The organism is Anianabacter salinae (assembly GCF_019061145.1).
Taxonomy (GTDB): Bacteria; Pseudomonadota; Alphaproteobacteria; order Rhodobacterales; family Rhodobacteraceae; genus Anianibacter; species Anianibacter salinarum.
In genome coordinates this window covers 331285-446627 of sequence record NZ_JAHQZS010000001.1, presented here as the reverse complement: position 1 = coordinate 446627, position 115343 = coordinate 331285, and the positions used below count along the sequence as shown (strand labels likewise).

The window sequence follows — 115343 nt, the reverse complement described above, 5'->3', positions numbered from 1 at the left end:
GCGCAGCCTCAAGCGCCTCGTCGCCGCCTTCGATCAGGTCCAGCATCGAGGCGAAGGCAGGATGTGCGGCGGCGTCCAGCACGGCGACCCGGTCGCCGTCGAGAATGCCAATGGACTGGTCGCCGCGTGTGTTTTCAATCGTGACAAGTTTCATGCCGGCTCTCCGATGGAGTCATAGATGTCCGAGACGCGGGTTCCCGGGTAATAGGTCGCGCGGTAGGCGGCGCGGTCCTGCATTGCGTTCCACCAGCGCTGCAGGTGCGGCGCATCGGACCAAAGGTGATCGAGACCCAGATCTCGCATCCGGTCGATGGTCGGCACCACGCAGAAATCGGCAAGGCTGAGATCGCCGCACAGCCATTCGGCGTCCGCCAGCGCAGAGTCCATCCGCGCGACGGTTTCGCGCAGACGGTCGTGGCTTTCCTGTAGCCGCGCATCCGAGAAACCGCCGCGCCCCATCTCGCGGTAGAAGGTGCGGCGCAGCGTGCGGGCGTCGGTGTCCTTCTGCAACTCGTCTTCCGACAGATCGGCGCGGTGCCGCACTAAGACCTGGTTGAACGACGGGATGCGAATGGCGGTGGTCGGCACTTCTTCGATGAAGCGCAGCCACTTGCGCATCTTCGCCCGGCCCAGCGGCGCCTTGGGCGACAGCGGAACCTCGGGAAACAACTCGTCGAGGTATTCCATGATGACCGAGCTATCCAGCACCGCGTGCCCATCATGCAGCAGCGACGGCACGACGCCATCGGGATTGATCGCCAGATACTCGGGCGTCAGGTGTTCCTTCTTGCGAAAGTCGATCTTCGTATCTGCAAACGGCAGCCCCTTTTCGTGCAGCGTCAGCCGCACCTTCTGGGAACAGGTGGAAATCGGGTTGTTCAGAAGCTCCAGCATCAGGCCTTGCCTGCGTGGCATTGGCAGGGCGTGTCGTGCGGGCAGGTCGCGCCGCGCGAATAGCGCAGCATCTGGGTCAGCACGTCGGGTTGTTCGGGATTGACGGCGCCGCGTGACAGGTCGCGGTAGATCGTGGCGACATTGGCCACCACCCTCTCGCGGTCGAGCCAGCTGTCGAAGGCGGAATAGCCCACCTCGAAGGCCGCCTCTTGCCAGGTCAGACCGGCCTCGAAACACGCCGTCGTTTCAGCAAGGATATGGGTGAAATAATCGCGCAAGCCCCGAACGGCGGTCTTGTCCGACACCGCGCCATGCCCCGGCACAACAATGTCGACGTCAAGGCCAAGGATATGGTCGCAGGCGGCGATCCAGTTGCCGACCGGCCCCGCCCACATGATCGGATGGCCGCCATGGAACACCAGATCGCCGGTGTAGCAGACCTTGGCGTCGGGCACATGGACGATGATGTCGCCGCGCGTATGGGCGGGGCCAAGCTCGGTCAACTCGACGGCGCGCCCGCCCACATCGAGGGTCTTGGTGCCCTTGAACACCTCGGTCGGCGGCACATGCTCGATGTCGGAGAAATCAAAGGTCTTGCCCATGTAGGTGTGCAGGAACTCTCCGAATACGCCGTAAGCTTCAGGGTCGGCAGAGGCCGCCTTGAAGAACCCCGCCGGGCGTTCCTCCATCTCTTCGCGCGCCGCTTCAGAGGCGATGATGCGCGCGTCGCCGACAAGGTGGTTTCCGAAGGTGTGGTCACCGTTGGAATGGGTGTTTACGAGGATGTCGATGGATGCCGCTGCCGGTTCGGCCTTGCGGTAGGCGTCCAGCATGTCGGCGGTCAGCCTGCCGGTGAACAACGTGTCCACGACTAGGGTGCGGTTGTCTTCTCCGACGATCAGGCCGGAATTGCTCCAGCCCCAGCTGCCATCGCCCTGGACCCAGGCATAAAGCCCGTTCCCCAAAGGCTGCAGTTCGCGCTTGGTGTCGGTATACATTTGATTTCTCCTTCAGAGCAGGCCGATGGCCAGCCAGGGCATCGCGATGACCATCGCCACCAGAACGACCATGATGATCGCGAAGGGCGCGGCACCGGCGAAGATGTCGTTGAGCGTGATGCGGTCGTCGTCGAGATTGGCCTTGATGACGAAACAGGCGACCCCTAACGGCGGTGTCAGCAGGCCGACCTCGACGGCGATGATGGTAAGGATGCCGAACCAGACCAGATCGACGCCGAAGGGTGCGATCACCGGCAGGATCAGAGGCAGGATGATAAGCAGGATCGAAGAGCTGTCCAGGATCGTGCCAAGCAGGATGATCGCCAGCAGATACAGCAGCAGTACGCCGTAAAGCCCAAGCTCCCAGCTTTCCAGGAGGCCCGACATGGCGTTCGGCAGCCCGGTCAGGGCCAGCAGCCGGGAATACATGTGCGCCGCGATGATGAGGAACGTGATCGACGCCGTGACCTGCCCCACCTCCAGCATGATGCGCCAGATTTCCCTGCCGCCGAGCCGCCCCTTGATCAGCGCGATGATGAGCGCACCCAGCGCGCCGACCCCGCCCGCTTCGGTCGGGGTAAAGAACCCGCCGTAGATCCCGCCAAGAACCAGAACGATCAACAGGATGATCGGCGCGGATTTCAGGACCATCGTTGTGCGGCTCATCTCGGGCATGTCGGATGCACCGGGATTGCCGGTGAAGCCGGGAAAGAACCGCGCCATGAACATGATCGCGCCGCAGAACATCAGCGCAAGGATCGCGCCCGGAATGATACCCGCCGTGAACAGATCGCCGATGGACACCTCGGCGATGATGCCGAACAGGATCAGCAGAAGCGACGGCGGGATCAGCATTCCCAGCACCGACGACCCCGCGACGATGCCCACAGAGAAGCGCGGCGTGTAGCCCTGGCGCACAAGCTCGGGCACCGCGACCTTGGTAAAGACCGAGGCGGATGCGATGGACGTGCCATTGACCGCCGCAAAGACCGCGTTGGCAAAGACCGTGGCGATCCCCAGCCCGCCGCGAAACCTGCGGAACATCTGCCCGGCGACGTCAAAAACATCGCGGCCCAGTCCGCAGGCACCGACAAGCACCCCCATCAGAACGAACAGCGGGATGACGCCGAAGGAATATCGCTCGACCCCGTCCAGGGCCGCCTGGCTCAGAAGCGCACCGGCGACGACGAACTTGCCCTTCACCAGGAAGACCCCGAAGAAGGACACGGCCATCAACGCGATCGCCACATGCATCCCCAACTGGATCAGCACGAGGATCGCGACGATCGAATAGATGCCGATCTCGACGCCGGTCACGCACTTGCCCTCCGACCGCTGGCGACCAGCGCGAAGCGCACGGTCAGAAGCGCGTATTGCGCGAATGTCAGCGCACAGCCTGCAAGAACGCAGACGACGAACGGCCAGCGCGGCATGGTGAAGATGCCGTAGAGCCCGACCGTCTCGTTGCCCTCGATGCTGTCGAGGATGCCGGGCGCGATATAGTAAAGGAGAATGGCAAGCATCAGCGTTCCGGCGGCATGATGAAAGACATCCAGCGCGGCGCGGGCGCGGTCGTTCATGCGCCCCAGCCGATTCAGCAGCATATCGGACCGCACGTTCCGCCCGGCGGCCGTCGCTTGGGGAAGTTGCAGGAACACGATGGCGACGATGGCCGCGCTGACGATCTCGGCGGTTGCGGGTACCGGAGTGCCGAAGGCGCCGCGCCCGACGACATCGGCGTTGATGATCGCCATGATCCCGAGCGTGCCCAGACCGCCGATGGCCGCCAGCGCAATCGTGAGCCGGTTGAGCCACAGCGTGAAGCGGCCGCCCGGAGGTCCGGGCGGCTGGTGGTGTTCGGTCGCGGCTGTCACTCTGCGGTCCAGTCCCGTGCGTGGGTGATGCCCGCTTCGCGCGACAGGCGCATGTAGGTTTCCAGAACCTCGGTTCCGGGCAGGCCCTGCGCATCAAGCTGGTCGGCCCATTCGCGGGCAATGTTGGGCAGCTTGTTCGCGTAGGCCGCGCGCTCTTCGTCCGACAGCTCGGAGAGGATTGCGCCGCCTTCGACAGCCGTGGCCAGCGACGCCTCGCCGCCCTCCCTGTAGGATTCCGCGGCGATGTCGCGGTATCCGTTCGCGGCCTCCTGGATGATCTGCTGCATGTCCTCGGGCAGAGTGTTCCAGGTGTCGAGGTTGACCGTCAGCGCCGAAGCGTACTGCGCGCCGAAGTTGATCTTGGTGATGTAGGGCGCGACCTCGTAGAACTTGTAGGGCGCCACGACCGATTCAAAGGTCATCACCCCGTCATAGAGCCCGGTCGACATCGCGTTGTAGAAGTCGGGCAAGGCCCCGGCCACGGGCGTCGCGTCCACGCCCTTGAGCCAGTTGAGCGCAAGCCCGGCGGTGCCGATCTTGGACCCGTCGAGATCGGAGACCGTCTCGATCGGGAACTTGGTCACGAAGTGGTAGGTGTCGATCCCGACCGGGGCAAGCACCTTCTGGTTGTTGTCTTCCCAGGCCTCGGACATCGCCGGGATCTCGGCATAAAGCGCATCGATCACCTCCATCAGCTTGACCAGATCGGAGGTTCCGAACGGGGTGATGTAGGTGATCTGGTCCAGCGGCAGCTTGTCGCCTTCGAACAGTTGCGGGACATAGCCGAATTCTGCGACGCCGCTTTCCACAGCCTCCAGCACGCCAGTCGGCGGCGCGACCGAACCGGCGTAAGCCTCGGTCCAGTTGACGGTATGGCCAAGCTCTGCGGCGCGGCGCGTGACCTCGGGGACGAAATGCGTCGAGATCGCAGACACGCCCTTGGTCAGCGGCGGATGACCCGCGATGACGGTGAAGTTGAACGTCTCGGCGGCCGCAGGTATCGCGGCCGACAGCATCAGGGCGCCTGCAAGCGCGATTGTCTTGGGTCCAGTCATGTATCTTCCTCCCAGAAGGTTGTGCCGGTTTCCCGGCAGCTTGGATGCTGATCCCCTCCCCGGGATCAGCGGCGTGTGTCAGGGGCCGTCGCCCCCGCAGGGCGATCCGAACGACGCAACAAGGAACGAGATAAGCTCTTGGCGGAATTGCGACCGGTCCTCGGGGTTGGCGAGCCCGTCCGACAGGCGCTTCATCCGGCCATCGGTGCGCTGGTCGCTGAGGCTCATCATCACGGCGCCGACCATCAGGTGATAGCGCCAATGCACCTCGCGCTCGTTCAGGTGAGGCACGGCGCGGTGCAGCACCGCCATGTAGCGCAAGGCGAAATCGTCCAGTTCCTGCGCGACGATGGCGCGGGTCCATTCGGTCGGGCGCACCCGGTGCTGAAGCACGAGATGCGCCAGCAGGATGCCCGTGCGGGGGGTGTCGTCGTTGACGTAGGCATCCACGAACGCCTCGACCACGTCCCACAGATGCGGCGCGCGGTTCTCCGTGGCTGCCTCGGCTTCGATCCGCGCAAGGCTGTCGAGTCTGCGCTTGACGGTGCGGCGGGCCACATCGCGGAACACTTCCAGCGTAAGGTTATCCTTGTTGCGGAAGTGGTAGTTCACGGCGGCCATGTTGACGCCCGCACGTTCGGCCAGACCGCGCGTCGTCACGCCGTCGATCCCCTTCTCGGCATACAGCTCTTCAGCGGCATCGCGCAGGGCGTCCCGAGTGTCCAATCGCAATTCATTCACATGATTCAAGCGCATGTTTGAAACATGCGAAAGAATTCTGAAGGCGTCAAGCAGTTGTTTGAATTCGGCCCTTGCCGGGCCGTAATCAGAGCGAAACGATGTGGTTGTCCCAGGCGCAATCGACCCGTGACAGGGCCCTTGCGGTTCCGTTTTCGATCACGATCAGCCCGCCCAGACCATCGCTGGCAAGGTATCCCGCCCCGCGCGAGGCCAGCCCGCAGACATCGGCGCGGGACACCGCGCCAAGGAACGCGCCCGATGCGGAAAAGCGGTGGACGCGTCCGCCGCGCGGCGAGGTGATGGCGATCTCGGAGCCGTCGCCGCTGAACGCGGCGCTGCCGGCGTATCCCTGCATTGCCAACTCGTCCGCCAGCGGCGCCTCGGCAAGGGTCGGGGTCTGGCCCCTGCGGTGCAGGCCCAGAAGCGGCGGTGCAGCGCCCGCCTCGCCTTCCCACTGCATCGCAAAGCCGACCAGCCCGCCCGCACGGATCGCCAGATGCCGGATCGACAACTGCCTCAGGTCTGGTTCAAGCTCCACCGTCTCCTGCAGAGACCCGTCCAGATCGTGATACGCAAGGTTCGGGCGCATCGTGGCGATGTTCAGCTTGGCGCGGTCAGCCGGATCGGTCGCGATACCGCCGTTGGCGATCACCAGTGTCCGGCCGTCCGGCATCAGCCGCACCTCGTGCGGACCGATGCCGTCACTTGGCCTCTGGCCGATGCGCCGATACCCGGCGTCCACGTCCCACATGCCGATGACGCCGTCGCTGGTGTCCGCGCGCTGTTCGCTGGTCAGCAAAAGCGCCCCGCCTTCGGCAAAGACGCCATGTCCGTTGAACTGAAGCCCGTCCGGCGGGACCAGGCGGCGGCGCACCTTGCCCGACACGCAGTCCACGACAAGCGCAAAGCGGCCCGGGCGGCGGGCAAAGGCGACCGCCTCGGCGCGGCTCGGGTGCCCCGCCCCGGCATGCCCGCGCGCGGGCAGCGGCACCTCGAACGTCACATCGCCGTCGATGCCGATGCCATAGAGCGCAAAGCCCCCGCCGGGCGCGCGCGCAGCGGCAATCCAGGACGGGCTGCCGACGGCGGCCCAGCCAAGGCCGGGTGCCGCTCCGGTCGCCAGCAAGGCGGCAAGAAAGCTGCGGCGCGTGGCCATGATCCTAGTCCCCGTCCATCGCGTTAAAGCCCGCCGACAGTCCAAGCGGCGCGCCGAGTTCGGTCTTGATCGCTGTTTGCAGCGCCTCGACGGCTTGCTGAAGCACCTCGACCTGCAGGCGGTCCTGCGGGTCGGTCACGCCCTCGAACGCCGGGCCTACACGCTCTGCCACGTCGTGCACGCGCGCGGTGGCGGCGTCGGTCTGCGGCAATGCGCCCCGCGCCAGGGCATGGGCCAGCGCCTGCGCCGCATCGACCGACAGAAGCACATTGCGCAGGCTGCGGCCTGAACGCCACGCCTCGGCAAGGGTCGGGCGGGGCCTGTCGAACGTGCCAAGCGGGCGGCCGAGCCGTTGGTCGGCGGTGAATTCGAGACCAGACAGAAGCTGGGTGTAGAGCGCGCGCAACGCCTCGCCATCTTCAAGGAACTGCGTGTTCCCCGGCGCGCCTGCGCTGCCCAGGGTGGCGGCGAAACTGCCGCGCCAATCGCTGTCCAGTGCAAGCGCCTGCTGTGCAAGGTCCGCCGCGATGGCCTGAACCAGCGAGCATGTATAGCTGCCTGCGCCGTAGCCGGTGAATGCGGGATCGAACAACAGCATCTCCAGCGCGAAGACTCCGCGCGCCGCGATCGACACCTCGTCATAGCCTTCGGGATCAAAGGCAATGGGGTCTTCGTCGGCGATGAGGTGCTGTAAGGTGCGCTGAGTGAAGCCGCGCGTATCGGGCCAGAACGCGACCGACAGCGCCCCCGTCTCGGACGGTCCGATGTGCAGGTCCGCAACCGCCATCCAGGCGTCGAATGCGGCATGGAACGCAGGCTTCACCGCGGCGGGGCGGCAATCGGCGGCGGCGGCCTGTTCCAGCGCCTCGGCACTGGCTGCGAAGGCGGCAAAGCCCGGCAGGATGTGCCTGTCCAGCGCCTCATCGACCCCGGCGAAGGCCGGTGAAGCAAGAAGCAGGGACAGGGCAAGAACAAATGGGCGTTTCATTGGCTCTCCAGAAAGCGGATCAGGGCGTCGCGGTCCTCGGGGGGCATCCGCACGACGGCATCGCGCGCCGCCTGCGCCTCGCCACCATGCCAGAGCACCGCCTCCAGCAGCGACCGCGCGCGTCCATCGTGCAGGAAATTCGTGTGGCCGGACACCGCTTCGGTCAGCCCGATGCCCCAAAGAGGCGCGGTGCGCCATTCGCGGCCATCGGCGCGCCCCTCGGGCCGGTTATCGGCAAGCCCCGGCCCCATGTCGTGCAACAGCATGTCGGTGTAGGGCCAGATCAACTGGAAACTCGCGGGGTCGTCCCCTTCCAGCCGGTGCGTGACGTGGTTCGGCCGGTGGCAGGACGCGCAGCCCGCATCAAAGAACACCTCGCGCCCTTGCAGCACCTGCGGATCATCGACATCACGGCGGGCCGGAACGGCAAGCGTCTGGCTGTAGAAGGTGACAAGGTCGAGGCCGACCTGGTCGATCTCGAACCCGCCCTGTTCGGCGTCGGCGCCGTCCAGCGAGGCAGTGCAATCGGTCTGCGCGTCGGTGCATTCGCCCGAGCCGGCCGTATGGATCGGGTTCGAGATGCCGATGTCGCCCGCAAAGGCGCTTGCGGTCTGCTCGAGGATGGTGGGGTTGCCCGCCTTGTGGCCGAAGCGGCCCAGCATCGGGCGGTCGTGGACATCCGACCAGACGATTTGCGGCCGCCCGGAAATCCCGTCGCCGTCGGCATCGTCAGGGTCGGCGAGGGCCAGGATATCCTCGGACGGGATCGCCTCCAGCAGGCCGAGGCCGATCATCTGCGGCGCCACGCGGGGGCTGAGCATCGCGGCGGGGTGCAGCGGACCGTAGCCAAGATCTGCCGCGTCATAGGTCGGCTTGCGCAGCGTTGCCGTCTCGCCGCCGGACAGCGGCACCTCGATGTCCTCATGCGCGACGGACAGCCGATATTCCGGCGCGTGCCCCGGCAGGCTGAAATCCTGCAACTGCGTGCCATAGGTCGGGTCCGGCGCAACGGCATGCGTGCCCGCGATATACCGCTCGATCTCTTGCACATCGCCCGCGGGAATCGACACCCGCAGGAACATCGACACCGCCGTATCGTCCGGCCCTTCGGGCGGATGGCCGCGCCCGTCCTTGATGTGGCAGCGCTGGCAGGACCGCGCATTGTAGAGCGGCCCCAGACCGTCTGAGGCGATGGTCGAGGCGGGCGGCGACACCCAGATGCGCTTGAACATCCCGTTGCCGACCTTGAAGTCCAGTTCCTGCTCGAAGCTGAGGTTCGCGGCGGGCTGCGAGAATGCATCAGCCGTGTCCCGCGCACGCACGGTTTGCGCCCCACCTGCGTTCTCTTCGAAGGTCCAGGGCGCATCAAAGCTGTCCGGCAGGGCAGTCACCTCGGCGATGCGCGCGCGTTCGGCTTCGGTGCGGGGGATCACGTCAAGATGCACGTCTTCGAGCGTCGGCAGGGGCACGCCAGGCTCGGCGGTGGCGGTCATTGTCGCTGCAGCGGCAAGGCCGAACGCCAGCAGACCGGCAAGCATCGTGTGTCTTGTATCGCTCATATTTCCGACTATTATTATCGGAAATTCGAGTCGTCCAGCGCCTTCCGCGAGGGTGCGGCGAAAGGATACAAGCAATGAGCGTCTGCCTGAAATTTCCAGACCCCGAAATCGAGGTGCCGCAGGAGCCGGTGGACCGGGCTGTCCTGACGCGGCTTCGGTTCGCGGCCAAGGCCTGCCGCGCCTCTGCCCGGCTTGGCCCCGAGCGGGCGTGCAGCATCATCGACGCCGCGCCGGACAGGGCGATGACGGCGCTGGTGTCGGCGCTGTCGGACGCGGTCGGTCGCCCTGTCCGCACCTACGCACTGCACGAGACCGAGATGACCTTTGACGAACGCTGGGTCCTGTCCGCGATCGCGGCGCTGGGGCGGAACGATCTCGACAGCGTGGCGTTTCTTGTCTCAAGCCGGGTTCCGCCCCACATCGAGAGATGGATGTTCGTCTTGTTGCGGCGTGTGACCGATGCGCTTGGGGAAGACTGTTCGATACTTCAACCGACTGAGGAGACCAGGAATGGCACAACCAGCATCTGACATCAGCCAAAGCGCCCGCGAGGCAATCGCCGAGGCACTGAACCAGGCCGTCGCCGAGACCGCGGTGACGACCATGCTTGCCCAGAATTTCCACTGGAACGTCAAGGGCATGTCCTTTGGCCCCCTGCATGATCTGTTCCAGACAATCTATGAGGATCACTTTGCCGCGCAGGACGATCTGGCCGAACGCATCCGCGCCCTCGATTGCCATGCCGAGGGCCGCCTTGCCGTCATGCTGGACAAGTCGAAGGTCGCCGAACAGGACGGTCATCAGGCCGCCACGGACATGATCCGCATTCTCGAACAGGCGCAGGTTCAACTCGCCTCGACGCTGTCAGGGGTCGAGCATGTGGCGTCTGACAACGGCGACACGTTGACCGAAGACCTGGCGATCGAGCGTGGACGCGTGCACGAGAAATTCGCCTGGATGCTGCGCGCCCACCTGCAGGACTAGCCCTTGGGGAGCGGCGGCATCGCGACGCCCTTCTTGCGGCATTGCCTTGCGTAGACCTCTGGCCAGGCGCGGAATTTTCCCATCTGCGCCTGTTGCGCCATGACAAGCTGGACGAAACCCTGGCGCTGGTCGTCTTTCTTGAGCGACTTGAACGCCTTTTTCTGCGCCTTGGTCATCGAGCAGGCGATGCAGTGGCCTTCGCGCTTGTACTTGCAGACGTCGATGCAGGGGCTGGGGGTCTTGCTCATGGGGTTTCCCGAAAAAGGACGGGGCACCATCAGGCGCCCCGTCTGTCTTGTCCTGTGGCGGTGAGTTACTGGAACACGGCCGACGGGTTGTCGAGGCTGTCGGAGCCTTCGAAATCGATCCCGCCAAGATCAAGCGCGGCGACGACCCGCTCGATCGACCGGGTCTGCGCGATCAGCGCATCGACACCGCCCATCACCAGCCGCTCGCCCGCGTCGTTGCCGCGCTCGAGCATCTCGTCATAGGCAAAGCCCGCCTCGGCGGCGGTCTTGATCCGGCCAAGCGCCATCATCGTCTCGCCCAGCCGCGCCTGCAGTTCCGCGTCAAGCTCGGGATTGTCTGCGTCAACCAGATCCGACAGCGACGGGCCGGACACCTGCGTGCCATCCGTGCGGACGTATTCGCCGAGATAGACGTTCTGCACGCCAAGCCCGTCGTAGTAGTGGCTGTTGTGGGTGTTGTCCGAGAAGCAGTCATGCTCTTCCTCGGGGTCGTTCAGCATCAGGCCAAGGCGCATCCGCTCACCCGCCTGCTCGCCATAAGACAGCGACCCCATGCCGGTCAGCATCGCCGAGATTCCGGCCTGCTCGTCTTCCAGCAAGTTGGCGCGGGCCTCGCCGCTCTCGGTCCACTGGGCCGCCATCCATTCCAGATCGGATACTAGAAGCTCGGTCGCCGCGGACAGATAGTCGGCGCGGCGGTCGCAGTTCCCGCCGGTGCAATCGTCGCCCGTGGCATAGTCGGTCCAGGGGCGGTTTCCGGCGCCGTCGCCGTGCCCGTTCAGGTCCTGCCCCCACAGCAGGAACTCGATGGCGTGATAGCCGGTGGCGACGTTCGCCTCGACGCCGTCGACCTCGTGCAGCGTCCCCTCCAGCAGCGCGGGCGTGATGTCGGCCGCGTCGATGGTGGTCCCCGACAGCTCGAACTGCGGGTTCGCGATCACGTTCAGCGCGGCAAGCTGGTTGGCATCCGTCGGACCACCATAGCCGCCATCGACATAGTCGATCAGCCCCTCGTCGAGCGGCCAGGCGTTCACCTTGCCTTCCCAGTCATCGACGATGGGATTGCCAAAGCGGTAAACCTCGGTCTGCTGGTAAGGAACGCGCGCCTCGAGCCACGCCTCGCGCGCGGCCTGCATCGCCTCGGCGGACGGCGCCTCGATCAGCGTGGCAACAGCGTCCTGCAGCGCACGGGCGGCGGTCAGGCTGTCCTCATACTTGGCGGCAGCAATATCGGCGTAGGTGTCCAGCACCTCGGATGCGGTCTGCGCAGTGGCGGTGCCTGCAAGGCCTGCGGCAATCGCCGTGGTGGTCAAGAGTGTTCGGATCATCTGGTTGTCCCTTCCTTCGGTCCATGACTGCGCGCCACTCCGCCCCCGTCCCTTGCGGGGTCGGCCAGCCTGTCCAGGAACTGCTCGATCGAGATCGCGGGCCATTCGACGCCCTCAAACGCAATCTGGAACAATTCCCGGCGGCACGGCTCCAACGGAGGCTGATCACGTCGGACCATCAGATATCCTTCCGACTCGGTGGCACTCACCAAGTAGGTGACTGAAACTGTCGGAAATGGCAATGCCCGATTAATCCAGTCGGGCTTTCAGGATATCAGACGCCCCGGGGACATATCTGCCCCGGGGCGCAAGACGGACGATCAGCGGGGCGCCATGCGGATGGCGCCGTCGAGACGGATCGTCTCGCCGTTCAGCATCGGGTTCTCGAGGATCGCGCGCACCATCTGCGCATATTCTTCGGGATTGCCCAGCCGGTTTGGGAACGGCACCTGCGCACCAAGACTGTCCTGTGCCTCTTTCGGAAGGCTTTCCAGAAGCGGCGTCAGGAAAAGGCCCGGCGCAATGGTCATCACCCGGATACCGTGGCGGGCAAATTCGCGCGCGATGGGCAGGGTCATGCCGACGATACCGCCCTTGGAGGCCGCATAGGCGGCCTGCCCGATCTGGCCTTCGTAGGCGGCAACCGAAGCGGTGTTGACGATCACGCCGCGCTCTTCGCCAAGGGGATCGGCGGTGTGCAGCGCGGCGGCGAATTTGGACAGCACGTTGAAGCTGCCAAGCAGGTTGACCGTCACGATCTTGGTGAACTCGCCAAGCGGCAGCGCCTTGCCGTCGCGGTCGATCACCTTTGCAGGCGGGCCGATTCCCGCGCAGTTGACAAGGATGCGCGCCTTGCCGTGCAGCCCCTCGGCCTCGGCGATGGCCGTCTCGACTGCGCTTTCATCGGTCACATCGACCTTGAAGAACCGCGCGCCGATGGCCTCGGCCATCTTCATTCCGGTGTCTTCGTTCATGTCGAAAATCGCGACCTTTGCACCGGCCTCGGCCAGCATTTTCGCGGTCGCACCGCCCAAGCCCGATGCGCCGCCGGTGACGATGGCAGCCTGTTCCTTCACATCCATTCTGATCTTTCCTTGCTTGTTCAGACGCAAAGCGTCTCGATCTCGTCCGAAGACTGCAGGGCGATTGTGGCATGGCAAACCTGCAGTGTCGCCGCCCCGTCGTCCCTGCCGCGATCCGGTTCCCCGATGAAATGATGTAGAAATCGGATGTGCAAGGCATTCGCAACCTCTTGCGGGCGGCGCCGCCCGGCGCGCGGCAAGAGCCGAACGGTGGTTCACCATTGCGTTTGCCGGTTGAACCCCAAGCGCGGGCGCCCTAGATACCGACCGCCGGTCTGTAAGGGAGCCGCCACGTCATGCTGGGTGAACAGAAAGAACGACAGCGCCGCATGGCGCCTGACGCGCGGCGCGAGGCGATCCTCGATGCCGCGCAGTCGCTGTTCATGGCGCGCGGCTTCGAGGCGGTGACGATCGCCGACGTGCTGGAGGCCGCCGACATCTCGAAGGGCGGATTGTACCACCACTTTGCGGCAAAGGACGACCTGCTCGCAGGCATCGTGACGCGGATGGCGGAACGCGGGCTGGATGCGGCCGAAAACGCCCGTGCGGAAACGACCGGCGACGCGCTGATGCGTCTGAATGCGTTCATCCACGGCTTTGCCCGCTGGAAGTCCGACAACATCGCGGGAATGCGCCTGTTCGCGGACGTGCTGGCACAGCCCGGCAACGACATTCTGCACCGGCGCGTTCTGGATGCGACGACCGCCGCTGTCATGCCCGTGCTGCAGACCATCATCGAGGAAGGCGCCCGCGAAGGCACATTCGACGTCGCCGAACCGGCCCTGACCGCCGAACTCGTCGTCGGCCTTGCCCATGGGCGGCGCAAGGTCGCGGGCCGGGCGATCGGTGTGGCCAGGGACGAGGGCCTTGGCGCGGCTTGCGCGCTTTTCGAAGCCCGGTTGAAGGCAGAGGGCACGATCTGTGACCGGCTTCTGGGCCTGCCGCCGGGCAGCGTGGTGCTGCAAGGGCCGGGCGACACCCGACGGGTGCTTGCCGAATTTGCCCGCGCGGCCACCGATGCCCCAACCGGCCGCGCCGATGCGGCCGAGGATGAAATGAACAGGCGCTGCGTCGCCGCAGGGAAATGAACTGATGACCGACAACACTGAAAAGCTGTCCTTCAAGGATGACAAGGGCGCCTCGCGCTCGACGTGGATCGCTGGCGCGCTGGTGATCGCGATCGTGGGCTGGATGGGCAGCGGATTTCTCCTGCCTGCGGACGACGACACTGGGCAAACCGCCACCCAGACAGACCCCGAACCCGTGGCGGTGACAGTGGAGCAGTCGTCGGCCGAAGCCGTCACGCTGTTCTTCCAGGCCGAGGGTCAGGCTTTGCCGGACCGGGACACCACGATCCGCGCCGAAGCCTCTGGTGACGTGGCCGAGGTGCTGGTGACCAAGGGACAGGACGTCGCGGACGGTGCGGTGATCGCACGGTTGTCCGCCACCCGCGCCAGCGCCGACCTGAACCGCGCCCGAGAGGAGCTCGACCGGGCGCAGCGCGAATTCGACAACGCCTCGGAGCTTCTGGAACGCGGGGTCGCTACCGCAGACCGCGTCAGCCAGGCCCGCGCCACGCTTGCCGCCGCCCGCGCCTCTGTCACCAGCGCCGAAGAAGCGATCAATTCGCTGGAAATCACGGCGCCCTTCGCTGGCCGAATCGAGACGCTGTCCTTGGATCAGGGAGAGTTCGTGCAGGCGGGCGCAGAGGTGGGACGCATTGTCGACAACCGCCCGCTGACCGTCGCCATCCAGGTGCCGCAGCAGGCGCTGCGGCGGATCGAGGACGGCCAGCCCGCCACGATCCGGTTCATCACCGGGGAAGAGCGTGAGGGCACCGTCGCCTTCGTCGGCACTTCGGCCAATGCCGAGACGCGCACTTTCCTCGCCGAAATCGACGTCGCCAACGAGGACGGCGTCATTCCCGCCGGCATCTCGGCCGAGGTGGTCATTCCCACCGGTGAGGCTCAGGCGCATTTCCTGCAACCCTCGACCGTGTCGCTCGATCCCGAGGGTCGCCTTGGCGTCAAGACCGTGAACGAGGACAACCGCGTCGAGTTCCAGCCCGTCGAGATTGTCCGCGCCGAGATCAACGGCATCTGGGTGACGGGCCTGCCCGACACCGCGCGGGTCATCATCATCGGGCAGGGCTTCGTCAACGAGGGCGAAGTCGTGGCCCCCTCCAAGGCCGCCGAGACGGCCTCGGACCGCACTCTCGCGCAAGGGGAATAAGCCATGAACACCCTTATCGACGCCGCATTCTCGCGCGGGCGCGTTGTTCTGATGGCGCTGCTGATGATCCTTGGCGTTGGCGCGGTCGCTTACATCTCGATCCCGAAAGAGGCCAACCCCGAGGTGCCGCTGCCACTGGTCTACGTCTCGACGGGCCTTGAGGGGATCAGCCCGACCGACGCCGAGCGCCTGCTGATCGAGCCGATGGAATCCGAATTCGCCGCCATCACCGGGCTTGAAAAGATGGAAAGCCACGCATCCGAGGGCTTTGCCAGCGTGCAGCTGGAATTCACCCCCGGCGGTGACATCGACGAGGCGCTGGACAAGGTGCGCGAGGCCGCCGACCGGGTCGCAAGCGACCTGCCGGAAGACGCGTATGACCTGACCATCACCGAGATCAACACCGCGCTGTTCCCGATCATCACCGCGATCATCTCGGGCCCGGTGCCCGAACGCGCGCTGAACGATCTGGCAGACGATGCGCAAGAGGCCATCGAAGGCCTGCCCGGCGTGCTGGAAGTCGATATCGGCGGCGCGCGCGAGGAATTCCTCGAGGTGCTGATCGACCCGACCGTGTTCCAGACCTACAACCTCAGCTTCGACGAGTTGATCGGCCAGTTGCAGCGCAACAACCGCCTGATCGCCGCGGGCGCCATCGAGACGGGCGGCGGGCGCATCGTGCTCAAGGTGCCGGGCCTGATCGAAGACCTGCAGGACGTGATGGACATCCCCGTGAAGGTGCGCGGCGACACGGTCGTGACCTTCGAGGACGTCGCCACGATCCGGCGCACGTTCCAGGACCCCACCGGATTTGCCCGCATCGACGGCCAGCCCGCGCTGGCGCTCGAAGTCAAGAAACGGTCCGGCGCGAACATCATCGACACCGTGGCCGCCACGAAATCGGCGCTTGAGGACCTGCGCGCCGACTGGCCCGACAGTGTCGAGGTGACGTATCTGCAGGACCAGTCCGAACAGGTGGAAACCCTGCTGTCCGATCTTGAGGCGAACGTGATCGCCGCCGTGATCCTGGTGATGATCGTGATCGTCTTCGCGCTTGGCCTGCGCTCGGCGATCCTTGTGGGGCTTGCGATCCCCGGCGCCTTCCTCGCTGGTGTCACCGCGCTTTGGGCGATGGGCTACACGATGAACATCGTCGTGCTGTTCTCGTTGATCCTTGTCGTGGGGATGTTGGTGGACGGCGCAATCGTCACGACGGAACTGGCCGACCGCAGGTTGCAAGACGGCGATTCCCCGCGCGAGGCCTATGCCGCCGCGGCGAAACGCATGGCGTGGCCGGTCATCGCATCGACCGCGACGACGCTGAGCGTGTTCTTTCCGCTGCTGTTCTGGTCCGGCATGGTGGGCGAGTTCATGAAATTCCTGCCGATCACGGTGATCCTGACGCTGTTCGCGTCGCTCTTCATGGCGCTGATCTTCATCCCCGTCCTTGGCGGTCTGATCGGCAAGAGACAGCCGCAGAAGGCAGAGGCAAAGCGGGCGCTGCACGACGCCGAACAGGGCGATCCCAGGCGCATCGGCGGGATGACCGGCGCCTATGTCCGGCTGCTGGAATGGGCGATCCTGCGTCCGGGGGCCACCGCGCTTCTGGCACTGGCGCTGCTGCTGAGCGGCTTCGGCCTCTATGGCCAGTTCGGCAAGGGCCTGTCGTTCTTCCCCTCGGTCGAGCCGGAATTCATGCAGGTGCAGGTGCGCGCGCGCGACAACTTTTCGATCTACGAGCGCGACGCGCTGGTGCGCCAGGTGGAACAGCGCCTGCAGGACTACGGCGAGATCCAGACAACCTACGCCCGCTCGACGATGAGCGCGGGCCAGGGCGACGAGGAAACCATCGGGACCCTGCAGCTTGAGCTGACCGAATGGGACACCCGCCGCCCCGCCGCAGAGATCGGCGCAGAGATCCGCCGCGATGTGGCCGATATCGCCGGGATCGACGTGCAGGTGCAGACGGAAAGCGGCGGTCCGACCAGCGGCAAGCCGGTCAACCTGCAGATCGCCGCGCGCAATCCCGCCGTCCAGGCCGAAGCGGTCGAGGAGGTGTTGGAGATCATGGACAGGATCGGCGGCTTTACCGACGTCACCGACACCCGCCCCCTGCCCGGCGTCGAGGTGTCGATCCTTGTCGACCGCGCCGAGGCTGCACGCTACGGCGCCGACGTCAGCCTTCTGGGCCAGGCGGTCCAGCTTTTGACGCAAGGCATCGCGGTCGCCGACTACCGGCCCGAGGATGCGGACGGCGAGTTGGACATACGCGTGCGGTTCCCCGCCGAAGACAGATCGCTGGCAGAGCTTGGAAACCTGCGCGTGCCGACCTCGGCGGGGCTGGTTCCCGTGTCGAACTTCGTGACCTTCGCCCCGTCCGAAAGGACCGGCACGATCACCCGCATCGACGAGCAGCGCGTCGTGACCATCGAGGCGAACGTCGCACCCGACAAGCTGGTGAACGACCAGATCAACGCGCTGCAATCCGCGCTCGACTCGGCCGACTTGCCTGACGGCGTAAGTTACAGCTTCGCGGGCGAGGCAGAGGATCAGGCCGAGACGATGACATTCCTGGCCAGCGCCTTTGTGGCGGCGATCCTTCTGATGCTCGTGATCCTCGTACTGCAGTTCAACAACTTCTACCAGGCCTTCGTGGTGATGAGCGCCATCGTGTTCTCGGTGGCCGGGGTGCTTCTGGGTCTGATCGTCACCGGGCGGCCTTTCGGCGTGGTGATGGGCGGCATCGGGGTGATCGCGCTGGCGGGCATCGTGGTGAACAACAACATCGTTCTGATCGACACCTACAATGACCTCAAGCGGTCGGGCCTGTCCCCGCGCGAGGCGGCCCTGCGCACCGGCGCGCAACGTTTGAGGCCGGTGATGCTGACCTCGATCACAACGGCGCTGGGTCTCATGCCGATGGTGCTGGGCATGAACCTCAACTTCTTCACGCGCGAGATCGTGTTCGGCGCGCCGTCGACGCAATACTGGACGGAACTGTCCAGCGCCATCGTCGGTGGTCTTGTCGTGGCAACAATGCTGACGCTTGTGTTGACGCCCGCCATGCTGATGCTGGGCGAGAAACGGAACGGCCGCCCCGAGGAAACCCCGGAGCGGCCTGGCCCGGCCGATGTGTCACGGTCCCAGGACCAGCGCTTACCGGAAGGTGTGTAGCGCGGCCTCGGTTCCGTCTTGCCAGATCAGGGCCAGCCACCGGTCGAACGTCTCTGTCAGGCGGGGATCATCCGCCAGATCGTCATAGAACTGCCGCTGCTCCAGCCATGCCGAGGGCCGGGTGCGCGCCGCTATCGCGGCTGCGGTCAGTGTGTCCCAATGCGGATCGTTCGGTGCGATGATCGACCCGTCTTCACGCGTTCCGGCGCACATCCGCGCCCACAGCGCTTCGCACAGCGCCAGCCCCTCGATCGAGGTTCCGGCCTTCAAAGCATCGCGCAGCACCGGCAGCAGGAAACCGGGGTGCCGCGATGATCCGTCAAAGGCGACGCGGCGCACCGTGTCGCGAATCTGCGGATTGGCAAAGCGCGCGTCGATCAGATCGACATACGCCGTAGCGGTCATGCCGGGCACATCGGCCACATGTGGCACGATCTCTTGCAGTTCGACCTTGCGGAACAGCGCGTGGATGGCCGGATGCGCCATGCAGCCCGCGATCGTCTCGACCCCCAGCAATTCCCCGGCGTTGGCAAGGATCTGGTGGCCGGCATTCAGGCAACGCAGCTTCATCGCCTCGAAGGGATGCACATCGTCCGTGATCGTTGCGCCTGCGTCTTCCCAGGGCGGGCGGCCCGCACAGAACCGGTCTTCGATGACCCATTGGCGGAAATTCTCGTGGGTCACCGGCGCATTGTCTGCGATGCCCAGGTCGCGGGCCATCGCGCGTTCGGACGGGCCGGTCGCAGGCACGATGCAATCGACCATCGCATTGGGGAAGGTGGCATTGGCGTCGATCCAGTCGGCAAGGCCGGGGTCGGACAGGCGGGCCAGCCCGACGACCGCGCGCCGGGTGATGTCGCCGTTGCCTTGCAGATTGTCGCAGGACTGGCAGGTGAACGGCCCCTGCCCTGCCGCGCGGCGGCGGCCCAGTGCCGCGACGATGGCGCCGAAGGCGGTGCGGGGAACGTCAGGGTGCGCGGCGTCGTGAACAATATCGGGGTGAGCTGCGTCGAAGCCGCCGTCAGCGGTCTGGAAATACCCGCCCTCCGTGACCGTCAGCGCCACGATGCGGATCGCGGGATCGGTCATGCGGGCGATCAGCGGAGCGTTGCCGTCTTCGACAGGAACGAAGTCGATCATTGCGCCGGTGACTTCCGCAGACCGGCCCGCCGGATCAAGCTCGATCAGTGTCGTCAGGCAATCCTGCGCCAGCAGCGCGTCGCGCATCGCCGCGTCGGGTGCCCGCACCCCTGCGCCGACGATCGCCCAGTCCAGTGCCTGCCCGGCGTCCATCAGGCGGTGCAGATACCATGCCTGATGCGCTCGATGAAAGTTGCCAAGGCCGATGTGCACGATCCCCGGCGTCAAGTCGGCGCGCGCATAGGACGGCACCCGCACCGCAGGCGGCAGATCAGGCAGGGTGGCCAGCGAAAGCGGGACGGGCATCGGGTTTCCTTCGGACAGAGTCAGCGAGCCGGGGACGGTCAGCTCATCCATTGGCCACCATCGACGTTGTAGCATTGCGATACGATGTAATCGGCCTCGGCCGAGGCGAGGAAAACGGCCATCCCGGTCAGATCGTCCGGCACGGCAAAGCGCCCGGCAGGCACCCCCGCCGCAACCTCGGCCTTCTTCTGGCCCGGCGCCTTGCCTTCGAGACGGGCGAACATGCTGTCGACGTGATCCCAGTGCTCACCGTCGACAACGCCGGGCGCGATGGCGTTCACGTTGATCCCGTGGCGGATCAGGTTCAGCCCTGCCGACTGCGTCATCGAGATCACGGCGGCCTTGGTCGAGCAGTAGACAAGAACCAGAGGCTCGCCCCGGCGCCCCGCCTGGCTGGCCATGTTGATGATCTTGCCGCCCTGACCTTGCGCGATCATCTGGCGTGCGGCGGCCTGCATCGTAAAGAGGGTTCCGGCGACGTTTACGGCGTAAAGGCGATCATAGCTGTCGCGGGTGATGTCCACCGTCTCGGCGGCATCGAACAGCGCGGCGTTGTTTATCAGGATGTCCAGCCGCCCGGATTTCTGGACCACGGCCGCGATGGCCGCATCGATGCTGTCCTGCCGCGTGACATCGAGATGCACGGCATAGGCCGCGTCTCCAAGCTCTGTAGCGGTGGCCGTCGCCGCCTCAAGGTTGATGTCCGCAATTGCCACGGTGGCGCCTTCGCGCAGGTAGGCGGCGGCAAAGCCCTTGCCAACGCCACGCGCGGCCCCGGTGATCAGGGCGGACTTTGCGGCAAGGCGGCTCATGCGATGCGCAGACCCTTGTCATCAAAGCGGTGGACCTTGTCGGCCTGCGGAACAAGGTGGATCGTGTCGCCATGCGTAAGGCCGACCTCGCCCCCTGCGCGCACCGTCATCGGCTCGGCAATGCCATCGACATGGACGTGAAAGAAGGTGTCCGACCCCAGATGCTCGGCCACGCCGACACGGCCCGTGAACGTGCCGCCCGAGGCGACGACATCCAGATGTTCTGGCCGGATGCCGATGGTGGTGCAATCATGCGCTGCGGCGTGGCTGCCGCCCAGCAGGTTCATCTTGGGCGAGCCGATGAACCCTGCGACGAAGACGTTGCGCGGTGCCTTGTAAAGCTCGAGCGGTGAGCCGACCTGCTCGATATGACCGGCGCGCAGGACGACGATCTTGTCGGCCATGGTCATCGCTTCGACCTGGTCATGGGTGACGTAGATCATCGTCGTCTCAAGCGACTTGTGCAGTTCGGAGATTTCCATCCGCATCCCGACCCGCAGCGCGGCATCGAGGTTCGACAAGGGCTCGTCGAACAGGAACGCCGCAGGTTCCCGCACGATGGCACGGCCGATCGCGACGCGCTGGCGCTGGCCGCCCGAAAGCTGCCCGGGGCGCCGGTCGAGGTAGTCGGTCAGGTTCAACGCGCCAGCGGCCTTGGCGATGCGGCGGTCCTGTTCGGCCTGGTCCATCCCGGCCATCTTCATCGGGAACGCGATGTTCTTGCGCACCGTCATGTGCGGGTAAAGCGCGTAGGACTGGAACACCATCGCAAGGCCGCGCTTGGCGGGCGGCAGGTCGGTCGCGGGCTTGCCGTCGATGCGGATCTCGCCGTCCGACACGTCTTCCAGCCCTGCGATCAGGCGCAGAAGCGTGGACTTGCCGCAGCCCGACGGGCCGACGAAGACGACGAACTCGCCATCCTCGATGGTCAGGTCCAGCGGCGGGATGACCTCGACTTCGCCGAACTTCTTCTGAACTTTCTCAAGCGTGATGCGTCCCATGGGGTGCTTCCCTTTTATTGCCCTATCGCTTGCGCTGCGTTGAGGGCCCTATTTGACGGCGCCGAAGGTCAGGCCCCGGACGAGTTGTTTCTGGCTGAACCAGCCCATGATGAGGATCGGCGCAATGGCCATCATCGAAGCCGCCGACAGCTTGGCGTAGAACAGGCCCTCGGGCGCCGAGAAACTGGCGATGAACTTGGTCAGCGGCGCGGCGTCCACGGTGGTCAGAAGGATGGTCCAGAACGCCTCGTTCCAGGCCAGGATGATGTTCAGCAGGATGGTCGAGGCGATCCCCGGCACGGCCATGGGCGTCAGCACATAGATGATCTCGTTGCGCAGGCTGGCACCGTCCATGCGCGCGGCTTCCAGGATTTCGCCCGGGATTTCGCGGAAGTAGGTGTAAAGCATCCAGACGATGATCGGCAGGTTGATGAGCATCAGCACCACGATCAAGAGGATGCGGCTGTCCATCACGCCCAGCCATTTGGCCAGCAGGACCAGCGGATAAAGCACGCCGACAGCGGGCAGCATCTTGGTCGACAGCATCCACAACAGCACGTCCTTGGTGCGCTTGCCGGGCACAAAGGCCATCGCCCAGGCCGCGGGCACCGCGATCAGGATGCCAAGGATGGTCGAGCCCACCGCGATGATGATCGAGTTGCTCAGCGCGAGCGGATAGTTCGACCGCTCTTGCACGGCCGTGTAATTCTCGAGCGTCCAGTCGAACAGGAACCATACCGGCGGGTCCGCGATTGCCGTGGCCTCTGACTTGAACGAGGTCAGGAAGGTCCACAGGATCGGGAAGAACATCACCAGGCCAAAGCCCCAGGCGAGCGAGGTCCACATAATCTTCTTGTTGGTGCTGATAGCGCGGGCCATTGTGGTTCCTCCTCAGGTGTCGAGGTTCTTGCCGACGATCCGCATCAGGAAGATCGCGACGATGTTGGCAAGGATCACGGCGATGATGCCACCGGCAGAGCCAAGGCCGATGTTCTGGCTTTCCAGCACGCGCTGGTAGACCAGGTAGGTCAGCGTCCGGGTGCCGAAGGCGCCGTTCGTAGTCACGAAGATCTCGGCGAAGATCGACAGAAGAAAGATCGTCTGGATCAGGATCACGACGGTGATCGCGCGGCTGAGATGCGGCAGGATGATGTGGCGGAACCGGCTGAGCGCGGGCGCGCCGTCCATCTCGGCGGCTTCAAGCTGCTCGCTCGACAGCGACTGCACGGCAGTCAACAGGATCAGCGTCGCGAAGGGCAGCCATTGCCATGCCACGATGACGATGATCGAGAACAGCGGTGCTTGCGACAGAAAGTCGAAGGGTTGCATTCCAAGCGCCTTGTAGGCGTAGGAGAACAGCCCGTTGTCGACGTTGAAAAACATGTTCTTCCAGACCAGCGCCGACACCGTGGGCATCACGAAGAACGGCGCGATCACGAGAATTCGGACGATACCCTGCCCGAAGATCGGTTGATCCAGAAGCAGTGCCATCAGTACACCGCCGCCGATGGTGATGCACAGGATGCCGCCGACCATCTGCAGGGTCGTCACGATCGACGACGTGAAGGCGGACGAGGTCAGGAAGCGGCCGTAATTCTCGAACCCGATCCAGGGTTCGAAGGTGGCGCGCATCGGCCGGTAGTCGGCAAAGGAGAAATACAGCGTCATGCACAGCGGGATCAGCATCCACACCAGCAGCACGAAGACGGCTGGAGTGATCATCAGCCTTGCGGCGGCTCTGGAATGCTGGGTGGCCATGGGTCAGGCTCCTTAGGCAACGGCGACTTCGGGACAAGCGGCGCTTGCGAAGACGCCGCGCTGGCGTCCACGAAAAAACCGTTCGGAACTGGTACAAGGGTAGGAATGAGGCGGGGCATGAAGCCCCGCCTCGAAGCGCCAGACTTAGTAGCCGGCGGCTTCCATTTCGTCGGTGGTCAGCTCTTGCGCGTTGGCAAGGGCTTCTTCAGCCGACTGCTGCCCGGCAAGCGCCGCAGAGAACTGCTGACCGACCTGGGTTGCGATGCCCGCGAATTCCGGGATCGCGACGAACTGCACGCCGGTGTAGGGCACCGGATCGACCGTCGGGTTGGTCGGGTCAGCCGAGTTGATGCTGTTCAGCGTCATCTGTGCGAACGGTGCAGCCGCCAGGTATTCCTCGTTCTGGTAGAGCGAGGAACGCGTGCCCGGAGGAACGTTCGCCCAGCCTTCGTTGGCCGCAACAAGCTCGGTATAGCCTTTCGAGGTTGCCCAGCTGATGAAGGTCTTGGCCGCTTCGACCTTTTCCGAAGACGCCGGGATGGCCAGCGACCATGCCCAGAGCCAGTTGCCGCGCTTGCCAAGGCCCGTGTCCGGCGCCAGAGCAAAGCCGACCTTGTCGGCGACGGTCGAGTCGTTCGGGTTGGTCACGAAGGATGCCGCGACGGTCGCGTCGATCCACATGCCGCACTTGCCCTGTTGGAACAGGGTCAGGTTCTCGTTGAAGCCGTTGTTGCCGGCGCCAGCGGGACCGGACTCGTTCATCATGTCCAGGTAGAAGTTGAGCGTGTTGGCCCAGGCTTCGCCGTCGAACTGGGCGTTCCAGTCGGCATCGAACCAGCGCGCGCCAAAGCTGTTGGACATGGCGGTCAGGAAGGCCATGTTCTCGCCCCAGCCGGCCTTGCCGCGGGCGCAGATGCCGTTGATCTCGTTGTCGCGGTCGGTCATTGCGGCCGCCGCTTCACGGATGAACTGCCAGGTCGGCGCTTCGGGCATTTCCAGCCCGGCGGCTTCCATCAGGTCGGTGCGGTACATGACCATCGAGGATTCGCCGTAGAACGGCGCGGCATAAAGTTCGCCGTCGATGGTGAGGCCGCCAGCGATCGCGGGCAGCAGGTCGCCCTGATCCCAGTCCTCGGCCATGCCGTCGGACAGCGAAACCAGCCAGTCGTTCGCGCCCCAGATCGGAACCTCGTAGGTGCCGATGGTGATGACGTCATACTGGCCGCCACCGGTCGAGATGTCGGTGGTCACGTTCTGGCGCAGGACGTTCTCTTCCAGCGTGACCCACTCGAGGGCGATACCGGGGTTCTGTTCAGTGAAATCAGCAGTCAGGCCCTGCATGCGAACCATGTCGCCGTTGTTCACGGTCGCGATGGTCAGCGTTGTGGCGTGGCTTGCGGCGAATGCCGAGGTGGCGGTGAGCAGCGTGATCGCGGTCCCCGCACGAAGTGCGTTCTTGAGGTGCATCCGGTATCCTCCCTTTGGATGTGTCCGCTAGGGTGCGCGAAAACAATACGCGCGGTCAACAGAAATTTTACGCGCGAAAATAATAGGCTCCTTCAGGCGGATGCGCGCAGGATCAGGCGGGTCGAGATCAGCCGCTCATAGCGCTCACCGAGCGTTCCGTCCGATTCGATCAGCTTGAGCAGGGTCTCGACCGTCAGCCGCGCGACAGCGTCATAGTCATGCGCGGCCGTGGTCAGCGGCGGGCAGGTGAACCGCGAATAGGGGTGGTCGTCCATCGAGGCGACGCGCAGGTCGCAGTCGGGACCAAAGCCGACCACGATCCCCCTGTCATAGCATGCCGACAGGAACCCGATGGCCAGCCGGTCATTGCTGCACAGGACGGTGCGCGTCGGCAGTGCGTCGCTTTCCAGCAGCTTCAGCGCGCCTTGCCGCCCGATTTCCTCAAAGGCCCAACCGGTGCCCTCGACCGCGACGACATGCGGCTCCATTCCCAGCCGGTCCATCGCCGCGATATAGGCATCGCGCCGCCGGATGGCATTGGGGTTCGCCGGATACCGCATCTCGAAAAAGCACGGGATGTCGCCGGAACGATGCAGGTAGTCGACTGTCTGGTTGACGAAGCTGGCGTTGTCCGACCCGATGAACGCTGCGCCTACCCCCTCGATATTGCTGTCGAAAAGGATCGTCGGCACATCGCGGCAAAAATCCTCGATGACCTTCTTGTCCGAATTGCGCCGTCCCAACGGAGCGAACAGAACGCCCGCGGGCTTGAGCGCACGCAGGTTGTCGAGGATCGCATTCTCAAGCTCGGGCTTGCCATGCGCGCTGAACAGCGAGGGGTGAAATCCCGCCTCGATGCAGCGTTCCTCGATGTTGCGCGCGATCTCTGCGAAATAGGGATCGGCAAGGTAGGGCACCACGATGCCGACGTTCTTGGTCAGCTTGCGGTTCTGGTTCACCGCGAACATGTTGGGCCGGTAATCGTATTTCGCAAGCGCCGCCTCGATGCGCTTGCGCGTGCTGTCCCGCACGCTGTCGGGGTCGTGGAAATATTTTGACACCGTCGGCCGCGAGATGCCGCTGACCTCGGCGAATTCTTCCATGTTGCGGATCTTGCGCATGGTCATCGCCTCCTTCCCCGTCTCAATGACTGGACCTGCGCGGGCAACTTGCCGGCGTGCAAGGTTCTTCGAAAGAATATTTTACGCGCGCAATGTCAAATTTTACGATAGAATTGGCATCTTGCCATGGTCAAGCCATTTCGGGGCAAGATGCGAAAGGTCCCCCGCCCCTAATCGTCCGCCGCAAGGAAGCCGCCGGATTGCCGCTGCCACAGCCGCGCATAGAGCCCGCCTTGCGCGATCAGCTGGGTGTGCGGCCCCTGTTCGATGATGCGGCCATTGTCCATCACCACCAGACGGTCCATCGCCGCGATGGTCGACAGGCGGTGCGCGATGGCGATCACCGTCTTGCCCTCCATCAGGGCCGCAAGCCGCGACTGGATCGCCGCTTCGACCTCACTGTCGAGCGCACTGGTCGCCTCGTCCAGAACCAGGATCGGTGCGTCTTTCAATGCGACGCGCGCAATGGCGATGCGCTGGCGCTGGCCGCCCGACAGTTTCACGCCCCTCTCGCCGACATGGGCATCAAGCCCGCGCCTTCCCCGGCTGTCGACAAGGTCGGGCACAAATCCATCCGCTTCGGCCGTGCGCAGGGCGGCCTCGATCTGCGCCTCGGTGGCGTCGGGGCGACCATAGGCGATGTTCTCGCGCACCGAGCGGTGCAGAAGCGCGCTGTCCTGCGTCACCACGCCGATTGCTGCGCGCAGGCTATCCTGCGTGACGCTGCGAACGTCCTGCCCGTCGATGGTGATCGTGCCATGTTCGATATCGTGGAATCGCAGCAAGAGGTTGATGAGTGTGGATTTTCCCGCGCCCGACCGGCCCACCAGCCCCACCCGCTCGCCGGGGCGCAGGTGCAGCGTCAGCTCGTCGAGCACGGGAAGCGGCTGGGCCTGCCCCAGCCCGCGATAACGGAAGGTGACATTGTCGAACCGCACCGCGCCCGGCCCGGCCTGCAACGGCACGGCGCCGGGCGCATCGCCGACCTCGCGCGGCAGGGCAAGGCTGGTGATCCCGTCGCGCACGGTGCCGATGTTCTCGAACAGGGCGGCGAATTCCCACATGATCCAGTGCGCCATGTTGTTCAGCCGCAGCGCCAGAGGCACGGCGACGACAACCGCGCCCACTTGGGCAGCCCCCTGCGACCACAGCCACAGCCCAAGCCCCGCGACCGAGGCGACAAGCCAGACGTTGATGAGGTTGAGGACGATGTCCTGCAGGCTGGACAGGCGCATCTGGCGGTAGACCGTCTGCAGGAACTGGTCCATGCCCTCATGCATCCAGCGTTCCTCGCGGTCGGAATGCGAGAACAGCTTGACCGTGGCGATGTTGGTGTAGCTGTCGACGATCCGCCCAGTCATCGCGCTGCGGGCGTCGGCCTGCGCTTGCGCGATCCGGCCAAGGCGCGGCACGATCTGCCACAGCATGGCGCCATAGGCCGCCGCCCACAGCAGGAACGGGATCGCCAGCCGCCAGTCCTGGCTGGCCGCAAGGATCAGCGCACCAAGGAAATAGATCAGAACGTAGCTGCCGACGTCCATGATCTTCATGGCGACCTCGCGCACGGCCAGCGCGGTCTGCATCAGCCGCTGCGAGATCCGGCCAGAGAACTCGTCGTGGAAATAGCCGATCGACTGGCGCAGCAGGTAGCGGTGCGCCTGCCAGCGGATGCGCTGCGGAAAGTTGCCCATCAGCGACTGGTGCAGGATCAGCGAGGTGACGAGGTTCAACAGCGGCAACACGATCAGAAGAACGACGGCGATCATCGCGATCTGCGCGCCTTCCTGTGCCCAGAACTCTGCGCGCGGAGTGTCGCCAAGCCGGTCGATGATGTCGCCCAGCCAGCCGAACAGCATCACCTCGATCAACGCGATCATGCCCGACCCCGCCGCCAGCAACCCCAGCCACGGCAGCGCCCCCCGGCTGTAGTGCAGCATGAACCGCCACAGGGATGCGGGCGGCATCTGCGGCATGTCCTGCGGATAGGGGTCGATGCGGCGTTCGAACCAGGCGAACATCGGGCTTTCTCATATGGAACTGGAATGCCCGAAGCGGGGGCGGGGCGCCGTAGTCTTAGGCGGTTTCTTGGCCGCTGTCATCCTCGCCCGCGCACCGTCCGCCGGCCGCCAGATCAGGCCGCGGGACGCACCCCTTTCAGACCGCCCGCCTCGTCGAACGAGACGCGGATGGCATCCGCCCAGAACCGGATATCGTGCAATCCGACGATGCGGCGCAACTCCTTCATCCGCGTCCGTCGTTCGGCCTCGGGCATCTCCAGCGCCAGCGAGATGGCGGTGTCCATCGACCGGTTCGAGAACGGGTTGGTGATCACCGCCGATCCCATCTCGACCGCCGCACCCGCGAACTCGGACAGGACGAGCACGCCGTCGCCGTCCGTGCGCGAGGCGACGAATTCCTTGGCGACAAGGTTCATGCCGTCGGCCAGAGGCGTGATCCAGGCAACATCCGCGGACTGGTAATAGGCCACAAGCTCCGAGAACGGAATTGCGCGCGAGATGAGCGAGATCGGCTGCCATTCCAGCGTGCCGAACCGGCCGTTGATGCGGCCCGCCGTGGATTCGATGGCTTCCTGCACCTCGTTGTAGGCGACCATGTTGCGATTGGCGCTGACCGAGACATGCATCAGCCGCACCTTGCCGATCAACTCGGGGCGCTGTTCCAGCAGCCGCTCGAAGCTGGCGAGTTGCTCGACGCCGCCCTTGGTGTAGTCGGTGCGCCCGACCGACAGCACCAGCTTGCAGTCGCCCAGGTCCTCGCGGATCGCGGCCGCACGCTCAAGGTTCTCGGCGGCCTTCGCCCGGCTTTCGATGAACTCCACGTCGACGCCTGCCGGCGCGACGCTGATCGCAATCTCGTGGTCGTGATAGCGGATCCGCGTCGGCACCTGCCGTTCGGTCAGCGCCGTGCCTTCCGAAATCATGTCCTCGCCGACCTTCACCCGCTCGATCACGTCGACCTCGAGCAGGCTGCGCGCGACCGATACGAAATTGTCCGCGTAGCGCGGAATGTGGAACCCGACGACATCGCAGGCCAGCAAGCTTTCGACGATCTCGCGCCGCCACGGCAGCACGTTGAACATGTCGGCCGCCGGGAACGGCGTATGGTGGAAGAAGGCGATGCGCAGGTCGGGGCGCAGCTTGCGCAGATAGCCGGGCACCAGCCACAGGTTATAGTCGTGAATCCAGACCAGCGCGTTCTCGGCAGCCTCGGCGGCAGCGGCCTCGGCGAATTGCCAGTTCACCTGCCGAAAGTTGGGCCAATCGACAGGGTCGTAGTTGTAGCGCTCCTTGAAGCTGTGAAGGATCGGCCAGAACGCTTCTTTCGAGGTGACGTGGTAGAATTCGCGCACCTGGTCTGGCGACAGCGGAAGGCGTGACACGGAATATTTGCCGTGCTCGTCCTCGATTTCGACCACCTGCTCGAAGCCGGGGTTCGACGGGTCGTCCGCCAGCTTCCACGCGATCCAGGCGCCCCGGTCGACCGAGCCGAAGAAACTTTTCAGCGTCGGTACGATTCCGTTGGGGCTCTTGTTCTCGCGCAGGACGGTCTTTCCGTCCTCCTCGACCTCTTCATAGGGCTGGCGGTGATAGACGATGACAAGTTCGGAAGACATGTAATTACCTCTGGGGGTCTGGATGAAGCGCGAAGGTTCGGATCGCTTCGGCGATGCCTGCGGCTCCGATCCCTTCGGCAAGATGAACGTGCGGCGCACCTGCCAGTTCGGCGACCAGCGCCTTTTCCGCGCCGCCCACGGCGACGGCGGGCACCCCGGCCAGCAGCATCGACAGATCGTTCAGCGTGTCGCCCGCAGCAAGGCAGCGGGCGCGGTCGATCCCGAAACGGTCGAGGAACCGCAGCAAGGATGGCCCCTTGCTGATCCCCTTCGGCAGCACGTCGAAGAACCGGTTGTCCGAGATCAGAACATCATGGCCCATAGCGCGGATCGTCGCCTCTGCCGACGCATCGTAGTGCGCGGGATCAAGGTCATAGCTGACCCGGTACCGGAACGCGGTCGGCTGCAGCGTGAGGCCCGGCGCTCCGTCCAGAGCGGCGCGCACCCGCCCGCCCGCATCGTCCCACAGCGCGGCGATTTGCGCCTCAAGCTCGGGGATCGGCTGCGGCTGCCCGTGTTCGCCCATCCGCGCGATCGTCGTGCCGACGTCGCCGATGACGTAGTCCGGGCGCGGCACACCGCGACCCTCGCACAGATGCGCGATGAAGGCCGGATCGCGCCCGGTGACGAAGACCAGCCCGACGCTGTCGCGCCGCGCCTCGATCCAGTCATACAGGCCTTGGCGGTCTGCCTCGGTGCCGCCCAGGAACGTGCCGTCCAGATCGGTCGCCAGAACAAAGGTCTTGCCCGCGATGCCGGTGTCCTTTGTGTCGTCTCGCATTCTCAAGCCATCCTTTGCGCAAGCGCTGCGACAGCCTTGTCCGACGCCGGATGATCTAGGCAAAGCTCCATCGCGCGCACCTCGGATTCGATGGGCCGGGCCCAGAGTTCGGCAAAGGTTTCCCCGATCGGGCGCCCCCCGACCACGATGGCGCGCACGGCCTCACAGATCGGCATCGCAAGGCCAAGACGCCCGGCAAGGTCGGTGACCGAGACCGCGTTGTGCTCGCCCTCGACCACGACCGGACGGCCCTCGAAGCAGTCACCGCGTGCGATCCCGCGGCCCAGTTGTTCGCCAAGCGCCATGTTGCGGGACGTAAGGCTGGAACAGGTCAGCGACAGATCGCCCAGTCCCGACAGGCCGGTCAGCGTTTCGCGGCGCCCGCCCAGCGCGACGGCAAGCTGCATCATCTCGTCCAGCCCGCGCGTGATCAGCGCCGCGCGCGTGTTCTCGGCAAAACCCGCGCCGGTCATCATCCCGCAGGCGATGGCGATCACGTTCTTGACCGCGCCGCCGATCTCGACCCCTGTGACGTCGTCGGAGACATAGGTGCGAAACGCCTCGGTGCTGAACGACACCGCAAAGCGCGCGGCGGTCGACTCTTCGGGGCTGATGCGGTCGGCGTAGGAGAACGGGAACGCCACCGTCGCAGCGGTCGGATGGCCCAGCGCCGTCTCGCGGGCAAAGGTCGGCCCGGAGAGCACGCCAACGGGGCGCGGGCCAAGTTCGGCCTCGGCGATCTGCGTCATCAGGAGGCCGGTGTCCCGCTCGATTCCCTTGGCGCACACGGCGACCGGCGTGCCGGGCGCGATCACGCCGGCCAGTTGGCGGGCCACCTCGCGCAGCTGCGACGACGGCACCACAAGCACCACCGCTTCGGCGCCCTGAACAGCGGCGGCCATGTCGGTTGTCGCCATCAGCCCTTTCGGCAGCGTCACACCTGGTAGATAGCGGGTGTTCTCATGCCGCGTGGTGATCGTCTGGATGGTGTTGTCCGACCGCCCCCAAAGCGTGACCGCGACACCGGCGTTGCGGGCGGTCGCGGCCAGGGCGGTGCCCCAGCTTCCCGCGCCCAGAACGGCGAGCGAGGCATAGGGACACGCGATCTGCGGGACAGGGCTGGCGCCAAGGGGTTCAAGTTTCATGGGAAATACCGAAGCGACGCGCGCGCCGCGCCACCGGCGCCGCGCTGCAGGAACAAGAATGATCTGTCATGGGAGTAGAAGGTGAGGGCCGCGGCGCGGGTTTCAATACAGCGCACCCCGACCCGCCTGCCTGCCGGGGCCGTCAGGGCAGAAAGTCAGGGAATATCCAGTCTTGCCTATTTATTGGGCAGGTCGAGGTCGAAAATCCGCCCCTTCCGTAGCCCTCAAGCAGGCAGCATCGCGCAGATGCGCCGAACGGCCGCCTCGTAGCCATCGATCCCCAGCCCGGCGATCACCCCGTCCGCGCGGAGCGAGACGTAGGAATGATGCCGAAAGCTCTCGCGCTTGTGGATGTTCGAGATGTGCACCTCGATCACCGGCCCCTCGAAGGTGTTGAGCGCGTCGAGGATCGCGATGGAGGTGTGCGAATAGGCACCAGGGTTGATGACGATGCCTACCGCCTCATCGCGGGCGGTGTGGATCGCATCGACGATGGCGCCTTCGTGGTTCGACTGGATCATCTTGAGGTCAAAGCCTTCGGCGAGAACGGCGCGGCACCGGCGTTCCACATCGTCCAGCGTCTCGTGGCCGTAGACGTCCGGCTGGCGCTTGCCCAGAAGATTCAGGTTCGGGCCGTTCATCAGGTGGATCGTGCGGGACATGCGCGGGATTCCGTCGTTTGGGTCGTGCAGACGATGCCGCCGGAAGCGGCGCGTGTGCAATCGGGCGCGTGCGGTTCGGCCCGCGCCTGTTGCCGAAAGGCTAGAGCTTGATCCACGCGGTCTTGAGGTCGAGGTACTTCTCGAAGGCATGCAGCGACTTGTCGTGGCCGTTGCCCGATTGCTTGACACCGCCCAGCGGAACCGTCGCATCGGCGCCGCCGTAGGTGTTCACATGCACAACCCCTGCCCTGATGCGCCGCACCATCCGGTGCGCCCGCGACAGGTTCGCCGTCCAGACCGCGGCAGCGAGGCCGAAGTCGGTGCCATTGGCGATGGCGATGGCCTCGTCCTCGGTATCGAAGGGGATCACGGCCAGCACCGGCCCGAACACTTCGTCCTGCGCGATGCGGTCTGCCGGGTCCACGTCCGCCACCACGGTCGGGGCCATGTAGTAGCCCCCCGTCTCCTCGAGGATGCGGGTGCCGCCGGTCAGCACGCGCCGCCCCGCCGCCTGCGCCTCGGCGACGAAGGCAAGGTTCTGATCCAGCTGCCGCAGGCTGTTCACCGCGCCCGCGTTCGTCGCCGGATCAAGCGGATCGCCCATCTTCATCCGCTCCGCCGCCGCGACCAGCCTTTCGACAAAGGCGTCGTGGATGCTGCGTTCGACCAGCAGGCGCGATCCGGCAACGCAGACCTGCCCCGAGTTGCGGAAGATGCCCGCCGCCGACACCTTTGCCGCCTCGTCGAGATCGGGGGCGTCGGCGAAGACGATGTTGGGGGATTTGCCGCCAAGTTCCAGATACACGCGCTTCATGTTGGACCGGGCCGAGGCCTCCATCAGGCGGCGGCCGGTCGGACCAGAGCCGGTGAAGACCAGAACGTCGACATCCATCGATTCCGAGATTGCCTGCCCCACGACGCCGCCTTCGCCGGTGACGACGTTCAGGACGCCGGGCGGCAAGCCCGCCTCTTGCCCCAGCTCGCACATCCGCAGAAGCGACAGCGACGCGGTTTCGGCGGGTTTCAGCACCACGCTGCACCCGGCGGCCAGCGCGGGCCCCAGCTTCCACGCGCCGATCATCAGCGGGAAGTTCCACGGCACGATCGCGCCAACAACGCCCACCGGCTCGCGGTGGATCAGCCCCAGCACGTCGGGCGAGGTCGGCGCGATCTCTCCGTAGATCTTGTCGAGCGCCTCGGCGTAGTAGCGAATGGTTCCGGCGGCGGACATCGGCTCGGCCTTGAACGCCATGCCGATCTCGGTGCCATTGTCGCGCACGCCGAGAACCGCAAGCTCCAGCGCGTTCGCCTCGATCAGCGCGGCCCAGCGCAGCAAGACCGCCTTGCGCGCGGCGGGGGCAAGCCCGGCCCAACGCCCGTCGTCGAAGGCGCGGCGCGCCGCGGCAACCGCATCTTCTGCATCCCGCGCCGTGCCCCGCGCCATCTGCGTCAGGACCTGCCCGTCAAGCGGCGAGATCACGTCCATCGTTCCGCCATCCGAGGCAGGCCGGGACACCCCATCGATGATATGCTGAACCGGCGCCACCGGCTGTGCGCGCAAGGAGTCGATCCGTGCCTGATCCATGATCCTGTCCTTTCGGGAACCGCGCCAAAAATGCTTGCACGACATCGTTGCAGACGCAACGATGCGGATCAAGCCAGAGGGAGAGCAAGATGACCAAGACCATCCTCGTCATCGGCACCTATGACACCAAGGACGACGAATTGCAGTACATCTGCGGGCGCATCGCGTCGCTTGGCGGCAAGGTGCTGTCCATGGACGTCAGCGTTCTGGGCGATCCGGCCGAGGCCACCGACATCTCGAAGCACGACGTGGCGAAGGCTGGCGGATCGACCATCGCCGAAGTGATCGCGCTGGGGGACGAGAACGCGGCGATGCAGGTCATGGCGGCAGGCGCGGCGGTGCTGACCGCTCAGCTGCATGCAGAGGGCCGGATCGACGGGATGCTGGCACTTGGCGGCACGATGGGCACCGATCTGGCGCTCGACTGCGCGCAGGCGCTGCCGATGGGCGTGCCCAAGGTCGTCGTCTCGACAGTGGCGTTCTCGGCGCTGATCCCGGCGGACCGGCTGTCACCGGACCTGCAGATGATCCTGTGGGCAGGCGGGCTCTATGGCCTCAACTCGGTGTGCAAGTCGTCGCTCAGCCAGGCGGCGGGGGCGGTGCTGGGGGCGGCGCAGGCGGTCGAGCCGCCCGCCAAGAGCCGACCGGTGATCGGGATGACATCGCTCGGCTCGTCCTGCCTGAAATACATGAAACTACTGAAAGACCCGCTTGAAGAGCGCGGCTTCGAAGTTGCGGTGTTCCACGCCACGGGAATGGGCGGCATGGCGTTCGAGGCGCTGGCGCGGCAGGGCTATTTCGCCGCCGTGCTGGACCTTGCCCTGCCCGAGCTTGGCAACCTGATGGTCGGATCGGTGGCCAATGCCGGGCCCGACCGCCTGACGAACGCGGGTGCGCGCGGCGTGCCGCAGATCGTGGCGCCGGGCTGCGCCGACCTGATCGATTTTGCCGGCTGGCAGGACATCCCGCCCGCCTACGCCGACCGCCCGTTCCACGCCCACAACAGGCTTATCAAGTCGTCCGGCCTGTCGCCCGACGAGCGCCGGGCGCTGGTCCGGGACATCGCCGCGCGTCTCAGGGCGGCCAAGGGTCCCGTGCATTTCCTGATGCCGCTTGGCGGCGTCGAGGAGTGGGATCGCCCGGGCGACGTGGCGCACGACCCGGACGGGCTGGCGGCGATGACGGATGAGGTGCGCCGCGAAATGACCGGAGCGGTGCAGTTGACCGAAGTCGACGGCCACATCAACGATCAGGTTTTCGCGGACAGCGTTCTGGCGATTCTCGACGGCTGGATCGCGGACGGAACGCTGAACCCCGCCGTTCGCCGTGTCACTCCCTGATACGCGAATACAGCTCTGGCGGCTGGTCGACCACCACCTCGAAGCGGTCGAGAAAGCTTAGGAACAGGTCCAGTTCCTCGGCGGTGAACGCCTTTTGTGCGTCGGCCCTGCGGCGCCCCATCGCGGCAGTGCATTGGGCATAGCGGTCTTCTCCGGCGTCGGTCAGCCGGACGATGACCTGCCGGGCATCCGAAGCCCCTCGGGTCAGCGTGACAAGCCCCGCCTTTTCCATCGCGGGAAGGGCACGGCTGACCAGGCTGCGGTCGATGCCGATCAACTCGGCCAGTTCGCTGATCCGCAAAGGGCCGACTTCGTGCAGATCCCAGATGATCCGCCATTCGACCACGGACAGGCCAGAGATCTGCTGCAGGATCTTCTGACCCTGCTTTCGGGCCGCATGCGAAGCGCGGAACATCCGGGCGAAAATCGATCGCTCCAGGTCAACCTTGCGCGCCTCGAAGGCGGTCATTTCTGTCTCGGTATCGCGGGCCATGATGGTCTCTCTTGAGGATTTGCAGCGAGAGAAACAGATAATGCGTGACAAGTCACATAATTTTCGCCAGCCTCTTGAACAACCCCGGGGAGGACGGGGGACATACGCGCTACAGGCACGACCAGCCCGCCGCGCACAGGGAGGATGACATGAAAAAGACTATCGCACTGGCCGCGCTTGTTGCGGCCGCTCCGCTTGCCGTATCCGCACAGGTCACGTTGACCGCAGAGACCTCGGGCACCGCCTCGCCGCCGCAATACGTCGACGCCACGCTGGCCGCGGTGCTGAACGAAGCGGGCGTCGCAAACGTCCAGATCACCGAGGGCGCGACCCTTACAAATTCGCTTCAGGCAGTGGCCGAGAACCGGCTCGACATGTCGCCGGTGCCGCTCATCATCCATTTCCTTCTGGGCCGCGGTATCGGTCCCTATGCCGGCGTCGGCCCCGAGAAGGGCGCGGAACTGGCGTCGGGCGTGCAGGCCCTGTTCTTCTACGCCAGCTCGCACCACCTGCTCGGCCACTATAATTCCGGCTCTGTTCAGGGCTGGGACAGCCTTGAGGGCAAGCGCATCTGGAACGGCCCGCCGCGCGGCGCAGCACTGACCGACGGGCGGACCTTCATCGAACTCGTGACCGGCCTCAAGGAAGGCGAAGGCTACGAGGGCGTGCAGTCGGAATGGAACGAGGTCGTCGGCGACGTCACCGGCGGCGCGGTCGATGCTTTCGTGGCGCCCGAGGGCCTGCCTTCGGGGCGGATCACGCAAATGGTCGCTGCGGGCGGAATGACGCTTTACGACATCCCCTCGGATATCCTTGCCTCCGACATGGGCAAGGCGGTGATGTCCGCGCCGGGGCACTCGCCCTTTTCGATGCCGGTCGAGGAATACCGCGCCTTCTATGACGGCATGGACATCACGGTCGTGACCGACGACGACACCTTTGACACCTGGAACACGGCCTTTGCCGAAAGCGTATCGGCCAGCATGGACGAGGATCTGGCCTACCAGATCACCAAGGCCTTCCTGTCCAGCGAGGACCGGATGAACTCGGGGGCGCCCTTCGCGCCGAACCTGAACCTGTCGTTCGGCGATCTCGACGGCGTGTCGCAGGGGGCCTGCGGCGCGGTCACGATCAAGATGCATCCCGGCGCGATCCGGGCGTTCGAGGAAGCCGGACGCACCGTCGCCGACTGCCTGAAGCCCTGATCCCCCTGCCCCGGCGGCGCGCGCTGCCGGGGCACCCCTGATTTCGGGAACCCCGCCCATGTCCGAGACTTTCGCACCGCCGCCTTCGGGGCAGGACACCGCATTGCGCGCGGCCCGGTTCCTCGCCCTTGCCCTGATCCTTGTCGGGCTTGCGAACACCCTTCCGGAAATCGCCGGCCTGCAGGCCTGGGCACGCGAGGTCACGGGGCGGCCGCTTTTGCGGATTTCGGGCTATCCCAAGGAATACTTCTTTCCTGCCGTCTTCATGGTGATGATGACCATCGTCGTGCTGGAAAACTCGTTCTTCCGCGCGTGGAAGGCCGAAAAGCCGCATCTGGCCTTGCTGGGCCTGTTGATCGACGCGGGCCTGATCGCGGCGACTGCGCTTGGGTCCATCGGCTACCTGTCCGAGATCGACAGCGTGTGCCTGTTCGACCAGATCAGCGGTGAACGCGCCCGCCTGATCGAAGAGGCGCGGTCGGTCCAGATCCCCGGTCTCAGCCTTGGCGCCGAGGTCCCCGATTGCCAGGCGACGTTCGGCAACTGGCTGATCCCGCTGCTGTTCATCATCATCTTCGGCTTTTTCGTCTACAACGCGCGGGTCTGGGGCCTGCCGCTGGTGATCGTCGCTTCGCTGATCGTGGCCTACACCGTGATGACGGCGGCGATCTGGGCCCTGGACCTGTCGTCGAACAACTTTCTTCTGACCAAGCTGGGCGCGGATGGCGGCGACGTCATGGCGGCCGCGCAGCAGAAGGCCGCGAACGTGTTCATCACGGCAGACGGATTCATGGGCCGCTTCATGGACATCGTCGTGAACGAGGTCTTTCCCTATGTCGTCCTTGGCGCGCTGTTCGGAGCCTCGGCGGGCGGCACGTCGCTGATCAAGTTCGCGGTGTCGATGACCCGGCGGCTGCGCGGCGGCCCTGCACACGCGGCGATCATGTCCTCGGCGATGTTCGGCACGATCTCGGGCGGGCCGGTGGTGAACGTGCTGTCCACCGGGCGCCTGACCATCCCGATGATGCAGCGCAACGGCTTCAACCCCTACTTCGCGGGCGGCGTCGAGGCGGCGGCCTCGTCAGGCGGGCAGATCATGCCGCCTGTCATGGGCATCGCGGCCTTCGTGCTCGTGGCGCTGACGGCGGTGCCCTATGACAAGGTGATCGTCGCGGCCTTCCTGCCCGCGATGGCGTTCTTCGCGTCGATCTTCCTTGCGGTCGTGTTCCAGGCCCGCAGGCAGGGGATCGAGGCGATCCGAGATGTGCCGGACGATCTGAAGATGCACCGGCAGGACTGGTTCAACCTCATCATCATCTTCGGCCCGATCTCGGTCATCCTGTGGCTGCTGCTGGGCAACAAGGACCTTGTCGGCCTTGGCCCCCTTGGCTGGCTGATGGGAGTTGAAACGGAACTGCGCGGCGACGTGCTGCGCGCGGTCGACCTGAACCCGGTGCTGCGCACCGCCGTCAACGCCACCGGCGACGCGGTGTCGGCGGGCTGGTGGGCAGTCGCCGTGTTGATCCCGCTGCTGTTCCTAGATCCCGGCACGCGCCGCGCGCCGCGCCGCATTCTCTCGGCGCTGGCGGATGCGGGGCTTTTGCTGTCGCGGCTGTTCCTGCTGTTGTTCGCGGTGTCGATCATCGCGTCCTTCCTGAACGAAAGCGGACTGACCGGGGAAATCACCCGCGCCGTCACTTCGTGGCTGGAAAACGCGACGCATATCTACATCCTCGGCTACGACATCCCGATCTCGGGCGGCTTCTACCTGATGCTGGCGCTGACCTCGGCGATGCTGCTGGCGATCCTTCTGGGCATGGGAATGCCGACAGTGCCCGCCTATGTGAACGTCGCGCTTCTGCTTGGCCCGCTGTTGTCGCAGCTTGGCGTCGCGGTGTTCACGGCGCATCTGTTCGTCTTCTACTTCGCGGTCGCCTCGGCGATCACGCCGCCCGTCGCGGTGGCGGCCTTTGCTGCCGCGTCGATCACCAAGGTCGACCCGATGCGGACCGGCCTTGCCGCCGTGCGGGTGGGCATTGTGATGTTCACGATCCCCTTCGTCTTCGCCTGGTATCCAGAGCTGTTGCTGATCGAAGAGGCGGTGACGATCACCGACGCCACGGGCGCGAAACGGCTGATCGAGGGCTATACCGGGCAGCCGGACTACGCGGCGCTTGGCCTGCTGCTCGCCCGGCTGCTGGCGGCGCTGTATCTGGTCGCCTCGGCGCTTGCGCGTTACGACGCGGCGCGGCTGTCCCGGTGGGAAATCGCGGTGCGCCTGATCCTTGCCGTGTTGATCCTGTGGAAGACGCCAGGGCCGATGACGGTCGGGCTTGTTCTTGGCGCGGCGCTGGTGATCTGGCACCATCTGGCGGCGCGGCTCCTGGCGCAGAAGGCCGCCGCCTGACGGCGGCAGGCCCAGCTAGCTACCCGCAAGCAGCTCTTTCGCGCGGGTCACGGTGATGTCACGCTCGGCCACGAGCGCCCGGGCAATGCGGTCGACTTCGCCCCCCGTGGCCCCGGCCGTAATGGCGATGTTGCGGGCGTGAAGCGCCATGTGCCCGCGCTGGATGCCCTCGGTCGCCAGCGCACGCAGCGCCGCCATGTTCTGCGCAAGACCGACCGCAGCCGTGACCTCGGCCAGTTCCGCCGCGCTATCCACGGCGAGCAGTTTCAGCGCCGCGCGCGCTGCCGGATGCGTGCGCGTGGCGCCGCCCACGAGGCCAAGCGCCATGGGCAGTTCGATGGTGCCAACCAGCCCGCCATCCGCGCGCCTCTCCCACGCCGTCAGCGCGGTGTAGCGACCTGACCGCGCCGCATAGGCATGTGCCCCCGCCTCGATCGCGCGCCAGTCGTTGCCGGTAGCGACCACCACGGGATCGATGCCGTTCATGATGCCCTTGTTGTGGGTGGCGGCGCGGTAGGGGTCGATCTGCGCCAGCACGCAGGCTTCGACCATGCCTTGAGCAACCTCTGCCCCGTCCAGCGCGTCGGTTGTCAGCGCCGCGGCGGGCAACTCGACCCGCGCGCGCACCAGCCGCAGGTCGGCCAGGTTCGACAGGATGCGCAGCCGCACCTTGCCGCCGGTGATCGCCTCGACCTGCGGGGCCAGAAACTCGGCCATCGTGTTGACGGTGTTCGCGCCCATCGCGTCGCGCACATCGACGATCAGGTGCATGACGACCATCGGCCCGACGGCGGTTTCGGGGAAGGTATGCACCTCGATGTCGATGCAGCCGCCGCCCAGATCGGTCAGGACCTTGTCGCGGGAATTCGCCGCCGCGATCAGCGCTTGTCGTTCAGCCAGCAGCCGGTGCCGTGCGGCATTGGGATCGGGCACGCCAAGCACCTGAACCTGCGCCCGCATCAGGGGCCTGTCGGCCTGCGCGTGAAAGCCGCCATGATCGCGCGCGATCCGCGCCATGTAGGACGCTGCCGCGACGACCGACGGCTCCTCGACAGCCATCGGAACAAGGTAGTCCTTGCCATTCACCACGAAATTCGTCGCCACGCCCAGCGGCAGATCAAAGGTGCCGATGACATTCTCGATCATCCCGTCGGCAAGCTGCAGGGGCAGGCCCGTGTCGCCCGACACCACCGCGCGCTCGTCGTCTGAAAGCCCAGCCGCCTCGGCAATCGCGTCAAGACGCTGCTCGGGGGTCAGGCTGCGCATCCCTTCGATGCGCGAGGTGTATCGCTCTGGCAAGGTGTGCCCCTTCATCCGATGATCTCGAATCTCATCACATCGACCAGCCCGCGGTCGGTTATCTTGAGGCTCGGGATCACCGGCAGCGCGAGGAAGGCAAGCTGCAGGAACGGCTCTTCCAGCGTGACACCAAGGCCGGTCGCGGCAGCGCGCAGATCGCGCAGACCGTCGCGCACCGTCTCGAACGGCTCGAGGCTCATCAGCCCCGCGACCGGAAGCGCCAGTTCCGCCAGAACTACGCCATCCCGTACCACGACGAAGCCGCCCTCGATCTCGGCCAGGCGGTTCGCTGCGGTGGCCATGTCGCCATAGTCGATGCCGACGCAGGCGATGTTGTGGTGGTCATGGCACACGGTCGACGCGATGGCCCCCGCCTTCAGCCCAAAGCCACGCACGAAGCCTGTGGCGATGTTGCCGTTGCGCCCGTGTCGTTCGACCACGGCGATGCGGACCAGATCGCGGGCGGGATCAGGGCATTTGTCACCATCCTCGATGGCGATCGTCTCGGTCAGATGATCGGTCAGGATCTGGCCCTCGCGGATGCCGATGACGGGCGTTTCCTCGCGGTTGCCGCCGTTGCGGAACGACCGGGCCGTCACCGCCGGAGCCTTGACCGACAGCCGCCCGACCGGATCGAGCGCGCCGCGCGCGGCAAAGGCTGCGTCCGTCACCTCGATGCCCCCGGCGAGGACCATGCGCGCATCGCAGTCTTCCAGACTGCCGATAGCGACGATGTCCGCCCGTTTTCCAGGCGCGATAAGCCCGCGATCCTTGAGCCCGAACGCTTCGGCCGCCGACAGGCTGGCGGCGCGGTAGGCGGCCAGCGGAGGCGTGCCCAGCCGGATCAGTTCGCGGATCATGTAGTCGAGGTGCCCATGCTCGCCGATGTCGAGCGGGTTCCGATCGTCCGTGCACAGGCACATGTAGGGCGCGGTGCGCTCGGTCAGCAGCGGTTGCAGGGCGTGCAGGTCCTTGGACACCGACCCTTCGCGGATCAGCACGCGCATCCCCTTTTGCAGCTTTTCCCGCGCCTCGGCGGCGCTGGTCGCCTCGTGTTCCGTGCGGATGCCTGCGGCGATATAGGCGTTCAGGTCGCGGCCCGACAGAAGCGGGCAATGCCCGTCGATATGCCCACCCTCGAACAGCGCCAGTTTCGCCATCGCCTGCGGGTCGCGGTGGATCACGCCGGGATAGTTCATGAACTCGGCCAGACCGATGCCGGACGGATGCCCCATCAGCGCGGCCAGATCGCCTGCCGACAACTCGGCCCCCGCCGTTTCCATATGTGTGGACGGCACGCAGGACGACAGCTGCACCCGCAGGTCCATCATCGTCAGCTCGGACGCGCGCTGGAAATAGCGGATACCGTCCGCGCCGATGACATTGGCGATTTCGTGCGGGTCACAGATCGCCGTCGTCACCCCGCGCGGCGTCACGCAGCGGTCGAATTCAAGCGGGGTCACGAGGCTCGATTCGACGTGCAGGTGCGTGTCGATGAAGCCGGGCGCAAGGATCAGGCCGGAGACATCGACAATGCGCGCCGCATCGTAGTCGTCGCAGGTGCCGACGATGGTATCGCCGCAGATCGCCACGTCCCCGTCCAGAAGATCGCCGGTGATCAGGTCCAGCACCCTGCCGCCACGCAGCACCAAGTCGGCAGGCAGATCGCCGCGCCCCTGCGCAATGCGTGTTTCGAGATCGGCCATGTCGCCCCCTGTCTTGCCCTTGGCCTCAGCAGACCCGAGCGACACGGGAAGGTCCAGTGCTCAGAACACTCCGGCGTCGCGCGCGATCATCGCCGCCTGTGTCCGGTTGGCGGCGCCGACCTTCTTGTAAAGCGTCTTGACGTGCAGCTTGACCGTGGGTTCCTGAATGTCGAGATCGCGCGCGATCTCTTTGTTCGACTTGCCTTCGGTCAGGCCCTTGAGCACCTGCATCTCGCGGCGGCTCAGCTTGTCGGCGAAGGGATGATCGATAATGTCGTCCGGCGCCGTCATGAAATCGATCGGCGCGAACTGCTCGCCCAGAGCCATGAACTGCACCGCGTTGACGAAGGACTTGGCCGAAAGCGTCTTGGGCAGGAACCCCGCCGCGCCCATCGCCAGCGCCTGTTCTGCGGTCTCGCGGCGCGCGACGCCGGAAATCAGCGCGATCCTCGCATCTTTGCCAAGGGCGAGCGCCCGTCCCAGACCGTCCAGCCCAGCCATGCCCGGCATGTTGAAGTCGAGCAGCACGATATCGAAATGCTCGTCCTCTAGCCGCAGGATCGCATCATCGAGCGACCCGACATCGACAACGACGTATCCGGCGCCTCGAAGGTACAGCAAAAGGGTATCGCGCAGCAATTCGTGGTCATCGGCGATCAGGATACGCATGGGGAGGCCGATCACTCTTGGTACGATATTTCGTTTCACTCGGGCACTTTAGCCAGACGACATGGGTTGTCGACGCCGGATAGGCTACGAATGGATGGCAGACACGCTTCTATCCGCATAGGTGTCTACCCGTTCGGGTATGATCCTATCCCAAAAACAACCTGACGCAAAGCGTCATTGCCGCGTATCAACTTCTTGCGTCTAGGAGCGCCAGGCATGGTCATGGTCACGCTTAATTGCATCCCGAGGGCGCTTTGCACCGCTATTTTTGCGGCGTATCTCGGGCAGTCGAGTCCGGCAGCGGGGGCAGCCGGGCTCGACGCCCTTCTGGGGATGCCTATCTCCGAGGACGACATCCTTCTGACAGTCTCGGGCGAGCTTGATCTGCCCGAAACCAGCCGATCCGATTCGACGTCCATCGTCTTTGACCGCGCCATGCTCGAGGCATTGCCGGAACACAGTTTCACAACGACGACGATCTGGACGGCGGGTGAGCAGACGTTTACCGGCGTGGCGCTGGCCGAGCTTCTGGCGCATTTCGGCATCGAGGGCCGTCTTATCAAGGCGGTCGCGCTGAACGACTATTCCGTCGATATTCCCTTTGACGAGATCGGGCCTGACGCGCCAATCATCGCCTATGAACGCAATGGCGGTGCGATGTCCGTGCGCGACAAGGGTCCGCTTTGGGTGGTCTACCCCTACGACCTCGATGACTCCTACAGGACCGAACTGGTCTACCAACGCAGCATCTGGCAGCTTGACCGTCTCAGGATCCTGCCCTGAGGCTTGACCGGCTGCGCGCCGCCGCGTCTGCTGCATGAATGATGCCGCCCCTGCACGTCACCTTCTGGAAGCCCGTGCTGGCCATGACCGCCCTGGTCGCGGCCCTCAGCGTGCTGGTCACGCTGGCCAGCGACGTGCAGCGCGAATTGCGCACACTCGGCACAGCCTCGACCGACAGCACGGTCTGGTCCGTCGCCCAGCTTGACGTGGAATTCGGCCGCCTCAGAAGCTCCGGGCTGGAGGCGGCGCTTGATCCAAGCTTCGATCTGAACGAGGTGCGCACCAACTTCGACATCTTCTACAGCCGCGTCGACATCGTGACGGACAGCCCGCGCTACCGCCCGGTGCCCACCGATCCGGTGTTCGAATCCGCGCTGGACGACGTGCATGCCTTTCTGACACAGGCCGTGCCGATCATCGACGCACCCGACGCGGTGCTGCGCGGGCAGCTTGACACCCTGAACGCACTGATCCGCACCGCAGAGGCTGACGTTCGCGCCGTCGCCGTCGAGGGACAGGCGTATTCCGTCGCGCTGTCGCAAGTGCGCCGGACCAACCTTTCGAACACCTTGCAGCTTCTGGCCCTCGTGATCGGCACCGTGCTGTTGGTTCTTGTCGCCGTCGCCATCATCCTTGTGCGCGTTCTGATGAGTTCGCAGTCGCGGGCGCGCGTGCTGCAAGAGACGTCAAACAGGTTGCGCACGGTGGTCGCCACGTCGCTCGACGCGATCCTAGTGACTGACAGCATGGGACGGATCAGGACGGCAAACGCCGCTGCGGTTGCGATGTTCGGCCAGACCGAACCCGAGCTTTACGGCAAGCGGTTGTCGGATATCCTGGTGGCCGACACCGGGCCGGTGCGGGACGAACAGGCCGCGCTTGCCCATCTTGCGGGGCGCGGCCGCATTCGGCTGTCCGGCCTCACGACCGATGGTGCCCGGTTTCCCGCCGAATTCTCGTTGCAACGCGCCCGGCTTGAGAACAGCGACATCTATGTGGTGTTCGTCCGCGACATCTCGATCCAGTTGCGGGCAGAGAACGCGCTGGTCAGTGCGCGCGATCAGGCCATTGCCACGGAACGCGCCAAGACCGATTTCGTTGCCATGATGAGCCACGAGATACGCACGCCGCTGCACGGGCTGCTCGGGTCGCTGGCGCTGTTGCTGCAGACACGACTTGGCACGGAACAGGCGCGCTATGCCGAGAACATGGAAACCTCGGGCCGTCTGCTTTTGAACCATGTCGAGGATGTTCTGGATGTCGCCCGCCACGACGCCGGGCACATGCGCCGCGAGTTGGAGCCGGTCGATCTGTCGGCGCTGCTGGAGGACGCCGTGCGCGGCCAGTGCGATCTGGCGGCGACGGCGGAGAACCAGATTGGCTGGCGCTGGATCGGACCGCCGCGCGACCACATCCTGACCGATCCGAACAAGCTGCGGCGCGTGCTGTCCAACCTTCTGGGCAACGCGGTAAAGTTCACAAGGGGCGGCGTGATCGAGTTGACCGCCGAAGAGGTCGGCGCCGACGCAGGCACGATCCTGCGCATCCGCATCACCGACACCGGGCGCGGCATCGATCCCGACAGGATCGAGCGGATTTTCGACGATTTCGAGACCAGCCCCCGGTCGCACCACGGCGAGATCGCGGGCACCGGCCTTGGGCTTGGCATCGCTCGGCGCCTTGCGCGCGTTCTTGGCGGCGAGATCGGCGTGGACAGCACCCTTGGCAAGGGCAGCACGTTCTGGCTAGACCTGCCGGTCCTGACGCCGGAAGTCGGCACCGAGACCGGCCCGTATGAGCCCGCCGCTGCCAAGGACATGCCGATGCGCACGATCCTTCTGGCGGACGACAACGAGATCGGGCGCAGCGTGCTGCGCGACATGCTGGAACTGGACGGGCATGTCGTGGTCGAAGCCGGGGACGGACAGCAGGCGGTGACGTTGGCGGGGGAACACGCCTATGACCTGATCCTGATGGACGTGGCGATGCCGGTGATGGACGGATGCACCGCCGCCCAGCTGATACGCAAGTCAGGGCTTTCCGCCGACGCCCCGATCCTTGCCGTCACAGCGCACGCCCTTCCAGAAGAGATCGAGCGGTTCCGCGCCTTTGGGCTGACCGGCGTGATGCTCAAGCCGGTGCGTCTTGATACGCTGCGCGAGACCTGCCGCGATCCGCACGGCGCCGGGTTCGCGCCGCTTCGGCACGCCGTGGCGGGAACCGACGATGTGGACGAAATCATCGGCGCAGACGCGCGCAAGGCGCTGGTGGTCCGGTTCAGGGCCGAAGCGCGGGACCTGGTGTCACAGGTTCTCGACGACGGGGCAGACGACGCAACCCGGGCCGCGGCAGCGCATCTGCTGGCGGGCTCTGCCGGGGCGTTGGGGTTTGCGCACGTCGCACAGGCCGCCATCGACGCGGAGCTGGCCTTCGGAAAGCCGGGCCACGGGCCGGACGCGGACAGGGCGCCGATGGACGCCGCCGAACGGCTGGCCGAGGCAGTCGCGGCGGTGACCGAGGATATCTTCGAGGGGCGCGATGCCGCCGAATAGCCCGCTTTGCGCCAACCCTCGGCGCGCGGTATTCACGGCGCGCCAGACACGCACCAAGGACCACGCGCCATGACCCTCGCCCTGTTCTTCGACATGCGGCCTAAACCGGGCCATCTGGACCACTACTTTGCCCATGTCGATCGGCTGCGCCCGCACCTTGCCCGTCACGATGGCCTGCTGGATCTGGAACGGTTCCGGCGGCTGGACGATCCGCAGGCGATCCTGTCGCACCAGCACTGGCGCGACGAGGCGGCGATCCTTGCATGGCGGCGCGACCGCGAGCATCGCAAGTCCCAGGTTGCAGGCCGCTCTGTCCATTTCGAGGAATACCGCATCCGGATCGGCCCCCTGATCGACCTGGACAGCCGCGCCGAGGACTCAACGAGCGCGCGGTTCGTCGTAACCCTGCGCAGCGCCATCGCCCCCGCTACGCCCTCCACGCAGGACATGCGCCATTTCGAAAGCGTCACGCGGCCGGGGCATTTCCTGTCGGTCGCGGCAGCGTCCAGCCTGCCCGAGGCGCGCGCCATCGTCGCAGGTCATCCGGGCACCGAAGCTGGCCGGATCTATGCCATCACGCGGGACTACGGAATGACCGAGCGGGCCGAAGCGCCGGACCCTGAATGAAGGCAATGACGCGAATCAACGGCTTAGCAATCATGTCGGCAGGGATTGCGCAGGCCGCCCAGATGCTGGGCCAATGCTCAAGCGAGCGGCAGACGAGCAACCTGATGGCGAGGAACAAGAAACCTGACCGAGAATTCCCATCCGTTCGGATAGGTCTGCGAGCAAGAGCAACACTGGTGCAACACTGTTGGGTTCCACACAGCGGACAAGCATCTTGCCGAAACGCAGGCTAGTCCATAGGGTTCCCGAAGAGTTGCCTGTGGATGGTTGCGCGCAAAGCTTTCGCCGCCCCCGACTGCGGGCCTCGACAAGAATTAAAAAAGAATTGTCCAGAAGGAGGAGATGGACTCAATGGAACGTCGTAAATTTCTGAAGGGCGCCGCGCTCGGCACCGCTGCCACAACCCTGGCAGCCCCCGCCATTGCGCAAGAGCGCAAGGAAATGGTGATCGTATCGACCTGGCCGCGTGACTTCCCCGGTCTCGGCATCTCGGCCCAGCGCCTGTCCGACAACATCACGTCGCTGTCCGACGGCCGCATCCAGACCCAGTACTTCGCTGCGGGCGAGCGCGTCGGCGCATTCGACTCGTTCGACGAAGTCGCGTCCGGCAACAGCCAAGCCTACATCGGCGCCGACTACTACTGGACCGGCAAGCACCCGGCATGGGCGTATTTCACCTCGGTTCCGTTCGGCATGACCACGCCCGAGTGGAACGCCTGGATCAAGTATGCCGGCGGTCAGGAACTTTGGGACGAACTGGCGGGCGAATTCGGCCTCAAAAACATCGCCTGCGGCTCGACCGGCACCCAGGCCGGCGGCTGGTTCAACAAGCGCATCGAAAGCCGTGACGACCTTCAGGGCCTGAAAATGCGTATCCCCGGCCTCGGCGGCCAGGTGATGACCAAACTCGGCGCGTCGACCGTGTCGCTTCCGGGCGGCCAGATCTACGAAAACCTCGTGTCGGGCTCGATCGAAGCGACCGAGTGGGTCGGCCCCTACAATGACTTCTTCATGAAGTTCTACGAAGCGGCGCAGTACTACTACACCGGCGGCATGCACGAGCCGGGCGGCGGTCTTGCCCTCGGCATGAACGCATCCTGGTGGGGCACCCTGACCGATTGGGAAAAGGAAGTCATCACTGCGGCGTCCTACATGGAACTCGCGGCCTCGCACGAGGAAGCGGCGGCTCTCAACGGGGTCTACCTGCAGCGCCTGATCGACGAGCACGGTGTGCAGGTCGAAGCGTTCAACGACGACATTTGGGATGCCTTCGGAGAAGCGTCGGCGGAAGTGTTCGAGGAAACCCGCGCACATTCCGAACTCGCCACCCGGATCGACGACGGCTTCCAGGCGAAGCTGCGCGAGATCGGCGGCTTCATGGCGCAGTTCGAGACGACCTTCGTCAACCAGCGTAACCGCGTTCTCGACCTGGGCTGAGTTCAGCTTGCGAGACCAAGAAGCGAAAGCCGGGTTTCCCGGCTTTCGCGCCTTTTGGGGTAGCCCAGGGACGGGCACCGAATTCCGGGGACATCAATGACCGACGCAAGCATCGAAAGGACCGGACGGCGTGCGCCGCTGGTGCGCTACTTCGGCTGGACCATGCTGTTTCTGCTGGCCGCCCACCAGATCGCCAACTTCCTGACCGTGGCCTATGATTTTCCCGGTGCGTTCGACGCTTTTTCGGGTGGCAGCGCGGGCGCGTGGACGCAACTCGTCCTCTTGCTGGTCGCCCTCATTCTTCCGGCCGTCGTCGTCGCATCCTCGCCTGACCGCTCCTTGCGTTACGAGGCCAGACGGATCAGCGACTTCAACGCTTACCTCATTCGCGCATTCTTCTTCGGCGTGTTCTTCGTCGGCGTCGCAGATGCCGCCATCGCCTTCATGCGGATCGAAGGCATGCTGGTGCAGTTCTTCCCCGAAAGCGTGTCGGTCGGGCTTGCCCGCGCCAGCTGGACCGCGATGAATGTGCATGTCCCCCTGATCGTCGCGGGCTTCGTGCTGGCGCTGTTCACGCGCAGCCTCGGATTTGTCTGGCTTGCGTTGCTGATCGTGGTCGCCGAGTTGCTGATCGTGATTTCGCGCTTCGTGTTCTCCTATGAACAGGCGTTCATGGGCGATCTCGTGCGCTACTGGTATGCCGCGCTGTTCCTCTTCGCCTCGGCACATACGCTGCTTGCAGAAGGCCATGTGCGCGTCGATGTGCTGTATTCCGGCTTCTCGGAGCGCGCCAAGGGCCGCGCCAACACCTTCGGAACGCTTCTGCTGGGCATCGTGACCGCGTGGACGATCCTCTACATCGGATTTGACGGACCGCAGTCGCTGATAAACGCACCGGTGCGCAACTTCGAGATCTCGCAGTCGGGACCGGCGGGCATGTACATCAAGTACCAGATGGCCGCTTTCCTTGGCATTTTTGCCGCGACGATGCTGATCCAGTTCGTCGCCTACCTCTTCGAAGCCTTTGCCGACTGGCGGGATGAACCCGGCCGTGTCGAGCGCGACGGCACAGCCGCACACTAAGGCCGGGACAGCATCATGGAAATCTTCTTCCTTCTTCTCCTCATCGGCATCATGGCGTTCGCGCTGGGCTCGGGCTACCCGGTGGCCTTTGCCCTGCCCGGCGCCGCGATCCTGACCATCGGCCTTGCAGCCGCGTCGGGCTATCTGTTCGCCGGCAACACCGACATCTTCTTTCACTCGGGCGGGCCGTCACAATGGCTGTCAGCGGGGGTGACCAACCTTCGAGGGGTCTATTGGGAGGTCGACAGGGATACGCTTATCGCGATTCCGCTGTTCATCTTCATGGGCATCATGCTGCAGCGGTCCAAGATCGCCGAGGACCTGCTGGTCACCATGGCGCAACTCTTTGGCCCGATCCCGGGCGGCCTTGGCATCTCGGTGGTGTTCGTCGGCGCGCTGCTGGCCGCCACCACTGGCATCGTCGGCGCCACCGTGGTCGCGATGGGCCTGATCTCTCTGCCCGCGATGCTGCGCAACAACTATTCGCCGCAGCTTGCCACCGGCACGATCGCCGCGTCGGGGACGCTGGGCCAGATCATCCCGCCATCGATCGTTCTCATCATCCTTGCCGACCAGCTTGCGTCGGCGTCCGATCAGGCGGGAACCATCCGCACGGCGCTCTACAAGCAGTCCACGGGCGAGCTGTCCTTGCCCAGCGAATACGCCGTCACCTCGACCAGCGCGGGCGAGATGTTCCTTGGCGCCTTCGTGCCCGGCCTCGTGCTTGTCGGGCTTTACATGCTCTACATCCTGGTCTTCGCCATCCTTCGGCCCAAGGACGCGCCGTCCGTGCCCTACGAGGGCAAGCGCAACGCCAAGTTCTGGCTGGACGTTGTCCTGACGCTGGTGCCGCCGCTGGCGCTGATCTTCCTCGTGCTCGGCTCGATCATCGCGGGCATCGCGACGGTCAACCAGGCTGGGGCCATCGGCGCGGCGGGTGCGCTGGTGATGGCGGGCTACCGATTGCCCAAGGCCGGAACGCGCAACATCTTCGTGCCTGCGGCCCTCGCGATTGCGGGGCTTGCCCTGATCGCGCTGGCGCTCGCGTATTTCCCGATGAACATCAAGCAGGTGCTTGCCACGGGTGCGACCATGACCGGCATCTACATCGGTGTCCTTGGCACCGTGCTTGTCGTCGCCTCGCTGATCTGGAGCGCCCTGCGCGCCTTCAAGATGGAGAACACGCTGTCCGAGGTGATGGTGGAAACGGCCAAGACGACGTCGCTGGTCTTTATCATCCTTCTGGGCGCCGCGATGCTGACGGCCGCCTTCCGGGCCTTCGGCGGCGAAGACCTCGTCCGGGACTTCCTGAACGGATTGCCCGGCGGGTTCTGGTCGAAGTTCTTCATCGTCATGTTGGTGATCTTCGTTCTCGGCTTCTTCCTCGACTTCATCGAGATCGCCGTGGTCGTGGTGCCGATCATCGCGCCAATCCTGCTGGCCGATCCTTCGGCGAACATCACCGCCGTCTGGCTCGGCGTCATGATCGGCCTGAACATCCAGACGTCCTTTCTGACACCGCCTTTCGGCTTTGCACTGTTCTACCTGAGGGGCGTCGCTCCAAAGGCGGTGCGCACGGTGTCGATCTATCGCGGCGTGATCGCCTTCATCGGGCTGCAGCTTCTGGCCCTTGTCGTCGTCGCATTCTACCCGCCGCTGGTGAACTACCTGCCCGCGCGCACATCGCTGCTGGCCGTGACGGCCCCGCCGCCAGTGAACCCCGGCCTGCAATACTGCATCGCCGACTACATCCACGACGAGTTCGAGGACCGCGGCGACGAGATCTCGGCGGCGATAGAGCGTGCGCAGGGGCTGGACGTGTCCTACCTGCCCGCTTCGCTGTCACGCGATTGGCAGGAAGGTCTGGAAAAGGCGGCTCAGGCCATCCCGTTGATGAATGAGATCAATGAGGCCGACCTGGCCATGGAACAGGCCGCGCCGGAATACCGTCCGGTCCACACCGTCGTGCGGCGGATCGAACGGGACATGAACCGGATCAACGACAATCTGGAAGAGGCCCGGACACTTCTGTCGCGCGGCTTTGGCGACCCCGACCGGCTTGAGGCGCGTATCGCCGAACGGGAACAAGAGCTTGCCGCGCTCGAGGCACAGATCCCGGACGACTGGCTGGACACGCAGGCCGCCTTCAACGAACTTGCGTCGGCAGACCGCAGGGCGCGGCAACTGTTCCAGCGCACCGTGGATCAGGCCTATCAGCCGGTGCCTGAACTGATCGACATCATCGCTGCTGCAGACCGGCTTCCCCCGTTCGAGGCGGAATTGAACCGCCTGCGCGAAGCGGCGCCGACGCTGGACGAGGATACGGTCGACGACGTGTTCCGCCCGGTCGAAAGTGCCATCGGAGACGTTCCGGCGGCGCGGGAAATCCGCAGCCTCTTGTCGGACGCCCGCGGCGAGATCGAGGATGGCAACTTTGACGAGGCCGACACGATCATGGCCGAGGCACAGGCGTTGCTGCAAAGCGAGATCGAATGGCGGACCCGCGCCGAGGCCGAGTTGTTGCCGGACCTGCGCGCCTACGAGGCCGCGATCCGCGACACCATCGGCCTTCGCAGCCAGCCTCGCCTGCCGCGCGAACAGGCGCTCGACGTTGCAGCGTGCAACGCCAACCACCGCGATATCTCGCTGAACTTCTGATCTGAAGGACACGGAGGATACGGGCCGCCCGGCAAGGGCGGCCCGTTCCGTCTAAGGCGATCAGGGTCTGGCGCGATAGTCGCCGGCCAGCCTCAGGAACCCGAAAGCCTGCGCCAGATCGACCATGCGCGAGGCGTTGCCAGGCACCTCGTAGGGCGCCTCCAGCTCGGGCAGGATGCTGTCGTAGACCTCGGCGAAATGGTGGTTCACCATCCGCGCGCCCAGACCGAAGCGGTCCGCCAGAACATCGATCGAATAGCGCGGCATCGAGGCCATCGCGCGCAGCAGGAAAAGCTGCGTCGGCGTACGCCCGATCAACAGCCGCAGCCAGCGTTTGCAGGTCACATGGTCGATCAGGCCACAGCGGAACGACCAGGCAATGAAGAACGGGATCGAGAGGAATTCGACTTCATCCTTGTGCAGCGACGCGTCGAACTGCCGCCCGATCTTCTTGAAATAGGTGATCTGCAGCCGTGCGCGGGCAAGGTTCTGCACCGCGTAGGCAAGGCTGGCGGTGTGCAGCATTCCCAGCGGCAGGTAGTAGTCGCGGAAGATGTCGGTCTTTTGCCAGGCGTCGAGCGGCCGGAAATCGGTGTTGAAGACGGCGGTGCCGACATTGCGAAAGATCGCGGGCCGGGTCACGTCAAGGTGCTGGACGCGGCGATAGGCGTCCAGCTCGTTCTCGGCCATGCTGTGAAACGCCATCCGGGCAATCGAGGCGATCATCTGGTTGGCATCCAGCGTACAGTGGACAACCGACATGGCATCGGCGTCGAACGTCCGGTTGAGGCCGCGAAGGGTGTCCACCTGGAACGCGCTGAAGTCGGGATCAGAGGCGTGCGACGCCTCTTCCAGCAGCTCGCCCATCAGGAACTGTTCGGAGTAGGCCAGCCGCGTTCCGCTGCTTTGTCTGATTCGGATGACTGATTTCATTGAAGAAACACTCCGGTCGGCTGTTCGGGATTGTGCGCCACGCCCACACTGTAGCATGTAAATTTGCAATACTTTGGACCTGTATATTGCCTGATCCGCAGTAATTGGCGCAAGAACTTTGTAAATTTGCAGTTAGCTATCGCCGATCTACGGCATAGCTTGTGGCGGAACAATGGCGGGATTCGGTCGTGGGGGCCGGTCGCACTCCTCCCTTCAACTGAAAGCGAACAGCTGCCGCTGCTTGCAGTGATGGAGACCTATTATGACGTTCTCTTCGACCAAGATCGTGAACCTTGTGTACCTTGGCAATTTCGCCTCGATCGACACGAGCGAAAGCAGCCTTCTCTTTCACAACACGGATGCGGAAAAGGCCGATGATCTGGTCGGAACGTCGGTCGACCATACGGCGCTGAAGGTGGTCACGGCCACGCTCAAGGACGGCGGCGACGGCGCGGTGGCGGATGATGACGCGCTTCTCGGCACGTCCGACACGGTAAGCTACAACCTCGGCAGCGGGTCGCTTACCACCAAGACCGACGCCTCGGTCGAGGCGAACGTCGTCGTGACCGACCCCAACGGGGTCGAACAGACGATCAAGGTCGTGCTGATCCAGAACCAGAACGGCGACGTCTTCATCAGCGATCTCTACAACAACGGATCGCTCGACAATCTGCAGATCTCGAAGGTCGAGATCACCGAAGTCACCGAATCCAATTTCTCCGGCTGGTTTTCCAACCAGTCCGCCGACAACACCACCATCGCCGCCCCCGTGGTCGCCCCCCCTGGGTCCGGCGCGACGGGCGTCGTCGACGGCGAGGAATCCGGCGAGACGATGGGCCTTGGCTATGACGACGCCGATGGTGCAAACGATGGCGGCGGCGACAAGATCACCGCTGGCGCGGACATCATCGACGGCAACGGCGGCAATGACACGATCGACGGCGCGGGCGGCGACGACCTGATCGGCGGCGGCTCGGGCGACGACACGATCTCGGGCAGCGCCGGGAGCGACACGATCTATGGCGACGGCGGCTTTGGCGACGGCGCAACTGGCGGCGCGACCCGCGAAGTGTTCGAGTGGAGCAAGGCGCCCGGCTACGGCGACGAGCATGATGCCGCGCATTTCACGCAGGACACCGGAACGGTCGATGTGTCGTTCAGGATTCTGACCGACAAGAGCACGGAAATCGAATACGAGACTTCGCACGGCAACGTCGACGGCATCGACACAGGTGGCCTTGGCGCCGTCAACAAGGGCAGCAACCTGGCCTTTGAGACGAATGATGACGACGACCGCGCCGTGGTCGAGCTTGGCTTTTCCGAAGCCGTCTCGAACGTCGATTTCCGCGTGAGCGACCTTGATTTCGACTCTCAGGTGCAGATCCGCGCCTATGACGCCAACAACAACCTGATTCCGGTCACGATGACGGATGCCGGCACCGGGGTGGTACTGTCCAGCAAGGATGGTCAGCCGGGAAGCGACACAGCCACATCTGACGACGACCACGACAATGGCGGCGCGCCGAGCGACGCCAAGTACTCGGTCCTGGTCGAGATCGCGGGCCCCGTCTCTCGCATCGAGATCGAGCACCTCAATGTCGGCCACGCCGACAGCGACATGCAGGTGTCGAACGTTTATTTCGACGCGGGCGGCGACGTCGTCGCGGGTGATGTGGAAATTCAGGGCGCAGGCGACGACATCATCGATGGCGGCACCGGCGACGACACGATCTTCGGCAATGGCGGCGACGACACCATCGACGGCGGATCGGGCAAAGACACGATCTATGGCGATGGCGGCACGAATGGCGGCGGGAACCTGATCCAGAACGGATCGTTCGAGAACGTCTCGGGCATGACCGCTACCGGCTACGGCTTTGTCGGCACCGGCGGCGTGCCCGGCTGGACCACCACCGATCCCGCCGAGAACGTCGACCTTCACAACGACGGCCGCGGCGGCATGGAGGCGACGGACGGCGACAACTGGCTGGACATGGATGCCAGCCCAGGCAACATCCGCATCGGCCAGGACATCGGCGGTATCGTCGATGGCCAGACCTATGACCTGAAGTTCGACGTCAGCGATGCCAAGGACCTCACATCGACGGACGGCCCGGCCGAAAACCTGGTGAATGTCTACTGGGGGGGCGAGCTGGTCGCGACCATCGACCCAAGCAACACCGGCGAATCCGACTTCGAGACGATCAATCTCAGCCTTGTGGGCGGGGCGGGCAACGGCAACAACCGGCTCGAGTTCGAGGGCACCGGCGCAGAGGACAACCTTGGCGCGGCCATCGACAACGTGATCCTGACGTCTGCGTCCGGTTCGGGCGTGGCGCCTGGCAATGACACGATCACCGGCGGCGACGGCGACGATGTCATCTACGGCGACAACGGCGACCTCGGCGGCTCGCCAGGCACGGACGGTCCGCGCGAGAGCTTTGAATGGAAGGACCTGACGGGCGCCGAGTATGACGGCACCGTCACACAGGATACCGGCACCGTGTCGGTGACCTATACCCGCACCAAGGACACCGGAAATCACTTCAGCGAAGGCGCCGACGCCACGCTGAACGTGACCGGGATCGACAGCGATGGCGAAGCCATCGACGCGACAAGCGGCCTCAAGTCCGAAACCGGCGGTCAGGGCAGCGAAGGGGATTTCCAGTGGGAATTCTCTGATGCGGTCACCGATGTCAGCTTCAACGTGAACGACATCGACGGCGACGGCGTCGTGCGTATCACCGCCTTCGACAAGAACGGCCAGCCGATCGAGGTCGTCCTGGACGGCGGCGCGAACCTGACGCTTGTCGACAGCAACACGGTTGCGGGCAACGATACTGCCGACAGCAATGGCGGCTATGCCGATCCGAACGCCGCCGGATACACGCTTCAGGTCACGGTCCCCGGCCCGGTGTCCAAGATCGTGCTGGAGCATGACCAGAACGGCCCCAACAACTCGGGCATCTATGTCACCGACATCTATTTCAACGCCCCCGGCACTCCGCCGGTGGACGATGGCCTTGGCGGCGACGACACCATCGACGGCGGTGACGGCAACGATGTCATCTTTGGCGAGGGCGGGTCGGACACGATCAGCGGCGGCAAGGGTGCCGACACGATTTCGGGTGGCGGGGACGACGACACGATCACCGTCGGCTCTGGCGACACCGCGCAGGGCAATGGCGGCGACGACGTGTTCTTCGTGGACACAGCCGACACCGACGGCCCCGGCGCGATCACCATCATCGGCGGCGAAACCGACGAGGGCGGCACCGACACCACCAACGATAACTATCCGGGTGCTCCGAACCCGGTCGGCGACGTTCTGGACCTGCGCGGTGTGGGTGTCACGGATCTGACCTTTGATCCGACCGACCCCGAGGCGGGCACGTTCAGCTACCTCAACGACGAGGGCGAGACGATCACCGTCACCTTCTCGGAGATCGAGAACGTGCTGGTGAACAACGGCCCCGACGGCGTCGTCGACGGCGAGGACTTCGGCGAGACGATGGAGCTTGGCTACGACGACGCCGACGGGCCCACCGATGGCGGCGGCGACAAGATCACCACCGGCGGCGACACCATCCTTGGCAATGGCGGCGACGACACCATCGACGCGGACAAGGGCAACGACACCGTCGACGGCGGCACCGGGAACGACACCATCGACGGCAACGACGGCGACGACATTCTGATCGGCGGCGAAGGCGACGACACGCTTCTTGGCGGCGAGGGTAACGACCAGCTCGACGGCGGCGAAGGCAATGACCGGCTTGAGGCCGGCCCGGGCAATGACCAGCTTGATGGCGGCATCGGCGACGACGTCCTGATCGGCGGCGCGGGCACCGACATCCTGCGCGGCGGCGAAGGCAACGATACGCTTCAGGGCAACGGCGACGGCGATCAGCTGGACGGCGGCACCGGCAACGACACCCTGACCGGCGGCGACGGCGACGACCAGCTTCTGGGCGGCGCGGGCACCGACACGCTGGACGGCGGGCTCGGCGCGGACATTGTCGATGGCGGCGGCGATGACGACACGATCACGCTTGGCGCAGGCGACACCGGCATCGGCGGCGGCGGCGACGACGTGTTCTTCGTCGATCCGGCCGACACAGACGGCCCGGGTTCGATCAGCATCATCGGCGGCGAGACCGACGAGGGCGGTGCGGACACGACCAACGACAATTACCCGGGCGCTCCGCTGCCCCTTGGCGACGTTCTCGACCTGCGCGGCGTGGACGTGGTCAGCTTTACCCCGGACGGGCTCGACCCCGAGGCGGGCGTGGTCGTCTACCGCAACGGTGACGGCGAGGAAATCACCGTCGCCTACACCCAGATCGAGAACGTCCTGATCGATCCGAAAGCACCCGACGGCATCGTCGACGGCGAAGAGTTCGGCGAGACGATGGGACCGGGCTATGACGATGCCGACGGACCCACCGATGGCGGCGGCGACCTCATCGACGGCGCGGACGGCCTTGATGACGTGATCGAGGGCAATGGCGGCGACGACATCATCGACGCTGGCCTTGGCAACGACGATGTCGACGGCGGCACCGGCAACGACACCATTGACGGCAACGTCGGCAACGACACCATCAAGGGCGGGGAAGGCAACGACACGCTTAGCGGCGGGGCCGGAACCGATACCATCCTCGGCGGCACAGGCGATGACGTCATCGACGGCGGCGCAGACAACGACGCGCTCTTCGGAGAGGCCGGTAACGACACGATCAACGGCGGCGAAGGCAACGACCAGCTTGGCGGCGGCGCGGGCAGCGACACGCTTGACGGCGGCGAAGGCGGCGACCTGATCGAGGGCGGCGGCGACGACGACACCATCACCGTCGGAGCGTTCGACACCGCGCGCGGCGAGGGCGGCGACGACGTGTTCTTCGTCGATCCAACCCAAACCACCGGTCCGGGCTTTGCCACCATCACCGGCGGCGAGACCGACGAGGGCGGCGCCGACACCACCAACGACGATTACCCGGGCGCGCCAAACCTGATCGGCGACGTTCTGGACCTGCGCAGCGTGAAGCTGGAAAGCTTCAGCCCAGACGGCGGCGATCCGGCTTCTGAAAGCGGGACGTTCAGCTATCTCAACGCCGACAGCGAGTTGGTGACGGTCCGCTATACCGAGATCGAGAACGTCATCCTGCCCCCGCCCCCGGCGCCCCCCGGTCCGGTGGACGGCCTGGAGACAGGCGAGGGCATGAACCCTGGCTACACCGACGCGCAGGGTGACCAGATCGACGGCACCGACGGGAACGACGACGAGATTTACGGCAATGGCGGCAATGACGTCATCAACTCCGGTCTTGGCGACGACATCGTGGACGGCGGGTCGGGCGACGATGTCTTCGTCATCGCCGAAGAAGGTAACGGGATCGACAACGACCAGATCATTGGTGGCGAGACCGGCGAGACCAATGGCGACACCCTGACGACCGCGCCGATCAGCGACGATCTGACCGTCACCTTGTCTGCCCCGGAAACGGGCACGATCACCGACGGAACAGATACCACGACGTTCGAAGAGATCGAGACCATCACGCTTGGCGGCGGCGACGATACGGTCACCGGCTCGACCGGCGACGATACCGTCGACACGGGCGGAGGCGACGATACGGTCAATGCAGGCGATGGCAACGACACCATCACCGGCGGCGGCGGGTCTGACACGGTGGACGGCGGCGATGGCGACGATGTCATCGACACCAGCGGCGGCACACCGCTGACCGCCCTGCCCGATCGCGGGTTCCCCGGCTATGACACCAACAACGACGGCGATCTGACCGACCCGACCGACGTTCCGCCGATCCCTGCCGATGGCAACCCGAACGACGACAAGGACACCGTCTTTGGCGGCGCAGGCAACGACACGATCAAGACCGGCGACGATGACGACTTCATCGACGGCGGCGACGGTGACGACACCATCGACGGCGGCCTTGATGACGACATCATCAAGGGCGGCAAGGGCGAAGACTTCATCGTTGGCGGTGAGGGAGCGGACGACATCGACGGTGGCGAGGACGACGACACCATCTATGGCGGTCTGGATCCGATCTTCCCGGACGTGCTGAACCTGATCGACGATCCGGCACCGGGGACCGCGCCCGATCCCGACCCGACGAATGGCCTCGATGTCATTCGCGGCGGCGCGGGCAACGACCGCATCTTCGGGCAGGATGACGATGACATCCTCTATGGCGATGATGGCGACGATACCATCGACGGAGGCAGGGATGACGATCAGCTGTTTGGCGGCGAAGGCACCGACACGCTGATCGGCGGGCAGGGCAACGACACCCTGCGGGGCGGGGCCGGCAACGACACCATGTCCGGTGGCGACGACCGCGACCTGTTCATCGACCTCAACGGCGGAGACATCGTCGACGGCGGCACCGGGTCGACCAAACCGAGCGATATCGACGACTTCGACACGCTGAACCTGCGCGGTCTGAAGCAGTACGACATCGTGGATACCGTCGATGTCGATGGCAACTCGACCTCGGGCCGGGTGGAGTTCCGCGACGGCACGACGCCGGACATCGTCTTCTCGGAAATCGAGGAAATCGTGGTCTGCTTCACCCGCGGCACGATGATCCAGACCGCCACCGGCGAGAAGGCCATCGAGGATCTGGACGTGGGCGAGATGATCGTGACCCGCGACCACGGATTGCAGCCGATGCGTTGGGTCGGATCGCGCAAGGTTCCGGCCAAAGGCAGGCTGGCACCGATCCGGATCAAGGCGGGCGCGATGAAGAACGACCGCGACCTTCTGGTCTCGCCACAGCACAGGATGCTCGTCGAAGGCTGGCGCGCCGAGCTTCTGTTCAACGACCGCGAGGTTCTCGTGGCCGCCAAGCACCTGGTGAACGGCGATACCATCTTCGTGGATGAGGGCGGCGAGGTGGAATATTTCCACATGCTCTTTGACACGCACGAGCTGGTCTATGCCAATGGCGCCCCTTCCGAAAGCTTCCACCCCGGCGAGATGGGTTTCGAGGCGCTCGAGGATGAGGCCCGCGAAGAGGTGCTGACCCTGTTCCCGGAGCTGCGGATCGACGCGTCGGCCTATGGACGCGCGGCGCGGGAAAGCCTCAAGGCGCACGAAGGCAAGATGCTGGCCGACAACCCGGACTTCCTGATCTGACAGGACGCTGGAACGACACAAGGACGGCCCGTGCAGCGCGCGGGCCGTTTTCCTTTGGCGCAGCTTGAAACGTCGATCAGTCGGGAAGTCCCGCCAAGCGCAAGGCGGCGCCGTAAGCGCCTAGCAGGGCCTGATCGACAATCGGCGAGCGCGCTTCAAACGCCTTCACGGAAAACCCCGGCTCCAGCGCTAGCAGGTCAGCGGCCACCTGACGCGCCTCGTCCGTATCCCCCTGCTCGGCCAGCGCCGCCGCAAGAAGCCGCAGGTTCGCCGTGTACTTGGGGTTTTTCTGGCGCGAGCCCTTGGCATGGCGCACGGCTTCGTGCGGATCACGGCACGCGTAAAGCGCGACAGCTAGGAAATGCTCATAGCGGAAATACAGCGGATCATGCGGGGTCAGCGCGATCGCCCGCTCCATTCTTTCGCGCGCCAGTTCGGCCCGGCCGGTGAACGCGGCAGTGGGCGTCGTCCAGAGCAAGGTTTCGGGATCGTGCGGCGCAAGATCGAGCGCGTGCTCGAACAGCACCTCGGCTTCGGGATAGGCCCTCTCGAAGATCGCCTTGTTGTGACCCAGAACGGCATAGGCCCGCGACACCCAGCCGCCCAGCTTGATCGCTCGAAGCGCCGCCTCGACAAGACGCGCCTGATCGCCGTCGGGGTCATCGGACCAGCCTTGCCCGATCCGCAGGCTGTGCCAGTCGGCAAGGTTCAGGTAGGCGGGCGCATACAAGGGGTCGCGCTGCGTGGCTTCCTGCAGCAGGTCGCCCGCGCGTTCGAACGCATCGCGCTCCAGCCGAAAGATCTCGCGCCGCGCCTGAAGCACGATCTGGTAGACCGTCAATTCGTCGATGCTGACATCCTGGCTCAGCCTCAATTCGACGTCCTGCAGGCCCGGAACGATGGCATTCACCACGCCGGTCGAGACGATGTTCTGGACGGTCTGCAGATTCTCCCGCGAGATGTCGCGCCGCACGACGGTCTGGACGACGCTGCTTTGGGTGTCCGTCAGGCGCACGGTCAGATGCAAGGCACCCGCGTGCCGGTGCAGGCTGCCCAGAAGGGCATAATCCGCGCCCATCTTGTGCAGCTTTTCGTACAGGCGCGGCGTCGACTCTGAAAACCCCATTGTCGTGTTGCCGGACATCACGGCCACGTCGCGCTGGGTGGAGAGGCGGTTGATGATGTCTTCGGCAAGCATGGTGCGAAGGCTGCTTTCGCCCTCGTTCCCGCCGATCAGCGTGAACGGCAGGACCGCGACGACCGGCTGGCCGGTGTCGGGCCGCTGATGATAGTAGCGCCGTTTGGCCCCCGCACGGGCAACGACGGCCGGTGACATTGGCCCCTGTTCGGGCAGGCCGCGCGCAAGCGCAAGGGTTGCGGGATCGGGAGCGAGTCCATCCGCGGCAAGACGCGCGGTCAAGCGATCCAGCACCTGCCGCGCCCGCGTGATGTTTCCGGTGGCCGCCGACAGGGCCATCGCATTTCGTGCCGCTGCCTGATCGAACGGGTCCAGAAGCTGTGCCGCCTCGGCCATTGCATGACGGACGGGAAAGTCGAGAAGGTCGTTGGTCGCGCCGTGGCTCAGAAGGGTCATCCAGCGCTGCGCCGTGCGAAGCCTCAGGTCAGCCACCCATTGCGCGAAATCAGGCGTGATTCCGTCCAGACCGGACAGGATTCGGGTGGCGAGGCGCGGGGTCGACATCATCACATCGGGCACTGTCCCGGCCCCCAGCACCGCCGAAATCCGGTCAAGGTCGCTCTGAAGCCCGCTTGAGAGGACAGCGATCTCGCCGCCATCCTCTCCGACAAGGTCCGCAAGGTCGGGATCGAGCGCGCGAAGATCCTGAAGAAGCGCACCAAGCTTGCGCTGGCCGGTGGGTCCGGTCTCGCCCCACAGCAGCCTGGCCAATGCGTCGCGCTCCGTCTTGCCGTGATCGAAGGACAGGATACACAACAGCGCGACCGTGCGCCGGTTCGTCACTACAAGAGGACCGGTCCACGACCGGCCGACCCCGGCGGGGCCCAGTGTTCTCAGCATCAGGCCGTTGGCCACGAGCGTTCCCCGCATCGCGCTAGCCCCTCAAAGTTATCCACAGCCCCGCAGTCGCGCCAGCACAATCGCAAGGCTTGCTCTTCAGCCCGCATCCCGCGCGCGTCCGGTCGCAAGGGTCAGCGCATCGACCGTGACCGTGGATGCAAGCGCCGCGTCGTCAAAGGGATTGTCCGCCCCTGCGCCCGTCAGCGCATCCTCTGTATCGGCAAGCTGGCCGATCAGGTGTTCTGCGAGCAGCTTGGACCCCAGCGGACCCAGCTTGCGCCCCTTGCCGACGACCTGCGCCTCGACCCAGAGGTAGACGAACAGCGGGGTTTCCGCCTGCACCAGCTTGTCGAGCCCGAACTTGCGCATCTGGGTGTCGTATTCCGGCGGCTTTACATGATGGTTGAGAAGCTGAAGCGCGTTGATGCAATCCTCGGCACTTGGCAGGTTCAGCCGCTGACCAAGCGCGATGTGATGGCGGATGAAGTCGCGCAGCGCCTGCCGTTCAGGATTGACGGTGACAGAGTTGTCATGCGGCGCCGATCCGGCAAGCGCGCCGCCCAGAATGTCGGAGACCGTGCCGCCGGAGACGCTGGTCAGCGCCGGACCATCCTGAAAACCAAGAGGATCGGACGTCTTGCAGACCGAGCTCTTGCGCAGATGATCCGCAAGGCACTGCGCCCCTGCATCGACGGACAGAAGCTGGATCACCGGCAGGATCGCGAAGACCACTTCCAAAGCCGTTGGCACTCCGGGGCGGGCAGAGCCCTTGAGCGCAGTCTTGAACTGGCGATACACCCGCGCGCCAAGAAGTTGGGTTTCCTCGATGGTGATGGGGTCCGCCACGGCGGGCAGGAACTCGTCACGAAGCATCCTGCGATAGCCCCGCACGACGGCGGACTGCGCGATGCCGAAACCCTTTAGCGGATCATCCTGCGCCACCTCGGACCCGGCGCGTTCCGCCTGCGAATTGTGAGCGTCGATCACGGCCAGAAGGATACGCGACAGGCGCATGTCCGCCGCGTGCCGCTGGTCCGCGACCACCGCCACCGCCTTGAGCGGCTGTCCAGCCTCGTCAAAGAACATCGGCCCGAGTTCTGGCGGAATGAAACGTGCCAGATCGTCGAAGGTCCCGCGCGGACCAGAGGAAAGGATATCGCGCAGCCGCAAAAGATCGCGCGCCCGGCCGCGCTTGCCGACACGCAGCTTGCGAGGATCATCGGGGTCGGTCAGGACATCACGCAGCCGCCAGGCAAGGCTGCCCTGCAGGCGCGCACCGCCGTAGACGCTTTCAAGCGCGACAGGACGGCAGCGCAGGTTCGACAGGCTTGCCTCGACGAAAGGACGCGGCAGCGGGCCGATACCCGACTGCCCATCGGGAGGAGCGGCGCGCAACACAGGGGCGCAGGTGTCGTTGAACAGGAACCGTGCGATATCCGCCTGTATCGCAGGCACGCCGATGCCTGGCGCGCGATCCTGGACGATGCGGGCCATCCTGGTGGCAAGGTGAAGGATCTTGTCCTCGGCGGCGGGCGCAAGGTTCGTGGTCCGGTCGAGGAAATACCCCATCGGCGAAAGTCCTGCCGCGCCGGAATCCGGCACGGGATCCAGCTTCGAGAAGCCGCAGGCCGCCGAAACCGACACCGCCCCGCTATGGTCGGCCGCTTCGTCCGGCAGGGCGAATTGACTCGCCGCAGTATAGAATAGCATCGTCTTACCCAGTCGATGATCGGGTCACCCCAATTCGGGATGATCCCGCCCCCGTCATGACTTTCGCCTTCAATCGTTGCGCGATCAACCATAGTTTTCCACAAGCGTTGCAGGTGAGACACGGAACGGCGGACGGCATGCGACTTTCTTAAGCGTCTGTTTACTGCTAACCGCGATGAAACCCGTGACGGTCAGGGCAGGCAGAGCACACGATGACTTCGGACTTCACGACTTTCCGCCCGATCCGTCCGGTCATCCTGTGCGGCGGAAGCGGGACAAGGCTTTGGCCGGTGTCTCGGCAAAGCTATCCCAAACAGTTCGTCGATTTCGACGGCGGCGACAGCCTGTTGCAGTCTACCGCGGAGCGCTTTGCCGGGCCACAGTTCCTGCCGCCCCTGGTCGTCACCGCCGAGGATTTTCGATTTGTGGTGCAGGACCAGCTTGCCGCCATCGGTCATCCGCCCGAGCGCATCCTGATCGAACCCGAGCCGCGCAACACCGCCCCCGCCGTGCTGGCTGCCGTGCTGGACGCGCTGCGGGACGATCCCGACGCGCTGTTGCTGGTGGCGCCGTCGGATCATGCCATTGCCGATCCCGCCGCCTTCGTCGATGCGGTGCAAACGGGCCGTGCCGCGGCCGAGAATGGCGCGATCCTGTGCTTCGGCATTGCCCCGGACCGGCCGGAAACCGGCTTTGGCTACATCGAACTCGATGCACCGCCGACGGCGGACGGGGGCGTGATGACGCCGCGCGGCTTTGTCGAGAAACCAGGCAGCGACACGGCGGCCGCGATGCTGGCCGAGGGCCGGTTCCTGTGGAACGCCGGGATCTTCCTGTTCGCCGCCCGCACCATGTTGGACGCCTTCAAGGCTCACGCGCCGGACCTGATCGAGACCGTCACCAAGGCGACGGACGACGCGCGCGATGATGGCATGTTCCGGCGGCTCGCCCCAACGGACTGGACGCATGTGCGGTCCGTCTCGATCGATTATGCCATCATGGAAAGGGCGCAGAACCTTGCCGTGATCCCCTATCACGGAGCGTGGAGCGATCTTGGAAGCTGGTCCGCGATCTGGCAGCGGTCGGGCGCGGACGATGCCGGGCTTGCCACGCGCGGGGCGGTGACGCAGATCGATTGCACGGACAGTTACCTCGCAACCGCCGAGGACGGGATCGAGCTGGTCGGCATCGGGCTCGACGGGATTGTTGCGGTGGCGACGGGCGACGCGGTCCTGGTCGCCGACAAGACCCGTGTGCAGGACGTCTCGAAGGCGGTCGCGGACATGAAGGCGCGGAGCGTGCCACAGGCCACGCGGTCACGCCGCGATCATCGTCCCTGGGGCTGGTTCGACGTTCTGGCGCTTGGGGAGCGGTTTCAGGTCAAGCGCATCGTGGTAAAGCCGGGCGCAAAGCTGTCGCTGCAATCGCATGTGCACCGCTCCGAACACTGGATCGTCGTCAGCGGCACCGCCCGCGTGACCGTCGGAGACACCGTCAGCCTCGTGTCGGAAACGGAATCCGTGCATGTCCCCTTGGGCGCTGTTCACCGGCTGGAAAATCCCGGCCGTGTGCCGATGGTCCTGATCGAAGTGCAGACCGGCACATATCTTGGCGAGGACGACATAGTTCGCTACGACGACGACTATCGCAGGTCGTGACCTCGTTCCCGATGAACACGTTTATTGCGTAAAATATTAAAGACCTGGCCATTTTAGCAGACAACAGGGCAGAACAATGCGCATAGCGATGGTTGGAACGGGTTACGTCGGGCTTGTGTCGGGGGTGTGCTTTTCTGACTTCGGCCATGACGTGACCTGCGTCGACATGAACGCAGGCAAGATCGCGCTTCTGGAAGCGGGCGAAGTGCCGATCTACGAGCCCGGGCTGGACGATCTGCTGAAGAAGAACGTCGAGGCCGGGCGCCTGTCCTTCACCACCGATCTTGCGTCTGCCGTGGCCGGGGCCGAGGCGGTGTTCATCGCCGTCGGCACCCCCACACGGCGCGGTGATGGCCATGCGGACCTGACCTATGTGATGGCCGCGGCCGAGGATATCGCGCGGGCCATCGACGGCTATACCGTGGTCGTGACCAAATCGACGGTGCCTGTCGGCACCAACCGCAAGGTGAAACAGGCCATTGCCAAGGCCAACCCGGACGCCGAGTTCGACGTCGCCAGCAACCCCGAGTTCCTGCGCGAAGGCGCCGCCATCGACGATTTCATGCGGCCCGACCGGGTGGTGGTCGGCGTGCAGACCGAACGGGCGGGCGATGTCATGGCCGAAATCTACCGCCCGCTGTTCCTGCGCGACTTCCCGATCGTGGTGACAGACCTCGAGTCCGCCGAGATGATCAAATACGCGGCGAACGCGTTTCTGGCGACGAAGATCACTTTCATCAACGAGATAGCTTCGCTGTGCGAACGGGTCGGCGCAGACGTGAAGGAAGTCGCCAAGGGCATCGGGCTGGACGGACGGATCGGCAACAAGTTCCTGCACGCCGGTCCCGGTTTCGGCGGATCGTGCTTTCCCAAGGACATCCGCGCGCTGGCCCGGATAGGCCAGGAACACGCGGTGCCGCAATCCATCGTCGAGACCGTGATCCGCGTGAACGAAGAGGTCAAACACCGCATGATCGACAAGATCATGGACCTGTGCGACGGGTCGGTGAACGGCAAGACGATCACCGTGCTTGGCGTCACCTTCAAGCCCAACACCGACGACATGCGCGAGGCGCCCGCGCTCACGATCGTGCCCGCGCTGGTCGGCGGCGGCGCAAAGGTCCGGGTGATCGACCCGCAGGGCCGCCGCGAGGGCGAGGCGCTGTTGCCCGGTGTCAACTGGATGGATGACCCCTACAAGGCAGCACAAAACGCCGATGCCCTCGTTCTGTTGACGGAATGGAATGAATTCCGCGCGCTGGATCTGAAGAAGCTAGCGCGCAAGATGGAACGGCCCCGACTTGCCGACCTGCGCAACGTGTATAGCGCCAAGGATGCACGAAAGGCGGGCTTTGAACGCTACGTTTCAACGGGCCGTCAATCAATGGAACGCGCCGAGGCACCCCTCAAGAGTTAAGATTGCCCCGCAACTTTCGCGTCAAGGTGGTAATTTTTCGCCTATAATCTTATTTAGATTACAAACCATTTGACAATCTAGTAAAGCGTTGCACTAAAAAGGCAGCCCCTGTAAATATGAGAAGAGAACAATGGAAAACGAATATTCCGATCAGGATATCCTTCCCCTGGCGAGTGAAATAGTTTCGGCCTATGCAAGCCGTAACCAGATGTCCCAGGCGGACTTGCCCGACCTGATCAAGAGCGTTTATGCAACGCTTCGGTCACTCGACGGTGGCCAGACAGAAGAAACAGCCCTCATGGAAGAACCGACGGTCGAGGCTCAGAAGCCTCCGGCGGTTCCGATTGACCAATCCGTTCGCAATGACGCGATCGTCTGCCTCGAGTGCGGAAAGTCGTTCAAGACGCTCAAGCGTCACCTGAACAGCGAACACGGGTTCGCGCCGGCCGAATATCGTGACCGCTGGCAGCTGTCCAAGGATTACCCGCTGGTGGCGCCGGACTATTCCAAGACGCGCGCGGCAACCGCCAAGAAGATCGGCCTCGGCCGCAAGCCCGGCGCAAGACCCGCCAAAAAGTAGTCTGACGAACACGCCCGATTAACTTCGGCGCCCTAGCCTGCCGCGTATGATTATTTCCCATACGCGGCGGCTTATCGTCTTTTCCAATCCCAAGACCGGCTCTGAAAGTCTTCGGGCCCTGCTGTCTCCGGTCGCGGAAGAAGTTGTCGTGCCCTGGCGCCAGACCTGTGGACTTTATCCGTTCTATCCGCACATGCCCCCGCGCGAGGCAAAGCGCGTGTTCGACGCGCGCGGGTGGGAATTCGCCGGATACACCCGCATCACCACGATCAGAAATCCCTATGCACGGCTGGTCTCGCTTTACCGGATGATCCAGCGCGCAGACGGGGTGTGGCGAATGCGGCAGCGGGCGGGCCTTCCTGTTCCCGGCTTTGCAGAGTGGCTGCGCAGCACGCAGACGGATGGGCCCGGCGGCGGCGGACGCAGGCATCAACGGTGGCGCCGGTTCGGCACCTATTCGGTGGCGGCCTGGACACGTGACGCGGGCGGGCGTCCACTGGTGTCGCATATCCTGCGCCTCGAACATCTGGCCGAGGACGCGGCAAGTGTTCTGCAGGATATCGGCCGGGGCGTCCCGCACCTCAACGCCGCGCCGCGCATCGACTGGCAGGACTGGTACGATGCCGAAACCACGGCGCTCGTGGCTCTGCGCTACCGCGACGAGTTGTGCAAATTCTATCCAGATTTTTCTCTGGACCCGGCAATTGCGCGGGCCGCTTAAGGCGCAATTCAGGGATCGCTCCCTAAAGTGCAGGCGCAGAGAAGCTTGCCACGAGGGGTGGAACAATGGCTGCGAAATCATGCAGGCGCGCCGTGATAGTCATTCCGGCACTGAACGAGGCATCGACGATCGAGGCCGTGCTTTCGGATCTTGGCAGCGCCCTGCCGATCTACGTCCTGGACGGCGGAAGCGACGATGCCACGCGCGAAATCGTCCGCCGGATCGCCGCGACAGCGCCGCATGTCAGGTTGATCGACAACAAGGGCCGCTCGCAGGCGCGGGCGCTCAACCTCGCAGCGCGGATCGCCCGGCGGGACGGCTTCGACGCCATGATCCGTGCCGATGCCCACGCCCGCTACCCGCAAGGCTGGGCAAGGACGGTGCTGGACGCGTTGAACGACACCGGTGCGGACTGCGTCGTCGTGCCCCTTATAGCGGTCGGCGGGGATGCATGGCAGACGGCATCGTCTATCCTTCAGACGCATTGGCTTGGCCATGGCGGCGCGCAGCACCGGCGCGGCGGATCGTCTGGATGGGCGCGGCACGGGCACCATGCGGCGTTCCGGCTGGACCGGTTCCTTGCGATGGGCGGCTATGACGACGGCTTCGATGCCAATGAGGATGCTGAGTTCGACCTTCGGCTTACAGCGCAAGGTGGCCGCTCCTGGTTCTGCGCCGAGGCGCCGGTTCACTACATCCCACGCGCACGCCCGTCGGCCCTGTTCCGGCAGATGCGTCGCAACGGAGAATGGCGGATGCGCACAGCGCTCAAGCACCGCCAGCCTCTCCAACTGCGCCAGATGCTGCCGCTTCTCGCCGTCGCCGGATCGGGTATCGGGACCGGGCTGGGCCTTGCCGGACTGCCGATCGCCGCGCTGGTCCCCGCCGCTTATCTTGCACTTGTCACCGCCTTGTCAGCGGCGGCGTGCCTCGCATCGGGCAGCCCCCGCCTTGTGCTGCGCGTGGCCTGTCTTGCGCTAAGCAGCCACCACGGATTCGCCATCGGCCTCGTGCGCGGCGCCTTGTCGGGTCCGCGCTGGCGAACGTCCACTCCGGCGCAGGCACGGCCGGCATGACCGGGGCGCCGAACCTGTTCCTCTTGGCGGCCCCGCGTGCTGGCTCGACCCAGGTTTTCACCTGGCTCGACAGCCATCCCGATGTCTGGACGCCCGGCGTGAAGGAGCCGAACCATTATTCCGCCCGGGATTTCCCGGCAACTTATGTGGCCGCGTCGCACCTGAACGACATCGACCCTGCCCGTTTCCTGTCCCGCCCGTCCCCGCCGCGCGTGCAGTTCGCCGTGTTCCGTGATCCGGGACAGTATGCAGCGCTGTATGGTCCAGCCTCGGCGCCTTGGGCTCTCGATGCGTCGACCAGCTATCTTGCGTCGCCCTCGGCGGTCGCGGCGCTGGCGGCGGCCCATCCCGGCGCGCGGGCGATCACGCTGACCCGCGATCCGCTGGGGCGGGCCCTGTCGCATTTTCGGCTCGCCCGGCGGACGGGCCGCGCCACGGGATCGCTGGAGGACGAGCTTGCGCTCGAACGCTCCGGCGCGCTTCCGCCCGGTGCGTGCTACCTGCTGCGGCCCTCGCTGCAGGACGACAAGGTCGCCCTGGTGGCAAGGCTGTTCGGGCCCCGGCATCTGGCCCTGCGGTTCGAGGATCTGTCGAGCGATCCGGCCGCGATGCTGGCCCGGATCGCGGCGTTCCTCGACATCGACGAGACCCTGTTCGACCGCACCCGGCTTGCCCGCAATGCAGGCGTTGCCCCGCGGTTTCCCGCGCTCAACACCTGGCTGTTCCAGAGCGGGCTCAAGACCCGGTTGCGGCGCAGCCTGCCCCGGCGGGCCAAGCCTGTCCTGCGCCGGATGATGTTTCACGATCACCCCGGCCCGATCCACGAGGCAGAGGTCGCGCTTTTGCGCCGCGCATTGGGCGACGCCCAGCGCAGGTGCGCCGCGTGAAGGTGCTTGTCTGCCACCCCGACCTGCGCGCGGGCGGCGGAGCAGAGGATTATGTCCATGCGCTTGGCGGGGCATTGCGGACGGCGGGGCACAGCGTGCGGATGCTGGACATCCACGACCTGTCCCTTGGCGCGGCGACGTGGATACCCGGGCTGTCACGGCTGACGCTGATGAAACATGCGCTGGTCGCCCGTGCGGCCCGGCAGATCGCAGGGACGCATGATCTGGTCATCTTCGGCTTTGGCGAAGGGCCCGATTGTCCTGTGCCCCGGGTCGAAATCCGGCATGCGCCATCGCTTCGATCCCTGCGCAGGGACCATCTCGACACCATCGGTTGCGCAGGGCGGGGACCGATCCACAGGGGGCTGAAACGGTTGAACACCGTACTCGGGATTGTCGTGGCGGGTCGGCGGCGCACGAACCCGGCACTGACGATCACAAATTCCGATTGGACGCTAGGCAGGGCGCAAACCTGCGGCCGCGTCGTCTATCCGCCTGTCCGGGCCCGGCCCGTTCCGGCCATCGCCCGGGTTCCCGGGCGCATCGTCAGCCTCGGTCGGCTTGTCCCGAACAAGCGCCATGACGAGGCGATCCGCATCGCGCAGGACTTGCACCGGGGTGGCATAGACGTGACGCTCGACATCGTCGGGCGCAGCGACGCCGTGCATCTGCGCCACCTTCGCGCCCTCACACACGACATGCCGTTCGTGCGCCTCTTGCCGGACGCGGATGACGCGACCCGACTGCGCGCGCTGGCAGAGGCGACGCTTGGCCTTCATTGTTATCGGCACGAACACTTCGGGATTGCCGCCGCCGAGATGATCCTGGCGGGCGTCGTCCCTGTGGTCTTTGATGGCGGCGGCATCACCGAACTGGTGCCCGATCACGCCCTTCGGTTTCGGTGCCATCGCGGCGCCGTCACGGCGGCAAGGCGCGTCTTCACGATGCCGGATGCAGGGCGCGCGGCGACGCTCAAGGCGCTGCAGGCAGGGCACGTTCTGGAACGGTCCATGCGGTTCGAGGCGGAAATCATCGAGGCACTTGCGCCCTGCCTGGAACCTGCAGGCTGATGCGCCGCGTCGGCCTTGCGCAGCTTTGGGCGCTTGCGGCCGGACTATTTCTCTGGTGTCCCGCGATCGCTGTTCCCGGCTTGCGACTTCCCTTGCAGCCTCTCGACCTGTTGGCACCGTTCGGCCTGCTGCTGGCGGCGATGTACCTGCGGCGCCTGCCGCCACTGTTATTGCCGGTCCTGGGCACCGGGATGCTGTCGGTGCTGGCAAGCGCCGCCTTCAGCCCCGCAGACCCGATCACCCTGGTGTGGACGCTGTGGTTCGCATTTCCCTTCGTTCTCGGTCTTGCGATCGCTGCGGGGCATTCGGGCGCGCGGGCCGGGTTCCTGCTGGGGTTCTCGCTGGGCGCTGCCGCGTCGGGGCTGTTGTTCGCCGCGCAGATCGTGCTGGGCAGCGAGACGCTGGACTTTCGGGACAACTTTGCCTTTCGCCTGCCCGCGCAATACGGACGGGCCTTTGCGTTGATGCCCGAGGTATCAACTTACGCCGTACATGCGATCCTTGCCGCCAGTATCGCCACCGCGTTCCTGGTGCACCCGGCCAGCCGTCAACGCACGCGGCTTGTCGCCCTGCCGCTGGCCATCGGGCTGGCGGCAACGCTGGTGCTGACCCGCTCGACCGGCGTGATCGTACTGTTGCCCGTCACTCTGGTGCTCGCGCTGGTCATCGCGACAAGGGCCTCGGCCAATGCCCTGACCCTCATGTTGATCTGTGTCTGTGCCATGGCCGTGCTGCTGATCGCCTATGTCGAGACGGTGTACGTGGAACGGCTGGCCAGTGCATCCGCCGAACGGTCGGGGGCGATGCGCCTTGCCTCCATGCTGGGCGGGGTGTCGGTGCTGGCGACGGGCGATCTGTTCGGCGTCGGCATCGGACAGAACCACGAGATCGCCCGCTACGCCTATGAGACGGCGCGAACGCTTGGCTTGTCCTTCGGCGCGCTGCCGGACGGGGTGAATTCGCAGGTCATCGGCCGCATCTTCGAGGAAGGCTGGCCTGCCGTTCTGCATCTTGGCCTTGCCGGGGCGATCCTGGTGCGGTCCATGCGCCGCTGGCCTGATCCCGGCCGCGCGGCCATCGCCCTTCTTGCCGCCGGAAGCGCGCTGGCCGCCACCGGCATCCTTGGGTATCGCGGGCTCTACACGGCCTGGATCTGGCTCGCGCTTCCCGCCGGTCTTCTGTGCGAGCGGGATCTGGCCCGGTGGCCGAGGGGCGCGCGGTGAAAACGGTGCTTGCCCTGCGTCTGGGCGGCGCGGCGGCGCAGCTTGCGCTGACGGCGCTGCTGGCCGCGACCCTGCCTGCTACAGATCTTGGGCGGGTTCTGCTGGTCCTGTCACTGGCGGGCCTCGGCGCCGCACTGGTCAGCGCCGGGACCGCCCAGGTCATCCTGCGCGAGGCAAGCCGCGATCCCGGCGGCGCCCCTGCGGCCCTCAGCGCAGGGCTGCGGCGCGGGATGGGACCTTTGCTAGGGCTTTGCGGGCTGGTCCTGCTGGCGGCGGAAATGGCTTTGGTTCCACTGGGGCGGATCGAGGCCGTCGCCTTGTGCGCCGCTGCCGCGTCGTCGGGTGCCGGAAATCTTGCCGCTGCCGTCCTGCGCGCGGACGGCCGCACCTGTCTTGCGGTGGCGGTCACTGGCTGCGGGCGCCCCGTTCTGTCTTTGGTCCTGGCGGCGGCGGCCCTCGGCCTGACCGGCGATCCCGGCCTAGCACTTGCCGCCTGCGTCGCGGCGCAAGTTCTGTGCACGGGAGTGGCCTTTGCGGCAGCGCCGAGCCCTTGTCTTGCGGGGGCGTTGCCCCCGGCGAACGCGATGTGGGGCGCGCAGACCGGATGGCTGTTGCTGTCCCAGATCGACGTTCTGGCCGCGGGCGCCCTGCTGCCGCCAGCGCAGCTTGCCGTCTACCTGGCCGCCCGGCGCGTCGCCGCGGTGGTCACACTGGCGCAGGATGCCGTGCGGTTGATCCACGCACCGAGGGTTGCACGCGCGGCGCCGCCCGATCTGCGCGCGGCCATCGCGGCCGCCGACGCGTCCTACCGGCGCTGGTCGGTCGCCGCTGGGGTGCTGTTGGCCTGTCTCGGCGTCGCGCTTCTGCCTGTGACTTCGGTCGATGTGCCCCCGGTCTATTTCGTCCTTGTGGCCGCCTTCACGTCACCCGCCGTTGCCGGGGCTGCAGGCCTCGCACTTGCGATGACGGGACAGGAGAGGCGGCATCTTGGCCTCTTGTGTGTCTCGCTTCCGCTTGCTGGGCTCGCCGCCTCCTGTGCCGCAACCGCCGGTGCGGCCCCGCTTGCCGCGGCGTTCGGGGCGTCCCTGCTGTGTCACACGGTGGCGGCCCGGCACCTGATCGCGCGGCACCTCTTGGCGGCCTGAACCCTCGGTCCTAGCGCCCGGACCGGCGCAGGATCTCGCGCGGGGTGCGGGCCAGGATAGCCAGATCGCGCCAGGCCCCCATCCGCCACAAGTAGCGAATATCGAGCCGCACGCGGTCGCTGTAGCTGGTCGCATTGCGCCCCGACACCTGCCACAGCCCTGTGATGCCGGGACGGCAGGACGTATAGGCCCAGACCGCGCCGCCGTAAGCCCCGAGTTCCCCTGGCGGAACGGGGCGCGGGCCGACAAGGCTCATCTCGCCGCACAGCACGTTCCAGAGTTGGGGCAGTTCATCAAGGCTGCTGCGCCGCAGGATCCCGCCGATCCGTGTGACCCTGGGGTCGCGGGCCAGCTTGTACGTCGTCGCCCATTCTCGCGCCGCATCGGGATCTGCCAGAAGATGCGCCCGCAGCACCGTTTCAGCGTCGGGGCACATCGTGCGCAACTTCCAGCACCGAAACGACCGCCCGCCCAGCCCGACCCGGCGGTGCGCAAAGAACCCCGGCCCGCCATCAAGCCGCACAACGCACCACAGCACGGCGACAAGCGGCCCCGCCAGCAGCGCGAGCATCAGCGCACCCGCCATATCCATGACCCGCTTCCAGCCGTCTCGATACCGCATCGCGCGGTCTCGCCGGTCAAGCGCCAGCGCTTCGTCTTCGAAGAACACATGCTTCATCGCGGATGCTCCTTTGTGGTCGGGGCATCATGGCGAAGCGCGGTTAAGGAAGGCTCCATTTGTCGGGGCTAGTGTCGGCGCAATGCGTCGGTTTCTATGGAAAGGGCATCGCATGAACGCACCGGTCCCGGGGCTGCGCAGCCCGCTGTTCGACATTCTGCGCACGCGGCCGGACGACCCTCACACCGCGCGGGGCGACATCATCGATTTCACCGCGATGTTCGCGACCCTGTGGCGGGCACGGCTGCGGTTGTCGGCGCTGACACTTGCGGGAACGACGCTTGGGCTGGTCTGGGCGCTGCTTGTCGCCGATCCGCGTTACCGCGCAACCGCGCAGATCGTCATGGCGCCCGAACCGATGTCCCAGCCCAGCTTTGAGGCGATGGTGCCCGGGCTGGGCTCCAGCTCGGTCGCGGTCAACACCGAGGTCGAGATCCTTCAATCCCGCACGCTACTGCGCAAGGTCGTCACCAGCCTCGGGCTCGACCGGATGGCAGAATTCAACCCGGCGCTGCGGCCGCCCGGCCCAATCGGACAGGCGCGCCTCGTGCTTGGGGCCGAGGAACCGGCCATCGCCGCCACACCCCTTGCCGAAACCATCGACACGCTGGAACAGACGCTGGCGATCCGCAACATTCCCGACAGCCGGGTCTTCGAGGTGACGGCAGAAAGCCTGGACCCCGCCACCGCCGCCCGTATCGCGAACACGCTGGTCGAGATCTACCTGCGCGATCAGGTTTCGCTCAAGCAGGACGACGCATCGCGCGCGACCGACTGGCTGACCGCCCGTGTCGCCGAATTGCGGCTGGAGCTTGAGGCAGCGGACAGCCGGGCCAAGGAGTTCGCCGCCAACATGGAACTGGTCAGCCCCGAGCAGCTCAACGCCCTGTCGGCACAGCTCAAGGATATCCGCCAGCGCGTCGCCACCCGGTCGACCACCGGAAACGAGGCGCAACTGCGCCCGCTCCGCCAGATGGAGGCGGACCTCTCAGACAGGCTCGACCGGCAATCGCAGGACATGGTGATGCTGGGCCAGCTTAAGCTCGAGGCCGAGGCGAGCCGCGCGATCTATGAACATTTCCTGGCCCGGATGAAGGAAACCGCGGTCCAGCGCGGGGTGCAGACCGCCGATGCCCGGCTTCTCGCCGTGGCGGAAATCCCAGGAGAGCCTGCATCGCCCCGCCCCGTGCTGGCCGCCGCGCTGGCCGGTTTCCTGGCCCTGTTCGCCGCCGCGGCGCAATGCCTTGTGCGTGAGGCGATGGCGGAAACCCTGCGCTCGACCGAGGCGCTCGAGGATGCGGCGGGGTACGCGGTGCTGGGCCAGATCCCCAAGATCCGAGGTCTGCGCGAGGGCGGGCTTGCCGACTACCTGCGCAAGCGGCCCGGTAGCCACGCAGCCGAGGCGATGCGCCACTTGCGCACCGCGTTGTTCCACGGCGGCGGACCGGCGCCGCAGGTGTTGCTGGTCACGTCTTCGGCAGCTAACGAGGGCAAGACGTCGCTGGCGCGGGCGCTGGCGCATTCGCTGTCGGGGATCGGCAAGAAGGTGCTTCTGATCGAGGCCGACATCCGCCGCCGCCCGCTGCGCCGGGTCCGGCGCGATCCGGCGCGGCCCGGCCTTCTGTCCGTGCTCGACGGCAAGTGTTCTCTGGGCAAGGCAATCGTGCGCAACGAAAGCCTTGGAATCTGGATCCTGCCGGGAGAAGCGGCGCAGACCAACACCGCCGACGTGTTGTCCAGCCGCCAGATGGACAGCCTGATAAAGACCGCGCGTCAAGATCACGATGTCATCGTGATCGACACGCCCCCCGTCCTTGCCGTGCCGGATACCAAGCTGATCGGGCGGTCGGCTGATGCGGTGTTGTTCGCCGTGGCATGGGACCGCACGCGCAAGCGGCAGGTGCGGCAGGCCTTGCGCGCGCTCGAGGCGATGCAAATCCCCGTCAGCGGCCTTGTGCTGACGCAGATCGACGCGGCAGCGGCCCGCCGCTACGGGCTGGAAGACGAATTCGCGTCCTTCGCGCGGCAAGGCTATTACGAGACGATCTGACCATCGCCGCTCAGCCAAAGATGAAATCCTCTTGCGTCAGGTCTTCGACCAACAACTGGCGGCCTTCGGCCTCGATGCGGAACCGGTCACCTGCGTAGTCGATCAGCACGCCGTAGCCCTTTTGCGTGAAGCCCAGCCGCGAGATGTCGTAGAGCAGCGGGTAGTCCCGCAGATCCAGCCGGTCGATCCCAGGCTCGAAATCGGTCACGGTGTCCATCCTGCCATCGGACAGGAAAACGAAGCGGTCGGCGCCCGGCCCACCGGTCATGATATCGACATCGGCCCCGTCGATCAGGACATCGTCGCCAGCGCCGCCGAACATCAGATCGTCCCCACCGACACCGACGAGGATGTCGTCAAGCGCAGTGCCGGTCAGGGTGTCGTCGGTGTCGCGCCCGGCGCGACTGACCCCGAGGCTGGCGAAATCGAGCTGAAAGTGGCTGATGCCCGCCGCGCCGGTGCCCGCAGCATAGACGTCGGCGGTCTTGCCCTGCACCACCGTCTCGATGGCCGAAACGTTGGTCAGGGTCGAGGACAGGCTGTCGGCGACGACCGAGTGCAGGATCAGACGCCCGGACGGCGCGAGTTCGAACAGGGTCAGCCCGTCATCCGCCCCGCCCGCGATCACGAAACTGCGCCCCAGCACCTCGAAGCTGTCAAGCGCCTGCACGCCGCCGAACCGCGTGTCGCGCGTGTCCAGAAGAGGCTCGGTCACGAACAGCCCGCCCCAGTCGTTCATCTTCATCACGGTCAGGCTGTCCGACCCCGCCGAGGCCAGCACGACATAACCCCGTCCCGCGACCTCGGCCGCGACCATCGCGCTGGGCGCCGACACCCAAAGCCCGTCCGATGCATCCACGACATCGCGGTCCTTGACGTTGCCAAAGCGTCCCATCCACCACGACGACACCGCGTTCTCGGCCCCGCTCGCGGTGAAGAAATAGCTGCGCCCGCCGATCTGCAACCCGGCCAGGGCCGTGACATCGCCCAGCGCCGCCGCGCCGCCGTCCGGAAAATGCGCCTTGAATTCGACGGAAAGATCTTCGCGCACCCGGTAGCTTCGAAAGCCCTCCTGGCCCTGCTGCGAGGCGATGAGAAAGGTCTTGCCGTCGATGTCGAAGCTGACGGTCGCCTCGATGGCGCCGATCACCTCGGGCGTGGCCCCCAGGATGCGGACCGCGTCGAACCCGCCGCCCGCGTCCAGCGTGTGGAACGCCATGCGGTCGTCCCATCGGCCTGCAGGAACCAGCGCCGCCTGCCCGCCTGTCACCACATGATCCAGCCCGACCACACCGTCGGTGCCGCGCGCCGCCGCCGCGCCGATCTTGTCGACCAGCGCAAGATCGCCCGTCGCCGCGACCGACAGGGCCATCAGCCCGCCCGATGCCTCGGACGCGGAATAAAGCGTGGTCCCGCCTGCGGTCTGAAGCGCAAGAAGGTCCTGGATGCCCCACGGATGGGGCAAGCCATCGTCATATGCCGCGCGAAACTGAAACGTGACCACCCCGGCCCCCAGACACCGCGCCCCCGCGTGCGATGCTGGCGGATCGGGGTTTCGAGGGGCTTACCCAATCTGGCCCGTCCCGTGGCCATTCAGGGGAGAATTGCGGGCGCTCAGACCGGATCGAAGCTTTCGGCGCGGGCGCGCGCCCAGCGCTCGCGATAGTCGGGCGCATCGTCGCCGTCATCAAGCAGGAAGCCGCTGCGCAAGTAGGGATAGACCTCTTGCCCGGTAACCATGTCGCGGTCCTTTTCGCGCATGATCAGGTGATGCGGCAGGAAGGCGCTGGGATGGGTCAGCCCTGCCGCGCCGGTCATCTCGCCCAGCGCGTGCAGGGTATTTGCGTGGAACCGGTGCACCCGCTCGGCCTTGTCGGGCACATGCAGGGCGCGCTGGCGCAGCTTGTCCTGGGTGGCCACGCCGGTGGGGCAGTGGTTGGTGTGGCAGGCCTGCGCCTGGATGCAGCCGACGGCGAACATGAAGCCCCGCGCGGAATTGGCCCAGTCCGCGCCCAGCGCAAGCGCCTTGGCGATGTCGAAGGCGGTGACCAGCTTGCCCGAGGCGCCAATGCGGATACGGTCCCGCAGCCCCGCGCCGCGCAGGGCGTTATGGGCAAACACCAGCCCCTCGATCAGCGGCATGCCCATGTGGTTGGCGAATTCCAGCGGCGCCGCGCCGGTGCCACCCTCCTTGCCGTCGATGACGATGAAATCCGGCACGATGCCGGTTTCTAGCATGGCCTTGATGATGCACATGAATTCGCGCCGATGCCCGATGCACAGCTTGAAGCCGACGGGCTTGCCATGCCCAAGCTCGCGCATCTTTCCGATGAACTGCATCAACTCTGTTGGCGTGCGGAATTCAGGGTGGGCCGAAGGCGACACGCAGTCTTGTCCCATCGGCACGCCGCGCGCCTCGGCGATCTCGGTCGAGATCTTGGAGGCGGGCAAGACGCCGCCATGGCCCGGCTTGGCGCCCTGGCTCAGCTTCAGCTCCAGCATTTTGACCTGGGGATCGGACGCCTGTTCCGAAAAACGGTCGGGATCGAAACGGCCATCGGGCGTGCGGCAGCCGAAATACCCGGACCCGATTTCCCAGATGATGTCGCCGCCGCCGTCGCGGTGATAGCGGCTGATCCCGCCCTCGCCGGTGTCATGGGCAAAGCCGCCGGCCTTCGCGCCCTTGTTCATCGCAAGGATGGCGTTGGCGGACAGCGCGCCGAAACTCATCGCCGAGATGTTGTAGATCGACGCGTCATAGGGCACCCGGCAGTCCGGCCCGCCAATGGTCACGCGGAAATCGCTGCTGGCGATGTGGACGGGCGCAAGCGAATGGGTAATCCACTGGTAGCCGGAATCGTAGACCCGCTGCTTGGTCCCGAAGGGGCGCTTGTCCTCGGCGCCCTTGGAGCGCTGATAGACCAGCGAGCGGTCCTCGCGCGAGAACGGTTCCTCGTCGCGGTCGCTTTCGATCAGGTACTGGCGGATCTCGGGGCGGATCGCCTCGAGCATGAAGCGGACATGCCCGATCACCGGATAGTTGCGCAGGATGGCGTGCGACGATTGCCAGAGATCGCGAAGGCCGACCAGCGTGAGCAGGCCGAAGATCACCAGCGGCACCCACGCGGCGGACGTGACCGTCAAGCCAAGCGCGGACAGCACCGCAGCGAGAAACACCAACCCGACAACCGTGAACCGTTCCATCAGGCCTCCCTCTGACTGCCGCAGTGCGGACACTAGCCGCCGAGTGTGACGGTTACGTCAAGACACCCTTGCGCTACGGCTACTCGGCCCGCCCGATTTCAAGCGTGACCGGGTCCAGCCCGTCGATCCCGCCGCGCAGACGATCGCCCGGCACCACAGGTCCGACGCCCGCCGGGGTTCCGGTCATCACCAGATCGCCCGCGCCAAGGTGATAGAAGCCCGACAGGTGACACAGGATCTCGTCCACCTTCCACACCAGTTCGGACAGCGTCGCGTCCTGCCGCGTCTCGTCGTTCTGGGTCAGCCAGATCCTTTGCTCGGCGATCGGGCCGAAATCCGCAACGGGGGTAAGTGCGGCGATCACTGCGGAATTCTCGGCGTCCTTGCCAAGATCCCACGGCCGTTTCTGCTCGCGTTCCGAAAGCTGCAGGTCGCGCCGCGTCATGTCGAGCCCGCAAGCATAGCCAAAGATCGCCTTCGCCGCGACCGCGCGGTCCGTCTCCTGGAACAGCGGAGCGCCAAGGGCAACGACAAGCTCCATCTCGAAATGGAAGTTGTCGGTGCCGGGGGGATAGGGTTGGACCGTGCCGCTGTGCGCCAGAGCGTGGCACGACTTGGTGAAGTAGAACGGCTTTTCCCGGTCGACCTCATAGCCCATCTCGGCGGCATGGGCGGCATAGTTGCGCCCGACGCAGAAGATGCGGCGCACCGGGTAGGCGCGGTCGCTGCCTGCCACCGGCAGGGCGGGAGCGGCGGGCGGCGGAAAGACGTAATCGGTCATGTCGAGTGTCCCGGGCGGTTGCAACGGCGCATCTGTCGGGCCTACTTACAATCACCTGACCCGTCAACGGACCGCGATGACCGACGTTCATGACATGCCCGGGCACCTGATCCGGCGGCTTCACCAGATCTCGGTCGCGGTGTTCACCGAAGGCATGGCGGCGGCCCAGCTTGACCTGACCTCTGTGCAGTTCGCCGCGCTGTGGACGGTGGCAAGGCACCCCGGGATCGACCAGGCCACATTGGCCGGAGAGATCGCCTATGACCGCGCAACGATCGGCGGTGTCGTCGACCGGCTGGAGGCAAAAGGACTGCTGGCGCGCCAGGTCAGCGACCGCGACCGCCGCGCGCGGGTCCTGACCGTCACGGACAACGGGCGCGCGGTGCTTGAGCGCGCGCATCCTGCCGTGGTCGCCTTGCAGGATGACATCCTTGCAGGCCTGACAGCGCCCGAGCGCGAGACGTTGCTGGACCTCTTGCGCAAGACCACGATGGCCGGGAACAGCCGCGCCCGCGCGCCGCGCAAACCGGGCTAGACCCCCAGCTCGGCCCGGATCGCGGCGCCGTCCGCGTCCCTTTCGGGCGGCGGTGCGGGCGTGCGGGGGGGCGAGCCGTCAAAGCGCGGAGCAGGCGCCGGTTGCAGCCAGCCGTCCTGCCGCCAGACCCCGCGCGCCTGCATGTGCGGATCGCGCAGCGCCTCCTCCGGTGACAGGATCGGCGCGACGCAGGCGTCCGAGCCGCTGAACAGGTCCGCCCAGTGATCGCGGGGATGTTCGGCGAACATCTCTGCCAGCCGCGCCGTCTGCTCCGGCCAGCGGGTCTGGTCGTGCTGCGGACCGAAAAGCGGATCGTCCGACAGGCCCATCAGGGTCAGGAACTCGGCATGGAACTGCGGCTCCAGGCATTGCACCGACACATGGCCGCCGTCGGCGCATTGATAGCTGCGGCTCCAGTGCGGGCCGTCGAGAAGGCTTTCCCCCCGCGCGGCGAGGGGGGCGCCGGACGGGGCCAGCGACATCAAGAGCGCCATCATATGCGCCGCACCATCGACGATTGCAGCGTCCACGACAGCGCCCTGCCCGCTGACCCGCGCGCGCAGGATGCCTGACAGCAGGCCGATGACGAGGTACAGCGCGCCGCCGCCAATGTCGCCCACCAGCGTCGGCGGCGTCACCGGCGCATCCCCGTGCAGGGACGCATACCACAGCGCGCCCGCCAGCGAGATGTAGTTAAGGTCATGCCCCGCCTCGGTCGCGCGCGGGCCGTCCTGCCCCCAGCCGGTCATCCTGCCATAGACAAGCCGCGGGTTCACCGCCTGCACTTCGGTGGGACCAAGGCCAAGCCGTTCCATCACGCCCGGACGGAAGCCTTCGATCAAGCCGTCCGCAGTCTCGATCAGGCGCATCAGGACGGCGCGGTCCGCATCGTCCTTGAGGTTAAGGGCGATGGACCGTTTGCCCCGGTCCAGCAATCCAGGCGGTGCGGTCTTGCCCTTGCGGTGCACGACGATCACCTCTGCACCTAGGTCGGCCAGAAGCATCCCGGCGAACGGTCCCGGGCCAAGCCCCTCGATCTCGACGATCCTGATCCCTTGAAGCATGACATCTCCCCTGACTGCGGCGAGGGGCAGAGTGTCCGGGCCACCGCGCCGCCGCAAGGGGTCCGCCACAGCTTGCACCCCCGGGCGGAAAACGGCTACCCAAGCGCGATACCTGCACTCACTCGAAAGACCGACAGCCCCGTGACCGGCGAAAGCATCTCCATTTTCGCGCGCATCACGCTTGCGCTGGCCATCGGCGTGGCAAGCGGCGTGCTGGGCAACGCCGTGGGCATGCCGCTGCCCTGGATGCTTGGCCCGATGATCGGCAACACCATCGCGGCGCTTGTCCATCTGCCGATCCGCGGCCCGGTGCGGCTGCGGCCCATCGTGATCCCGATCATCGGTGTGATGCTTGGCTCGGCATTCTCGCCCGCGATCCTTGGGCAGATCACCAGTTGGCTCGTCACGCTTGTGCTGCTTGCGCCATTCATCGCGGTGGCGGGGCTTGCGTCGTTCCTGTTCTACAGCCGTGTGGCGGGATACGACCGGATCACGGCGTTTTACTGCGCGGCGCCCGGCGGTCTGAACGAGATGGTGATCCTTGGCGCCGCCGCAGGCGGGGTCGAGCGCCAGATCGCGCTGGCCCATTCGGCGCGCATCCTGGTCGTGGTGACGGCGGTCGTGTGGTTCTACAACGCCGGGCTTGGCGTGCAGTCCGGCGACATCGCGCGCCCTACCGTGGCGCTTGGGGCACTCTCGCTGCTCGACATGGCGCTGCTGGCCGGATCGGCGATCCTTGGCCCGGCCTTCGCGCGCGCCGTGCGGCTGCCTGCCGCCGGGATGCTCGGGCCGATGGTTCTGAGCGCGGCCGCGCATCTGGCAGGATGGGTCGACGTCCCGCCGCCCGCGCCACTGGTGATTGTTGCGCAGATCGTCATCGGCACCGTCATCGGCTGCCGCTTTGCCGGAACCCCGGCGCGCGAGATCCTGCGCGATGTGGGGCTTGGTATCGGATCGTCAACGGTGATGCTGGCCGTCGCGCTTGGCTTTGCGGCCGCGCTGACCGCGCTGACCGGCACGGACCTGGCGCAAAGCTTCCTGGCCTTCTCGCCCGGTGGCCTGACCGAGATGAGCCTGCTCGCGCTCGCGATGGGTCAGGACGTGGCCTATGTGTCCTTCGCCCATGTCGCGCGCATCGTCTACGTGATCGCCGCCGCGCCGATCGCCGCGCGCCTTGGCGGGTTCTCGTCGCCAAGTTGATCGCGCCTCAGCCGTTACCCGAGAACCGCGCGTCCAGGGTCTCGATGGCGCTGCGGGTGCCGCGCCCTGCGATGCCGTCGATCTCGCCGAAATACATCCGTTCCTCCTGCAGGCGGGCCTGCACGAAGCGGATCACGTCGCGGTCACGGTTTTCCAGATCGCGCACCAGCCGGGTGCGGGCGACGGCGTCGCCGGACATGAACGCCTGCCAGTACAGCTCGGCCGCGCGGCGCGGCGCGGGATCAAGCCCAAGCCCCTGTTCCAGCAGTCCCGCCAGATAGGCGTTTGCCGGGATGTAGCCCTTGCGCACCGCCTTATCGAGCCAATAGGCGGCCTTGCCCGTGTCCTGCGGCGGCCCCATGCCTTCGAGGTAGTAGTAGCCGACGAAGAACTGCGCGAGCGTGTTGCCGTCCTCTGCCGCTTCAAGCGCGACGGCGTAGGCGTCGGCATCGGATTTGCCAGGCACGGCGCCGCTGGAATACAGCACGCTCAACAGCTCTTTCGACAGCCAGTCACCACGCTTCGCGCCTGTCTCGGCCAGCAGGTGAACCCGCTCGATGTCAGCCGAGGTCGCTGTTTCGGGCGCATAGACAAGATGCGCGGCAAGGCCAAAGGCAACGGGCAGGTTCGCACGCATTCCTGCGGCATAGGCGTCTTCGGCAGTCGTCAGATCGCCTGTGGCCTGTGCCGCCCGGCCCAGCATCGTGCGTGCCAGCGCGTCATCGGGAAACTCGGCCAGAACGGCGCGGCAGGCAGGCATCGCGGTGTCCGGCGCGATCTGGTCCAATTCGCGCGGGCCGCCAAGCTGCGGCACGCCTGCAGCCAGAAGACAGGGCTGGCGCAAGGCCTCGCGCCGATGCGCCTCGCGTAGCGCGCGCGTCAGCTCGGCCTTGCCCGCGCAGACCGTGCAGGCGTCAAGGTAGCTCTGAATCAGCACCGGATCGCCGCTTTCAAGCGCGCTCGCAAGGGCCTCAGCCTCACTGTCGCCCAGGACGCCCTCGGCGGCATCCATCGACGGCTTGTCCGGTGCGGTAGCGCCCGGCCCTCCCTCCAAGGCCGGGCGCGCGGCGTCGCCCGCCCCCAAACGGGCAACGCGCGCCTCTGCCTCGTCTTGGTAGAGGCAAAAACTGCAGGTCTCCAGGTAGGCGCTCAGCCGGGCGGGATCGGCATCGCCCTTGATGCTGTCCCAGATGCCGGTTTCCACCTCGGCCAGCATGTCCTGTTCCGCGATCCTGTCACGGCGTTCTGTCAATGCAGTCTCGGCCGGGCAGAAGGTGCAGCTTGCAAGATAAGCCTCGATCGCGGCGCGGTCGTTCGAGCGCGACAGGACCTGCGCCTCGAACCGTTCGACCAGCAGGGCCCGGCGCATCGCAAGGTCCGGCGCGCGGTCATGGGTCAGCAGCGGGCCTTCGGCGCCATCAAAAAGAACCGAATACCGGGGCGCACAGGGGCCACCCCGCCTGTTGGCTTGCATGAGAGAGGCATAGGCAAAGACGCGGGCCTCGTCTTGCGAGGTCGTGCCATCCGCGTTCCCGAAAGGCGCGCCATCGGCGATGCCCCCCGCCAGCCGCTCGGCAAGCGGCGCCTGATCGCACGCCATATCCCCTGTGACGCTGATCGCGGTCAGTCCAAAGCCCAGCGGCGCCAGCGCATCGTGCAGCGGCGTGATACGGGCCTGCAGCATGTCGTCGGGATCAGAGACGGACAGCAACAGCACGGCGCGGCGGCCATCCACCTGTTCAGGGACAAGCGCCGCGATCCGGTCGGCCAACGCACCGGGGTCGATCACCTCGTCGCCCAAGGTCAACCCGCCCTCGCCCTGTGCGGCGGACAGCACGACGATGACATCGTCCTGCGGCGCCGTCATCGGCAAGGTCGTTACCGGCACCGCCCGCAGCCGCGCGGCAAGCAGCGCCTCACCCATGTCAGCAGGGGGCGGCAGAGCATTCATATGGACCGCGTTCGCGTCCCCTGCCCCGCCGATCACCAGGATCTCGGCAGAGGTCGCGGCGGTGGTCAAGGCGGCGGTCAGCATGCACGCCGCTCCGGCAGCGCGGCACAGCGATTTCAGCGCGGTCTGTCGCATGTTCCGTGTTCCCCGTGGCCGTTCGGATAGCAGACGCTGCGTCAAGCTACGGGTCTTCGGCGCCTGAACCAAAGAGAATCACGGGTCCGTGAGGAAACAGAGTGTGTCGTTTTCGGGGCAGGACTGTGGCGATGTCGGCGATTGGCGCGCCTCGGGCGCTCAGGGGGCGGGGTGAACGACTGGCGGCGTGACAGCTGCCAAGTGGCGCGCCATCGGGCAGGTGGTCACGGCAGGCTTGCGATTGCACCGGTGCCGCAAAGCAAGCTGAAACCCCTTGCGCCCGGACGCGAAGGGGCGGCTTGGCCGGGGCGGATGCGTCATGTCGGCCAGTTCGGGGAACAATTCCATCACCTCGGCCCTCGCTTCGGGGCCAAGGCCCTTCAACGCCATCGGTCCGGCATACAGGCTCTCGGTCGGGGCACCGTTGCCATAGATGATCTCGTGCCGGTCAAAGAGGATATGGAAGTATTCCACTTCTGCGGCGTCCTCGACGATCTCGATGCCGTCGAGCGCCAGCAAGTGCTTCGCGGCGACAAGAACCTCGTCCGCAGCGAACATACGCTGCACGATGACCGAGTTGACCAGCATCCGGTGCTGCGGCGACACGGCAAGATCCCGCTGCGGGATGTTGTCGCCAAGACTGTGCGCGCGGATGCGGATCGGCCGCAGATGCGGCGCGGCGGCCAGGTCTGCGCCGCTCAGCCTGCGGCGGCCGATCCAGCGCACCGGCTGATGACCATGATCGCAGGTCAGGACCGGATCGCCGACCGCCAGATCCTCGACCGCGACCGGCCCGCGTTCGGTTTCGATCAAGGACCCGCGCACGAAGCACACGAGATTGGAATAGGCGACGGTCGGCGCGGAATCCGCGGTGCTGCCAAGAAAAGGCGGTGCGTCGTAGCTGACGTTGTAGCTGACCGCCGGATCGATCTTCTGCTCCGAGACGAAACCCACGATGGTGTTGCCGATCAGAAGGTCTGTCGCGGTGACCGCGTAGATGCGGAACGACTCTCCGGTCCCCGGATCGGTCAGCGTGTAGGCATATTCCGGCTCGATGCCGCCATCGAGGTTGAACAGGCTTGTCGATGAATTCGAGGACTGTCCGCCGAACAGCGAGACGTCGCCGTCCTGAAACAACGGATCGTCGTCGTTCACGGAGATCAGCTGGCCGTTCAGATTGCCGAAACGGACAGTCGCCCCGTCCGCGTCCACATCCCCGACCGAGCCGCCGGGGAAGAAGCTGTTGGCCGGAGAGGACAGGAAATCGGTCTCGGAATACTGCGAGACGCTGTTCTTGCCGTAGAGAAGCATCTGGTAACTGGCCATGCCCGTCCTTCACTCCCGATCCGCAGGCTGCCGCCCCACGAGAAACGACGCCTGCAATGGCAATCGTGCCTTGCCGTTTCCCGTGCCGCGATCCGTTCGCGGAACCACCTCTTACAACGTCAAACCCCGCCAGTTTCTTAATCTGCGCGCGCCGCACGTTTGAAATCTGGCGACGAGGTGTTTCTTTGAGGGAATTTTCGCAATGTCAGGGACCGAAAATCGCCCTGTCCGGCAGCGCGATACGGAAAGCCTTTACAAAACCGGATTTTTGGTTATTTATTCATCCATGACATCCATGAGCCCTACCGCACGCGCCCTTGCCGCCCTTGGCCATGACGCCCGGCTGTCGATCTTCCGGCTGCTGGTGCAAGCCGGAGAGGACGGTCTTCGGGTCAGCGACATTGTCGAGCATCTGGGGCTGGCGCCCTCGACCCTTGCGCATCACCTGTCGACGCTGGTCGATGCCGGGCTGGTGCTTCAGGACAAGAACGGCCGCGAGGTGTTCAACCGGGTCGACTATCCGGCGATGCACCGGGTCGTGGCCTTCCTGACGTCCGAATGCTGCATCGGCGTTCCGGCCCAATTCACGGTGACAGCCGCATGAGCCGATTGCCTTCATTTTTCAGGTCAAAAAGAACCAAATTCCCGGAGATACAGTTATGACCGACCTTCCTCACCCGCCTTCCGGACTGAAGCTGTCCCTGTCCCGCCTGTGGCGCGATCAGGGCGTCTGGCTTGTCGCGGGCGCGATCCTTCTGGTTCTTGCGATCTTCGATCCCGGGCAGGCCAGCGACAGCGCGGTCTTCGCGGCCTCGGCGCTGCTGAAAACGGCGCCTTTCCTGGTCCTGTCCATCGCAATTGCCGCATGGGCCGGGGCGACGGGCGCCGACAACCTGATCGCCAAGGCGTTCGTCGGCGCCCCGCTGGTGATGATCGGCCTTGGCGCGCTGGCGGGCGGGCTGTCGCCGTTCTGCTCTTGTGGGGTGATCCCGCTCATCGCGGCACTTCTGGCCATGGGGGTGCCGCTGTCGGCGGTGATGGCGTTCTGGCTGGCCTCGCCGATCATGGACCCGTCGATGTTCGTGCTGACGACGGGCGTGCTAGGGATGGAGTTCGCGGTCGCCAAGACCTTCGCCGCGATTGGCCTTGGCGTGTTCGGCGGCGTGGCCGTGCATCTTCTGGCCCGGGGCGGAGCGTTGTCCGACCCTCTGCGGGACGGCATCGGCAACGGCGGCTGCGGCGGCGCCAAGATCCGCGCGCCCAAGCCCGTCGTCTGGCGCTTCTGGTCAGAGCCCGAGCGCCGCGCCAAGTTCGGCAAGACCGCTTTGACCACGACAATGTTCCTGGCGAAATGGCTGACGCTCGCCTTCATCCTCGAAAGCCTGATGTTGGCGTGGATCCCGGCCGAGACGGTCACGGCGGCACTGGGCGGCGAGGGGCTGATGCCCATCGTGATGGCGACGCTGGTGGGCGTGCCCGCCTACCTCAACGGCTATGCGGCGCTGCCGCTGGTGGGAGGCCTGATCGAGCAAGGCATGGCGCCCGGCGCGGGCATGGCGTTCCTTGTCGCGGGCGGCGTCACCTCGATCCCGGCAGCGATGGCGGTCTGGGCGCTGGCGAAACCGCAGGTCTTCGCGCTTTATATCGGGCTGTCGCTGACCGGAGCCTTCGCCACGGGTCTGCTGTTCCAGTTCTGGTCCTCCATGGCATAAGGAACGGCGGCGGGGTCCAAAGCCTCGCCGCCCCCTTCAGGACCGAAATCCGATCATGATCCCAAGATTTTCGCAGGGGCGGCGCGGTCTGATCGTGGCCGCCCTCGGCACGTCAATGACGGTCAGTTGGGCGTCCAGTTACTACATCCCGGCGGTCCTTGCGGTGCCGATGGCCACGTCCTTTGGCGTCTCGCCCGTCTGGGTCTTCGGCGCCTTCTCGATGGCGATGGTCGTCTCGGCGCTGGTCGGCCCCTGGGCCGGGGCGCGCATCGACGGGCGCGGCGGGCGGGGCGTGCTGATGCTGTCGAACCTGGTGTTTGCGGCAGGTCTGGCGCTGCTTGCCGGTGCCCCTACTCTGGCCGTCCTGTTCGCGGGCTGGGCGGTGATCGGGCTTGGCATGGGGATCGGCCTCTACGAGGCGGGCTTTGCCACCCTTGCGGGGATCTATGGCAAGGATGCGCGCGGGCCGATCACCGGCATCACCCTGATCGCGGGCTTTGCCAGCACGGTCGGCTGGCCGTTGTCGGGGCTGATGCTGGGGGCCTGGGGCTGGCGCGAGGCCTGCCTTGGCTGGGCGCTGATCCACCTGTGCATCGCGCTGCCGCTCAACGCTTGCCTGCCGAAGGGAACCGAGGTGATCCGCCCGTCCGCACCGCCTGCCGAGACCGGGCCGCCGCCATCGCGCCTTGCGCTCGGCCTGCTGGCATTCGTCTTCGCCGCGACATGGTTCAACTCGACCGCCATGGCGGCACATCTGCCGGGTCTGCTGCAGGAGGCGGGCGCGACGACAGCGGTCGCCATCGCTGCGGGCGCGCTGATCGGCCCCGCGCAAGTCGCGGCGCGCGTGCTGGAGTTCGGCCTCTTGCGCCGGTTTCATCCCCTTGTGTCAACCCGCATCGCTGCGGCGGCGCATCCCGTGGCCGCCGTCGCGCTTGTGTCGTTCGGAGGCCCCGCCGCCTACGCCTTCGCGCTGCTGCACGGAGCGGGAAACGGCATCCTGACCATCGCCAAGGGCACGCTGCCGCTCGCGCTGTTCGGCGAGGCCGGATACGGGCAACGCATCGGATGGCTGGGCGCCCCGGCGCGCATCCTGCAGGCGGCGGCGCCGCTGATCTTCGGCGCCGCGCTGGCCGCCTGGGGACTGTCGGCGATCTGGCTGACCGCCGGGATCGGCGCCGCGGCGATGGGCGCGCTGATGCTGGTCAGGCGCGGCTGAGACGGAAGTCACTTGCATCACGCAATCTCAAGGCACGCGGTCGCAAATCCCATGCGCTGCGTCGCAAACATCGACGTTTTCCGCACCGCCGCGTGCGATTTGCATCGCAAGGCCGGGTCTCATCCGGACAGCTTTCCAAAGTTCTACGCGATACCGAACCTTTCATGGGACGGACCGACAGCCAGAAGGTATGCCATGCTGCGCGACTCCGACGTTCTTTCCGCGCTTCTGCGCCGCAAACCGGCACATTCGCTGGCACAGGATCTGTATTGCGATGCAGGCGTGTTCCAGGCCGACATGGAGCATATCTGGTACCGCGACTGGCTCTTCGCGATTCCGTCCTGCGAGATCCCAAAGGCGGGCAACTACGTCGTGCACGAGGTCGGCGCCTATTCGGTCGTGATCGTGCGCGGCACCGACGGCGAGATCCGGGCGTTCCACAATTCCTGCAGGCACCGTGGCTCTGTCCTGTGCAAGACCAAGAAGGGCACCGGCCCGAAACTGGTCTGCCCCTATCACCAGTGGACCTACGAGCTTGACGGCCGGCTGTTGTGGGCGCGCGAGATGGGGCCCGACTTCGATGCCTCAAAGCACGGGCTGAAGCAGGTAAACTGCCGCAACCTCAGCGGCATGGTCTACATCTGCCTTGCGGACGACGCGCCGCCCATCGACGCCTTCGCCGCCGAGACGGCGCGCTACTTGTCGCCCCACGATCTGGAGAATTCCAGGGTCGCCTTCGAGAGCACGATCACCGAGCAAGGCAACTGGAAGCTGGTGTGGGAGAACAACCGCGAATGCTATCATTGCGCGGGCAACCACCCGTCGCTGTGCCGGACCTTCCCGGAAGATCCGCGCTACATCGGATCGGACAACAGCGGCGTCTTGTCCGAGGTCGCCGCCATCCACATCGCGCGCTGCGAAGCCGCTGGCGCGCCATCGGCCTACAAGGAGTCGCCGCTTGGCGATTGGCGGTTCGTGCGCACGCCGCTTCTGGACGGTGCCGAGAGCTACACCATGAACGGCAAGGTCGCAGTTGCGAAACCCAACTCGTCGCTGCCGTTCAACGACGCAGGCGCGCTTTTGAAATTCAGGTATCCGGGGTGCTGGAACCATTTCCTGTCGGATCACGTCATCCTGTTCCGTGTGACCCCCATCAGCCCGATGGAAACCGAGGTCTGCACCAAGTGGCTGGTGCACAAGGATGCCGTCGAGGGTCAGGACTATGACCTGAAACGCCTCACCGAAGTCTGGCTCGCCACGAATGACGAGGACCGCGAGGTCGTCGAGAACAACCAGCGCGGCATCCGCTCGCCCGCCTATTTGCCCGGCCCGTATTCCCCGACGCACGAGGGTGGGAACATCCAGTTCGTCGATTGGTACGCGTCCACCCTTGTCCGGGCCTTCACCGGCGTCGGTGCCCCCGTCGCAGCGGAGTGACACGATGGCCTCGCAACTGGACATGACTGCAACGGCTGACGATGGCATCTGGACGGACGCGGAACCGCTGGTCTGCTGTTCGGTCGTGCCCGAGGCGCCGAACACAGCCACGTTCAGCTTCGTTTCGCCTTCGGGTGCCCAGTTCCGCTATGAGCCGGGGCAATTCCTGACGCTGGAGCTTCCGGTTCCGGGCGGCACGGTGTGGAAAACCTACACGATCTCGTCCTCGCCCTCGCGTCCACTGACGATCTCGGTGACGGTCAAGGCGCAGAACGGCAGCATCGGTACGCGCTGGATGCTGGACCGTTTGCAACCCGGCATGCGGATCAAGGCGACCGGGCCGGCAGGGCTGTTCACGATCCCCCGCAGGGAACAGAAGAAATACCTGTTCATCTCGGCCGGGTCGGGGATCACGCCGTCGCTGGCGATGACCACCTACCTGTACGATCGCGGCACCGGCATCGACGTGACTTTCGTGCACTGCGCGCACCGGCCGCAGGACATCATCGCGCGGCAGCGGCTGGAACAGATGGCATCGCGGGTGCCCTCGATCCGGCTGTTCTTTATCGTCGAGGACGATGACCCCTACCGCGTCTGGACCGGCCTGCGCGGACGGCTGAACCAGCTGATGATCGGCCTGATCGCCGGGGACTACCTAGAGCGCGAGGTCTATTGCTGCGGGCCGGAACCCTTCATGGACGCCGTGCGCGAAATGCTGATCGCGCTTGGCTACGACATGGACCGCTATCATCAGGAAAGCTTTGCCGCGCCGGTCAAGAAGGAAGAGCAGCTTCCCGAGCATGACGACCTTGTGCCGGACGACGACATCGGCGCGTCCGTCGCCTTCGCCCGCTCGGAGGTCTCGGCCGACTGCAAGCAGACCGACACGGTCCTGGCCGTCGCACGCAGCGCAGGCATCGTCATTCCGTCGGGCTGCACGTTCGGCGTCTGCGGCACCTGCAAGGTCCGCAAGACCGCCGGAGAGGTCCACATGGTGCACAACGGCGGCATCTCGGAGGACGACATCGACGCGGGCTTTATCCTGGCCTGCTGCTCCAAGCCGATCGGCGCGGTCGAGATCGACGCCTGATCCCAAGGCTGCGGGACGGGCGTTGGCGTTTGCCCTGACCTGAAGCGTTTCCTCACCGGACCGGAACGATCCGTGCAAGCGGGTCGCGGGTCGCAACGCGCTCTTGATTATGGTTCTTCTTCGAACTATCTTGGTTCCATATCGAACCATGGAGCGGACGATGACCCTATCACGGCGCAAGATGATCTTCCTCGTAGGCGGAGGGGCTGTTCTGGCAGCGGGTGGCGGATTTGGCTATGCGGCCACACGCACACCGCAGACGGCTTACCTTCCCTGGGACCGGGCGGGCGGCTACGAAGACCCGCGCATGCGGGCCTTGTCATGGGCCCTGCTTGCCCCCAATCCGCACAACCGCCAGCCCTGGCTCGCGGATCTTTCTGAAGACGGGATCATCACGCTGCATGTGGATCCTGACCGGTTGCTGCCGCAAACGGACCCGTTCAACCGGCAGATCACCATCGGCCTGGGGTGCTTTCTGGAACTTCTGCGCATGGCCGCAGCCGAGGATGGCTATCGGGCCGAGATCGCGCTTTTCCCGCAGGGCAGCAGTGCTGTCGACCTCGACATGCGCCCCGTGGCAAGAATAGCCCTGACACCCAACGCAGCGATCGCGCGTGATCCCTTGTTCGCGCTGGCGCCTGTCCGGCGGTCCAACAAGGAACCGTTCGACGTGAATCGTACCGTTGCGCCCGAGATGCTGGCGCAGATCGGCCCCCCCGTCCGCAATGGCACGCGGTTCGGCGGCACCGTGGACCCGGCAGAGGTGAACGAATGGCGGACGCTCACGCACGAGGCGCTGAGGATCGAGGTAGGGACTCCTCATACCTTTCAGGAAAGCGTCGATCTGTTCCGCATCGGACGCCGGGAGGTGGACGCAAACCCGGACGGCATCGATTTCTCGGGCCCGATGTTCGAGGCGATGCACCTGACGGGCATGTTCAGTCGTGAGGCCGCCGCCGACCCGACAAGTCTTGCATACAAGGCCGGCATGGACGCGGTCTTTGCGAACACCGATACCGCAATGGGACACGTCTGGCTTGTCACCGCCGACAACAGCCGCGAAACCCAGATCGCGACCGGGGCAGACTGGCTGCGCGTCAATCTTGCCGCGACGTCGCTGGGCCTTGGGTTCCAGCCCCTCAGCCAGGCCCTGCAAGAATTCCCCGAGATGGCCGAACCTTATCGCCTGGTGCATGAACGCCTTGCGCCCGCGGGTGGGACGGTTCAAATGTTGTCCCGCATCGGCTATGGACCTGTTGTCGCAAACAGCCCGCGGTGGCCTCTCGAAAGCAGGATCATGAATGCCTGACAGCGTCACGTCCGACTATTTCCGGCTCTTGAACGAGATCGGCATCATCGGACAGTTGTCGCGCACCCTTCTCGAAGCCCGGTTGCCGCCGGGCTTCGTCACGGCACAGTTCTCGGTGTTGAACCATCTGGTGCGGGTCGGCGATGGCAGAACGCCGCTTGCCATTGCTCGGGCGTTTCAGGTTCCCAAGAACTCGATGACGCATTCCTTGACCGTTCTGGAACGCGCGGGCCTGATCGAGATGCGCAAGAACCCGCAGGACGGTCGATCCAAACTGGTCTTCATCACCGATGCTGGTCGAACGTTCCGGGCTGACGCGATCGACGCCATGGCTCCTGACATCGCACGGATCGCCGCAGCCTTTCCTCGCGATGTCGTGGCGCGCCTTCTTCCTGATCTGGAGAGGCTTCGAAAGGTCCTGGATGCGGATCGAGATGCGCCGGAATAGGCCGCCGCGCCTGACCTCCAGCCTCTTACCTTGACCGCGCCCGCGGGCTCCCATGCCTATATCGCGACGAAGTCGTCGTTGCCGATCATGGCGAGGTCGGTCTCGACGAGGGTGATGCTGTCGCCGCCGAAGCTGGTCAGGTCGATCACCACGTTCGCGCGGTTCTGGGTGATCGCGCCTGCGCCGTCGAGCTGGTCGCGGCTGGTCACGCCGAAGTCGCGCAGGTCCAGCAGGTCGGCGCCGTCGTCGTCGAAGTCGCGGATGCTGTCGTCGCCGTGCCCGACGGCGAAGACGAAGGTGTCCATGCCGCCGAAGCCCTGCATGTAGTCCGCGCCCGCGCCGCCGTTAACGGATTCTCCACCTGTGGAGCCGATGATGAAGTCCGTGGCGCCCGTGCCAGAGATATAGCCGCCGTAGCCGTAGACATAGGAGGTGCCGTTATCCAGGACCATCGCGCGCGTCGCCAATGCGCCGCCTGCGAAGGTGTCGGTCAGGGTCTGGTAGGGCTGGTCGTTCGCGCCGCCGTCGTTGATCGTGCGCGCGCTCAGGGCCTGGCTCGCCGGATCGAAGGTGATCGTGTCGGTGTTGCCGTTCGCGTCCGGCCCCGTGGTGGTCGAGGTGCGGCGCCCGGCGCCGTCATAGGCGGTCGTCGTCACCGTCCCGTCGGCGGCGGCAAAGGTGGCCGAGAGCATCCGCTCGGACCCGTCGGCGGCGAAGTTCAGGGTAATCACGCGGCCATCGTCGTAGGTGGCGACGCGCTGGGTCTGCACGCCCATCCGGTCGAAGGTCCGCGCGACATTCGCGTATCCGCTGTCGCCGCCGAGGACATTGTCGTCGGTGATCGTGACAGTGATCGTGTCGTCGCCGGTGCCCGCGCCGTTGGCGTTGAACTCGGTGGTGGCGGTGTCGCCGGTGTAAGTGAACTGGATCGTCTCGAACCCGGCATCTAAGGCGGTGAAGATCGCGGCGGGGTCGAGAAAGCCGTTGGTGAAGCTGTTGAAGGTGATGGTGTCGGCGGCTCCGTCGAAGCTGCCGGGGGCGAGAAACTGCGCGAGGCCCTCGTCAGCGAGGATAAGCGCCTTGTTCGTCGTCTGGTCCTGGCCAGAGATGGATTCGATGTTTGTGAAGGTGGTGCCGGAGAAGTCGAAGGTGCCGGACCCCGACAGGTTCAGCGTGTCGGTGCCGCCAAGGCCGTCATACGTGACGCCCGCGAACAGCGACGGCGCGTTGATGGTCAGCGCATCGTTCCCCGCCGTGCCCGAGGTGGGGATCGTCGCGCGACCGTAGATGACGTAGGTCTCGCCTGCGTCGCCTCGGCCGCCGGGATCAGCTGCGTAGGCCCCGATCAGCAAGTCGTCGAACCCGTCGCCGTTCACGTCCCCCGCAGAGGCGACAGAGACGCCGCTGGCGTCATTCGCATCGATCCCGTCGAGGCGGAACCCGGTGGTCCCGTCCAGCGTGGACAGATCGAGGCTGGCGGCGAAGGGCGTGGATTTGCCGAACACCACGTAGGTCTCGCCTGCATTGCCGTCACCGCCGGGATCGGCCAGGTACGCCCCGATCAGAATATCGTCGATCCCGTCGCCGTTCACGTCCCCCGCAGAGGCGACGGACCAGCCGCTGAGGTCATTCGCATCGATCCCGTCGAGGCGAAACCCGGTGGTCCCGTCCAGCGTGGACAGATCGAGGCTGGCGGCAAAGGGCGTGGTCTTGCCGAACACCACATAGGTTTCGCCTCCGTCGTTGTCCCCGCCCGGATCGGCCTGATACGCTCCGATCAGCAGGTCCGTGACACCGTCGCCGTTCACGTCCCCCGCAGAAGCGACGGAGACGCCGCTCCGGTCATCCGCATCGATCCCGTCGAGCCGAAACCCGGTGGTCCCGTCCAGCGTGGACAGATCGAGGCTGGCCGCGAAGGGCGTGGACTTGCCGAACACCACGTAGGTCTCGCCTGCGGCGCCGTCACCGCCGGGAGCGGCTGCGAAGGCCCCGATCAGGATGTCGTCGAGCCCGTCGCCGTTCACGTCCCCCGCCGAGGCGACGGAGAAGCCGCTCAAGTCACCGGCGTCCACGCCGTTGATCGTGAAGCCGGTGATGCCATCGAGCGTCGACAGGTCGAGGCTGGCCGCGAAGGGCGTGTTCTTGCCGAACACCACGTAGGTCTCGCCTGCATTGATGTCCCCGCCGGGAGCGGCCACGTAGGCCCCGATCAGGATGTCCGCGATCCCGTCGCCGTTCACGTCGCCCGCCGAGGCGACGGAGTAGCCGCTGTTGTCATCCGCATCGATCCCGTCGAGGCGGAAGCCGGTGGTCCCGTCCAGCGTGGACAGATCGAGGCTGGCCGCGAAGGGCGTGGTCTTACCGAACACCACGTAGGTCTCGCCAGCAAGGCCGTCACCGCCGGGAGCGGCAAAGGGCGCAGCGATCAGGATGTCGGCGATCCCGTCGCCGTTCACGTCCCCCGCAGAGGACACGGACCAGCCGCTGATATCAAAGGCATCGATCCCGTCGAGGCGGAAGCCGGTGGTCCCGTCCAGCGTGGACAGATCGAGGCTGGCCGCGAAGGGGGTGGACTTGCCGAACACCACGTAGGTCTCGCCTGCACCGCCGTCGCCGCCGGGATCAGCTGCGTAGGCCCCGATCAGGATGTCGTCGATCCCGTCGCCGTTCACGTCCCCCGCCAAGGCGACGGACCTGCCGCTGTTGTCATTGGCGTCCACGCCGTTGATCGTGAACCCGGTGTTGCCATCGAGCGTCGACAGGTCGATCACTGCCGGAAACGGATTTGCCATGAAAGTCCCCACTCTACGCGCGCAGCGCCCGGAAGTGGGCTGACCCTTCGTCAACCTTCAGGAACAAGGACCCCCGGCGCAACCGCGTTGCGGGTGTTACGGAGAACCCAATTCAAACGCGGCACAAGGGCATGCGAACGGGTCGGGGCCGCCCGGGACGACGCTGTGCACGTTGCTCAGACGGGCACGGAAGACCTGTGTCCCATCTTGGCCTTCCTGGCTCAGAAACAGGCAAGAAGGCGTCTACGAAGCCCGGGGCACTTCAACGCCTATGACATCGCCCGGCCAGATCATTCGCAAATTGATAATGCAAGACAGATATTTGCATGTGCCTCTGAGTGCCACCCCTTACCTCGAATTGCACTCGCGTGGCCTGTCACGTCATGCCTGCCGACCAAGGACCACGTCGAAATCGACGTGCAGGAAGGGTTCGGTCAAGGTCCCGCTCAGCGCCATCCCATCGGGGAAATCCGCGGCAGGCTTTTCCACGTAGGTCATGACAAGATCCGAGCGGACGCCAAAGACCGTATCCTCATCAAGATAGGGGTCATCATCGGGGAAGATCTCGGTGACCAGTGGCTTGAACCCCGGCGCTTCCACGATGAAATGCAGGTGCGACGGGCGCCAGGGGTGGCGACCGCACGCTCGCAGGATATCGCCCACCGGCCCGTCCGAGGGCACCGTGTATTCGACAGGCTTCACGGTTGTGAAGGCATAGCGTCCGTCTTGGCCAACGGTCATCAGGCCGTGGAAGGAATAGGTGTCCTGGTCCTGGTCCTGACTGGCATAAAGCCCGTTCGGCGCGGTCTGCCAGATGTCCAGTGTCGCGCCGGGTATCGGATCGCCGTTCGTATCGCGGATGGTGCCTTCGGCAAGCAGGACCGGCCCGCCGTAGTGCCGTTTCATGTCGCCGCCATAGGCCAGCGGCGGCGCGCCGGACACGTGGAATGGCCCCAGGACCGAGGACGACGTCGCCTCGGGCGAGGAATGCAGCATGTCGACCAGCGACGACAGGCCCAGCACATCCGACGCGAGGACAAATTCATGCCTCTCCTCGGTTTCGATCGCGGCGCAGCCTTCCAGAAATGCGATTCCGGCGCGCCATTCCTCATGCGTCAGATTTGTCTCGCGCGCGAAATCATGCAGGTGTCTGACAAGCGACCCCATGACCTCCCGCACGCGGGGATCTGCGTCCGCCGAGACATATCCCATGAATATCTCGGTGATGTTGTCCTTGGTAACACTTCGCATGGAGCATTCTCCTTAGATCAAGGCCAGGCTCAGGATCGGGAATTCGATCAGGATGAAAAGGACGATCAGCATCACGAAGGCAAAGGGCAGCGCCCCCATGAACACGTCCTTGAGACTGATGCGGTCGTCATCGATGGTCGATTTGATGACGAAGCAGGATATGCCCAGCGGCGGCGTCAATAGCCCGATTTCGGCGCCGACCACCGTGACGATGCCGAACCAGACCAGAGACAGGTCCAGCGCTTCCACCAGGGGCAGGAACAATGGCACCACGATCAGGATGATCGAGGCGGTGTCCAGCAACGTGCCAAGGAACAGCATCAGCAGGACATAAAGCAACATGACGGTCCAGAACGACGCCGAACTCCCCGCCAGCAGATCCTCAAGCTGGTTGGGCAGGCCCGCAAGGCCCAGCATGCGGCTGTAGATCGACGCGGCGGTGATCAGGAACAGGATCGCGGCGGTGATATGGCCGGTCTCGAGCAGCGCGTTCCAGAACGCCCTTGGCGACATGGACCTGCGTACAAGCGCAATGACCAGTGCGACCAGCGCCCCGGTCGCCCCCGCCTCGACCGCCGTCAGCCAGCCGGTGTAGATGCCGCCCAGCACGATGGCGATCAGCCCGAGCGTGGGCAGCGTCTTGGACGCGATCTCGCGCCCCGACATCCATTCGGTGTCCTCGATCATCCGGCCGCCCACAAAGCCGGGGGTGAACCGCCCCATGAGCCAGATGGCCAGGACATAGGCGATGGCCAGAAGAATGCCGGGAATGACGCCCGCCAGAAACATGTCGCCGACCGATTGCTCGGCCACGAAGGAATAGATGATCAGCATGGCCGAAGGCGGGATGATCATGCCCAGAACCGACGATCCCGCCACGACCCCCACGGCGAAGCGCGGATTGTAGTCCTGCGCCATCATCTGCGGCACCGAAACCTTGGTGAACACCGACGCGCTGGCGATCGACGACCCTGTCACGGCGGCAAAGACCGCATTGGCCCCCACCGTCGCCATGCCGATCCCGCCTTTGACCTTGCGAAACCGCAGAGTCATGACCTCGTAGATGTCCCGCCCCAGCCCGGCCTTTGACACGACGAGTCCCATGAAGGTGAACAATGGGATCGTCGCGAAACTGTACTCCATCGCGCTGTCGCCAACCGCGACCTTCAAGAGGTTGAGCGCCAGCGTGAAATTGTCCCGCATCAGCCAGATCGAGACAAAGGACACCACGCCAAGCGCGACGGGGATGTAGACCCCCGCATAGATCAGGAAGATGATCGCGACGACCGAGATCAGGCCGATTTCAATGGGGGTCAATTGCCTGCCCCCCGGGACTCGTCACTGTCATGCTCTGGCGCGCGGATCAGCGCGGGCCGGTCCTGCGCACTGATCACCTTGAGCGTGAAGATAAGGCAGGCCAGCCCGGTGCCGAAGGCGATGACCAGCTTGACGGGCCACCAAGGCAGGGTGAACAGGCCCGGCACGCCGAAATAATCCTGCGTGCCCCACATCTTCAGGAATTCCGGGAAGGTGATGTAGCATATCAATCCCATGAAGATCGCCGAGACCGCGTTGATGATGCGTCGCAGGTTTGCCGCAAGCGCGGGGCGCCGGTCATGCAGGATATTGAGCATCCCGTCGGATCGCGTCAGGCGATCCACGCGGACCACATCGGCCAGTTGCAGGAACACGATCAGTACGACCGAGAACTGAACCATCTCGTAGCTGCCCTTGAGGGGCGTCGAGAACACACCGCGCGCGATCACGTCGACATTGAGGATCACGACCAACGCAAGCACGACCAGTGTGCCAAGCGCGTTGGACGCGATCGCAAGAGAGTTGGCGACCCGAGACAGGCCAGCCGTTGCAGACTTGAGCATCGATTGCCCTTTCTCTCGGGTCGGTTTGGCGCTTATTCCGCAGCCCAGTCACGCACGGGCGTAAAACCGGCTTCGGCCAGCTTGCCCATATAGGCGGCCAGCATCTCTGTCCCCGCCTCGCCATTTGCGTCGAGCGTTGCGGCCAGTTCCTGCGCGATGTTCGGCATGGCGTTGGCCCATGCCGCGCGATCCTCGTCCGAGATCTCGATGATCTTGCCGCCCTGTTCGATATAGGTTGCGCGTGAGGATTCAGCGATGTCCATGGCGATCCCCGCCACATGGTCACGGTAGGCGATTGCCACCTCTTGCAGCACGGCCTTCACCTCGTCGGGCAGCCCCGCCCAGTAGTCCGAGTTGACCGTGATCGTCTTGGAATTCACCGCACCAAGGTCCGCCTTTATCATGTAGGGCGCCACTTCGGCGATCTTGAAGGTGGACGCCGCTTCGGGCCAAAGCATGGCGCAATCCACAAGGCCCGTCTGGACCATGTTATAGAAGTCGGTCAGGCCACCGCGCACGCCGACCGCATCCTTGATCCCCTCGAGATAGCGCAGGTTGAGGCCCGCACCGGCGATCTTCTTTCCTTCCAGATCGGCCACCGAGGACACTTCGGACGAGCAGAACACCTGGTAGGTGTCGAGCACGACGCCAGTGGCAAGATAGACCTGGTTCTGCGCCGCGAACTCGTTGTTCATCGCCGGGAACTCGCGCGCGATCTCGTCAACGGCCCTCGCGACGGCGCGGGCGTCAGAGGACACGAACGGCGTGGCGCCCGAGATGCCCTGGCTCGGCAGTTTCGACGAATGGAAGATCGTCGTCACGATGCCGATGTCGCCCAGACCCAGCTGCACGCCTTCCAGGACGCCGCGGGGCTTCACGATGGAGCCGCTGTAGTTCTCCTGCCAGTTCATCTTGTAGTTGCCGGTTTCGGCCAGGCGCTTGTCGACCTCGGGGATGAAGAAGTCGGTGAATTCCTGCACCCAAAGTGCCCGCGCCGGATAGCCGTCGATGACCACGGCGTTGATGGTTTCCTGCGCAATGGCAGGCAGGGCCATGACCGTGGCCAGCGCCGCACCCATCAGGCGTGTCTTGCTGAGGTGTTTCATTGCATTTCCTCCCTAGATTCAGGCCTTGGACGGCCCGGTTGATTTAGTTGGTCTTCACCCAGTTGACGGTCAGGTCCGTCCCCGCGGCCTCGAACAATCTGGCGATTGCGCAAAACTTCGCGGTTTCGTCCCCGACTCGTTTCAGGTCTTCCTGTGATGCAGGCGTGTCGCACACCACAGTGAGCGTGATGGCGGGAAACGGCACGTCGATCTCCTCCTCCAGAAGAACGCCGCGCCGGTCGAACTGGCATTCCGCGTCGATCGTGACCGTGCCAAGATCAACGCCAAGCTTTGTTGCGCACTTGTGCCCGATGACATTGGTGCAGGCGACCAGGGCCGTCATCGCGGTCTCTGTCGGCGTCGGCCCCAGGTTGGTGCCACCGCGCTCGAGCGGCTCGTCAATCACCACCTTGAGATCGCGCACCGGAATCTCGGTGCGCGCGTGCGTCGGACAACTGGCCGAGGCGCGATAGGTAACGACTGTCTTCATCTTGATGGCCATCCGGTCCTCCGATCAGGCGCGGGTCACGACGTCGTCGAACGAAAAGCGCGGAAGCTTTTGAAACAACGCGGTTTCGTCGGCGTATCCAAGGTTGCACAGGAAGTTCGACCGAAGCGTCGTGCCTGCAAAGAACTCCTGGTCCACGATCTCGTTGGAGAAGCCCGACATCGCCCCGACATCCAGCCCCAGCGCCCGTGCGGCAATCATGAAATAGGCGCCTTGAAGGGTGCCGTTTCGATAAGCCGTATCCTCGGAATAGTCCGGCTTGCCGTCGAACAGATGCCTGCGGTCTTCGTGCGGGAAAAGCCTTGGCAAATGGGTCCAGTGATGCAGATCGTAGGCGACGATCACCGTCAGCGGCGCAGACATCATCTTTTCGATGTTCTTGGCCTTCAGCGACCGCGCCAGCCGGTCCTTGCCTTCGGGCGTTTCCACCAGGACAAAGCGCGCAGGCAGCGTGTTCATGCTGGTCGGCCCGGCCAGCGTGAGGTCGATGATCGCCTCGATCATGCCATCGGGGATGGGCCGGTCCTGCCACGCGTAGTGAGACCGCGCACCTGACAGGATAAGCGCGATCGCGTCATCGGACAGGCGGCTGATGCGCGCCTTCAGGTCCCGGTGCCGTTGCTGCGCATCGACGCGCAAGGCATCCAGCGCTGCCCCGCCCGGCGCATTCATTGAGCAGCCACCGTCATTTCGGCTTCATCGATGATCGGGCTGGCACAGATGCCGATGCCTTCGATCTCGATCTCGACGGTTTCGCCGGGGCGCAGCCAGCGCGGGTTCGGCCTTTTTGCATGGCCGACCCCGGGGGGCGTTCCCAAGGCGATCAGGTCTCCCGGCTCGAGCGTCGTGTATTCCGAGATGATCGCGATGGACCGCGCCGCGGACCAGATCATGTTGCCAGTGTTGGACGATTGCAGAATTTCGGCGCCGACCCTGCTTTCGATCCTCAACCCGCTCGCGCCAGCGGGCACCTCGTCGGGCGTCACGACGAATGGCCCGATCGCCCCGGTATTGTCGAAGTTCTTGCCGGGGGTCCATTGATGCGTCTTGCGCTGGTAGTCCCGCACCGAGCCATCGTTGAAGACGGTATAGCCGAACACATGGTCAAGCGCGTCGTCTTCGGCGATATGGCGACCACCCTTGCCGATGATGACCATCAGTTCGGCTTCATAATCAAGCTTCTCGGAACAGGTGGGCCGAACCATTGGCGCGCCTGCCGCCATGATCGAATTCTTGCCCCGCATGAAAAGCGCCGGGTAGTCCGGGATGTCGTAGCCGCCTTCCTTGATATGCTCGACATAGTTCAACCCCAGGCAGATGATCGTGCCGGGATGGGCAACCGGCAACGCGGGCGTGATTGAGGCAACCGGAACGCTCGTCGCTTTGTCCAGCATTGACCCAAGGCGGTTCATCAGGTCCGGGTTCTCGATCAGCCCCATGAGATCGTTTCCGACCGCTGCGTCCAGAGCCTTCAAATCAAAGGCACTTTCACCTTCCACGGCAAAAACGGAAGTGCCGGAAGCGGTGGTGCCAACGAGAAATTTCATGCAAGCCATCCTTGTCAGTTTCATATTTTCTGCCCATAATACGCACATGAGTCAATAAAAATCGATATTATTTGGAGCAGCGTATGGTTGCCTGGACGGATTACAAACGTGATGCGAAAGCGCGGGGGGCCTTGGCGCTCGAGCTTTACGCAGCGATCAGCACGCCCGCCGGCACACCCGAAGACGTCAAGTCGAACCTGCCAGACCATCTTGCCTATCAGCGCCAGCTTGAGCTGGACGGCAAACTGGCGTTCGCCGGGCCGATGTCGGATGAAACCGGGGACCACATGCAAGGAACCGGCCTTATCATCTACCGCGCCAGCGACCTTGACGAAGCGCGCGCTTTGGCCGAGGCAGATCCCATGCATAAATCGGGCGCGCGAAGCTTTGTGCTAAGACGGTGGCTGATAAACGAGGGGTCGCTGAATATGACGATAGGGCTTTCCACGAAATCGATTGATATTGGTTAGTGGCCGGGAGGTCCTGAAATGATCGTCCAGAAACCGACCACATCCACCAACGAGCCTTCTGCCACGCAGGCGGCCTATACCTTGCTGCGCAAGATGATCCTCACGGGGGAGCTACCCGCGGGCGAAAAGCTCAAGATCGAAAAGTTGCGCGGCATTCTGGGCACCGGGGCCTCGCCTGTGCGCGAGGCGCTCAGCCTTCTGACCTCGGACATGCTGGTGGAACGGATCGACCAGAAGGGTTTTCGCGCAGCGTCCGCCAGCCTGAAGAACTTTCGGGAAATCCTGTCATTGCGCTGCACGATGGAGGACATGGCCCTGCGCCAGTCCGTCGAACGCGCCACGCCTGATTGGGAAGAGAGCCTGGTGCTCGCGCATCACCGGATGCAAAAGACCGATCGCAAGGAGAACGTCCAAGGGTTCGAAGAAGCCCACAAGGTGTTTCACATGCAACTGCTCAACAATGCGGATTCGCCGGTGCTCTTGCGGTTTTGCAGCCAGCTTTACGACCTGAACATCCGCTATCGCTATCTTGCAGCCGAGAGCGTGGATTACCGCAAGCGCAACACCGCGGCCGAACACCGAAGCATCCTCGACGCGGCCCTGCGCGGCGATGCCGAAGCCTCCGCCGAGGCGCTTCTGGACCATTACAAACGCACCGGAAGCTATCTTGAAGAGGCGCTGGCCGCGCTCTGATATTATCGATCTAAAGATTCTATTTGCTGAAATATCGACATTATGTTCAGCTGGCATCGCAATCTGGAGATTGTGAATGCAGCCTGACCATTTCTTGCCCGTGCCGTTTTTCACGCTGTCCGCTCGCGGCGGCACCTTGACCTGTGCACAGCGAACAGCCCCGCCAGAGGACGCGAACCTATCCCGAAAACGACCTGCCTGACGCACTGAAACCAATTTGGGAGGAGACCAGATGAAACATGCGATCGTCACAACAGCGGCCCTTGCGATGGGGGCCTTGGCGGGTCCAGCAGTCGCGGCCAATTGCCTGGAAGTCACCCTGACCGGCGTTCAGGGAGGGCCCCCCGTCTTTCGCGGCCAAGGCGGCTCTGGCACGCTGGTCACCTATGGCACCGAAGAAAACAACTGCCGCGATGTGCTGATGCAATTCGATGCCGGGCGCGGCACCACGCAGGCGCTGTCAAAGGTCGGCGTGCAAGTCGGGCAGATTTCTGCGGTGTTCCTCACCCACATGCACTCGGACCACGTCGAGGGCCTGCCGGACATGATGCAGCTGCGCTGGCATTTCAATTCTACCGGTCCCAAGGTACCGCTGATCTGCTCCGAGGATACCGAGGCGGATCAGGGCCATGTGGTCAGCTGCGCGGGCTTTGCCGAACACATCGGTGATCCCATGATCGAAAGTGGCGAAATCGCGCAGCGCCTGTCGGAAAGCGATGTGCGGCTGCCGGGCGGACCGGCGGACTTGATTGAACTGGCGACGTTCGCGGATACCGACGACCCAGTAGAGGTCTGGCAAAGCGGAGACGTGACCGTTTCTGCAATCTTTTCGCGCCACATCGCCGGGCACGCATCCTTCCGGGTGGACACACCGGCCGGATCGGTCTTGATCGGTGGAGATGCGGGCAATGACACTCCCGCGCCGCCGCGCTCCAGTTCGACATCCGAACAGGTCGAGGCTTTGGCGCAAGGCGCAGAGGTGATCGTGCATTCGACCATCCACCCGGTGATGGGACCGGATGGCAGCACCGGCTTCCCGCCACCGATCTACTATCGCCAAAGCACCGCCACCGACCTCGGTGCAATGGCGGCCCGGACCGGAGCGGCACACCTGATGCTGACCCACCTTATTCCGCCGATGGGGGCACCGCGACAGGGCCCCTACCCGCTTCCGGCGCCCATGACCGAAGCGGATTATTCGGATGCTGCCCGCGACGGCGGCTTTGAGGGCAACATTGTTGTCGGGACCGATCTGGCCAAGCTGCGGATCGTGGGCGAATGAAATAGCAAGGCCAATGGGACAGCCCCATTGGCCTTTGCACCCCTTGTTCGCATGCCCTTGTGTCCTGCCATTGACCAGCCAAAACGCTTCCGCCCCGGTGACGACATGCAGCCCGGCGCTACTCGGCTGACTGCAGCACCCTGACCAACACGTCGGTCGGCAGGTCGATGCGATTGGCCTTCATCGAGGACGATCCCGCCGCATCTGCCGCGATTTCGTCTGCGTCGAACCGGCTGGCATCCGGTCCCCGCAGGCTTGGAAGATCAAGATCGGTGACAAAGCTGCCGATCAGGTCCGCCGCACTTTGGCCCGGCGCATCGAACGCGCGGGCGATCATCGCATCGACTTCGTCGAAGCGGTCAGTCCCAAGGCCTGCCTGGCGGCACGCCTCGCGATTGGCCTGCAAGACACCCGGCAACAGCCTTGCGCAAATGGCGCCGTGCGGTGCGCCGGTCCGTCCGCCGACCACACCTGCGAGGCCGTGAACGGCACCAAGCCCGGCATTCGCCAAGGCGATCCCGCTCAGATGCGCGGCGACCAGAAGAACGTGGCGCGCCTTGGGGTCCTCTGACCGCGACAGCCGCAGAAGCGCGCGCATCGCCGGTCCGATCGCGGCGCGGCAAATTTGGTCGGTGGCAGGCGTTGCGTTGCGGGACAGGAACGGCTCGATCAGTTGCGTCACGGCGTCCATGCCGGTCATTGCCGTGACAGGCCACGGAAGGCCATAGGTCAGGTCCGCATCCAGAATGGCAAGCTGCGGCACCATGCGCGGATCGCGCAGGCTGACCTTCCGGGCATGGTTGGGGATGTCGATCACGGCGTTCTTCGTCGCCTCGGCGCCGGTGCCCGCGGTGGTGGGAAGGGCGGCAAAGGGCAGCGGATCCCGGTCTAGCGGCAGGCCCTTGCCGACCACCTCCAGATGATCGAGGACCTGCCTGTCCGATGGCAGAAGTGCGGCCAGCGCCTTGCCCAAATCCATGGCCGACCCGCCGCCGATTGCGACCACCATCGCGATCTCCTGCCCGCGCAGGCTGTCGCGCACGTCCGTGACGGCGGGCAAGGTCGGCTCGCCCCTCGCCTCGACCAGATGCACGGTGCGGCCCATCGCCTGCAGATGCCGCGCGGCGGTGTCGGCCCAGGCTGCGGACCGGCTGCGCACCAGCACGACGTCGCCGGGACGGCCCGCCGCCCAGTCCATCAACGCTGCGCGCCGTCCGCGTCCAATCACCGTGCGCTTGGGCACCGCGAGCCTCGCGCCAGCCATCATTCGGCGAAACCGATCGTCGCATTCACCGCCCGCTTCCACGCGGAATAGCGCGCCTCGCGGTTGTCCGGGTCGATCTGCGGCGTGAACCGCGCATCTGCGGCCCAGGAGCCTGCAAAGCTGTCCATGTCGGGCAGTATCTCTGCCTTATGCCCGGCCAGCCATGCTGCCCCCATCGCCGTCGTCTCAAGGACGCGCGGACGTTCCACCGGTGCGCCAAGAATGTCCGACAAGAACTGCATCGCCCAGTCGGACGCGCTCATCCCGCCATCGACCCGCAGCGCGGTATCGCCTGCACCCGACCAATCTGCCTGCATCGCCTGAAGCAGGTCACGGGTCTGGAACCCAACGCTTTCAAGCGCAGCTTTCGCAAGCTCGGCAGGCCCGGAATTGCGGGTAAGGCCGAACACGGCGCCCCGGCATTCGGCGTTCCAGTAGGGTGCCCCGAGGCCGGTAAAGGCAGGCACCATGATGACCTCTTGCGAAGGGTCGGCGGTTTCGGCAAGCGGCTGGGTTTCCTTTGCCTCGCGGACAATCTTCAACCCGTCGCGCAGCCATTGCACCACCGCACCGGCAATAAAGATTGACCCTTCCAGCGCATAGGTGGGCTTGCCGTCGATCTGGTAGGCGATGGTCGTCAGCAGGCGGTTGTTCGACCGGACCGGAGTGTCGCCGGTGTTCAAGAGCGCAAAGCATCCTGTGCCGTAAGTGGACTTCATCATTCCGGGCTGGAAGCAGGCTTGGCCGATGGTGGCCGCCTGCTGGTCGCCCGCAATGCCCAGGATAGGGATGGGACGGCCAAACAGATCAGACCGGGTTTCGCCAAATCGGGCGGCGCAGTCACGCACCTCGGGCAACATCGTCATGGGAATGTCGAGCGCGTCGCAGATCGTCTGCGACCAGCGCCCCTTGCGAATATCGTAAAGCATCGTCCGCGCGGCGTTGGTGGCATCCGTGACGTGCACCTTGCCGCCGGTCAGGTTCCACACCAGCCAGCTGTCGACTGTTCCGAAGGCCAATTCACCGGCCCGGGCGCGGTCTCGCGCGCCGTCCACGGTGTCAAGGATCCACGCCAGCTTGGTCCCCGAGAAATACGGATCGAGCAACAGGCCCGTCCGGTCGGTGATGGTGTTTTCCAGACCCTCCGCGTGCAGCCGCTTGCACATGTCCGACGTGCGGCGATCCTGCCAGACGATCGCGTTATGGATCGGACGGCCTGTCTTGCGATCCCAGACGATGGTGGTCTCGCGCTGGTTGGTGATGCCGATCGCGGCGATTCCGTCCGCCATCACCCCGGCCTTTTCCATGACCGCACGGCAGGTGGCGGCAGTCGTGGACCAAAGGTCGGAGGGATCATGTTCCACCCATCCCGACGCCGGGTAGTGCTGGGTGAATTCCTCCTGCGCAGAGGTGACGATGGAGAGATCTTGATCGAACAGGATCGACCTGGTCGAGGTCGTTCCCTGGTCGATTGCCAGAATAAGGGACATGGGGCTGCCTTGCGGTGGTTGCGTCAAGCCGCGCCTTGGCCGATGACCGGCCGAAGATCCAGAAAGGCCGGGGCCCCGCGAAAGGGCCCCGGCCGGATGGCAAGACTTACTGCCAGGACTTGATCAGCTCGTCATAGGCGATGGTGACCGGCTCGGGGTCTTCGTTGTCGAGCTTCGGCTTGGGTGCGCCGGGCTGTTCAAGCCAATGCTCGGCGCCCATCTCCTCGTTCAGCATCGGGCCGATGTCACCCTGCACGCCTGCGCGCTCAAGGCGCTCCATCACGCTTTCCTGGGCTTCGCACAGGCTGTCGAGCGCCTCTTGTGCGGTCTTCGCACCCGAGGACGCATCGCCGATGTTCTGCCACCACAGCTGCGCCAGGCGCGGATAGTCCGGCACGTTAAAGCCGGTATCCGTCCAGTTCTCGCGCTCGGGCGAGCGGTAGAACTCGACCAGACCGCCAAGACGCGGTGCGCGCTCGGTAAAGCTTTCGTGGTTCAGCGTGCTTTCGCGGATGAACGTCAGGCCGTAGTGCGACTTTTCGATATCCACCGTCTTCGAGGCGATGAACTGCGCATAAAGCCATGCCGCCTGCGCCCGGTCCACCGGGGTCGACTGCATCAGCGTGGCCGAACCGACATCCTGGTAACCGACCTTCATGCCTTCTTCCCAGTATGCGCCATGCGGGCTGGGAGCGAGGCGCCACTTCGGCGTGCCGTCCTCGTTCATCACCGGCAACTCGGGATCGACCAGCGATGCGACGAAGGTCGTGTAGAGGAACATCTGCTGCGCGATGGCGCCCTGCCCCGGAACCGGACCAGCCTCGGAAAAGGTCATGCCCGGTGCTTGCGGCGGCGCGTAGTTTTCCAGCCAGTTCTTGTACTTCTCGATCGCGTAGACAGCGGCCGGGCTGTTGGTTGCCCCGCCACGCGACATGCACGACCCGACAGGCTGGAAGTCGTCGTTGACGCGGATGCCCCATTCATCGACCGGCACACCGTTGGGCAGACCCTTGTCGCCCATCCCCGCCATCGACATCCAGGCATCGGTAAAGCGCCAGCCAAGGCTTGGGTGGCGACGCCCGTAGTCCATGTTGCCATAGACGGTCTGGCCGTCGATCTCGCGCCCGGTGAAGAATTCGGCGATGTCCTCATAGGCCGACCAGTTGACCGGAACGCCCAGCTCATAGCCATACTGTTCCTCGAAATCGGCCATGATTTCCGGGTCGGTGAACCAGTCATGCCGGAACCAGTAGAGGTTCGCGAACTGCTGAACCGGAAGCTGGTACAGCTTGCCGTCCGGGCCAGTGGCCGACGAGGTTCCGATGAAATCCTCAAGATCGAGGTTGGGATTGGTGACCTCGGCGCCCTCCCCGGCGATGAAGTCGGTCAGGTTGCGCACCTGCTGGTAACGCCAGTGGGTGCCGATCAGGTCAGCGTCATTGACATACATGTCATAGACGTTCTCGCCGGTCTGCATCTGGGTTTGCAGGCGTTCGACAACGTCGCCCTCGCCGATCAGGTCATGCGTGACCTCGATGCCGGTGATCGCGGTGAAGGCAGGCGCAAGCACCTGGCTTTCGTATTCGTGGGTGGCGATGGTCTCGGACACCACGTTGATCGACATGCCCTGATAGGGCTCTGCCGCGTCGATGAACCACTGCAGCTCTTCCTCCTGCTGCTCGCGGGTCAGCGCAGACCGCTCGATCCTCTCGTCGAGGAACGCGCGCGCCGCCTCCATATCCGCGAACGCAGGGCTGCCCCCCATCATCAGCGCAAGGCCCATGGCCGTGCTCGATCTATAAAGACATTTCATAAGTAGTCCTCCCTTGGTTGCATTTGCTTTAGTCTGGCACCGGGTCTTTCCGGCACCGGTCGCGTGGTCTCAGACGAAGCGGAAAACCGCTGCGGCGTAGACCAGGCATACGATCAGCGCATAGGGCTGAAGCTCGGGGCCGATGACACCCATCCACGCGAGGTTGATGAAGGCCGACCCCAGAAGCGTGATGAACAGGCGATCACCGCGTGTCGTCTCGATCCCCAGGACACCGCGGCGCGGCGTCTCTGGGAACTTGATTGCAAGGATCGTGAACACCACCAGAAGGCTTGCGATCACGACGAAGAAAAGTGCCGTTGGCAGTGTCCAGGCCATCCATGCCATGGGCTGTCCTCCTTATACGCGGCCCAGGGCAAAGCCCTTGGCGATGTAATTGCGCACGAAATAGATCACGAGCGCGCCGGGGATGATCGTCAGGACACCGGCCGCAGCCAGCACGCCCCAGTCGACGCCGCTTGCACCGACGGTCCGGGTCATCGTGGACGCGATCGGCTTGGCATCCACGCTGGTCAGCGTGCGCGACAACAAAAGCTCGACCCAGCTGAACATGAAGCAGAAGAACGCGGCGACGCCGATCCCGCTGGCGATCAGCGGCGTGAAGATCTTCACAAAGAACTTCGGAAAGCTGTAGCCGTCGATATATGCGGTCTCGTCGATCTCTTTCGGAACGCCGCGCATGAAGCCTTCAAGGATCCACACCGCCAGCGGCACGTTGAACAGGCAATGCGCCAGAGCGACCGCGATATGCGTGTCGAACAGGCCAACCGACGAATACAGCTGAAAGAACGGCAGTGCGAAGACGGCGGGCGGCGCCATGCGGTTGGTCAGCAGCCAGAAGAACAGGTGCTTGTCGCCCAGAAAGCTGTAGCGCGAGAATGCGTAGGCTGCGGGCAAGGCGACGGCCAGCGAGATGACCGTGTTCATCACCACGTAGATCAACGAATTCACGTAGCCCATGTACCAGGACGCATCGGTCAGGATGGTGACATAGTTCGCGATCGTCGGGTTCTGCGGCACCAGCGAAAACCCCCCGAGGATCTCGGAGTTCGTCTTCAGGCTCATGGTCAGCAGCCAGTAGATCGGGATCAGCAGGAAGGCGAGGTAGATCACCATCACCACAGCCGATCCGTTGACCTTCAGGACTGGAAAGCTACGCGACGCAGGGCGGGTTGCGGTCAGGTCAGCCATCACTTGGTGTCCCTTTTGTCGAGGTTGACCATCACGGTGTAGAACACCCACGAGATCGCCAGGATCACGAGGAAATACATGATCGAGAAGGCCGCCGCGTTGCCCAGGTCGAACTGGCCCAAGGCCATCTTGACGAGGTCGATCGACAGCAGCGTCGTGGCGTTGCCGGGCCCGCCGCCGGTGACGACGAACGGCTCGGTGTAGATCATGAAGCTGTCCATGAAGCGCAGCAGGATGGCGATCATCAGCACGCCCATCATCTTGGGCAACTCGATGTAGCGGAACACGGCCCACCGGCTGGCCTGGTCGATCCGTGCAGCCTGGTAGTAGGCGTTCGGGATCGACTGCAGACCGGCATAGGCCAGCAAGGCGACCAGCGAGGTCCAGTGCCAGACATCCATCACGATGATCGTGATCCAGGCATGGGCCGCATTCTGGGTGTAGTTGTAATTGATGCCGAGGGAGTCGAGCGTGTAGCCCAGAAGCCCGATGTCGGTGCGGGCAAACACCTGCCAGATCGTGCCGACGACGTTCCATGGAATAAGCAGGGGCAAGGACATCAGGACAAGGCAGACCGAGGCCCAGAGACCCTTTTTCGGCATGTTCAGCGCCACGAAAACCCCCAGCGGCACCTCAATCGCAAGGATTGCCCCCGAAAAGAAAAGCTGGCGGCCAAGCGCGTCCCACATGCGTTCGGAATGCAGAAGATCCTCGAACCAGACGAGGCCCGCCCAGAAGAACTGGTTTTGACCAAAGCTGTCCTGAACCGAATAGTTCACCACGGTCATCAGCGGGATGATCGCCGAAAAGGCCACCAGCACGAGGACCGGCAAGACCAGAAACCAGGCCTTTTGATTGACTGTCTTTTCCATCAGGCGGCCTCTCCCTGCACGCGCCAGTCGTTGGCGTAGACATTCACATGGGCGGGATCAAAGCTGACGCGGTTCATGTCCGCGCTGATCCGATCGTCCTCGCCCGCGATGATGTTGATGTCATGGCCGAAGCACTCGGCGCGGATGATCTTGTGCCGCCCGACATCCTCGACCCGGCGCACCTTGACCGGCATGCCCTCGGATTGTGTCAGGCGCGCGTATTCGGGGCGCACGCCGATCTCGACCCTGCCTTCAAGCGGCTGGTATCCTTGGGTGAGCACGATCTCGGTGCCCTCGACATAGGCGCGGCTGCCCTCGACCCTTGCAGGCATCACGTTCATGCCGGGCGAGCCGATGAAGTAGCCGACAAAGGTGTGGTCGGGGCGCTCGAACAACTCCTCGGGCGTGCCGATCTGGACGACGCGGCCCTCGTACATCACCACCACCTTGTCGGCGAAGGTCAGCGCCTCGGTCTGGTCGTGCGTGACGTAGATCATCGTATGGCCGAAATCGTGGTGGAGCTTCTTGAGCTGCGTGCGCAGTTCCCACTTCATGTGCGGGTCGATCACCGTCAGCGGCTCGTCGAACAACAGCGCGTTGACGTCCTTGCGCACCATGCCCCGGCCAAGGCTGATCTTCTGCTTGGCATCCGCCGTCAGCCCGCGCGCCTTCTTCGACAGCACGTCCTCCATGCCGATCATCTGCGCGATCTCGTTCACGCGCGCCGCGATGGCAGCTTCGTCGCCGCCCCGGTTGCGCAGCGGAAAGGCAAGGTTCTCGCGCACCGTCATGGTGTCGTAGACGACCGGAAACTGGAACACCTGCGCGATGTTGCGCTCTGCCGTGGCCTGATGCGTGACGTCGACATCATCGAACAGGATGCGCCCCTGCGACGGCTGAAGCAGGCCCGAGATGATGTTCAGCAGGGTCGATTTTCCGCAGCCCGACGAGCCAAGCAGCGCATAGGCCGCGCCGTCCTGCCAATCGTGGTTCAGTTCTTTCAGCGCATAGTCGTCGTCACTTGCCGGGTTCGGCAGGTAGGAATGCGCCAGATTGTCGAGTGTGATCTTCGCCATCTTGTCCTCCCTCAGGCCGCAAGCGCATAGGCGGCGGGCGCGACCAGGCCACCGTCTTCGGCGAATACGTAGACATGCCGGGGGTCGAGCCAGACGCTCAGTTCTTCTCCGATCGGCAGGTGATAGATCCCGTGGACAAGGCCGACCCAGCGCTCGCCGTCATGGTCGAGATGCACAAAGGTCTCGGACCCGGTCAGCTCCGTCACGGCGAGCGTAGTGTTGAATTTCAGCGCATCATCCGCGTGCTGATCGATCTCGAGGTGGTTCGGACGGAACCCGGCGATGTATCGGCCATCGGCCAGGTCGGCGAGCCTGCCAGTCGCGGGCGCGCTTTGCCCCTTGCCGAACATCAGGCGATTTCCGGTCTTGGACACCTGAAGAAAGTTCATTGGCGGGTCGGAAAAGACCCGCGCCGTCGTCGCATCGACGGGCTTGCGGTAAACCTCGGGCGTCGGGCCGAACTGGGTGACACGGCCTTCCCACAGGGTCGCGGTGTTGCCCCCAAGCAAAAGCGCTTCTTCCGGCTCAGTCGTCGCGTAGACAAAGATCGCGCCAGAGGCTTCGAAGATCCTCGGGATCTCGACGCGCATCTCCTCGCGCAGCTTGTAGTCGAGGTTCGCCAGCGGCTCGTCCAGAAGGACAAGCCCGGCATTCTTGACCAGCGCCCGCGCAAGAGCGCAGCGCTGCTGCTGCCCCCCCGACAATTCGAGCGGCTTGCGGTCAAGCATCGGCGACAGCTTCATCATCTCGGCGGTCTCGCGCACCCGGCGGTCGATCTCTGCCTTGTCCACGCCCAGCAGCTTCATGGGCGACGCGATGTTGTCGTAGACGGTCATCGACGGGTAATTGATGAACTGCTGGTAGACCATCGCCACCTTGCGCTCTTGCACCCGCATCCCGGTGACGTCCGAGCCATTCCAATAGATCCTGCCCTCTGCCGGAACATCGAGCCCCGCCATCAAGCGCATCAACGAAGTCTTCCCCGACGACGTCGGGCCGAGAAGGACATTCATCGTCCCTTTCTCAAGCGTCAGGTCCGTGGGATAGACATGCGTCTGGTTGTCCACGATCTTCGACACGCCTTTCAGGTCCAGCGTCATCGGTTCCTCCTCATTCCGCCGCAGCGGCGATGGACGGGCGGTTGCGCGCCATCCAGTCGTCCAGGTCCTTGATCTCCTGCGCCGTCAGGCGCAGCCCAAGCTTCGAGCGTCTCCAGATCACATCATCCGCCGTGTGGGCATATTCCTTGTCCGCCAGCCAACGGACCTCGGCCTCGGTCAGGGTGGCGCCGAAGTCGCGGCCAAGGTCGGCGGCGGATTTGGCATCTCCAAGGACGAGGCGCGCATCGGTGCCATAGGCGCGCACAAGCCGCAGCGCCCAGGGTCCGGACAGGAACGGATAGGCGGCGCGCAGGTCCGCAACGAGGCGGTCCACGGCACCGACCGGGAAATCGCCCCCCGGCAGCGGCACACCAGCCGTCCACGGCCCGCCTGTAGCCGGAACATGCCCGTTGATCTTGTCCAGCGCGCTTTCCGCAAGGCGGCGATACGTCGTGATCTTGCCGCCGAACACGTTCAGAACGGGCGCCCCACCGGCGACGTCGACCGTCAGCGTGTAGTCGCGCGTCGCGGCGGTCGCACTGCTTGCCCCGTCATCATAAAGCGGACGCACGCCCGAATAGGTCCAGACGACATCGTCCAGGGACAGTTGCTGCTTGAAATACTGGTTGGCGAAGGCAATCAGATAGCGCTGTTCTTCGGCGGTGCATTCCGGCTTTACCGACGGGTCCGGGTGGTCCGTGTCGGTGGTGCCGATCAGGGTGAAATCCGTCTCGTAGGGGATCGCGAAAATGATCCTTCCGTCGCCCCCCTGGAAGAAATAGCACTTGCCGTGATCGAACAGTTTTCGCGTCACGACATGGCTGCCGCGCACCAGCCGCACGCCCTCTTGCGAATTGATGCGCAGCTTGGTCCGAATGACGTCCCCCGCCCAGGGTCCACTGGCATTCACCAACATCCGAGCGCGATAGGTTTGACGCGCGCCGCTTTCGGTATTGTGCGTTTCGACCTGCCAAAGGTCGCCATCCCGCTCGGCACTCAGGACCTTGGTGCGCGTCATGATCCGCGCCCCACGCGCCTCGGCATCGCGGGCATTCAAGACCACAAGGCGCGAGTCCTCTATCCAGCAGTCGGAATATTCATACGCCTTGGCAAAGCGGTCCTGCAGCGGCGCACCTTCCGGCCCGGCCCTCAGATTCACCGTTGCCGTGCCCGGCAGGATTTTTCGCCCGCCCAGGGTATCGTAAAGAAACAGCCCGAACCGGATCAACCAGGCGGGTCTTCG

Annotated in this window: 94 protein-coding genes (2 of these 94 only partly in view); 37 read left to right on the top strand and 57 right to left on the bottom strand. The window is 65.1% G+C overall.

Features of this window, described 5'->3' with window-relative positions; genetic code table 11:
- From KTJ87_RS02170 to KTJ87_RS02125, 10 genes are all read right to left on the bottom strand, one after another.
- On the bottom strand, positions 1-154 hold the 5' end (the start) of the coding sequence (locus KTJ87_RS02170; protein ID WP_267137422.1) for a fumarylacetoacetate hydrolase family protein. The gene continues 776 nt to the left of window position 1, outside the view; 154 of the gene's 930 nt are visible here — the first part of the coding sequence; it begins with the start codon at positions 152-154; its stop codon lies beyond the left edge, outside the window.
- Positions 151-894: a glutathione S-transferase family protein gene (locus KTJ87_RS02165; protein ID WP_267137421.1), complete on the bottom strand. Its 744-nt coding sequence runs from the start codon at positions 892-894 to the stop codon at positions 151-153. Before KTJ87_RS02165 ends, KTJ87_RS02170 begins: the two co-directional genes overlap by 4 nt.
- Positions 894-1892, bottom strand: a complete 999-nt coding sequence (locus tag KTJ87_RS02160) for an MBL fold metallo-hydrolase (RefSeq protein ID WP_267137420.1) — start codon at positions 1890-1892, stop codon at positions 894-896. Before KTJ87_RS02160 ends, KTJ87_RS02165 begins: the two co-directional genes overlap by 1 nt.
- A 12-nt stretch (positions 1893-1904) precedes the next feature.
- The gene (locus tag KTJ87_RS02155) at positions 1905-3209 is read right to left on the bottom strand and encodes a TRAP transporter large permease (RefSeq protein ID WP_267137419.1); all 1305 of its coding nucleotides are present in this window, start codon (positions 3207-3209) and stop codon (positions 1905-1907) included.
- Positions 3206-3766 carry a TRAP transporter small permease subunit gene (locus KTJ87_RS02150; RefSeq protein ID WP_267137418.1) on the bottom strand — a complete coding sequence of 187 codons (561 nt, stop codon included), beginning with the start codon at positions 3764-3766 and terminating at the stop codon, positions 3206-3208. Before KTJ87_RS02150 ends, KTJ87_RS02155 begins: the two co-directional genes overlap by 4 nt.
- Complete coding sequence (locus tag KTJ87_RS02145; protein ID WP_267137417.1) at positions 3763-4821, bottom strand: C4-dicarboxylate TRAP transporter substrate-binding protein; 1059 nt, start codon at positions 4819-4821, stop codon at positions 3763-3765. The genes KTJ87_RS02150 and KTJ87_RS02145 overlap by 4 nt, the downstream gene beginning before the upstream one ends.
- Positions 4822-4899: 78 nt before the next feature.
- Positions 4900-5547, bottom strand: a complete 648-nt coding sequence (locus tag KTJ87_RS02140; protein ID WP_267137416.1) for a TetR/AcrR family transcriptional regulator — start codon at positions 5545-5547, stop codon at positions 4900-4902.
- Between the two features lie 100 nt (positions 5548-5647).
- Positions 5648-6718, bottom strand: a complete 1071-nt coding sequence (locus tag KTJ87_RS02135; protein WP_267137415.1) for a DUF1513 domain-containing protein — start codon at positions 6716-6718, stop codon at positions 5648-5650.
- 4 nt (positions 6719-6722) lie between these two features.
- Complete coding sequence (locus KTJ87_RS02130) at positions 6723-7706, bottom strand: imelysin family protein (protein WP_267137414.1); 984 nt, start codon at positions 7704-7706, stop codon at positions 6723-6725.
- The gene (locus tag KTJ87_RS02125; protein ID WP_267137916.1) at positions 7703-9199 is read right to left on the bottom strand and encodes a di-heme oxidoreductase family protein; all 1497 of its coding nucleotides are present in this window, start codon (positions 9197-9199) and stop codon (positions 7703-7705) included. Before KTJ87_RS02125 ends, KTJ87_RS02130 begins: the two co-directional genes overlap by 4 nt.
- A gap of 140 nt (positions 9200-9339) precedes the next feature.
- On the opposite strand from KTJ87_RS02125, the gene KTJ87_RS02120 reads away from it, so the two are divergent.
- Both KTJ87_RS02120 and KTJ87_RS02115 read left to right on the top strand, forming a co-directional pair.
- The gene (locus tag KTJ87_RS02120) at positions 9340-9795 is read left to right on the top strand and encodes a hypothetical protein (RefSeq protein WP_267137413.1); all 456 of its coding nucleotides are present in this window, start codon (positions 9340-9342) and stop codon (positions 9793-9795) included.
- Entirely contained in the window at positions 9776-10249 is a 474-nt protein-coding gene (locus KTJ87_RS02115) for a Dps family protein (RefSeq protein WP_267137412.1), read from the top strand. Before KTJ87_RS02120 ends, KTJ87_RS02115 begins: the two co-directional genes overlap by 20 nt.
- Here KTJ87_RS02115 and KTJ87_RS02110 read toward each other — a convergent pair.
- The 3 genes from KTJ87_RS02110 to KTJ87_RS02100 all read right to left on the bottom strand — a co-directional run bounded on the left by KTJ87_RS02110 (position 10246) and on the right by KTJ87_RS02100 (position 12907).
- Positions 10246-10497, bottom strand: a complete 252-nt coding sequence (locus KTJ87_RS02110; protein ID WP_267137411.1) for a DUF1289 domain-containing protein — start codon at positions 10495-10497, stop codon at positions 10246-10248. The genes KTJ87_RS02115 and KTJ87_RS02110 overlap by 4 nt on opposite strands.
- A 65-nt stretch (positions 10498-10562) precedes the next feature.
- Positions 10563-11825 (bottom strand): imelysin family protein, encoded by a 1263-nt coding sequence (locus KTJ87_RS02105; protein ID WP_267137410.1) that lies wholly within the window; start codon positions 11823-11825, stop codon positions 10563-10565.
- Between the two features lie 320 nt (positions 11826-12145).
- Positions 12146-12907 (bottom strand): SDR family NAD(P)-dependent oxidoreductase, encoded by a 762-nt coding sequence (locus KTJ87_RS02100; RefSeq protein WP_267137409.1) that lies wholly within the window; start codon positions 12905-12907, stop codon positions 12146-12148.
- 296 nt (positions 12908-13203) lie between these two features.
- On the opposite strand from KTJ87_RS02100, the gene KTJ87_RS02095 reads away from it, so the two are divergent.
- The 3 genes from KTJ87_RS02095 to KTJ87_RS02085 are packed head-to-tail and all read left to right on the top strand — an operon-like array spanning position 13204 to position 18313.
- Positions 13204-13995 carry a TetR/AcrR family transcriptional regulator gene (locus tag KTJ87_RS02095; protein ID WP_267137408.1) on the top strand — a complete coding sequence of 264 codons (792 nt, stop codon included), beginning with the start codon at positions 13204-13206 and terminating at the stop codon, positions 13993-13995.
- 4 nt (positions 13996-13999) lie between these two features.
- Positions 14000-15139, top strand: a complete 1140-nt coding sequence (locus tag KTJ87_RS02090; RefSeq protein WP_267137407.1) for an efflux RND transporter periplasmic adaptor subunit — start codon at positions 14000-14002, stop codon at positions 15137-15139.
- 3 nt (positions 15140-15142) lie between these two features.
- On the top strand, positions 15143-18313 hold the full coding sequence (locus tag KTJ87_RS02085) for an efflux RND transporter permease subunit (RefSeq protein ID WP_267137406.1): 3171 nt from the start codon (positions 15143-15145) through the stop codon (positions 18311-18313).
- Here the strand turns inward: KTJ87_RS02085 and KTJ87_RS02080 are convergent.
- The 13 genes from KTJ87_RS02080 to KTJ87_RS02020 all read right to left on the bottom strand — a co-directional run bounded on the left by KTJ87_RS02080 (position 18296) and on the right by KTJ87_RS02020 (position 33725).
- Positions 18296-19759 (bottom strand): mannitol dehydrogenase family protein, encoded by a 1464-nt coding sequence (locus KTJ87_RS02080; RefSeq protein ID WP_267137405.1) that lies wholly within the window; start codon positions 19757-19759, stop codon positions 18296-18298. The two genes, KTJ87_RS02085 and KTJ87_RS02080, sit on opposite strands and share 18 nt — an antisense overlap.
- A gap of 38 nt (positions 19760-19797) precedes the next feature.
- Positions 19798-20571, bottom strand: a complete 774-nt coding sequence (locus KTJ87_RS02075; RefSeq protein ID WP_267137404.1) for an L-iditol 2-dehydrogenase — start codon at positions 20569-20571, stop codon at positions 19798-19800.
- On the bottom strand, positions 20568-21572 hold the full coding sequence (locus tag KTJ87_RS02070) for an ABC transporter ATP-binding protein (RefSeq protein ID WP_267137403.1): 1005 nt from the start codon (positions 21570-21572) through the stop codon (positions 20568-20570). The genes KTJ87_RS02075 and KTJ87_RS02070 overlap by 4 nt, the downstream gene beginning before the upstream one ends.
- A 48-nt stretch (positions 21573-21620) precedes the next feature.
- Positions 21621-22451 carry a carbohydrate ABC transporter permease gene (locus KTJ87_RS02065; RefSeq protein WP_267137402.1) on the bottom strand — a complete coding sequence of 277 codons (831 nt, stop codon included), beginning with the start codon at positions 22449-22451 and terminating at the stop codon, positions 21621-21623.
- Positions 22452-22463: 12 nt separating this feature from the next.
- Positions 22464-23330: a carbohydrate ABC transporter permease gene (locus tag KTJ87_RS02060; protein ID WP_267137401.1), complete on the bottom strand. Its 867-nt coding sequence runs from the start codon at positions 23328-23330 to the stop codon at positions 22464-22466.
- Positions 23331-23474: 144 nt separating this feature from the next.
- The gene (locus KTJ87_RS02055; RefSeq protein ID WP_267137400.1) at positions 23475-24797 is read right to left on the bottom strand and encodes an ABC transporter substrate-binding protein; all 1323 of its coding nucleotides are present in this window, start codon (positions 24795-24797) and stop codon (positions 23475-23477) included.
- Between the two features lie 92 nt (positions 24798-24889).
- Positions 24890-25924 carry a LacI family DNA-binding transcriptional regulator gene (locus KTJ87_RS02050; protein ID WP_267137399.1) on the bottom strand — a complete coding sequence of 345 codons (1035 nt, stop codon included), beginning with the start codon at positions 25922-25924 and terminating at the stop codon, positions 24890-24892.
- A 164-nt stretch (positions 25925-26088) separates the two neighbouring features.
- The gene (locus tag KTJ87_RS02045; protein WP_267137398.1) at positions 26089-27936 is read right to left on the bottom strand and encodes an ABC transporter ATP-binding protein; all 1848 of its coding nucleotides are present in this window, start codon (positions 27934-27936) and stop codon (positions 26089-26091) included.
- Between the two features lie 113 nt (positions 27937-28049).
- Positions 28050-29552, bottom strand: a complete 1503-nt coding sequence (gene ggpS / locus KTJ87_RS02040; protein ID WP_267137397.1) for a glucosylglycerol-phosphate synthase — start codon at positions 29550-29552, stop codon at positions 28050-28052.
- Positions 29553-29556: 4 nt separating this feature from the next.
- Positions 29557-30333 carry an HAD-IIB family hydrolase gene (locus KTJ87_RS02035; protein ID WP_267137396.1) on the bottom strand — a complete coding sequence of 259 codons (777 nt, stop codon included), beginning with the start codon at positions 30331-30333 and terminating at the stop codon, positions 29557-29559.
- 2 nt (positions 30334-30335) lie between these two features.
- The gene (locus KTJ87_RS02030) at positions 30336-31478 is read right to left on the bottom strand and encodes an NAD(P)H-dependent glycerol-3-phosphate dehydrogenase (RefSeq protein WP_267137395.1); all 1143 of its coding nucleotides are present in this window, start codon (positions 31476-31478) and stop codon (positions 30336-30338) included.
- A 224-nt stretch (positions 31479-31702) separates the two neighbouring features.
- Positions 31703-32140, bottom strand: a complete 438-nt coding sequence (aroQ, locus tag KTJ87_RS02025) for a type II 3-dehydroquinate dehydratase (protein ID WP_267137394.1) — start codon at positions 32138-32140, stop codon at positions 31703-31705.
- 100 nt (positions 32141-32240) lie between these two features.
- Positions 32241-33725, bottom strand: coding sequence for an aldehyde dehydrogenase (locus KTJ87_RS02020; RefSeq protein WP_267137393.1), 1485 nt, complete (start codon positions 33723-33725; stop codon positions 32241-32243).
- Positions 33726-33814: 89 nt separating this feature from the next.
- Between KTJ87_RS02020 and KTJ87_RS02015 the strand changes: the two genes are divergently transcribed.
- Positions 33815-35065, top strand: coding sequence for a Tm-1-like ATP-binding domain-containing protein (locus KTJ87_RS02015; RefSeq protein WP_267137392.1), 1251 nt, complete (start codon positions 33815-33817; stop codon positions 35063-35065).
- Here KTJ87_RS02015 and KTJ87_RS02010 read toward each other — a convergent pair.
- Entirely contained in the window at positions 35055-35558 is a 504-nt protein-coding gene (locus tag KTJ87_RS02010) for a MarR family winged helix-turn-helix transcriptional regulator (protein WP_267137391.1), read from the bottom strand. The genes KTJ87_RS02015 and KTJ87_RS02010 overlap by 11 nt on opposite strands.
- 149 nt (positions 35559-35707) lie before the next feature.
- Here KTJ87_RS02010 and KTJ87_RS02005 point away from each other — a divergent pair, with 149 nt between their 5' ends.
- Together KTJ87_RS02005 and KTJ87_RS02000 are read left to right on the top strand one after the other, a co-directional pair.
- Entirely contained in the window at positions 35708-36763 is a 1056-nt protein-coding gene (locus KTJ87_RS02005; RefSeq protein ID WP_267137390.1) for a TAXI family TRAP transporter solute-binding subunit, read from the top strand.
- Positions 36764-36821: 58 nt separating this feature from the next.
- A complete protein-coding gene (locus KTJ87_RS02000; protein ID WP_267137389.1) occupies positions 36822-39170 on the top strand; it encodes a TRAP transporter permease in 2349 nt (782 codons plus the stop codon).
- Between the two features lie 15 nt (positions 39171-39185).
- Here the strand turns inward: KTJ87_RS02000 and KTJ87_RS01995 are convergent, their stop codons facing one another.
- From KTJ87_RS01995 to KTJ87_RS01985, 3 genes are read right to left on the bottom strand one after another with little or no spacing between them, the layout of a single operon-like run.
- Positions 39186-40484, bottom strand: a complete 1299-nt coding sequence (locus tag KTJ87_RS01995; RefSeq protein WP_267137388.1) for a hydroxymethylglutaryl-CoA reductase, degradative — start codon at positions 40482-40484, stop codon at positions 39186-39188.
- On the bottom strand, positions 40481-42175 hold the full coding sequence (ade, locus tag KTJ87_RS01990) for an adenine deaminase (protein WP_267137387.1): 1695 nt from the start codon (positions 42173-42175) through the stop codon (positions 40481-40483). Before ade ends, KTJ87_RS01995 begins: the two co-directional genes overlap by 4 nt.
- A 60-nt stretch (positions 42176-42235) precedes the next feature.
- The gene (locus KTJ87_RS01985; RefSeq protein WP_267137386.1) at positions 42236-42844 is read right to left on the bottom strand and encodes a response regulator; all 609 of its coding nucleotides are present in this window, start codon (positions 42842-42844) and stop codon (positions 42236-42238) included.
- A 216-nt stretch (positions 42845-43060) separates the two neighbouring features.
- Here KTJ87_RS01985 and KTJ87_RS01980 point away from each other — a divergent pair, with 216 nt between their 5' ends.
- The 6 genes from KTJ87_RS01980 (at position 43061) to KTJ87_RS01955 (ending at position 51984) form a co-directional block, all read left to right on the top strand.
- Positions 43061-43627 (top strand): molybdopterin-dependent oxidoreductase, encoded by a 567-nt coding sequence (locus KTJ87_RS01980; RefSeq protein ID WP_267137385.1) that lies wholly within the window; start codon positions 43061-43063, stop codon positions 43625-43627.
- Between the two features lie 38 nt (positions 43628-43665).
- Entirely contained in the window at positions 43666-46179 is a 2514-nt protein-coding gene (locus KTJ87_RS01975; RefSeq protein ID WP_267137384.1) for a hybrid sensor histidine kinase/response regulator, read from the top strand.
- Positions 46180-46248: 69 nt separating this feature from the next.
- Entirely contained in the window at positions 46249-46806 is a 558-nt protein-coding gene (locus tag KTJ87_RS01970) for an antibiotic biosynthesis monooxygenase family protein (protein WP_267137383.1), read from the top strand.
- Between the two features lie 351 nt (positions 46807-47157).
- Positions 47158-48243, top strand: coding sequence for a TRAP transporter substrate-binding protein (locus KTJ87_RS01965; protein ID WP_267137382.1), 1086 nt, complete (start codon positions 47158-47160; stop codon positions 48241-48243).
- Between the two features lie 96 nt (positions 48244-48339).
- Positions 48340-49326, top strand: a complete 987-nt coding sequence (locus KTJ87_RS01960) for a TRAP transporter small permease subunit (protein WP_267137381.1) — start codon at positions 48340-48342, stop codon at positions 49324-49326.
- A 15-nt stretch (positions 49327-49341) separates the two neighbouring features.
- A complete protein-coding gene (locus tag KTJ87_RS01955) occupies positions 49342-51984 on the top strand; it encodes a TRAP transporter large permease (protein ID WP_267137380.1) in 2643 nt (880 codons plus the stop codon).
- A gap of 60 nt (positions 51985-52044) precedes the next feature.
- Here the strand turns inward: KTJ87_RS01955 and KTJ87_RS01950 are convergent, their stop codons facing one another.
- Positions 52045-52917 carry a hypothetical protein gene (locus KTJ87_RS01950; protein WP_267137379.1) on the bottom strand — a complete coding sequence of 291 codons (873 nt, stop codon included), beginning with the start codon at positions 52915-52917 and terminating at the stop codon, positions 52045-52047.
- A gap of 262 nt (positions 52918-53179) precedes the next feature.
- Between KTJ87_RS01950 and KTJ87_RS18135 the strand changes: the two genes are divergently transcribed.
- Positions 53180-60085, top strand: a complete 6906-nt coding sequence (locus tag KTJ87_RS18135) for a Hint domain-containing protein (RefSeq protein ID WP_323371579.1) — start codon at positions 53180-53182, stop codon at positions 60083-60085.
- Positions 60086-60161: 76 nt separating this feature from the next.
- Here KTJ87_RS18135 and KTJ87_RS01930 read toward each other — a convergent pair whose 3' ends face one another.
- A complete protein-coding gene (locus KTJ87_RS01930; RefSeq protein WP_267137378.1) occupies positions 60162-62153 on the bottom strand; it encodes a tetratricopeptide repeat protein in 1992 nt (663 codons plus the stop codon).
- Between the two features lie 66 nt (positions 62154-62219).
- Positions 62220-63833 carry a peroxidase family protein gene (locus tag KTJ87_RS01925; protein ID WP_267137377.1) on the bottom strand — a complete coding sequence of 538 codons (1614 nt, stop codon included), beginning with the start codon at positions 63831-63833 and terminating at the stop codon, positions 62220-62222.
- A gap of 212 nt (positions 63834-64045) precedes the next feature.
- Here KTJ87_RS01925 and KTJ87_RS01920 point away from each other — a divergent pair, with 212 nt between their 5' ends.
- The 9 genes from KTJ87_RS01920 (at position 64046) to KTJ87_RS01880 (ending at position 73610) form a co-directional block, all read left to right on the top strand.
- Positions 64046-65491: a mannose-1-phosphate guanylyltransferase/mannose-6-phosphate isomerase gene (locus tag KTJ87_RS01920; RefSeq protein WP_267137376.1), complete on the top strand. Its 1446-nt coding sequence runs from the start codon at positions 64046-64048 to the stop codon at positions 65489-65491.
- A 76-nt stretch (positions 65492-65567) separates the two neighbouring features.
- Positions 65568-66908 carry a UDP-glucose dehydrogenase family protein gene (locus tag KTJ87_RS01915; protein WP_267137375.1) on the top strand — a complete coding sequence of 447 codons (1341 nt, stop codon included), beginning with the start codon at positions 65568-65570 and terminating at the stop codon, positions 66906-66908.
- Positions 66909-67038: 130 nt separating this feature from the next.
- Positions 67039-67488 (top strand): MucR family transcriptional regulator, encoded by a 450-nt coding sequence (locus tag KTJ87_RS01910; protein WP_267137374.1) that lies wholly within the window; start codon positions 67039-67041, stop codon positions 67486-67488.
- Positions 67489-67534: 46 nt separating this feature from the next.
- Positions 67535-68209: a sulfotransferase family protein gene (locus KTJ87_RS01905; RefSeq protein ID WP_267137373.1), complete on the top strand. Its 675-nt coding sequence runs from the start codon at positions 67535-67537 to the stop codon at positions 68207-68209.
- 92 nt (positions 68210-68301) lie between these two features.
- A complete protein-coding gene (locus KTJ87_RS01900) occupies positions 68302-69285 on the top strand; it encodes a glycosyltransferase family 2 protein (protein WP_267137372.1) in 984 nt (327 codons plus the stop codon).
- Positions 69282-70172: a sulfotransferase gene (locus KTJ87_RS01895; RefSeq protein WP_267137371.1), complete on the top strand. Its 891-nt coding sequence runs from the start codon at positions 69282-69284 to the stop codon at positions 70170-70172. The genes KTJ87_RS01900 and KTJ87_RS01895 overlap by 4 nt, the downstream gene beginning before the upstream one ends.
- Positions 70169-71242 (top strand): glycosyltransferase family 4 protein, encoded by a 1074-nt coding sequence (locus KTJ87_RS01890; protein WP_267137370.1) that lies wholly within the window; start codon positions 70169-70171, stop codon positions 71240-71242. The genes KTJ87_RS01895 and KTJ87_RS01890 overlap by 4 nt, the downstream gene beginning before the upstream one ends.
- Positions 71242-72465 carry a hypothetical protein gene (locus tag KTJ87_RS01885; protein WP_267137369.1) on the top strand — a complete coding sequence of 408 codons (1224 nt, stop codon included), beginning with the start codon at positions 71242-71244 and terminating at the stop codon, positions 72463-72465. Before KTJ87_RS01890 ends, KTJ87_RS01885 begins: the two co-directional genes overlap by 1 nt.
- Positions 72462-73610, top strand: coding sequence for a hypothetical protein (locus KTJ87_RS01880; protein WP_267137368.1), 1149 nt, complete (start codon positions 72462-72464; stop codon positions 73608-73610). The genes KTJ87_RS01885 and KTJ87_RS01880 overlap by 4 nt, the downstream gene beginning before the upstream one ends.
- A 10-nt stretch (positions 73611-73620) precedes the next feature.
- Here KTJ87_RS01880 and KTJ87_RS01875 read toward each other — a convergent pair whose 3' ends face one another.
- On the bottom strand, positions 73621-74289 hold the full coding sequence (locus tag KTJ87_RS01875) for a sugar transferase (protein ID WP_267137367.1): 669 nt from the start codon (positions 74287-74289) through the stop codon (positions 73621-73623).
- A gap of 112 nt (positions 74290-74401) precedes the next feature.
- Between KTJ87_RS01875 and KTJ87_RS01870 the strand changes: the two genes are divergently transcribed.
- Positions 74402-76339, top strand: coding sequence for a GumC family protein (locus tag KTJ87_RS01870; protein WP_267137366.1), 1938 nt, complete (start codon positions 74402-74404; stop codon positions 76337-76339).
- A gap of 10 nt (positions 76340-76349) precedes the next feature.
- On the opposite strand, the gene KTJ87_RS01865 is transcribed toward KTJ87_RS01870, so the two are convergent.
- From KTJ87_RS01865 to KTJ87_RS01855, 3 genes are all read right to left on the bottom strand, one after another.
- Complete coding sequence (locus KTJ87_RS01865) at positions 76350-77804, bottom strand: calcium-binding protein (protein WP_267137365.1); 1455 nt, start codon at positions 77802-77804, stop codon at positions 76350-76352.
- A 149-nt stretch (positions 77805-77953) separates the two neighbouring features.
- The gene (locus KTJ87_RS01860) at positions 77954-79543 is read right to left on the bottom strand and encodes an FMN-binding glutamate synthase family protein (protein ID WP_267137364.1); all 1590 of its coding nucleotides are present in this window, start codon (positions 79541-79543) and stop codon (positions 77954-77956) included.
- 79 nt (positions 79544-79622) lie between these two features.
- The gene (locus KTJ87_RS01855; protein ID WP_267137363.1) at positions 79623-80324 is read right to left on the bottom strand and encodes a fumarylacetoacetate hydrolase family protein; all 702 of its coding nucleotides are present in this window, start codon (positions 80322-80324) and stop codon (positions 79623-79625) included.
- Positions 80325-80400: 76 nt separating this feature from the next.
- On the opposite strand from KTJ87_RS01855, the gene KTJ87_RS01850 reads away from it, so the two are divergent.
- Positions 80401-80859 (top strand): MarR family winged helix-turn-helix transcriptional regulator, encoded by a 459-nt coding sequence (locus KTJ87_RS01850; protein ID WP_267137362.1) that lies wholly within the window; start codon positions 80401-80403, stop codon positions 80857-80859.
- On the opposite strand, the gene KTJ87_RS01845 is transcribed toward KTJ87_RS01850, so the two are convergent.
- Entirely contained in the window at positions 80856-81923 is a 1068-nt protein-coding gene (locus KTJ87_RS01845; protein WP_267137361.1) for a CaiB/BaiF CoA transferase family protein, read from the bottom strand. The two genes, KTJ87_RS01850 and KTJ87_RS01845, sit on opposite strands and share 4 nt — an antisense overlap.
- 141 nt (positions 81924-82064) lie before the next feature.
- On the opposite strand from KTJ87_RS01845, the gene KTJ87_RS01840 reads away from it, so the two are divergent.
- Positions 82065-83123, top strand: coding sequence for an AbrB family transcriptional regulator (locus KTJ87_RS01840; protein WP_267137360.1), 1059 nt, complete (start codon positions 82065-82067; stop codon positions 83121-83123).
- 7 nt (positions 83124-83130) lie between these two features.
- Here the strand turns inward: KTJ87_RS01840 and KTJ87_RS01835 are convergent, their stop codons facing one another.
- A complete protein-coding gene (locus tag KTJ87_RS01835; RefSeq protein ID WP_267137359.1) occupies positions 83131-85209 on the bottom strand; it encodes a tetratricopeptide repeat protein in 2079 nt (692 codons plus the stop codon).
- 159 nt (positions 85210-85368) lie between these two features.
- Complete coding sequence (locus KTJ87_RS01830; RefSeq protein WP_267137358.1) at positions 85369-86535, bottom strand: Hint domain-containing protein; 1167 nt, start codon at positions 86533-86535, stop codon at positions 85369-85371.
- A gap of 286 nt (positions 86536-86821) precedes the next feature.
- Here KTJ87_RS01830 and KTJ87_RS01825 point away from each other — a divergent pair, with 286 nt between their 5' ends.
- The 7 genes from KTJ87_RS01825 (at position 86822) to KTJ87_RS01795 (ending at position 93747) form a co-directional block, all read left to right on the top strand.
- Complete coding sequence (locus KTJ87_RS01825) at positions 86822-87139, top strand: ArsR/SmtB family transcription factor (protein WP_267137357.1); 318 nt, start codon at positions 86822-86824, stop codon at positions 87137-87139.
- Positions 87140-87194: 55 nt separating this feature from the next.
- The gene (locus tag KTJ87_RS01820) at positions 87195-88247 is read left to right on the top strand and encodes a permease (RefSeq protein ID WP_267137356.1); all 1053 of its coding nucleotides are present in this window, start codon (positions 87195-87197) and stop codon (positions 88245-88247) included.
- A 55-nt stretch (positions 88248-88302) separates the two neighbouring features.
- On the top strand, positions 88303-89463 hold the full coding sequence (locus tag KTJ87_RS01815) for an MFS transporter (protein WP_267137355.1): 1161 nt from the start codon (positions 88303-88305) through the stop codon (positions 89461-89463).
- Between the two features lie 195 nt (positions 89464-89658).
- On the top strand, positions 89659-90900 hold the full coding sequence (locus tag KTJ87_RS01810; RefSeq protein WP_267137354.1) for an aromatic ring-hydroxylating oxygenase subunit alpha: 1242 nt from the start codon (positions 89659-89661) through the stop codon (positions 90898-90900).
- Between the two features lie 4 nt (positions 90901-90904).
- On the top strand, positions 90905-91990 hold the full coding sequence (locus KTJ87_RS01805; protein ID WP_323371577.1) for a hybrid-cluster NAD(P)-dependent oxidoreductase: 1086 nt from the start codon (positions 90905-90907) through the stop codon (positions 91988-91990).
- Between the two features lie 160 nt (positions 91991-92150).
- Positions 92151-93299, top strand: a complete 1149-nt coding sequence (locus tag KTJ87_RS01800) for an Acg family FMN-binding oxidoreductase (protein ID WP_267137353.1) — start codon at positions 92151-92153, stop codon at positions 93297-93299.
- Positions 93292-93747, top strand: coding sequence for a MarR family winged helix-turn-helix transcriptional regulator (locus tag KTJ87_RS01795; protein ID WP_267137352.1), 456 nt, complete (start codon positions 93292-93294; stop codon positions 93745-93747). The genes KTJ87_RS01800 and KTJ87_RS01795 overlap by 8 nt, the downstream gene beginning before the upstream one ends.
- Before the next feature lie 56 nt (positions 93748-93803).
- Here the strand turns inward: KTJ87_RS01795 and KTJ87_RS01790 are convergent, their stop codons facing one another.
- The 8 genes from KTJ87_RS01790 to KTJ87_RS01755 form a co-directional block, all read right to left on the bottom strand.
- Complete coding sequence (locus KTJ87_RS01790) at positions 93804-96539, bottom strand: beta strand repeat-containing protein (RefSeq protein ID WP_267137351.1); 2736 nt, start codon at positions 96537-96539, stop codon at positions 93804-93806.
- Positions 96540-96920: 381 nt separating this feature from the next.
- Complete coding sequence (locus KTJ87_RS01785; RefSeq protein WP_267137350.1) at positions 96921-97790, bottom strand: dioxygenase family protein; 870 nt, start codon at positions 97788-97790, stop codon at positions 96921-96923.
- A gap of 12 nt (positions 97791-97802) precedes the next feature.
- On the bottom strand, positions 97803-99107 hold the full coding sequence (locus KTJ87_RS01780; RefSeq protein ID WP_267137349.1) for a TRAP transporter large permease: 1305 nt from the start codon (positions 99105-99107) through the stop codon (positions 97803-97805).
- Complete coding sequence (locus KTJ87_RS01775) at positions 99104-99670, bottom strand: TRAP transporter small permease subunit (protein ID WP_267137348.1); 567 nt, start codon at positions 99668-99670, stop codon at positions 99104-99106. The genes KTJ87_RS01780 and KTJ87_RS01775 overlap by 4 nt, the downstream gene beginning before the upstream one ends.
- A gap of 32 nt (positions 99671-99702) precedes the next feature.
- Positions 99703-100776 (bottom strand): C4-dicarboxylate TRAP transporter substrate-binding protein, encoded by a 1074-nt coding sequence (locus KTJ87_RS01770; protein WP_267137347.1) that lies wholly within the window; start codon positions 100774-100776, stop codon positions 99703-99705.
- Between the two features lie 43 nt (positions 100777-100819).
- Entirely contained in the window at positions 100820-101278 is a 459-nt protein-coding gene (locus KTJ87_RS01765) for an OsmC family protein (RefSeq protein ID WP_267137346.1), read from the bottom strand.
- A 12-nt stretch (positions 101279-101290) separates the two neighbouring features.
- Positions 101291-101956, bottom strand: coding sequence for a malonic semialdehyde reductase (locus tag KTJ87_RS01760; protein ID WP_267137345.1), 666 nt, complete (start codon positions 101954-101956; stop codon positions 101291-101293).
- Positions 101953-102831 carry a fumarylacetoacetate hydrolase family protein gene (locus KTJ87_RS01755; protein ID WP_267137344.1) on the bottom strand — a complete coding sequence of 293 codons (879 nt, stop codon included), beginning with the start codon at positions 102829-102831 and terminating at the stop codon, positions 101953-101955. Before KTJ87_RS01755 ends, KTJ87_RS01760 begins: the two co-directional genes overlap by 4 nt.
- 83 nt (positions 102832-102914) lie before the next feature.
- On the opposite strand from KTJ87_RS01755, the gene KTJ87_RS01750 reads away from it, so the two are divergent.
- The 3 genes from KTJ87_RS01750 (at position 102915) to KTJ87_RS01740 (ending at position 105276) form a co-directional block, all read left to right on the top strand.
- Positions 102915-103301: a YciI family protein gene (locus tag KTJ87_RS01750; protein ID WP_267137343.1), complete on the top strand. Its 387-nt coding sequence runs from the start codon at positions 102915-102917 to the stop codon at positions 103299-103301.
- Between the two features lie 18 nt (positions 103302-103319).
- Positions 103320-103994, top strand: a complete 675-nt coding sequence (locus KTJ87_RS01745; RefSeq protein ID WP_267137342.1) for a GntR family transcriptional regulator — start codon at positions 103320-103322, stop codon at positions 103992-103994.
- Between the two features lie 232 nt (positions 103995-104226).
- A complete protein-coding gene (locus tag KTJ87_RS01740; protein ID WP_267137341.1) occupies positions 104227-105276 on the top strand; it encodes an MBL fold metallo-hydrolase in 1050 nt (349 codons plus the stop codon).
- A gap of 118 nt (positions 105277-105394) precedes the next feature.
- On the opposite strand, the gene KTJ87_RS01735 is transcribed toward KTJ87_RS01740, so the two are convergent.
- From KTJ87_RS01735 to glpD, 9 genes are all read right to left on the bottom strand, one after another.
- Positions 105395-106519 (bottom strand): iron-containing alcohol dehydrogenase, encoded by a 1125-nt coding sequence (locus KTJ87_RS01735; RefSeq protein ID WP_267137340.1) that lies wholly within the window; start codon positions 106517-106519, stop codon positions 105395-105397.
- A gap of 20 nt (positions 106520-106539) precedes the next feature.
- Entirely contained in the window at positions 106540-108030 is a 1491-nt protein-coding gene (gene glpK / locus KTJ87_RS01730) for a glycerol kinase GlpK (protein WP_267137339.1), read from the bottom strand.
- A gap of 106 nt (positions 108031-108136) precedes the next feature.
- Positions 108137-109813: an ABC transporter substrate-binding protein gene (locus KTJ87_RS01725; RefSeq protein WP_407650447.1), complete on the bottom strand. Its 1677-nt coding sequence runs from the start codon at positions 109811-109813 to the stop codon at positions 108137-108139.
- A 99-nt stretch (positions 109814-109912) separates the two neighbouring features.
- Positions 109913-110188: a DUF2160 domain-containing protein gene (locus KTJ87_RS01720; RefSeq protein WP_267137337.1), complete on the bottom strand. Its 276-nt coding sequence runs from the start codon at positions 110186-110188 to the stop codon at positions 109913-109915.
- 12 nt (positions 110189-110200) lie between these two features.
- The gene (locus tag KTJ87_RS01715) at positions 110201-111052 is read right to left on the bottom strand and encodes a carbohydrate ABC transporter permease (protein WP_267137336.1); all 852 of its coding nucleotides are present in this window, start codon (positions 111050-111052) and stop codon (positions 110201-110203) included.
- Complete coding sequence (locus KTJ87_RS01710; RefSeq protein ID WP_267137335.1) at positions 111052-111924, bottom strand: carbohydrate ABC transporter permease; 873 nt, start codon at positions 111922-111924, stop codon at positions 111052-111054. Before KTJ87_RS01710 ends, KTJ87_RS01715 begins: the two co-directional genes overlap by 1 nt.
- Complete coding sequence (locus KTJ87_RS01705; protein WP_267137334.1) at positions 111924-113000, bottom strand: ABC transporter ATP-binding protein; 1077 nt, start codon at positions 112998-113000, stop codon at positions 111924-111926. The genes KTJ87_RS01710 and KTJ87_RS01705 overlap by 1 nt, the downstream gene beginning before the upstream one ends.
- Before the next feature lie 11 nt (positions 113001-113011).
- Positions 113012-114100, bottom strand: a complete 1089-nt coding sequence (locus KTJ87_RS01700) for an ABC transporter ATP-binding protein (protein WP_267137333.1) — start codon at positions 114098-114100, stop codon at positions 113012-113014.
- 10 nt (positions 114101-114110) lie between these two features.
- A protein-coding gene (glpD, locus tag KTJ87_RS01695; protein WP_267137332.1) for a glycerol-3-phosphate dehydrogenase crosses the window boundary here: on the bottom strand, positions 114111-115343 show its 3' portion. Its footprint extends 360 nt past the window's final position; only the last 1233 of its 1593 coding nucleotides appear in the window; its start codon lies beyond the right edge, outside the window; it ends in the stop codon at positions 114111-114113.

Bases quoted from the DNA above. Each gene is read 5' to 3' on its own strand.
- KTJ87_RS01700 (WP_267137333.1), bottom strand. From the start codon at position 114,100: ATGACGCTGGACCTGAAAGGCGTGTCGAAGATCGTGGACAACCAGACG.
- KTJ87_RS01755 (WP_267137344.1), bottom strand. From the start codon at position 102,831: ATGAAATTTCTCGTTGGCACCACCGCTTCCGGCACTTCCGTTTTTGCC.
- KTJ87_RS01850 (WP_267137362.1), top strand. From the start codon at position 80,401: ATGACCGACGTTCATGACATGCCCGGGCACCTGATCCGGCGGCTTCAC.
- KTJ87_RS01815 (WP_267137355.1), top strand. From the start codon at position 88,303: ATGATCCCAAGATTTTCGCAGGGGCGGCGCGGTCTGATCGTGGCCGCC.
- KTJ87_RS01715 (WP_267137336.1), bottom strand. From the start codon at position 111,052: ATGGCTGACCTGACCGCAACCCGCCCTGCGTCGCGTAGCTTTCCAGTC.
- ade (WP_267137387.1), bottom strand. From the start codon at position 42,175: ATGGCCGATCTCGAAACACGCATTGCGCAGGGGCGCGGCGATCTGCCT.
- KTJ87_RS01920 (WP_267137376.1), top strand. From the start codon at position 64,046: ATGACTTCGGACTTCACGACTTTCCGCCCGATCCGTCCGGTCATCCTG.
- KTJ87_RS01950 (WP_267137379.1), bottom strand. From the start codon at position 52,917: ATGAAATCAGTCATCCGAATCAGACAAAGCAGCGGAACGCGGCTGGCC.
- KTJ87_RS02010 (WP_267137391.1), bottom strand. From the start codon at position 35,558: ATGGCCCGCGATACCGAGACAGAAATGACCGCCTTCGAGGCGCGCAAG.
- KTJ87_RS02015 (WP_267137392.1), top strand. From the start codon at position 33,815: ATGACCAAGACCATCCTCGTCATCGGCACCTATGACACCAAGGACGAC.
- KTJ87_RS01915 (WP_267137375.1), top strand. From the start codon at position 65,568: ATGCGCATAGCGATGGTTGGAACGGGTTACGTCGGGCTTGTGTCGGGG.
- KTJ87_RS02030 (WP_267137395.1), bottom strand. From the start codon at position 31,478: ATGAAACTTGAACCCCTTGGCGCCAGCCCTGTCCCGCAGATCGCGTGT.
- KTJ87_RS02005 (WP_267137390.1), top strand. From the start codon at position 35,708: ATGAAAAAGACTATCGCACTGGCCGCGCTTGTTGCGGCCGCTCCGCTT.
- KTJ87_RS02055 (WP_267137400.1), bottom strand. From the start codon at position 24,797: ATGCACCTCAAGAACGCACTTCGTGCGGGGACCGCGATCACGCTGCTC.
- KTJ87_RS01770 (WP_267137347.1), bottom strand. From the start codon at position 100,776: ATGAAACACCTCAGCAAGACACGCCTGATGGGTGCGGCGCTGGCCACG.
- KTJ87_RS01905 (WP_267137373.1), top strand. From the start codon at position 67,535: ATGATTATTTCCCATACGCGGCGGCTTATCGTCTTTTCCAATCCCAAG.
- KTJ87_RS02110 (WP_267137411.1), bottom strand. From the start codon at position 10,497: ATGAGCAAGACCCCCAGCCCCTGCATCGACGTCTGCAAGTACAAGCGC.
- KTJ87_RS01895 (WP_267137371.1), top strand. From the start codon at position 69,282: ATGACCGGGGCGCCGAACCTGTTCCTCTTGGCGGCCCCGCGTGCTGGC.
- KTJ87_RS01910 (WP_267137374.1), top strand. From the start codon at position 67,039: ATGGAAAACGAATATTCCGATCAGGATATCCTTCCCCTGGCGAGTGAA.
- KTJ87_RS01785 (WP_267137350.1), bottom strand. From the start codon at position 97,790: ATGCGAAGTGTTACCAAGGACAACATCACCGAGATATTCATGGGATAT.
- KTJ87_RS02100 (WP_267137409.1), bottom strand. From the start codon at position 12,907: ATGGATGTGAAGGAACAGGCTGCCATCGTCACCGGCGGCGCATCGGGC.
- KTJ87_RS01855 (WP_267137363.1), bottom strand. From the start codon at position 80,324: ATGACCGATTACGTCTTTCCGCCGCCCGCCGCTCCCGCCCTGCCGGTG.
- KTJ87_RS01765 (WP_267137346.1), bottom strand. From the start codon at position 101,278: ATGGCCATCAAGATGAAGACAGTCGTTACCTATCGCGCCTCGGCCAGT.
- KTJ87_RS01835 (WP_267137359.1), bottom strand. From the start codon at position 85,209: ATGCGACAGACCGCGCTGAAATCGCTGTGCCGCGCTGCCGGAGCGGCG.
- KTJ87_RS02145 (WP_267137417.1), bottom strand. From the start codon at position 4,821: ATGACTGGACCCAAGACAATCGCGCTTGCAGGCGCCCTGATGCTGTCG.
- KTJ87_RS01705 (WP_267137334.1), bottom strand. From the start codon at position 113,000: ATGGCGAAGATCACACTCGACAATCTGGCGCATTCCTACCTGCCGAAC.
- KTJ87_RS01720 (WP_267137337.1), bottom strand. From the start codon at position 110,188: ATGGCATGGATGGCCTGGACACTGCCAACGGCACTTTTCTTCGTCGTG.
- KTJ87_RS01820 (WP_267137356.1), top strand. From the start codon at position 87,195: ATGACCGACCTTCCTCACCCGCCTTCCGGACTGAAGCTGTCCCTGTCC.
- KTJ87_RS01805 (WP_323371577.1), top strand. From the start codon at position 90,905: ATGGCCTCGCAACTGGACATGACTGCAACGGCTGACGATGGCATCTGG.
- KTJ87_RS01885 (WP_267137369.1), top strand. From the start codon at position 71,242: ATGCGCCGCGTCGGCCTTGCGCAGCTTTGGGCGCTTGCGGCCGGACTA.
- KTJ87_RS01740 (WP_267137341.1), top strand. From the start codon at position 104,227: ATGAAACATGCGATCGTCACAACAGCGGCCCTTGCGATGGGGGCCTTG.
- KTJ87_RS02095 (WP_267137408.1), top strand. From the start codon at position 13,204: ATGCTGGGTGAACAGAAAGAACGACAGCGCCGCATGGCGCCTGACGCG.
- KTJ87_RS01925 (WP_267137377.1), bottom strand. From the start codon at position 63,833: ATGCTATTCTATACTGCGGCGAGTCAATTCGCCCTGCCGGACGAAGCG.
- KTJ87_RS02130 (WP_267137414.1), bottom strand. From the start codon at position 7,706: ATGAAACGCCCATTTGTTCTTGCCCTGTCCCTGCTTCTTGCTTCACCG.
- KTJ87_RS02160 (WP_267137420.1), bottom strand. From the start codon at position 1,892: ATGTATACCGACACCAAGCGCGAACTGCAGCCTTTGGGGAACGGGCTT.
- KTJ87_RS01810 (WP_267137354.1), top strand. From the start codon at position 89,659: ATGCTGCGCGACTCCGACGTTCTTTCCGCGCTTCTGCGCCGCAAACCG.
- KTJ87_RS01955 (WP_267137380.1), top strand. From the start codon at position 49,342: ATGGAAATCTTCTTCCTTCTTCTCCTCATCGGCATCATGGCGTTCGCG.
- KTJ87_RS01870 (WP_267137366.1), top strand. From the start codon at position 74,402: ATGAACGCACCGGTCCCGGGGCTGCGCAGCCCGCTGTTCGACATTCTG.
- KTJ87_RS02080 (WP_267137405.1), bottom strand. From the start codon at position 19,759: ATGCCCGTCCCGCTTTCGCTGGCCACCCTGCCTGATCTGCCGCCTGCG.
- KTJ87_RS01790 (WP_267137351.1), bottom strand. From the start codon at position 96,539: ATGGCAAATCCGTTTCCGGCAGTGATCGACCTGTCGACGCTCGATGGC.
- KTJ87_RS02085 (WP_267137406.1), top strand. From the start codon at position 15,143: ATGAACACCCTTATCGACGCCGCATTCTCGCGCGGGCGCGTTGTTCTG.
- KTJ87_RS01985 (WP_267137386.1), bottom strand. From the start codon at position 42,844: ATGCGTATCCTGATCGCCGATGACCACGAATTGCTGCGCGATACCCTT.
- KTJ87_RS02060 (WP_267137401.1), bottom strand. From the start codon at position 23,330: ATGGCCACCCAGCATTCCAGAGCCGCCGCAAGGCTGATGATCACTCCA.
- KTJ87_RS02070 (WP_267137403.1), bottom strand. From the start codon at position 21,572: ATGGGACGCATCACGCTTGAGAAAGTTCAGAAGAAGTTCGGCGAAGTC.
- aroQ (WP_267137394.1), bottom strand. From the start codon at position 32,140: ATGTCCCGCACGATCCACCTGATGAACGGCCCGAACCTGAATCTTCTG.
- KTJ87_RS18135 (WP_323371579.1), top strand. From the start codon at position 53,180: ATGACGTTCTCTTCGACCAAGATCGTGAACCTTGTGTACCTTGGCAAT.
- KTJ87_RS01960 (WP_267137381.1), top strand. From the start codon at position 48,340: ATGACCGACGCAAGCATCGAAAGGACCGGACGGCGTGCGCCGCTGGTG.
- KTJ87_RS01750 (WP_267137343.1), top strand. From the start codon at position 102,915: ATGGTTGCCTGGACGGATTACAAACGTGATGCGAAAGCGCGGGGGGCC.
- KTJ87_RS02105 (WP_267137410.1), bottom strand. From the start codon at position 11,825: ATGATCCGAACACTCTTGACCACCACGGCGATTGCCGCAGGCCTTGCA.
- KTJ87_RS02045 (WP_267137398.1), bottom strand. From the start codon at position 27,936: ATGTTCGCCTGGTTCGAACGCCGCATCGACCCCTATCCGCAGGACATG.
- KTJ87_RS02035 (WP_267137396.1), bottom strand. From the start codon at position 30,333: ATGCGAGACGACACAAAGGACACCGGCATCGCGGGCAAGACCTTTGTT.
- KTJ87_RS01980 (WP_267137385.1), top strand. From the start codon at position 43,061: ATGGTCATGGTCACGCTTAATTGCATCCCGAGGGCGCTTTGCACCGCT.
- KTJ87_RS01745 (WP_267137342.1), top strand. From the start codon at position 103,320: ATGATCGTCCAGAAACCGACCACATCCACCAACGAGCCTTCTGCCACG.
- glpK (WP_267137339.1), bottom strand. From the start codon at position 108,030: ATGTCCCTTATTCTGGCAATCGACCAGGGAACGACCTCGACCAGGTCG.
- KTJ87_RS01760 (WP_267137345.1), bottom strand. From the start codon at position 101,956: ATGAATGCGCCGGGCGGGGCAGCGCTGGATGCCTTGCGCGTCGATGCG.
- KTJ87_RS01825 (WP_267137357.1), top strand. From the start codon at position 86,822: ATGACATCCATGAGCCCTACCGCACGCGCCCTTGCCGCCCTTGGCCAT.
- KTJ87_RS01875 (WP_267137367.1), bottom strand. From the start codon at position 74,289: ATGAAGCATGTGTTCTTCGAAGACGAAGCGCTGGCGCTTGACCGGCGA.
- KTJ87_RS01795 (WP_267137352.1), top strand. From the start codon at position 93,292: ATGCCTGACAGCGTCACGTCCGACTATTTCCGGCTCTTGAACGAGATC.
- ggpS (WP_267137397.1), bottom strand. From the start codon at position 29,552: ATGTCTTCCGAACTTGTCATCGTCTATCACCGCCAGCCCTATGAAGAG.
- KTJ87_RS01860 (WP_267137364.1), bottom strand. From the start codon at position 79,543: ATGGAACGGTTCACGGTTGTCGGGTTGGTGTTTCTCGCTGCGGTGCTG.
- KTJ87_RS02050 (WP_267137399.1), bottom strand. From the start codon at position 25,924: ATGACCATGCGCAAGATCCGCAACATGGAAGAATTCGCCGAGGTCAGC.
- KTJ87_RS01965 (WP_267137382.1), top strand. From the start codon at position 47,158: ATGGAACGTCGTAAATTTCTGAAGGGCGCCGCGCTCGGCACCGCTGCC.
- KTJ87_RS02090 (WP_267137407.1), top strand. From the start codon at position 14,000: ATGACCGACAACACTGAAAAGCTGTCCTTCAAGGATGACAAGGGCGCC.
- KTJ87_RS01710 (WP_267137335.1), bottom strand. From the start codon at position 111,924: ATGGAAAAGACAGTCAATCAAAAGGCCTGGTTTCTGGTCTTGCCGGTC.
- KTJ87_RS02165 (WP_267137421.1), bottom strand. From the start codon at position 894: ATGCTGGAGCTTCTGAACAACCCGATTTCCACCTGTTCCCAGAAGGTG.
- KTJ87_RS02000 (WP_267137389.1), top strand. From the start codon at position 36,822: ATGTCCGAGACTTTCGCACCGCCGCCTTCGGGGCAGGACACCGCATTG.
- KTJ87_RS01775 (WP_267137348.1), bottom strand. From the start codon at position 99,670: ATGCTCAAGTCTGCAACGGCTGGCCTGTCTCGGGTCGCCAACTCTCTT.
- KTJ87_RS01975 (WP_267137384.1), top strand. From the start codon at position 43,666: ATGATGCCGCCCCTGCACGTCACCTTCTGGAAGCCCGTGCTGGCCATG.
- KTJ87_RS01995 (WP_267137388.1), bottom strand. From the start codon at position 40,484: ATGAAGGGGCACACCTTGCCAGAGCGATACACCTCGCGCATCGAAGGG.
- KTJ87_RS02125 (WP_267137916.1), bottom strand. From the start codon at position 9,199: ATGACCGCCACCGCCGAGCCTGGCGTGCCCCTGCCGACGCTCGAAGAC.
- KTJ87_RS01845 (WP_267137361.1), bottom strand. From the start codon at position 81,923: ATGCTTCAAGGGATCAGGATCGTCGAGATCGAGGGGCTTGGCCCGGGA.
- KTJ87_RS01725 (WP_407650447.1), bottom strand. From the start codon at position 109,813: ATGGGCCTTGCGCTGATGATGGGGGGCAGCCCTGCGTTCGCGGATATG.
- KTJ87_RS01930 (WP_267137378.1), bottom strand. From the start codon at position 62,153: ATGCGGGGAACGCTCGTGGCCAACGGCCTGATGCTGAGAACACTGGGC.
- KTJ87_RS02135 (WP_267137415.1), bottom strand. From the start codon at position 6,718: ATGGCCACGCGCCGCAGCTTTCTTGCCGCCTTGCTGGCGACCGGAGCG.
- KTJ87_RS01830 (WP_267137358.1), bottom strand. From the start codon at position 86,535: ATGGCCAGTTACCAGATGCTTCTCTACGGCAAGAACAGCGTCTCGCAG.
- KTJ87_RS02020 (WP_267137393.1), bottom strand. From the start codon at position 33,725: ATGGATCAGGCACGGATCGACTCCTTGCGCGCACAGCCGGTGGCGCCG.
- KTJ87_RS01800 (WP_267137353.1), top strand. From the start codon at position 92,151: ATGACCCTATCACGGCGCAAGATGATCTTCCTCGTAGGCGGAGGGGCT.
- KTJ87_RS02065 (WP_267137402.1), bottom strand. From the start codon at position 22,451: ATGGCCCGCGCTATCAGCACCAACAAGAAGATTATGTGGACCTCGCTC.
- KTJ87_RS02120 (WP_267137413.1), top strand. From the start codon at position 9,340: ATGAGCGTCTGCCTGAAATTTCCAGACCCCGAAATCGAGGTGCCGCAG.
- KTJ87_RS02075 (WP_267137404.1), bottom strand. From the start codon at position 20,571: ATGAGCCGCCTTGCCGCAAAGTCCGCCCTGATCACCGGGGCCGCGCGT.
- KTJ87_RS02115 (WP_267137412.1), top strand. From the start codon at position 9,776: ATGGCACAACCAGCATCTGACATCAGCCAAAGCGCCCGCGAGGCAATC.
- KTJ87_RS01970 (WP_267137383.1), top strand. From the start codon at position 46,249: ATGACCCTCGCCCTGTTCTTCGACATGCGGCCTAAACCGGGCCATCTG.